The organism is Marininema halotolerans, from assembly GCF_900116235.1.
Lineage (GTDB): Bacteria > Bacillota > Bacilli > Thermoactinomycetales > DSM-45169 > Marininema > Marininema halotolerans.
In genome coordinates this window covers 230,686-322,281 of record NZ_FPAA01000004.1, presented here as the reverse complement: position 1 = coordinate 322,281, position 91,596 = coordinate 230,686, and the positions used below count along the sequence as shown (strand labels likewise).

Genomic DNA, 91,596 nt, shown 5'->3' with positions numbered 1-91,596 from the left:
ACATCAATGCATCGAAGAACATTTTGCAAGAAGGACTTCGATTACTTGCCGTTGGGACGACGGTTTAAGCTTGGATTTGATCCTGTCAGTCGATGAGAGCTTCCAAGAATCCCCCACCTCTTAGCGTTAGCGTAGGTGGGGGAGGTTCAATGTTCGTAGTGTTAGGAGAGTCCGTACTGGTAGAGTACTTCGTTGGAATGCCAGAGTGTGATAATATCCACAGGCCCACATCGACAAGCGATAAAGTTTACGAAGAACCCATGGCTTTATACTCTCATGCCGACACGACTCTATCACTCCTTTCATATACTATAAATAGCAAGGTTGAAAGGAGTTGATTGTATGGTAGAAGCACAACAAGTTTCATCCATTGTCGGTCATCGAGTGACGGTTGTATATACTACGCTAAGAGGCGCTCGTAGAGTACGCACAGGGACGGTTGCTCGCTTTGGGCCTAGGGTGATTGTTCTAGGACATAGGCGAATAGCTGCTGTAATCCCAACAGCAAGAATCATCGCAGTGGTTCAATTGTCACCGCTCCCTCAGGGAGTGGCTCCAGCCCCCGCAGTTGATTAACGATAGTCAATTCAAACCAAGAGTTAACTCTTGGTTTTTTACTTATAAAGGTGATGTGGATCATGCCGACACGACTCTATCAATCCCTCATATACTATAACCAGCGAGTGTAAAGGAGTTGATTGTATGGTAGAAATACAGCAAGATGACGTTATCGGTCATCGTCTGACGATTGTATATACTACGCTAAGAGGCGTTCGTAGAGTACGTACAGGGACAGTTACTCGCTTTGGGGATAGGGTGATTGTTCTTACAAACGGACACAGATTCCTGGAAGCTGTCATCCCAACTGCAAGAATCATCGCTGTGGTTCAATTGTCACCGCTACCCCAGGGAGTCGCTCCAGTCCCCGCAACTAATTAACTAAAGTAAAAAACCAAGGGGTAACTCTTGGTTTTTTACTTATAAAGGTGATGTCCAATCGTGCCGACACCACTCTATCAATTCCTCATATACTATAACTAGCAAGGTTGAAAGGAGTGATGGTATGGTAGAAGCACAACAACACACCATTGTCGGTCAGCGAGTGACGGTTGTATATACTACGCTAAGAGGCGCACGCAGAGTACGCACGGGGACGGTTGTCCGTTTTGGGGCTAGGGTGATTGTTCTTACAAGCGGACACAGACGCCTGCAAGCTGTCATCCCAACGGCAAGACTCATCGCCGTGGTTCAATTGTCACCACTACCCCAGGGAGTGGCTCCAGCCCCTGCGGCTGATTAACCTATAATCGATCCAAACCAAGGGGTAACTCTTGGTTTTTTACTTATAAAGGTGATATGGATTCGTGCCGACACCACTCTATCAATTCCTCATATACTATAACTAGCAAGTTGAAAGGAGTGATGGAATGGTAGAAGCACAACAAAGACCCCCGGCCGCTAGCATTATCGGTCATCGTGTAACCGTGATTTACACCACAGTTCTTGGCGCTCGTAGAGTACGTACGGGGACAGTTGTTCGCTTTGGCCCTAGGGTGATTGTTCTTACAAACGGACACAGATTCCTGCAAGCTGTCATCCCAACGGCAAGACTCATCGCCGTGGTTCAATTGTCACCACTACCCCAAGGAGTGGCTCCAGCCCCTGCGGCTGATTAACTAAAACCGATCCAAACCAAGGGGTAACTCTTGGTTTTTTACTTATAAAGGTGATATGGATCGTGCCGACACCGCTCTATCAATGCTACATATACTATAACTAGCAAGTTGAAAGGAGTTGATTGTATGGTAGAAGCACAACAAGAAACCATTGTCGGTCATCGAGTGACGGTTGTATTTACTACGCTAAGAGGCGTTCGTAGAGTACGCACGGGGGAGGTTCTCCGTTGGAATGCCAGAGTAATAGTTCTTCACAGACCCCCATCGACAAGTGATGGGGTCGCTACAAAGAACGTACTCGAAGTAATCGCCACTGCAAGAATCATTGCCGTGGTCCAATTGTCACCGCTACCCCAAGGAGTCGCTCCAGCCCCTGCGGCTGATTAACTGAAGTCGATCCAAACTAAGGGGTGACTCTTGGTTTTTTACTTTAAAGCTACTACGGATCGTGCCGACACCACTCTATTAATCCCTCATATACTATAACTAGTAAGATGAAAGGAGTGAATGTATGGTAGAAGCACAACAATTCCCACGGCCTACCATCATCGGTCATCAAGTGACGGTTGTATATACTACGCTAAGAGGCGCTCGTAGAGTACGCACGGGGACGGTTGCCCGTTTTGGGGCTAGGGTGATTGTTCTTACAAACGGACACCGACGCCTGGAAGCTGTCATCCCCACTGCAAGAATCATTGCCGTGGTTCAATTGTCACCCCTCCCCCAGGGAGAGGGTCCAGCTCCCGCAGCTGATAACTAAAGTCGATCCAAACTAAGGGTTAACCCTTGGTTTTTAACTTAAAGCTGCTACGGATCGTGCCGACACCAATCTATCAATTCTTCATATAATAAACTAGCAAGTGTAAAGGAGTTGATTGTATGGCAGAAGCACAACAATTCCCACCACGCGGTACCATCATTGGTCATCGTGTAACGGTTGTATATACTACGCTAAGAGGCGTTCGTAGAGTACGCACGGGAACGGTTCTCCGTTGGAATGCACGTGTGATTATCCTCCGCAGAGCGATTAGAGCAGCCCGCCCTCGATTTGCTGTGATCCCCACGGTAAACATTATTGCGGTTATTCATTCGGAACCAGAGGCACCTGGAGGATTTCCAGGAGCGCCAGCCCCTGCACCAGCAGTCGAAGCGGATTAACTTGTATAAAGCCATGGGTATAATACCCATGGCTTTATACTCTCATGCCGACACGACTCTATCACTCCTTCATATACTATACTAGCAAGGTTGAAAGGAGTGATTGTATGGTAGAAGCACAACAAGCAGGATCCATTGTCGGTGAGCGTGTGACGGTTGTATTTACTACGCTAAGAGGCGCTCGTAGAGTACGCACGGGAACGGTTCTTCGTTGGAATGCACGTGTGATTATCCTCCGCAGAGCAGCGAGAGCAGCCCGCCCTCGATTTGCGGTGATCCCCACGGCAAATATTATCGCCGTGATCAACTTGTCAATAGGAGCGACGCCCGCAACAGCACCTGCGCCCGCAGTCGATGCTGAGTAAATAATAGAGAAAAGTCCAAGGGATATGGATCCCTTGGACTTTTTGTTTATGGAGTACGATTGATATGATTTCAAACCCATAAAAAAATCCCTCATAACAGAGGGAGGATGAGTTACCACCATCTTTGATAGGGGCCAAAAGGACCGAAGGGTGCAAAGGGCCGAAAGGGGCCACCCCAAAAGGGAGTGTTCCAATAAGCACCCCATACATACCAGTTGGTATGGGCCTGGGATTCGCTAAGAATTTCTACATTGCCATCAAATCCATCAAAGGCTGGATCATAGGTTTTGATCGAAGGAGCAGATGGCGAGGAGATATTTTGTGGAGCTTGTGATTGTGGAAAGGGTTGATGAGGGAATGAGTTCTCGACAGGGTAAGGAACATGATAGGACATAAAAGAGCCTCCTTAAGGGGTTTACCATTGACGTTAGGTTATACATATGAAAAGAAAGATCCCCATGACGTATGTCCCGCCCAAATTGGGCGATAAAAAGCTGTAGTTGGCTAATTCTTCCTTCCTGTTCACGATATACTAATGGGAGTAGGTATTTTTCGGTAAATGGAGGATGGGCATGATGAATGAGAAGATCCGTCTTACCAAGGAAAAAGAAATGCTGTTGATGACCCTATATGGTAGGGCGCAGGAGAGTCGCAAACAAGAGCCAATTATAAAGGATCATGATGCGGAGGACATTATTGAGAAGATTGATTATGATTTTAGTAAATTGACTATCTATCGTGGAGACACTGTAACGATTGCGATTCGGGCAAAGTATCTCGACCAGTGGACCAAGGAATTTTTATCGGATCACCCTAAAGCGACGGTGATTCATCTAGCTTGTGGACTGGATAGTCGTATCAATCGGGTACAGGTATCAGATACGGTAGCGTGGTACGATATTGATTACCCAGAGGTGATCGAGCTACGACGACAGTTTTACGAAGAGCGAAGCCATTATCATATGATCGGTTCATCGGTGGTTGACCCCGAATGGCTTTCCCAAATTCCAACCGAAAACCCAGTGCTGATTATTGCGGAGGGGCTTACCATGTATCTTCACAAACAGGAGGTATATGACCTTTTTCAACGATTGTCCGATCGTTTCTCTACGGGGCAAGTAGCCTTTGATGCGCTCAATCCTTTCGCGACACGTTGGGCGAAGTTTCGTAAGATGACCCGGACGACGGGGGCTACGTTTCACTGGGCTTTAAAAAAACCAGAGATTATTGAAGAGTGGGTTCCACGTTTTCATCTGATGAAGCAGCTCAACCTATTTGAGGCGCCAGAGATTAGGCAACTGCCCCAGGATGCCCAACAAGTTTTTCTCCTTTTTCAAAAAGTCCCTTGGCTGAAAAAGATGACTCGACTCTTTCTTTATCGATTTGAGTAAAGCGGAAGGATCCCGAATAGGATCCCGGTCCTGATTCAGGTTCCGGGATTTTTGGCGCTAATTATGCGTTTTTCACTGGGGTGCCAATAGCACTTTTTTTGATGGTTTCTTATTTTCACTCCTGCATAGGATAAATTGAATGGATTCATGGCTCCCATGCAAGAGGGGGCATGATTCGAATAATGCAGGCAATTTCTGGGAGAACAGAATAAAGGGATGATCCGATGGATATTAAGGCAATCCTACAAGGACCTGGTCCGGGAACGGGGATTTTCCTGGCGGCAAGTATTCATGTAAATCTATCCCCAGATGGTCAATGTGCGACTTTTCGTCTAATCAATGAAACCCCTTTGTCTACAGATAACCCTGACCCCCTGATTGATCAACTGTTGTTTAACCTGGCTGATTTAGATTCGACCCAGAATCAACTTCGTTTGGTTGCAGCAACGTATACACCTGCAGGAGGGGATCCAGTTCCCGCTTCCTGGCTTTTTGAAGACAGCTCAGGACCTCCACCGGATGGATTTGACCACAATTCTGGGGGGTGCGGTCGTTTTCAGTATTTGGTGGCCTTTAATCGCCAGGCTGGTGGTAGAGGGGATCAACGATTAAGAAGAGGGGATCTACTTACATTCACCCTTTGCTTACAAGATCCCACTTCCACGTTGACTGATCATACCTTTACTGCAGCACCCTATGCGAGGATGGGTCAATCAAGAATTGCGCTTTCCTTTCAACGACTGGGACAGGATGGAGAATTAAGCGATTGCCTCTTTACCCTTGGGGTCGTCCCAGTCACCCCGGTAGAACCTCCACCGACACCACCGCCCCCACCAAATGATTTTGTTAATGATGATATGATTATGCCTTTGCCCTCGGTGGTTCCACCAGGAAATCCGGCACTGCAACCCATGGTGATATTAGTTCCATTCACAGGAACAGGGAATAATACGGTGTATATCGCAGAGCCAGCTCCTGGACATCAATTTACGAGTAATACCTCTAAGTACTATCGTGGATCGTGTTTTTTAATTGCGATGGTAGAGGAGTAACAACTAGGGGATGAGAACTCCTTTTATTTGATTGCTTTGCCCATCACATGATCCTCTCCTCTTGCATATGATAACAACAAGAAAGAGGAAAGGATTGAATTGCGTGACCAACGCTGATCAAAATCTGTCAGCGAACATTTATGGCCATCGCGTGGCAGTGATTCACACCACAGCCTCTGGGGCAAAGCGCGTTCGGGTAGGAACAATCGTTTTGATCTCACCAAGAGTTGTCATTCTCCGCAGACCCAATGGCAGACTGCTTGTAATTCCTGGTTCAAGGGTAACGGCGATTATCCGCCTATAACTCGATCCATTAGGGTCAGTTGAATATAGCATGTGTTTGAAGGAGATGGGTGAAGTGACACAATCGCTTCACCCATCTCCTTTTTGTTGCAAGAAGGAGTTCTGTCTCCTGTGTAGTACGGTGCGAGAAAGTTTTGATGATGAATGGGAAAGCCTAAAATAAACAGTCATTACTCAGTTAATATAAACATGTTTGCAATACAAACAAACTAACCACTCTCGAGGAAAACCATGGAATTACTACACATTTTAACGAGAACCGTCATCTCCTTTATGGTTTTATTAATCATGGCACGTTGGCTAGGGAAGAAACAGATGAGTCACCTAACCTTTTTTAATTACATTACGGGGATCACCATTGGTTCCGTCGCGGCCAATATCACCTTAGATCCGTCCATTCCTTTTTACTCAGGGTTAACCAGCCTCGTTGTCTGGACCGCTTTATCCGTTCTAATGGGATATATCGGTCTAAAATCATGGAGGGCCCGAATCATTCTGGATGGTGAACCGACTATCGTGATTCAACATGGTCAAATATTAGAAGATGCGATGGCCAAAATCCGCCTCAATATGGACGATCTCAGTATGTTATTAAGAGAAAAGGATGTTCATTCCATTCAAGATGTTGATCATGCCATTTTTGAACCCCATGGCAAGTTATCCGTGATTAAGAAAATTGACATGCAAAATATCACAAAAAAAGATATGCATATCCTAACTGTACAGCCTAATTATGTCCCCACAGAACTCATCGTGGATGGGGAAGTGGTGCAAAAAAATTTGCAAGAACTATGTTTGTCCCAAGCGTGGTTAGATCGTCAGCTACAACAACACTCACTTTCCTTGGAAGAGGTTTTCTTTGCGGAGATTCAAAGTGATGGTTCCTTATTTATTGATAAACGCGGGGATAAAAATTCTACCTGTGTTACTCCAAAGGTGGGTCACCCGTGATCTTTATAGGGGTGGACGCCTTTAATTCCTGCTTGTAACCGGCATTTCTTTGCGTTATCGTAAAAATGTGAAAATAATCCCATTTTTGACAGCGTGAAAGGAGACCGGGAGAAAATGAAACGACTGTTCACCCATACCCGTATCCTAACGATGACTGCAGAGGAAGAGCCTTTAGAAGCCCATGCGATGTTGGTTGAAGACCAACGCATTGCATGGATCGGTCCGATGGAAGAAGCCCCCATAGCAGACGAAATTGTCGATTTACAAGGAAGGCTGATGTTGCCTGGCTGGGTTAATACTCATGGGCATGCAGCAATGACCCTGCTACGAAGTTTTGCAGATGATCTTCCTTTGCAAACCTGGTTAGAACAATATATGTGGCCAATTGAAGCACGTTTTGGTGCAGAGCAAGTTCATTGGGGAACTCAACTTGCCGTAGCAGAAATGATCCGGTGTGGAACCACTTGTTTTACAGATATGTATGATCATATGGATGAAGTGGCAAAGGTGGTCGAAACCAGTGGATTACGAGCCAGCCTCTGTCGAGGCGTCATTGGCCTTGGTTCACAGGAAGAGCGTGACTGGAAACGAAAAGAAGCGGTTCAGTTTGCAAAGGATTGGCATGGACAAGCGGATGGCCGGATCACAACGATGATGTCTCCCCATGCACCCTATACCTGCCCCCCTGATTATATTGAAGAAATTGTTACTGAAGCAACCCGTTTAAATCTCCCCATTCATATTCATTTATCGGAGACAAAGGGGGAGGTACAAAGGCATGTCGATACATATGGCATTCGACCCGTAAAGCACCTTGAAGTCCTTGGGGTATTTAAGCGTCCCACCCTCGTGGCTCATGCCGTCCATGTAACGGAGGAAGAATTAGAAATCTTGCTACAATATGATGTGAAGATTTCTCATAATCCAGGAAGTAATTTGAAACTAGGCAGTGGGATTGCACCCATTCCCCTCATGTTGGCAAAGGGCTTACGTCCATCCCTAGGGACTGATGGAGCGGCTAGCAATAATAATCTCGATATTATGGAGGAAGTTCGATTAGCATCATTGATCCACAAGGGGAATACCCAAGATCCCGAGGCAGTACCTGCTTTTACAGCTTTAAAAATGGGAACCTGTTATGGTGCCGAGGCCCTTTTTCTTGATCAAGAAATTGGTACCCTCGAAGTGGGGAAAAAAGCGGATTTTATCACACTGGATATGAATCGGCCACATCTGCGTCCGATGCATGATCTTGTGTCCCTCTTGGTATATTCTGCCTCGCGTGCGGACATTCAAGATGTGTACGTAGATGGGCGTGCCTTGATGAGGAATCAAGAGTTATTAACGATTGACGAAGAACGGATACTTTTTGAAACGGATCGCACATTTCAAGCCGTCGCTCCATAAGAAAAACCCCACTTCCTAAAGCAGGGAAAATAAACGTGAGAGGTATAGGCAGGAGAAAATAAGTTACAATAAGACTACATCAAACTTCCATATCCAGCTCCAAATGAAACCGTAATGGGATTTCCATGGATTCCGAAGACCACCACTGCCTTCTTTCCGAGGGAGATGCCCAAGATTCAGCATGTAGACGTTGGAGGATCTGCTCCAGTTCTTCACCTGAAAAATGACTTTCTAAATGGGGAATCAACCAGTTGGAGGAAGTGGAAGTGTTCATGTGACTCACCTCCTTGCGTACGTTTATTATCACCTGCGCCCCATCCGATAACCGAACCACATTTTCACTGTATAACCCCTCTACCCTTGGTAAGAGGGGTCTTCCTGTGATCCGGGTGATAATGGAATATCTCCCTAAGTACACTGGATAGAAAAGGTCTGCTCACTTATCAGATTATTTCGTATTTAACAAGGAATTATCCAGGACTAGCGCGAAAATAAGGGGAGAAAATTTGCATTGGTTCTTCTTCCTATTTTATCCTTAACACGATGGATATATCTTTTGTGATATACTGTTTTTATACAAAGATTGACATATCAGCGATGTAGAAAGGAGGCGTGGCAGTATGCAGAACCGTTGGCCCGTTATTGCCGCGACTCTGGTTGTCAGCCTCTTGCTCTTATTTGGGGGATTTTATGCTTATCAAAAGATCCAAATTGAAACCCCGATGCAGGAGACACTTACAGAGGCTTCCCATATCAAGACCTATGAGGTTGAAACATCTCCGAATCACATTACGGTTCACTTGACGCCAGATCATGGATTTTCTCTCAGCAAAGACTATATTCCGCTACAAAAGAAGCTAAACAAATTGGCTCATGGAAGAGACATGTCCATTTTAATAAAACATGATGCTGAGGGAGAATTACTTGATGCATGGAATCGAATAAATTTTGGCATACAAGAGGGCATTGCGCTCAAGCAATATACAAAGATACCGCAGACGGTTTCTGAAGAAGCAAAGGCACATCATTTTGATGCCACGGTATTTATGGATAAAAATTTTGTCTATCTCGAACTAAAAAAGGACGATTTACACCTTTATCGCGTCCTACCCTTGAATAAACAGGAAAGTGGGGTGAAAGATAATGGGTAAAGCCATCGCAATTGGTGCCACGCCTGCGTTGTTATTATTTCTTTTATATCTAGGAGTTAGTCCTTTGCCATTATTTGCAGTCGTAGGCATCGGGATCATGGGGTGGTGGTTATTTCGGGCTCGTCCAGGTAGTCCTGCCTTTGGCCAGAAGAAGCGCACACTCAAGAAGGATTCTGTACCGAACTTGTCCTTTGAAAATATTGGAGGTCAGCAACGTTCCAAGGCGGAATTAAAAGAGGCACTGGATTTTCTCATCCATCGCAATAAGCTTCGTGATTATGGCATTCGACCCATCAAAGGAATTCTTCTTTCTGGACCTCCTGGTACAGGAAAAACCCTCATGGCCAAAGCAGCGGCTCACTATACCGATTCTGTATTTGTTACGACATCGGGGAGTGAGTTTGTCGAGATGTATGTTGGAGTGGGTGCCCAACGAATTCGTGAGCTTTTTCAGGAAGCACGTACCGGTGCGAAGAAAAGCAACAAAAATAGCGCAATCATCTTTATTGATGAGATTGATGTGATTGGGGGCCAGCGTGAGGGTTCTCAACATCGTGAATATGATCAGACGTTGAATCAACTTTTGACTGAGATGGATGGAATTACAACGGATCAAGAGGTTCAAATATTAGTTGTAGCGGCTACCAACCGAAAAGATATGTTGGATTCTGCACTTTTGCGACCTGGACGTTTTGATCGGCACATTTCTGTGGATCTTCCTGATAAAAAGGCTCGCCACATGATCCTGGGATTGCATACGGAGAATAAGCCCCTTGCTGAGGATGTTGAAATCGAACAGATTGCTACGGAGACCTTTGGTTTCTCAGGAGCGCAGTTGGAGAGCCTAACGAATGAGGCGGCGATTTATGCGATGCGGGAGGGGAATGGTGTTATTCAGCAAATGCACCTCTCCCAAGCCATTGACAAAGTGATGATGGGGGAAAAAACCGATCGTGAGGCGACACAGGAAGAACGCGAACGAGTTGCCATACACGAACTGGGGCACGCGATTGTATCCGAATGGGTCCGGCCCGAATCAGTCTCCCAAGTTTCCTTAGCCCCTCGAGGCCAAGCGTTAGGGTATGTTCGTCATCATCCCGGTCAGGATCAGTATCTATATACCAAAAAGCAGATTGAAGGACAGATTATGATCTGCCTAGCCGGAGCGGCAGCCGAGGAAAAAGTTTATGGGAACCGCTCCACCGGTGCACAAAATGATTATGTACAGGCGAATCGCTATACACGGACATTAATTGAAGCCGGTTTGTCAGACCTGGGTATTATCGATATGAAATTAATCGGAAAAGACATGTTGCATCATGAGTCCACAAAGATTCTTAAAACCCTTTATCAAGAAACCGTTCAATTACTCAACCAATATGCAACGGTATTTGAAAAGGCACTCGATGTCCTGCTTAAAGAAGAGCTACTGTCTGGTGAACAATTCCGGATGTTGTTAAAAAGATACGCAAAGGACGCTGTCACCATCAGTAGTTGATAGAAAGTGGAAGGAGATCCCCCAGTGCGAGATATTCAACGGGTGGCTGTCTATGGTGGTGGAACGATGGGACAAGGAATTGCTGAAATGCTAGCGAAGAAGGGGATCGACGTCATCCTGATTGAACAAACGGAAGCACTTGTACAATTGACCCAGCATCAGATGGACCTTCGTTTAAATAAGCAACTCGCAAAATGGGGAATCACACAGGCTGAAAAAAAGCTCATTCTGGGACGAATCACATTTACTGCGACACTTAATGAGCTGGCAAAAGTAGATCTAGTCATCGAGACGGTCACAGAAGATTTGGAGGCCAAGAAAGAGGTCTTCAAACGCTGTGACCGTCTCTGTCCACCCTATACGATTCTTACGAGTAATACTTCGACGCTCAGTGTGACTGAACTTGCGGCAGTGACCAAACGCGCAGACCGAGTGATCGGTCTGCATTTTATTCACTCGAGTGCCCAGGTGGATCTGGTGGAGATTGTACGTGGATTACAGACCAGTTCAGAAACGATTCAACATGCCCAAGATTTCCTAAAGACCATTGATTTAACCTTCGTGGAGGTTGATGAATGAATCCCCAGGATTTGTTACGACCCGTTTAATTGTTATTTTAATTAATGAGGCCCTTTACACGCTAATGGAAGGAGTGGCTTCTAAGGATGATATTGATTTTGCCATGAAGCGTGGCTATCAATTTCCCTATGGGCCTTTGGAGATGGCTGATCGATTTGGGTTGGATTCGGTTTTAGCGTCTCTCGAACGTCTCTTTCGGGAATACGGAGATGCCAAGTTTCGTCCTGCACCCCTTCTTAAGAAGATGGTTCGGGCTGGACATCTTGGGGTAAAAACCAGGGAAGGTTTTTTTCATTATGATGAGGATGGCGATCGTTTGAACAGGGAGGAAGAAAGACGTTGAAGATCCTAGTGATCAATTGCGGGAGTTCCTCAATTAAGTATCAACTTTATACGATGAATGCTGAAAAAGTGCTTGCTCATGGACTTGTCGAACGGATCGGATCGGAACAATCCATCTTAAAACATCAAGGGGTAGATATTGAACCCTTAATTGTTACAGCGGAGATTCTTGATCATCAACAAGGAATGAACCGTGTTCTTTCTTTGCTGACAGACCCCCAACAGGGGGTATTACAATCCATTGATGAGGTCAAGGCGGTGGGGCATCGGGTTGTCCATGGGGGGGAGGATTTTTCCCAATCGGTGGTCATTGATGAACACGTCATTGCCTCGATTCGTAAGAATGTGGAATTAGCCCCCCTTCATAATCCACCGAACCTCCTAGGAATTGATGCCGCCCGTCACCATCTTCCCCATGCGCTTCATGTTGCTGTATTTGATACGGCGTTTCACCAGACGATGCCACTCTATGCATATATGTACGCGTTACCCCAAATCCTTTACAAAAAATACAAAGTCAGACGATATGGCTTTCATGGAACTTCACATCAATATGTTTGTGATCAAGCGGCGAAACTTCTTGGAAGACCCCTTGAAGAGTTAAAACTAATCTCCTGTCATATTGGCAATGGTGCAAGTTGTGCCGCCGTAGAATATGGAAAATCCATCGATACCAGCATGGGGTTGACGCCACTTGAAGGGCTGATGATGGGCACACGGTGTGGGGATATTGATCCCGCGATTGTGCCCTTTGTGATGGCGAAGGAGGAGCTAACACTCGGGGAAGTTACTTCCATGATGAATAAACATAGTGGCCTTATCGGCGTCTCTGGTATCTCCAGTGATATGCGGGAGATTACAGAGGAAGCTTTTGCAGGCGATAAATCCGCCCGTCTGGCCTTAGAGATGTATACATATCGCCTCCGTAAGCAGATTGGTGCCTATGTCGCAACGATGGATGGAGTAGATGGGATTATTTTCACAGCGGGAGTGGGGGAGAATGCTTCGGTTGTTCGCGAATGGACACTGAAAAAGCTCTCTTATCTCGGGATTCAATTGGATGAAGAAAAAAACGCAATGCTTTCTTCCCATTCGCAAGTGATCAGTCGAGGAGATTCAAAGGTGAAGATCCTTGTCATACCGACAGATGAAGAATTGATGATCGCAAGAGAAACCTATCGCTTCATCGATTGATCCCGTTAGGAATCCCCATCGTCTGCAGGTCTTATGTTACAATGACCGTAATCCATGAAGATAGTTGTTTATGAGAGGGGTAACACAAGTCCATGAAATTGTCTCATCGGGTACAAAGCTTAATGCCATCGAAAACGATTGAAATTACGTCCACTGCGAATGAGCTAAAAAAACAGGGACATGATGTGATTGTCCTTGGGGCAGGGGAACCTGACTTTAATACACCCGATTCCATCTTGGAAGCGGCTATTGCATCCATGCACGCAGGTCATACGAAGTATACACCTGCAGGTGGGATCACAGAATTAAAGGAAGCGATTATTAAAAAGTTTGAGCGGGATAATGGCCTTTCTTATCAACCCAATGAGATTATAGTTACCGTTGGGGCAAAGCATGCGTTATATAACCTTTTCCAAGTGATTTTGGATGAAGGGGATGAAGTGATCATTCCAGCCCCCTATTGGGTCAGCTACATTGAACAAGTGAAGCTTGCTGGAGGCGTTCCCGTCGTCATTGATGGGAAAGAAGAGAACGGCTTTAAAGTGACACCCGAACAGCTAAAAGAAGCCGTAACGGATAAAACCACGGCTTTCCTCCTAAATAGTCCATCCAATCCCACCGGTGCGATGTATGATCGGATGGAACTCGAAGCACTGGGCGCGATCTGTCTCGAGCATGATCTCGTGATTGTTTCGGATGAAATTTATGAGCACCTCATCTATGGGGATGACAAACATAGTAGTATCGCCTCCTTAAGCCCTGAGCTAAAGGCGAATACCATCATTATTAATGGGGTATCCAAAACCTACGCCATGACAGGTTGGCGCATTGGTTATGCTGCAGGAGATGCTCGCATTATTAAAGGAATGACGAGCCTTTCAAGTCACAGCACTTCTAACCCCACATCCGTTGCCCAATATGCAGCATTAGAGGCCTTAGAAGGCTCCCAAGAGCCTGTCAAAAAAATGCTTTTTGCTTTCAAAGAACGGCGCGACTATCTGGTGAATCGTTTGCAAGCGATGACTGGAATCTCCTGTGATACCCCGAAAGGTGCCTTTTATGTATTTGCAAATGTAACCGAAGCGGCTAAACAAGGTGGCTTTGAATCAGCAGATGCTTGGGTGAAAGGCTTATTGGAGGAAGAGAAGGTAGCGATGGTCCCTGGGTCAGCTTTTGGCTCCCCTGACCACGTTCGCCTCTCCTATGCCACCTCATTGGATCAACTTCAGGAAGCATGTGATCGAATCCAACGATTCATTCACCGATAAAATACAAAAAAGGCCAGGCCTTCGTAATGAAGGTCTGGCCTTTTTTGTGTGAGTCAAACGAGAAAACTAACATTCAAAATACCATGGGGGTGTAGAATTGAAAATCAAGCGAATTGTTGCAAATATTGAAACGTAGGACACTTCCAAAGCAAAACACTTTTACGAGAAAATACGGGGTTCGGGGTTTTTATGGTAGAGATCCTTTTGGGAAACTAGTCAATATTTTAATTCATATATAAATTAATGGGTCAATCCAGAAATCAGTGCTTGACTAACGAGTAACCCCAAAAAAGACTTCAGGGGACGATATCTGTTATCGTCATCTGAGGTCTTTTTTGGACAGTATTGTAGCTTTAGCAATTTCTTCTGCTGAAACCTTCATAAGATTGGTCACTACATGTTAAAAATGTATTTTATGGTTAATCAACACTCATGTTATCGTAATATTGTACATGTAGAGGTGAATATACTGTGAAATAATGTTATTGAACGGAGGAGATGGACATATGAAAATGAAGAAGTTTGTCAATCCATTGCCTGTTCCCCCTCTGATTAAACCCTTTAATAAAACAAAATCACTTACATCCTATAAGGTGACCATGCGTGAGGGGCGGCATAAGTTCGATAAGTCCCTTCCCCCTGCCATCATTTGGGGATACAATGGCATATATCCAGGACCTACTTTCGAAGTGAGGAAAAATGAACGTGTGGAAGTCCATTGGATTAACCAACTTCCAAGGGATCAATTTCTCCCTGTTGATACGACTATACTTCCTCCCGAACAGCAGAAAGTACCAACGGGGATTTCCATTGTCCATCTCCATGGTGGTAAGACGAGGCCTGAATTTGATGGATACCCTACCGCTTGGTATTCCAGAGACCTTGAATTTGTAGGTCCCGAATTTGTTACTGATGTTTTCCAATACGACAATAATCAAAGACCCACAGGGCTTATGTATCATGACCATACATTTGCAATTACTAGACTGAATGTTTATGCGGGATTGTTTGGAACGTACTTCATCAGGGGGAAAGAAGAGGATAAACTCAACCTACCAAAAGGAAAATTCGAATTGCCTATTAATATCCATGATCTATCCTTAAATCCAGATGGAACCCTCTTCTATCCAGATCAACCTGATCCAAATCCGTCCGGAATTGTACCATCCGTTGTTCCTGAATTCTTTGGTGAATTCATGTCTGTGAATGGAAAACTATATCCCTTCCTTGATGTGGAGCCTCGCAAGTATCGTTTCAGAATAGTAAATATATGTAACTCTAGGTTTCTCAGCATGAGGTTAACCTCAGGTCAACCATTTATCCAAATTGGTACTGATGGCGGGTTACTTAAGAAACCTGTGAAAGTGGAACAACTTATCCTAGGACCCGCGGAACGAGCTGATGTCATCCTTGATTTTTCTCAGTTCAAAGGAAAGAGCATCACACTTACCAATAATGCTAATTCTCCATTTCCAGATGGAGATCCAGTCAATAATAATACAAGCGTTATCATGCAATTCCGAGTAACTCTGCCTCTTTCCAGAAAAGATAAAAGCGAAATCCCTAACCAATTAAGTAAATTTAAGTTCTTCAAAGAATCGGAAGCAGTAAGAATTCGAGACATCACATTAGATGAAACCTTAGACCAGTTTGGAAGGTTACTACTTTTGTTGAATAATACTCCATTTGACAAGAAGCCTATCACAGAAACACCGGAACTTAATACAATTGAAATATGGCGCTTCATCAACCTTACTGAGGATACACATCCGATGCATATTCATCTAGTTCAATTCCAGATCCTATATAGACAAAAATTTGATGTGGAACTCTTCGAGGGAACAGGCGAGCTAGAATTTACTTCTGGGCGAATTCCACCTGATCCTAATGAAAGAGGATTCAAAGATACGGTAAGAGCAAACCCTGATGAAGTAACGGCCGTCATCGCACGATTTGGACCTTTTAGTGGATTGTATGTATATCATTGTCATATCTTAGAGCATGAAGACTATGAAATGATGCGTCCTTTTGAAGTGGTGGATGAAGATGAGGAATAGCTCTATGTATTGTACAAAAGCCTTATTTCACAAAGCGAGCCATATTCTATCATATGGCTCATTTGCTCAACAAGTATTGATATCCCGTTTTAGAAGAAAAATTCTTCCAGGGGTAGAACCAGCAACCATGTCACCAAACGTAATTTTCCCAAATGATGGAAATATCAATTAAGAAGCTATCTGATCGTAACCCGCAGATAGCTTCTTAATTGATATTTAACCCATACTTCAGGGTTTAAAAGGATAGAGAAATCAGGTTGTCTGAATATATCCGATGTAAGTAATGAATAATTCGATTTATTGACATTAATATATTGATACTCAAATAACTTGAGATTGCATAGGGAGCAATTCAAGTCATTTTACGTTTTATTGTAATCAATCTGACGGACGAGAGCATCTACCCTGTCACTACCCCATTTATAAGTGATTCTTCGATGATCATGGATCCTGTGTTTTTGCACCAGAACCGTAATCGCTACGTACACAAGAACGATGGCTGAAAACAACATTGTGCCCCGTTCATCGATGATCGAATAAAAGGAGAGGTGAAAGATGTCATCTCGCGCGAAGATGTGTCCGTTAAGGCCCATACTAAATCCAAATACCTTTCAAACAATCGTAGCGTTAGGGGCAGAAGGTTTTCGTATCTCTGTGAAAGTTACGGGTAATCCCAATGGAATACCCATTGTATTTATCCATGGCTTTAGTGAATCTTGGCTGATTTGGAACTTCCAATTAAGTAGTCCGCTGTTATTAAGAAAGTATAAACTCATTGCCATTGATATGCGTGGACAAGGAGAATCTCAACCGAAGTCGTTAAACCCGAGTCATTATATAAAAGGCGTATTATATGCTAAAGATATTGATGCGGTTTTTAATCAATTTGTCATTCATAAGGCAATTGTTGTAGCCCATTCATTAGGGGGGACGTGGTTAGCTGATTATCTAGACAAATTTGGGACCTCACGTATTAGAGGAATTATCTTTGTATCATCCAAGATTGAGAGTAATACACCCGTCGCAGATTCCCTTGTCTCACAGGCTTTTAAGAACACGCTTCCTCTTTTAACAAATCCATGCTTAGAAATCACTTCAGTGGGGCTTAATCGGTTTTTATCGTTACTTTTCAACGGTATGTTGCCCTTGAAAAATGAGCAAGAGATCCTTTCTTATGTGGCGCTCGTGCCTTCGCAAATTCGAAGCCATTTAGCGCAACACGAACCGCTAAGAGCTAAGGATATATTGCCTTATGTAAAAGTGCCCGTGCTCGTACTGGGTAGCCGTGGGGATCGTGTGGAAAATTTTCAAGCATCTGTGAAAGTAAGTCAGCTAGCATCAAACTCCAAACTCATTCTATTTCAAAATATAGGGCACACGATTATGGCAGAGATACCAACAATATTCAATATCATTCTAAATAATTTCGTCATGATCGTTAGTTAGATGATAATCAATTTTAGAAAATGGCACACTATAAAAGAGGGCCAGAATTGCGCCCCCCTTTTGTCTGATCACCTAAGGAGCGTATTTATAACCGATGGATCCTTAATAAGGATCGTATGGTTCCTGGCGCCTGTGCAGTAACCGTTAGCGCACGCTGCCCTCGATTAATGAGACGGATGATACTGCCTTTCCTTAATTTCACGAAATTAAGGCCGATTAATTGGTCGATATCATTTTTATCTTCTGCATATCGATAGGCGATGGCACCCCGATTAATATTTAACTCAACAACAACCGGCGATGATGAAATGGATTGTACGATCCAGTCAATTTGATAGGTTCCAGGTCGCGTGGTGATTAGGGCATTAATCTCCCCGGCTCGATTTCGGTTTACACGAACCCCTTGTCGATTACCAACCGTTGTAAAGGTTAGTGTCTGGTTTGGTAAAAACCGCTTCGAATTACTCCGAAACACATCTGCAGAAACGGCAGGACTCATTACCTGAACACTCCTTGTTTACTTTCCTGACTTTCGATGACTTCGATCATCTCGTTTATAATATTCCCATGGATGTATATCGGATTGTATATCTGTCTAATTTAATTATTTTTTTCTTATAATATAGACATCCATATATAAAAAAGGGGGTTCCTGTAAGTTGCAGGAACCCCCTTTTTTATATATGGATCATTCTGCCGTTTCCTATAAAGAAGGTAAACATACACTGGAGGGATGAATTTCTATAGGGAAGTGGGTGTTTGATCCGTGGTGCAGATTCATGCCCCTTTTGAAAAACAGTGTAATGCATTCTCTAGGATCTTTGGAGGAACACGATTTGTAAACCCTAATCTTTCCTGTGAAAGTGTAGGAAATCGCCGGTTTCCCGTTCAGATCCAAGGGGTTCGAACAAATAGCTTAAATGCAAAATTTATGACGATTACCTTTCAAGATCGTCCCTCCGAAGTAAGAAACCATTTATGCCTCGGTGTACTCCATTTGTTACAGCGCGAATTGACTCCGGTTATCCGGGAGCTAAGTAAGTTCCCATCGATCATTATTGCATCGGCTTTTCCTTATTTTTTGAATGTCAAGCCACTGCTTGTTTCTCTTCATATTGAATCCTTTGATGATCCAGTCGTATTTGCGGCCAATGTAAAGACGGCGCTTAATGCGGCGAAGGTTGGGTTAGCCCCAACGTCCATTTCAGCTGGCAGTCCATCGTGTAAGTTGATTTCACGTGTGATTAGTCCCAAAGCCATGCCTTTTAAGGTCAATGGACTTTGTGAGCCCATTGTATTTCGGAATCGATTCCCCAGAATCCTTGGATTAACTAACTATGCACTGGTGGACTTTGAGTTTTCCATCACCCCGATTCGCAATAGCCAAAAAGCGTTATGTTTAGCACGGTTATGGGTCTACCAAGATGAATTAAATCGGGTGGTTGCCCGCATTAAACAACAAGGACTTCGATTAGGGAACGCCTCACAAAATTTCACCTTCAGCCATCCGCGCTCGTACTTTGTCACCTATCAATCGATTGCCAATCCCCTCGCATTTGCTCTTAAATCTTCAAAGGTGATTCAAGGATTGCAATAGTTTTGTATGGTATCCCTAGCGCTGTTTCGTATACAACGGCCGACCAAAATACAAGAAGAGGCTGATCAGTGTCGTAATGGCAACGAGATATTTACTCCAAAGCGGCCAGGGAGCAGGGGTGATAAAGGCTTCAATGAGTGCAGCCACCACAAATAAAGGGATGACTCCCATCACTAATTGAACCGTGATGCGCCCCTCATTTTTAAATGAAGTGGTTCGTGTGTAATCTCCTGGTATGAACCACGATTTGGCAAGAGAAAGCCCCGCAGCACCCGCGATAAAGATTGCTGTCAGTTCGATAATTCCATGTGGCCAGATATACGCCCAAAAGGTATACCCTTCACCGATGCGATGGTATAGAGCTGCTAAGGCACCTATTAATAGTCCATTGGTAAAAAGAACCCAAATAGTTCCCACACCCAACAATGCGCCCAACGCAAAACAAAGAAATGCCACTCGAATGTTATTGGTCATTAACTCGCCTGAAACAACGGCGGAATCCCATTGATTTTGTTGGATTTTACTTGGATCAATTTGATCAGCCATCCCTGGAGGCAAGACTGCATCCGCTTGGGTAGGATCCATCATCACCACAATAAATGCAATAATGGCCCCTATCAAGAAGGTTCCCATGGCTAATAAAAAATAGTTCGCTCGTTCATGAAATAACGATGGAAACCGATGAGTAAAAAAGCGAAGGAACTGTCTAGCATCCTTTTGTGCTACATGTCCGTAAATATGTTTATGCGTCTGTAGCGTGAGGGAATTTAGTTCTTGGACAACTGGATGATGAGGAAAGTAGGTACGTGCATAGGCCAAATGTGCCGCAATTTGTCGATATGAACGCCCTAACTGGTCCAAAGCAGAGGGCTCAACTTTTTTTCCTTCAACGGTCTGCATTAATTTCTTTGTTTCTTCCCAGTGTGGTCTGTTTTTTTGTATAAATCGTTGAATACGACGTGCTGTAGGTACGCTCATACTAGAGAACTTCACCTCCTCTCACATTGTACCATGATGATCGCTGAAAAGGAGCGAGTAGCCGATTGCCTTGTCTAAACCTATTAAAATGTACTACTATGAAGCTATACGATAACTAACGTTTACGAAGATGTGGACAAAACCTGTAAAAGAGAGGTGAGAAGGTTGCTACTCTATTGAACTTGTTAGTAGCAGCTTTGAATGAAAAATCGTGTAACCGTTACGACTCCTGAATATGTTTCTTTGGAACTACATACAGCAGGTATTGGATCTCGCGGTATCGCAATGTTAATTGATGGGATGATCATTGGATTGGGTCTCTTCGTTTATGCCATCATCATGATCTTGTTTTCAATGCTGGTCGAATCAATGGGATCCCCCTTATGGACCTCCATTGTAACAGGGGTAAGTATTGTCATCTTCATCTTTACCCCCATAGTGTACTTTACATTAACTGAAGCGTTTTTATCTGGCCGTACAATCGGGAAAAGGGTAATGGGGCTACGTGTGGTAACGGATCAGGGAATGGTTCCTAAGTTCTCGGCCATCTTCCTGCGCAATCTATTACGAATTGTAGATAGCATGCCTTTCTTTTATCTCATTGGTCTGATCACCGTCATCATCCAAAGACAAGAGAAGCGCTTAGGAGATCTAGTAGCAGGAACGTTAGTCATTCATCATGAAAAACCCGACCATGGACCGATTACGTTTCACCATCCAAAATTGGAAGAGTTTCAACCAAGCTCATCCTTCGCCTCGGTAACGGTTGCCCAATGGACATGGATTACCCGCTTTCTTGCAAGGCGAGAGGAACTGTCAAAGGAGCATCGTCAACGGTTAGCAGAAAAAATGGTCGAGCGCCTTTTCCCCAACCAACCCTTCGGAAAAGGAAAAGAAGAAGCGCTTTTAGAGACCGCCTATCTGTATTTAAGTGCTGAATTTGGCGAAACAACTCAACCATCTTGATCCTCAACAAAATCCCAGACATGGCGTACAACTTATAGCCATGTCTGGGATTTTAAATGCAAGAAGTTTTTAATCGTCTTCTCTGTGGAAATTTAAATCATTGACAAGGTGAAGGAGAGTTTTCATATGAAAGCAATCGAGGACCCCATCAAACAACGCTATACTGCTTTAGATGAACGTAGTGAGATGGAGCATTTCTTGGTACGACAGGGGTGGGCGGCTTTTTGCATGGATCACTTGGTATCATATGTATAGTAAAACGATTTGAAAGGGAGCGACCAAGTGAGATTTGTGCGAAGCAAATTCAGGAATGAAGAAGATCCAACTTGCTCAGTCTGCAAGGGACCCTCTTCTTTTTGTGCTAGGAATCAACTGTGACAGAAGAAAGCAAAACGCCCTATTTGATACAATAAGAATCAATTCTTTGTAGTTCATTTTTATTATTAAAGATATAGACATCACAGGCTGAAACAAAAGATAACTGTTCACCATTGCGAATAAATTCAGCTGTTCCATTTACTGCAACGCAATTATTTTCGGAAATTACATTTAATGTAGTGAAATTAGTGGTTATCGTTTTGAAGAAATTCGAAGTTTGCTTGCATCGTTCGATTACAGCTTCCCTACCTATTAAGGTTTTGTCACCAACGATAGTCCATTCAATTGTTTTTGCTAGAAATGGAAAAGTAGGTTCAAAATTACCGTTAGAAAATGACTCTGCTATTTGTTTTTGCTTGAGAACATGGCTTGTTGAAGTCATAGGACAATCCCTCCTCTTATAATTAAGTGAATTTTATTATATAATATCATGATCAATCAAGTATTATAATTGCCTTTGATGGGTTAGGCGTTCTTTTCGGTAGAGCACTCTAGCCTTGTGTAGACCCTTAAATCGATAATTACGATATGTCCTTCATTCATGTATTGACGAAGCTTCAATGCCCATCGCTTTTGCCCTGCAATGCTATGAGTGGAAGTGACACTGATTTTAAGGTTGGTGAGGGAGGATAGAGATAGAATCTCTGGCTACTTTAATCTATGGCATTTTGTTCATATTAGTAGGGTTACTATCCTTGAAGTACCGTACTTATGTGCCTTGGTTAGTCAGATTTGTAATGCTGGCTATAGGGACAGGATTTATTTTAAGATGGATTATCATTGTCACTGGGATAATTCATCATCAATAGGAACCAGGAAAATGGATCAAGAACAAAACGTTCCTACACAGGGACGTTTTGTTCATCTATGGTTTGATCAATTGGGACCTTTTGTCTGCTGGAATGACAACGTCGTTTAGCAAGGGTTTTCCGAATTGCTCCAATATATGACACAGCATCAGCTGCGACCCATTGTTGATTCCGTCTATCCACTCGATGATGTTTCTTCCTTTTCAGCGAATGGCGAAAGGAGAGCCATATGGAAATATTGCTGTTCGGATAGAAGCGTCGAATGACCTTTTAAAGATTAAAGAAACACGATCCCATACTAATTCGGGATCGTGTTTCTTTATGGGCATAAAGGTGCTTGCCTAACATCATACTACTTTACGAGGTTTTGCAAACGATCATCTAACAAGGGGGATTTGCGTTGAAAGACTACAATGAAGAAGCCTCTTCCGAACCGGGAATTTCCGTGACAGGCGCAGGGAGTAGTCGCGATCAACGATTTTCCGATAGAGAGAAGGAAGATACGTTAACGAACCGACAAGGGCATCCCGTTAGCGATAATCAGAACATCCGAACGGTTGGCAATCGCGGGCCATCAACTCTTGAAAATTACAATTTCTTAGAGAAGATTACTCATTTTGATCGAGAGCGCGTTCCGGAAAGGGTTGTACATGGACGAGGAGCCGGTGCCCATGGTTGGTTTGAAACCTATGGAACCGTTGGAGATGAGCCGGTCTCGAAGTATACACGGGCAAAGTTGTTTCAAAAAGCTGGGACAAAGACACCTGTTTTTGTTCGTTTCTCAACGGTCATCCACGGTACTCATTCCCCTGAAACCCTCCGGGATCCACGGGGTTTTGCTATCAAATTTTATACAGAAGAAGGCAATTGGGACTTAGTGGGGAACAACCTTAAAATCTTTTTCATTCGGGATGCCGTCAAATTTCCGGATCTCGTTCACGCGTTTAAGCCGGATCCCGTAACGAACCGTCAGGATACGGCTCGCATCTTTGATTTTATCAGTCAGACCCCAGAAGCCATGCACATGATTACCTTTTTGTTTTCTCCTTGGGGGATTCCAGCCAACTATCGGCAAATGCAAGGTTCAGGTGTCAATACGTATAAGTGGGTAAACGCCGAAGGAAAGGGCGTATTAGTCAAGTATCATTGGGAACCCAAGCAAGGGATTTTAAATCTTACCCAACCCGAGTCCGAACAGATCCAAGGGAAAAACTTTAATCATGCCACACAAGACTTATATGAAGCCATTGAACGGGGCGCTTACCCGGAATGGGAGCTCTTTGTGCAAATCATGGAGGATGGCGATCATCCAGAACTCGATTTTGACCCTTTGGATGATACGAAGCTGTGGCCAAAAGAACAATTTCCTTTCTTGCCTGTTGGTCGCATGGTCCTTGATCGAAACCCCATCAACTATTTTGCGGAAGTGGAACAAGCCGCTTTTGGTACAGGGGTACTCGTGGATGGTCTTGATTTCTCCGATGATAAGATGCTGCAAGGAAGAAGCTTCTCTTACTCCGATACACAACGGTATCGCGTAGGAAGCAACTATCAACAACTACCAATCAACGCACCTAAAAAGCATGTGGCAACGAATCTACGGGATGGTCAAATGGCTTATTTCGTTGATATGGCCCCGAGCGGGAACCCTCATATCAATTATGAGCCTTCTCTAATGGGTGGTTTGAAGGAGGCCGTACAAGGAGGTCCTCCTCATGAACCCTTCGTTGAGGGACATGTAAAACGAGAAAAAATTGACCGTACAAATGATTTTGGGCAAGCCGGGCGCACTTATAGAGAGATGGAGGAATGGGAACGAGAAGATTTAATCAATAACCTGATCATCGGTCTCGTTCCTTGTGATCCCCAGGTCCAAAAGAAGATGATTGAGATGTTTTATCAATGCGATGAGGAGTATGGGCGACGTGTTTCTGAGGGACTCAATCAATGGAATCAGGGAGCACTTCCTGAAGGGGGCGGCGCTCCCATGGGGGCATCCCAGACGGAAGAAGCTGTGCAATGGGCAATGGAGAAGGGACACCCTTCTAAATTTTATTGATCCTTAATGAAAACAAAGAACCACACAATATTGTGTGGTTCTTTGTTTTCATACTTTTTTACAATATTTTCAGATGAAAATATTTATTTCCGAGCCTATTTGCGTGCATATTACGTAGAATGCCAATAGATATCATAAGCATATAAACATGATTCCTTTCATAGATAAATAAAGATCCATTTCCCTATCGATTAGGTCGTTGAAGGGGGTTTTTTATTATGCGAACATTTGATTACATCATTATCGGCGCAGGTACGGCTGGGAGTATTCTCGCAAAAGAGTTAACAGATGATCGAAGGACTTCGGTGCTAGTGCTTGAAGCAGGTACAAATCTGACGAGAGAAACAAAGTCCCCTTCAATTGAGAAAGCGGTAGCCATTTGGAGCAATAATAAATTTTCCTACGACATTGTTTCAAAAATAGAACCAGTAGTGAGTCGACAACTCGCATATTATAGTGGCCGTGTAATTGGAGGAAGCTCAGAACATAATGCGATGTATGCGGTAAGAGGGAGTCGAGCCCTTTATAATGAGTGGGGAAAGTTAGTGGGCCCTCAATGGTCTTATCCTCAAGTAAAATCGTTGTTTAAAAAGAATGAAACCTACATTGGAGAAACGCAGTCGCCTTCGGAACGAGGAAGAAAGGGGCCCGTATTTGTTCGACAGCAACGAAATCCTAGCCGACTGGCCAAAACCTTTGTGACGGCAACCTCACAAATCACAGGAGCCCCTATTGTCGAAGACTATAACACGGGTATTGGAGAGTGTGTTTTTATAAAGTCCCAATTTACTCAAAAGCCTGTGGGTAAAACCTTTGTCCGTTCGTCATCGGCGACAGGTTATCTTAACCGTAAGATTGTTACACAAGGCAATCAGTTTAAACCCAACGAAGTCGGAATCAATCGTAAACTATTGATTTTATGCAAGGCAACCGCCAACAAGGTTCTGATGCGGAATGCCGGGGGGAAGTTAACAGCCTATGGTGTTCAATTTGTTCAAGATGGGGTATCAAAAACAGCTTATTGCAACAAAGAAGTCATCGTATGCGCTGGGATTTGGTCCTCGATTATTCTGCAACGGTCTGGAATTGGAGATAAAAAGCCATTGCTTGAAGCAGGGATAAAGCCGATTGTCCATAATCCCAATGTTGGTTATAATATGCAATCCCATTATTGGATTAGCATGGGCATTGAAGTGAAGACGGATCAACTTTTAGAGGTGATCGATGCAGAACCCGATCAACCACTTGTATTTGGCGCTTTTTTAAACATGGGTGCACGTACCAGAAAGCTTCAATTACAAGGTTCGGCAAATCCGGCATTACTTCCGAATCAGGATGTATTGGCTAATAATTGGGAGTTTAATAGAAATTCACCCACCAACATTATGAGCCTAGGGCTCTTCAACAATGCTCCCCCTAAATCGGGGTTCACGCTCGTTGCGCATAGTGACCCCGAAGCGTACCCGATCGTTCAGTTCAATGCATTAACCAACCGAAATGAAATGGAATTTGTGATTGATTCATATCTCGAAGTTTATAAAATCATACAGCAAGCCAAGCGCTTGGATCCGAACGGGGTTTACAATATCGTTTATCCACCAGAAGATATCTTTACGATTCCTGACATTACAGAAAAGAGAAATACCCTCTTTCAATATGCGAAGGCATCGTTAAATAATATATATCATTACGCTGGTCAATGTCGGATGAGTCGAACAATCCATGATGGTGTAACCGATGGCTTTCTCAACGTATTTCATGTGAATCGACTCCGAGTAGCTGATCTTTCTATTTCCCCTGAAATACCGGATGGAAATACGTGTCTCCCATCCATGATGATTGGGTTAAATGCAACAAGGATCATTAAACGATATTCTCACCACACCGCTGAAAGTAAAGGAAAGTAAAACGATAGGACCCCTATTTAGGGGTTCTCCTAGTGTTGAAATGCATAAAAAGGCCATAACCATTAAGGTTTGGTCTTTTTATTTGGATCAAGGCGATCTTACGGGACAACTACCAGGGGCCGCATCATCTCGTGATCTTCATGCTCAAGTATATGACAATGCCATACATAGTCTCCTGTAAAGGGAGAAAAGCACGCGACAAATCGTGTGACTTCGTTTGGATGAGAACGAACCGTATCCTTCCAACCTCGCTCATTAGGATCTGGCATGCGAGGGGGACCATTATAAAATAACCGACGCGTTTTCATAAAGGATTCTACATCGAAGGGACGACGATCCAGTAGACGAAACTGAATAAGATGAAGATGAATGGGGTGAGATTTCGCACTTAAATTAAGCACTTCCCAAATTTCTGTGGCACCAAGCTTTGGGGTTTCTGTCGCTGGAGCTGACCAAGTGCGTCCATTTAATAACATCTTCATGCGACCAAAACGATCCTTAGATTCATCCAGTGTTAGTCTACGTCGATATGTCGCCGCTTTAGGGTTGGGTAGCTTAAGTGACCCAAAAAAAGTGGGGAGGGGAGGAGAATCGCTATGATTTAAGGGCAGATGAACGCGAAATTGCAACACCATCCCTACTGTAAACGGATTAGCTGGTTCACCTGCCGGAAAAGGCGCGGGGGCATCGTTCGTTACGGTGATGATTTCCCCTTTACATGCTGAAAAATCGACAATGACATCCGCGCGCTCTGCTGGTGCGAGAAGAAGGGATGAAACTGAGACGGGTGCTTCCAATAAGCCGCCATCACTTCCAATTTGAATCCAATGTAATCCGGCGCTTAATTTTAGATTATAGAATCGCGCGTTGGAACCATTGAGTATACGGAAACGATATTTACGAGGTTCAACGTCACAATGAGGCCAAACCTTTCCATTCACTACATTTGTTTCCCCTATGAATTCATTAACAATCGATGGGCAGGGCACCTTCACATTGGCGCGTGGAGGCTTACAAGGATAAAATAACGATCCATCGGGTTTAAAGCTTCGGTCTTGGATTAAAAGAGGGATTTCGTAGGGACCTTTAGGAAGTAAGAATTTTTCTTCCTCTGCCCCACGAATGAGATAAAAGCCAGATAAACCTGCATAGTTATTTAAACGAGTAATCCCTAAAGCGTGGTCATGATACCAAAGGGTAGTCGGACGTTGAATGTTTGGATAACGATACACTTTCCTTTGAAATCGTGGGCCTGTCATGGCAAAATCACGTGTAAACCAGGCATCTGGATGACCATCACTGTCTGGAGGGGTGCGTCCGCCATGCAAGTGAACAACCGTTCGCACCTGGGGAACGTTTTTTTCTGCCCCATGAATCGTTGTATCAACAGGTAAGAAGTGATGAGAAGGCAATTCGTTTTGCCAACAGACATCGATCGTTTGATTTTCCCACACTTCGAAAGTAGGGCCTGGGTAGAACCCTTCATATCCCCATACCAGGGTTTTATGTAGATCGCGATGAAGGTGCTGATATACCGGTTTCATTCGTACGATATAAAAAGGAATGCCGCTCCGAATAGAGCGGGGTTGTATGGTAGGGGGGATCGGAAGGGGATCCACAAACTTTTCAAGTCGCATGTGACTCCCACCTATATTATTTATTTGGGCGATTGGGTCTCGTTGGTTTTGGAGGGGTTCCTCCGCAACCACAGCCACCTTGCTTTCGCCTGGGTCGAGGTTGGGGTTGAATAATGGTTTGTTTGACTTGTTTATTGGGGATTTGGGTCAATGGTTTGCCTAGTTTTTCCGTTTTGTTTCCTCCAAGAATCTCGCGTTTCCTACCTTTAAACATGATGAAAGTCACCTCCATCGTCTCACATCAACCATGACGTAGTCATAGGATACGTTGATTCAACATGGAGCGTTCCAGTCACTTGAACCATTGCGAAGGGAAGAGAAAAGTGGAAAATTTATCGTGGATGCACTTTTCTATATTGATACTGGCCTCATTCCGTTTGACACACCTCATTGTTTATGATGAAATCACCTCCTTTTTACGAAATCCTTTTTTAACGGTGACAATGGAACCCGATGGAAATGGGGGGTGGGTGCGAAAAGTTGATATAAAAGGAACCGGCTTTCGAGGATGGATGGGGAAATTACTCAGTTGTCATTGGTGTGTTGGAATTTGGTCTACATTGATTTTGGTAATCATGTTCTATCAACTCCCTTATTCTTTTCCCTTTATACTCGTGCTTGCAATTGCAGGCGCAGCAGCCGTCGTGCAAACTTATGCTGAATAAGTGAACCAGCCACTTCATGACATAAAAAATGCGGATAGCTGAGTATTGTTTATTAAACATGCAATCAAACTTTATATATTAATGTATTCAATATAACAAACCGATTGGGCCGATATAGGTGAATCGGTTTGTTAAGGTTCTCCGTTATTTATAGACACCATCATCGACTTCATGTACGATAGGGGGGTATCGTATATTGCTAAAGCTGTTCATTTGATGATCTAAAGAAAGAGGTGTTCCATTTGCAACGTTGGTTGATTCAAATAATCATGTTGTCACTCTTATTATTTGTAACTGCATGCGGAAAGCCTTCTGGCACCGATAGTCATGACAACCATTCAAAAACCCATAACGACCATGAAGCGATGAAAAATCATGATAAGCCGATGATTCATACTCAATGGAGTATTAAGAAACCAAAGGCCAATCAATCCTCATCATTAACGATTCGCGTGACTGATCATCAGGGAAAACCCATTCCTGATTTTAAAACGAACCATACGAAAAAAATGCACCTCATCGTCGTGAAAAGCGATTTATCCTCGTTCCAACACCTTCATCCTCAATACCAAGGGGAGGGTACTTTTGATATCTCCGTTCCATTTTCTGAAGGAGGCAAATACAAGTTCATTGCTGATTTCGTACCAAAGGATGGGGAACAATCCATCCAAACTCATTGGGTCAATGTTCAAGGGAAGAGTAAGCCAACGCAACCATTAAAAAAAGAGAAGCGATGGGTCAAGAAGGTAGATAACAACGAAGTATCTTTAACTTTAGAAAAACCTATTCGCGCAAATCAAGAGCAGATGCTAACGTTTCATTTCAAAGATACGCAAACAAAAAAAGAGATTACAAATTTACAACCCTATCTCGGTGCGATCGGTCATGTTGTTATTATCAGTGAGGGTGCCAAAGACTACCTTCATGTACACCCCATGGATGAAAAGGGGACTGGCCCTAATGCAATGTTTCATACTACCTTTCCAAAGAAGGGAGCCTACAAAGTATGGGGAGAGTTTAAACGAAATGGGAAAGAGTTTACGGTACCCTTTGTTCTAAATGTTTTATAATAACACTTTCATTTCTAAGTCATAGGCAAATGATGACTTGGCAACCGAGATTAAAAGACCCCATTTCGTAACATCCTATGCAAATTCAAAAATGTATACACAGAGATACCCTCTACAAGAGAAGACTTCCCTACTTTAATGCGATGATGATAAGCGCGTGACTCCAATAAAGAAGCGCTGACCTTTAAGTGTCAGCGCTTCTTTATTGGGTTTGTCAGAAATGTATGTTCTTCGTAAGAAGTGAGAAAATCACGTTAAAGTTGAGATCGCTTTACGGGAAGCGATGGCAAAAGTAATGGGGTTCTCAATAGACAAATATTGCAAATATAGAAAATTAGGTGTTGTAAAGTAAGGTGTAAACAATGGCGTGATGATCACGTTACTCTTCTGTTTGCGTAGGGCATTAATATAGGGGCCGACTTCATGACGGAATAGTCCCACGGTAGCAGAGCATAGGGAGCGTCCTTGAGCGTCAAGTTTATCAAAGGAAAAATTTAATAATCGCGTCTCTGGATTGGTTACAAGTTGCCCCATGCTATACACATGGGTGTTTCTTAATCGTACGACTTCGCACGAGGTTCCAATGATATCAACAATTTGATTGCCCCCAATAATGGCACTAAATTGTTTGCATAATTGACGGTAAGCAGGATTAATGGGAGGTTCGGGAACATCTGGAGCAACTAAAGGGATTTTTGATAATACCCGATTTACCTTTTGAACAAATTGAATAGGGTGTTCCAATGATTGAAGAAAGACATTGATTATATTGGGTTTTGCAAAGAAAGTAAAGGGAGTAATGGCGGTTACTTTTATCCCTTGTCGTGTAAGTCCATTGACAGCGAATGTAACTTCATTGGGCAGGAGAGCTAAAAAACCCATATTTAATGTACGATTAGGAATAGTTGTTTTTTGTATATAAAAAATATTATTAAGGGGTTCACTTGTCCTGCGACCCAGTACTGTCATCGGAAACGTCCGAATATTCGTGATTGTACATGTTCCAGGGGTTGCAAGAGTTGAAACTCTCGCATTTAGAATCGAAGCTAATTCCTGACAAGATGCGTTTTCGCCCATGAATTTCCTTCCTTCACATTGAATTTAATTATTTGGATAATGTATTACATTAATGAAATTCTGTTTGTACGAACGTTTACTTGGGATTAACTGATTTTTCGTATTCCTAAATTTTTATTAATTTTAAAAAATTATTTCTTTTTCACTGGTTTGGTGATAAGATGTAGAGGTAAAATTTGAAAAGAATCCTCTTTCTTTATAATTTTACAATCGACATTTCAAAAGGAGAGATTTCGCATGAATGGTCCTACCTATAACGGAACAAAGGTCATTAAATTCCCAATCGGAATTACAATTACCCCATTTTCGGAAACCTTTAAATCCTTCTATCAACAAAAAAACATGGTGGTCAACTATAGCGATCTAGATAATTTACTGAAAACGATAACGACGGAAGCGATAGCGAACTGGAACAAGGAACTTGGTATGAAGGTATTTGAATTAAGGCAACCGACACAACCGAAAAATAATGAATCGACAGTAAATGGGTTTGCACTGGGTGACAATAACATCATCGTTTACCCTGAAATAAATGCGGAAGAACCGCTCACGTTAGGAGGGACAACGACTTGGTTTAAAAATGAACGTGATGAACTTATTCAGATTGATAAACAAAAGCTGATGTTAAACAAGTCACTTACTACCCCAAGTCCGTATCCATTTCCGGTAAACAGTGGAATGATCCGTATTAACTTTTATGCATTAAATAAAGTTTTCTCAGCCATGGTAATTGAAAATCAAAAGATCTGGGTACAGAATCAATACAATGGAATGTACGAAGTAGATACGGATAACATCTTAAAAATGATTGGCAACAATGATGTCACTCTCAATCAATCCAATTATCTCTTTGCAATTACTCATGAATTAGGTCACGCTTTGGGCTTAGATCATACCGATGATACGCAATCGATCATGTACAAAGGGTTAAATCATCTCGTCGCAAAAGTATTTTCCGAGAAAAAATTTGAAATCAGCAAATTAGACATTGCTGCAATCAAAGAAAATTATCAAATGAAATCACAAGTCCACTAAGGTGAGCTTCTTGATATAGAGTAGAAAAAGGAAGAGGGTGAGTAGCCTCTTCCTTTTTATGTGTAAAGCTATTGGGTTAGCCAATGATCGATGAGGAGGGCGTTATCGAATTGATTTGAATCGATGCCTCCTATATAATAAAATTGATTGATGAATCACTAACTAAAGGGGAGGATTATCCGATGGGGAAATCCGATACGACTTCGGTTAATCGTAGAGAAGAGATCATCTCTGCAGCCATTCAGGTATTCGCAGAGATTGGATACTATAGGGCAACGACGGCACAAGTGGCTCAACAGGCCAATATCTCGCAGCCGTATATCTTTCGTTTCTTTTCAAAAAAGGAAGCCTTATTACTTGCGGCATTGGAGGTATCTTGGGCGCGAGTAATTGATTCCTTCCACAAAGTCATAGAATTCGCATCGTCAGAACAACTGGAGACTGATCTTATTCGAGCATATGATGAAATATTGAACGCCAACCAGAATGAAATACTGCTTCAAATGCAAGCACAGACCATTCAAGAAGACTCCATTCGGGAAGCAATGCGCAAGGGGTTTGGGGAAGTTCGTAGTATCGTTTTGAAGGCATTTCTTGATGCGGGAATTCCAAACGCCGAGGAGCGGACGATGCTGTTTCTCGCACGAGGAATGCTCTGCAATATCTCGACAGTGCTCGGCATGCCCGAGTTGATGGGAAAATAAAGGGGGTTTCAAATTAATTTGTGATTGACTAATCAATAACAGCATGATACATTGTTCGTAATTAAGTGATTGATCAATTACTTAATTACGAACATCATGTAAGTGATTGATCAATCACATCTTAACATGGGGTGAGACCATGAAAAAAGCAATTGTTGTAGGAGCAAGTGGCGGTACTGGCTCGGCGATTACGGAAGAGTTAGCGAAGAGGGGAATTCACACTGTCGCTTTCGGAAGATCTTTTCAGAAGCTACAGCACCTGAGGGAGGGGATCAGTCATCCGGAAAATGTAACGATTGCAACAGGCGATGCTTTCTCTCCGGTTGACATTGTTAACGCAGCGGATGGTGCGGATGTCCTATTTCATTGTGCAAACGTACCCTACCACGAGATGGAGAACAAGCTGATTCCTTTAGGAGAATCCGTTATGGAGGCAGCCAATCAGCTAGGTTTGAGGGTCGTTGCGGTTGACGGTATTTACCCCTATGGAAGGAGACAGACGGATCGGGTTACAGAGGAGCATCCGAAGCAGCCACATACCCGAAAAGGGAAGACAAGGCTTGCTTTCGAAAAGATGCTGTTCGAAAACAGATGGAACAAAGCCCAGATCATGATCGTCCGCTTGCCTGATTATTATGGCCCTACGGCAAATGAGGCTTCTTATCTGGGCTCAACCATTAAAGATATTGCAGCAGGCAAGATGACATTTTTTATCGGCAATATGCACGTCCCACGAGAATTTGTTTACTTGCCGGACGCAGCATTCATGATCGCAGAACTTGCCGCTAAGAACGAAGCATATGGCGAGAATTGGAACATTCCTGGTGCGGGTCTAATCTCAGGCAAGGAGATTGTAAGAATAGCCCGGCAGGCGAGTGGAAAATCCAAACCCGTCGTTACCCTCCGTCGAGGGGGACTTCTTTTACTTGGACTTGTTGTGCCAGCAATGAAGGAGATTGTAGAAATGCTATATTTAACAGAAGAGCCGCTTGTCTTGTGCGGAAACAAATACGAACGGATGATTGGCCCTGTGCGTGCGACACCCTTTCAAAAGGGGATTCGGAGTACGGTACACACATTGCAACAAAGCAATAACTAATTACAGTTATAATTGATTGATCAATAATGTTTATTGATGTGTCCTAAGGCGCCTTCCTCATTTTCTAAATTCATTCAAAATAAAGAGGAAGCCCTCATGAGCTTCCTCTTCACATAAGACAACTAGCACTGATTTAGTTCCTACAACTTTTGCTCTGCTTGATGGGTACCAACCCAATTTTCACTCACTTTTCGCATCATCCATTCGATCGGTCCACGAGAAAAGAAGGACCTCCATGCATACGAGCCGATCATGGCTACGATAAAAAATCCAAAGGACGCTCCCATAGCAACACTTAAAGTGAAGGAGTGGTTTAAATAACCAAAAAGAAAAAGAAGAAGTAGCACGAAAAAGTGGCCGACATAATGTGTTAAAGCGAGTTGCCCCGTATATTCAAATAGCTTGGTTACCCAGCGCTCTCGAATTTTTTCTGAAAGTCGAATGCAAAGAAGAATGACGATCAACGCGGTACACGCACTCGAAACCATGTAGAGCAGGGTAGGGGGCATCGGTTTCGTTTGGAATAAGTATCGAGCAATTTCCGTCCCTAAAATTGGTTTTGTAAAAACAATTAAGGAATAGGAAAGCCATTCAACGACCAATACGACAACTAGAGCCGTGCCCATCAATTTTCTCCGTAAAGATCGATCTTTCCAATTTAAACGACCCAACCACATACCGAACAAGAAAAAACAGATCCACGGAAAGAGGGGGTGGTAGCCATTTAAGAATAGATTTCGTACGAATCCATCGGGAGACCAAAAAGATTCATAACTTTGAAAGTTGGCATCCCAGCCTTGAGTGTAGTCGAAAATCAGTTGAAATAATTGACTAGTTAACAATACGCCGATAATCGTAAACAGTAAACTGCGATTAGTGACAACAATAAAAAAGGAAGCAACCAACATATAAAAGGCATAGTAATGAAGAATGTCAGCGTCCCAACCGATAAAGTAAAGGACCATTCCAAGCCCCAGTAAGAAAAGAGAGCGCTTCCAAATAATACGACGTGTTTCCATGATCAGAGAGGGATCCTTGGTCACTCTCGCTTTCTTTGTCATGAGTGCAGTACCAATACCAGCCAGTATGACAAAGATTGCAGATGCTCTACCCTCCAATAGGTCGGAACTGATCACAAGCCAATTGGGTCCATTTCCTACCGCATCAAGTGCCAATTTATAATTGACCATCACCATACCTAGTATAGCAAGAGCACGTGCTATATCAAAACCGACAATGCGATTACTCGGATTTCCCATCATGCCCACCTCTGTTTTAATTTTTCAAGGCGCTATGAACAGCAAATGTCCAAATTTCGCTTGGATCCACGTTGTATTCTTTGTCCGTATACTTATCGAGTCCATCGACAATTAGCGTAAGGAATTGTGCTCGTAAGTGAACATCCTTCCGGTCAATTAGGTCAGCCGCCACGGCCAATTCTAACAGTCGTGTAAATCCCTCTAAATAAATATGGAGGACATGTTTCAATTCAATCGCAAATTTGGTTTCTTTTGCACTCAAGGCATAATATTCACTCATCACTTTCTCATAGTGGGGGTCTGCTGCCTGTTGCTTGATCATTGCATGACCATCCACAATTAATTTCTGTCGGATATTGTGTGGAGTGTACTCTTCTTGGTTAAAGAAATTTTGAAACTGAATTTCTTTCATTAGAAAATCAAAGAGTGTGTTAATCAAAGCACCTTTTGAAGGGAAATAGTAATAAATAGCGGGTTTTGATATGCCCAATTCTTTTGCGATACGGGACATGCTAGTCTTTTCAATCCCTACCTCAGCAAATAGCCGGTAGGTAACTACTAATATTTCTTCATATTTTGTGGACATATATGCCGCCTTTCTCTTAACTTACCGACCGGTAAGTAAATTGTAATCAATACCAATTTTTTTGTCAATCCATCGCTTTTGATTTACCACATCAGTATGAGGACATCGCTCAATTTTTTAATACAAAACATACAAAGCTGTTGACTATTTCAATATGCGTCAACAGCTTTGTATGTTTTCAATAATGAGTCATTCTTTTGTATGATCCTACAGATAATTAGGCCTTATGAATTCCTACAAGCTAACGTTTAATAATCCACAGTTGATCCTTCTTTATAGTACCCAAGGTAAAAGGGAGGAGAGGGAAAAGTGTAGATTAATCGAGTAATTCTATATTTTTCTTTACATGGCTAGGGGAAACCCCTTTTATAAAATAGGTAGCTGACGTGCCAATAAGACCGGGGTTTGTGAGGGTAATCACCCTGACGAATGTTAGGTTCTTATTAAATCTTTTTCGAATAATCGGGGCTAACGTTATCCCAACAACTCTAGCTAAATTTTCAGAGCTAGGTATGAACCTAACGAAACGAGGAGGGAATAAGCTTTCCGGTACTTTCTGACCCCGTTCGATCAGCAATCGTTTGTTCCAAGCAACACCGAAAGTTCGATCAAATAATGCTTGGATAGTGGGGTAGGGGATAACAAAGCCGGTTTCTTCGTTAATATTTCCTAATATACCAAGATTGAAACGTAGTACCCCCGGCCCGATTACACCTGAACCTGCATTGCTAAAATATAGTTGCACTTGAATGTCATTACTTATACTGACCAAGAAGTTAGAAGTACTCAACGTTTGACCCCCTTTGTGGTTGTTTGATAAATATATGTCTAATACATCTGTAATGAGTAGGCTATTGTAAGTTCATCTGCAAAACTAGGCTTTTGCGTTAGTAAAGGGCATAAGGGGGCATGAATATCGTTGGACTATCCTTTATCTGTACAAACTAAAACAACCTTTAAGTGGCCCTTCATTCCAGAAAGCGGTTTCGTCTTTTAGGGGATTGGCATACACTGCACTACATTTAGCAAAGGAGGGGATCGACTTGCCGAGGAGGGTTGAGGTTAAAAATCCATTAATTACGACACTGAATTATGTGACCAATTTTGGTTATGCGCCACTTTCTCCATTAGAAATTGTCTTAGGTATTGAAGATATCGCAAATAATGATAGTCAATTTGTTGTGGATATAATTGAAATACAGCAAATATTCAACAAAACACTTGGGCAACAATGGAGCTTTCACACGTTAGCGCAAAGGGGGGTGAAAGTTCCCAAACCACCGCTACCCGTTGTGAGAGTGAACTACTCTCCCAGTTTGGAAAATATCGCCCGAGGGGTTTATCGCAGATTTGCTCCGTTTATTTTAAAAACTTACCGCGCCAATCTTATTTATGTCGTGACTGTAAGTACCTACGGAAATGGGATATTTACACCCTTTGCTAGACTTCAAACTTTTTTACAACAAAGAACCTCATTTTAATCAACCGTCTATCAAGAATAAATCGCGGGAGTTCCAGATCATCGTTTGATAGACTGCTGCATCGTATGAAAGATTGGTGAAGGAGGAGATAAACTTGGCAAGAAGGGTTGAAGTTAAAAATCCATTAATTACGACACTGAATTATGTAACTAACTTTGGTTATGCGCCACTTTCTCCATTAGAAATTATCATGGGTATTGAAGAGGATGTATCAAATGACAGAGAATTTGTTGCAGATATTATTAAAGTGCAACAAATGTTTAACCAGACGATAGGGCAGCGGTGGAGTTTTCATACCTTAGCGCAAAGAGGTGTAAACGTACCCAAACCACCACTTCCGGTTGTGCGGGTAAACTATTCTCCCAGTTTGGAAAACATCGCCAGGGGAGTATATCGACAATTCTTTCCTTACATCCGCAAAACCTTTCAGTCTAATCTTCTCTATGTGGTAACTAAAAGCACCTACGGAAACGGGATATTTACACCTACTTCCGTATTGCGTTCAAACTAACTTGAAGGCAACAAAACCATCCAACACGCTCAACCTTTGAAAGAGTCAGCTGGATGGTTTTTTATCATGAAACTAGAAATCAATTTTCGGTAGTAAATTACGAGATCAAAAGTGCGTTTCCGATAGGCCTGAATAATTATGTTGGATACACATGAAAATAGTTAATAATAGGATCGTAATCAAAAATATAACACCGATTTAAATGAGATATAAACCCTAGTTAATTTAACGATAGACCAATATTACCTGTGTGAGATACATCTTATTAAAATATCTCAAAAGCCTAGTTAACTTCTTTAAGTGAGATATTATTCGGTTTTTCCCCATGCAAATCCGTCATGACCCCACCTTTTCTATATAACGTTACAAAATCATTCTTTTGTAACGTTATAAGGGTGATTTTTGGTCATTTTAGAAGGTTTATTACCCTGTTGAGCCCTACCGAAAAGAAAAAAGCCCTACTACGGCCTTATTTAATTGTTAATCTGATGCGCGCTTGATCGTTATCGTGTCTTCGCATACAGGTAGTTATAACGCGCGGCGTGTTTTTGTTCGTCAGTCATGATTTCAAAAACCATATTCTTATATATTTCAGTTGGAACGGCAAACCAAATTCTCCGATACAATTCCACCGCTCCAGACTCACCAAAGATGGCTCTTCGTAAACCGTCCGGATAATTACGGGGTGGAGTGAAGGAGGAATGTTCTTCGGTTGTTGGATAATGACCGGTAAGATGGTAATAAATCGTTTTAAACATGTTATGGTGCTTTAATTCATCATTTCGGACCGACTGGATAACGCGTCGATCTTCCTCATCAGGAGCGTGACTAATGAGGTACTGATAAAACATCGCATCGTTCTTCTCATCACCCATGGCTTCCTTAATTAGCATGACAGCTATTTGAGGATTTGTCTGATAATTGGCGAAACCCTGGGATTGATTCACATACATGTACATTCTCTTGCCCCCCTATTTACTTCACGAAGGAAGAATCCATCAATGAGACGGATCAAGGTGATTGATGAAAGGGTCGACTTCTAACAAGTGTTAGTTCCCCTCCATCTGCCTCATTATATGTAGCCGCACATATATCCGTGTGCCAATGCCCCATCTTTTTAAATCAAAAAACCTCTCCCCTTTTTGTTTCTTTCTCCTAGATTAAAAGTTGCTCCTGGCAAAGATCCTACTGAATTACATCACAAACACACCTACAACCAGTCTGACCACAGCCATTTAGCCAGTGTAGGTCTTCAACCCGCTCCCATTCCGGTAGATGTCAGCAAGTGTGACACTCATCAAAAATACCTTCCAAATCGATAAGTATTTATTGTAAAACAATAAATAATGTGTTAGAGTCAATGTGACAAATACATGTGAGGTGGGTGCTTTGAAACGAGAGACATTCTTTTTAAAGGTAGCTGTGTTTCTTATCGGTCTACCGGTGCTTGCGATATGCATCGCTGTGTTCCCAGAGTTAATTCAAGCAGTTAACAGTAATACAGAGTGGCCATTCCCGGAACGTTTCTTTATCGTTTTTTTGTATGTTACATCGTTTCCTTTTTATTTTTTCCTGTATCAATCCTTTAAACTTTTACGTTATATTGACGAAAATAAAGCGTTTTCAGAGTTGACTGTAAAAGGTTTGAAGACGATGAAAGTTTGTGCATTTACAATCAGTATTTTATATGTATCAGGAATACCGATCTTCCATATGATGGCGGTGGATCCACCAGTCCCCCTAATCGCAACGTTGATTGCTTTTGTTTCCTTTATGATAGCCGTCTTTGTTGCTATCCTTCAAAAGCTATTAAAAAATGCCATCGACATAAAATCAGAAAATGATTTAACAATCTGAGGTGAATAACATGGCGATTATCATCCATATTGATGTGATGTTGGCTAAGCGGAAAATGAGCGTCACAGAACTCTCAGAGCGGGTTGGAATTACAATGGCGAATCTTTCTATATTGAAAAATGGAAAGGCAAAAGCAATTCGATTGTCCACGTTAGACGCCATTTGTAAAGCGTTAGAATGTCAGCCTGGGGATCTTTTAGAATACAAAAGTGATGAAGAGAAGACTTAAGGATAGTAAAAGTTTTAGATAACTGGAATGAAATCCAACTGCTTCAGCCTCCAGTTATTGCTTTCTAGGGCTCAGATAACCGCGCTAAATACAAAAAAAGCCTGCTAGCCTCGGTTAACAACACCGACAAACTAGCAGGCTTTTTACATAGGTTATGCGAACTTCGCGTTAGGCTCTTTTTTTCTCATTAGCAGGACGTTCCCAACACTCAACGTTTTTCAGACCCTCAATCGTATCCGCATAAAAGACAGGGTCCTTCCCTTGTTTACGTTGTTCCAAGTAATCCTTCAATGCCGCGAAGGCAAACTTCCCTAACAACATAATGGCAATTAAGTTGGTCATCACCATTAAAGCCATCGCTAGGTCTGCTAGGTTCCACACAATATCTACTTTTGCAATTGCTCCAAACACGATCATCCCCAAGGCCAGTGCTCGGTAAATATAAAGGGTTGTACGGCTTTTGTTGATAAAGCCAATGTTGGACTCCCCATAGTAATAGCTTCCAATAATGGAGCTGAATGCAAAGGTGAAGATGGCCACTGCGAGGAAAATACTTGCCCACGAACCAAAGTGATCCCCCATCGCTGCCTGTGTTAATTGAATATCTTTTAATTTTTCAGAGGGAACTACACTTGATGTCAAAATAATAAATGCCGTTGCGCTACATACTAGCAAGGTATCAAAGAAAACCCCAAGTGCTTGAATGAAACCTTGTTTAACTGGGTGGCTGACTGATGCAGTAGCCGCAGCATTAGGTGCACTCCCCATTCCTGCTTCATTGGAGAACAGCCCTCGCTTTACCCCCATCATGATGGCAGCACCAAACCCGCCACCTACTACTTGTTCAAGACCAAACGCGCTTTTAAAGATTAGTTCCAATACAGCGGGAATCGCAGTGATATTCGAAAGGGTTACATATAGAGCAAGCCCTACATAAAATACAGCCATAACTGGGACGATGATTTCCGAGAAGCGCGCAATCCGTTTAACCCCACCAAAGATAATCAGACCAGTCAATACTGCCAGAATGATCCCCATCATCGTTGTATTAACATGAAAAGAATTGCTGAAAGCGGATGCGATAGTGTTACTCTGTACAGCATTAAAGGTGAGACCGAAGCTGAGAATGATTGTTACGGCGAAAATTGCACTCATCCAGCCAGCACCCAGCTGCTTCTTAATATAGTAGCCAGGTCCCCCGCGATAACCCACAGCGTCTTTTTCCTTGAAGATTTGCGCTAATGTGCTTTCAACAAAAGCAGAGGCTCCACCTAGCACAGCAACTAACCACATCCAAAATACGGCCCCAGGACCCCCTGTAGCAATCGCGCCGGCTACACCTGCAAGGTTACCGGTACCAATCCGTGTTGCTGCCCCGATAAAAAAGGCTTGCAAGGAAGTGACTCGATTCTTCTCGTCTAAGTCAGCTGGCGGTTTATCCTTGAGGACTCTAAACATCTCTTTAATTTGACGAACCTGCACGAAGCCCGTTCGAATGGTAAAGTAGACCCCTAACCCAAGTAATAAAGCAATAATGACATAAGTCCATAAAAATTCATTCGCACTGATTACCAAATTATTTAACAATTACAATCGCCTCCTAAACAGTTTCTTTTTAATGAATTATCTCATAACTTGCAATGAATATCCACAGGTAATAAACGGAATAAATATAACCCTATTTTTTCTATTAATTGGATTCCATTGAATATGCATCTATTTTATGAGGATCTTTGATGACTCGGCTTTTACTGACACGCTACAACAGTTGGCAAGCAGATTGTTTACCATCAAAAAACCCCTCTTATCATTAGATAAGAGGGGTTTTTTGATGGTAATTATCCTTGCTTCGTTTTATCTTTTTGCGGAGATGGCTCCCAACTTTCAACGCCTTTTAAACCTTCAATGCTATCTGCATAAAATACCGGATCTTTTCCTGCCTCTCGCTGGGCGAGGTAATCCTTTAATGCAGCAAAGGCATATTTCCCTAACAACATTATAGCAATTAAGTTGGTCAGAGCCATTAAGGCCATCGTCATATCCGCCAGATTCCATACCAAGTCAAATTTCGCTTTTGCGCCGAAGATCACCATTCCTATTGCCAGGATGCGATAGATTACGGTTGTCACACGATGGTTGTTAAGGAACCGCAGATTGGACTCACCGTAGTAGGAATTCCCGATAATCGAACTAAAGGCAAAGGTGAAAATTGCGATTGCCAGGAAAGCTCCTGCCCAGGAACCAAAGTGATCCCCCATTGCCGCTTGCGTCAATTGAATATCTTGTAGCTTTTCGGATGGTTTTACCCCAGCGGTTAAGATCATAAAGGCAGTGGCACTACAAACAATCAATGTATCAAAGAAAACACCAAGTGCTTGGATTAACCCTTGCTTCACAGGGTGAGAAACCACTGCAGTAGCGGCGGCATTGGGCGCGCTCCCCATTCCTGCTTCATTGGAGAACAGCCCTCGTTTTACCCCCCACGAAAGAGCAGCACCAAATCCACCGCCTACTACTTGATCTAGACCAAACGCACCTTTAAAAATGGTTACAAGAACCATCGGAATTTCAGTAATGTGTGCGAAGAATACATACAGCGCCATCGCAACATAAAAAATAGCCATCACAGGAACAATGATTTCAGATACACGAGCAATTCGTTTTACTCCGCCGAAAATCACCAGTGCAGTTAATACAGCCAGTACAATTCCGACCATGGTGGTACTTAGATCAAAGGACCGATTAAATGAAGAGGCAATGGTATTACTTTGCACCGCGATAAACACGAGACCAAAACTAAGCAAGATGGTAATGGCATAGATGCCACTCATCAGCTTAGATCCAAGTTGCTTCTTTATATAATAGCCAGGACCTCCACGAAATCCCACCTCATCACGTTCTTTGTAGATTTGAGCCAGTGTGCTTTCAACAAAGGCAGATGCAGAACCGACGATCGCAACCATCCACATCCAAAACACGGCCCCTGGCCCCCCTAACGCTATGGCAGTTGCTACCCCAACGACATTCCCCGTTCCAATCCGAGTCGCTGCTCCGATAAAGAAGGCTTGCAGGGAAGTAATATCTTTATCCGATCCGCCCTTGGGACGATCCTTCAATACATAAAACATCTCTTTAAGATGACGAACCTGCACAAATCCCGTTCGAATAGTAAAGTAGACCCCTAAGCCCAACAATAAGATAATGAGCACATAGCTCCATAATACACCATTGACCGAAGTGACAAATGAATTCAACAAAGTAACGTCCTCCTGTAAGATAGTATCCACATAAAATTATTACATAAATAAGCATTTAACACCACAGGTAATAAATAGAATATCAAATACGGGATAAATATCAAGATGTTCAGATACTTCCTCTAACATATCCTATAATATATGGTTATATTCCATATATAATCGTATCTACCACTACATGCTCGCCAGGCATGTGGTTACTCAATGACGACACAAAAAAACCGGTCCTATTGATAAAATAGTAACCGGTTTTTTGATGTCTAATGCAAAAGGTTTACGATTTTTCTTCCGTATAAACTTGGAAACAAACGCCGAATTTATCGGTAACGATCCCATAAGCAGGACTAAAGAAGGTTTCTTGTAAGTCCATATTTACTTCGCCATCTTGTTGAAGAGATTCGAAAATCTTCTTTGAAAATGAGGAATCCGTGGAGTTAATGCAGAGAGTGACCTGATCTCCCTTTGTACGCGATTGCCCTGGGAAGGTATCTGAAAACATAAGATGACTCTCCCCTATTTTTAGCGTGGCATGGGAAATTCTTTCCTTCGCTTCTTCTGGTATCGCAAACTCAGGATTTTCCGGCATTTCTTTAAAGGTTTGTTGGTTAAGAAGTTCAGCCCCAAGTACTTTTTGATAGAAAAGGATGGCTTCCTTCGCATTTCCATCCATCATGATATAAGGGATTACATTTGAGATCACATTGCATCAACTCCTTAATTTGACTAACTATTCATTTCACCATGCTTCTCTGTGGTTCCTTCCAGCAATCTTTAATCGATCGCCTTTTCTTGCTAACTTTTACCACCAGAAAACACCAAGCGAGCCGAAGTGTTGCACCGCGGCTCGCTTGGTGTTTTCTTGAACACGCATTTTTTAATTGGAAGTACCATAACCAATCTGGTTAACTAACAGTTGACTTTCTTCATTCATCCCACGTACGATAAGCGCTTTACCTAATTGCTCATACTTGGTGTGAACCTTGGAGATCGCGGTGACCGCCGAGTGGTCCCAGATATGTGCGTGACTAAAGTCAATGATAATATCATCCGGGTCCTCTTGATAATCAAAAATGTCCACAAAATGATTCATCGTGCCGAAAAACATTTGGCCAGAAACGTGATAAACCTTCGTGTTTCCTTCTTGGGAAATCGATACGTTTAATTTGGCGATTCTCCAGCCAAAAATTAACGCACTTAAGATCACTCCAGCAGCTACACCCTTCGCTAAATCGTGGGTGGCGACCACAATCGCCATCGTCGTCAGCATGATCAAGGAGTCACTTAGCGGAATCTTTCGTAGATCCTTAATCGATTGCCAGTCAAAGGTACCGATGGAGACCATGATCATCACCCCGACTAAGGCCGCCATCGGAATTTGTTTTACAACGTCGCCTAGGACCAGTATTAAAAACAGCAAAAAGCTTCCTGCAACCAAGGCGGATAATCGCCCTCTTCCACCCGACTTGGTATTAATAACCGATTGACCGATCATGGCACAACCTGCCATTCCACCAAAGAAACCAGTAATCATATTGGCGATTCCTTGTCCTTTGATCTCACGGTTTTTATCACTTTGTGTATCGGTCATTTCATCAACAATGCGAGCAGTGAGCAATGACTCCAAAATGCCAACAAGGGCAAGTGCAAAGGAGTAAGGCAGAATCACCCAAAAGCTTTCCATACTCAAAGGGAAGCTAGGTAAATGAAAAATGGGTAATGCTTGTTTAATTTCTCCCATATCCCCCACAGTGCGCAAATCCAAATGAAATGCGAAGGCAATGATACTCATACAAATAATAGCTACCAACGGAGAAGGAACTGCCGTTGTTACTCTGGGAAGTAAATAAATAATGGCCAACGTCCCGATCACCATAGCCACCATCATCCAGGATTCACCTACAAAATGAGGAAGTTGCGCCATGAAGATAAGAATGGCGAGTGAATTCACGAAACCGACCATGACCGAATGAGGGATAAAGGTAATAAAACGTCCCACTTTTAGCAAGCCGAGAAGGAACTGAATAATTCCGGTTAAGATGGTTGCTGCAAAGAGATACTCAATCCCATGGGTCTTGACCAACGTAATCATGAGTAACGCCATCGCTCCCGTGGCAGCAGAGATCATACCAGGTCGACCACCAACAAATGCGATGATCACCGCAATGCAAAATGAAGCATAAAGACCGACCATGGGGTCCACTCCAGCAATGATTGAAAAGGCTATTGCCTCTGGAATTAGAGCAAAGGCAACCGTCATGCCCGCCAGAATGTCCCCTCGTATATTGCTTGTCCATTGTGTCAAATAAGTTTGTTCGCTTCCTTTCACTATCATCCCTCTTTCATGATGTGTCCATCCAGAATCAATTTACCAAACAAAAAAAGCCCGTTGCAGTGCAATAGGCTTTGTAAAAAGCAACTCACGCTCAAAGCAACTCTACTATTGTACATCATTCTGTCAACTTGTGGGTAGCACCTTCATATAAAAGGAACACCCAAGGATCTAGAAAATAGACCCTCAGGTGTCTAAGAATTAATGGATAAGCCCATTCAAGTGATCGGTATAGTTTTTAAGGGGAGTCGTGCCTTTACTTCCTGCGTTTTTCCCAATGATATAAATGTGATTACCCGTTAATCCATAGGATAAATACGCATCGATATCTGTGCTGGCATTACCATAGGCAGTTTCGAGCGCCATGCCCTTAGAGCCAATATCCTGGAGGAAGTCTCTTTTATACCGTGTGGTTTTATCACCGACTAAGAGTTTATCACCATCATAGGTATGCAGAATGCCACGGGGGAATCCATGCTCCATCAACCACGTTTGACTTTTCTCTGTCAGCCAATAGGGCCGGGCTGTCAAATAAACAATGTGATAGCCTTGATCCGCATAATAACGAGCCACTTTGTCTGCATCTTGGTACATTTTAGCTTTGTAGTTACCATCCCACAGCTCATTGAGATACTCTTTTATATTTTCGCAATCATCGGTCGTTAGCGTGCCATCAATATCAAAGACGACCGTCTTTGAGGGATTTGCAAGATTGTACAGATACATATTGGCATGGGTACCATCGCCTTCAACATATAACTTGATCAAATGAATGCCTTGGGGAAGGTGATTTTCTGCTGGAATCGTAAAGGAGATACGACCATCTCGATTCGTTTTGGCTCTTCCTAGTTTGTGCCAACCTGCTTTCCCTCCAGATAATGAATAGGAATAAATCGATACCCATTCCCCTTCGAGGTCTTTGCGCAAATCGCCATATTGAAATTTCCCTTTAATCACTTGTGGATCCTTATCATTTACAACCAGGTCATAGCCGTTATGATGAGGTGTATGAGAGCTTAATAACTTATTAAAATAATAGTTAAATCCTGTCTTAGGAGCATTAAACTCGGACTCTTTAAAATCAAAATCTGTCGAAATGGTTGAAACCGTTGAAGATGATGACGCTGCATTGGCAATGGAATCGGGTCCCACCCCGATCAAAAAGGACGCGATCACCAACAACATTGCTAGCTGAAACCATTTTCTTTTCATCCTTACTCCTCCTCATTCATCGATCACTTGATGGCCTTAAAATCAGTATATGGGGGTTGTTTTATATTATTTTTAAATTGATGTTTAGAAATGATGTTTTTCATCCTCCTCATAAGGCCATAAAAAAAGAGCCAATCCATTGAATGGCTCTGAGTTCTTTAGACAGTTGATTCGAGGAATCTACCAGACAGCACGCTACCCTAATATTTACGGTTTAGCGGAGGTTAACACGCGAAGGACGATCTTCTCTAGCCATCGCCATGCAAGTATTTGCTTGACACAATAAAGTCCCTTTGCATCCTTCCCCATCACCCAACGAAACTTTGGCGCACGAGCACGAGCAATTCGAAGGACGATCCCAGTAATTTTCTTGGGGTTGCCAGCCTTCCCCTCTCCTTTAGATTCCATCCGATTGATCCCATTAACGACCTGGTAATAAGGGGAATCTTCTGATTTTACCGTAACATGATTCTTTACAATATCGGTTTGAAATGAACCTGGCTCAATCAACGATATATAAATTCCTAGAGGAAGCGCTTCCAAGCGAAGGCTTTCACTAAACCCTTCCACTGCAAATTTCGAAGCAGAGTAGGCAGCAAAGGTCGGGAGTCCCATGAAACCCAATGCACTGGAGACATTGATAATTTTACCCGACTGTTGTTTTCTCATCACAGGCAGTACTGCTTGGGTCATGGCAATAACCCCGTACAAATTGGTCTCGAGTATGGACCTCCACTCATGCAACGGAGTCTCTTCCATCGTGCCTCGTAATGCATAACCCGCATTATTTAATAATAAATCAATCCGACCTTCCTTTTCGATGATGGCGTTTACCGTTTCCTCGATTTCCTGCTCGATTCTCACATCCAATTTCATCACCGTAATTTGGTTAGAAACCCCTTCTTGTTCGGCTCGTTGTAATAACCTTGCTTGCTTTTCAAGATTCCGCATAGTGGCGATCACTATATATCCTTCTTTCGCAAGGGCAATCGTAGATTCAAGTCCAAACCCACTGGATGTTCCGGTAATAAGTGCAACGGGTGATGAGGTATCCGTAGTCAGCATGCTGTTCTCCCTCCATATCGTTGGTCGATTGGTATCATCATGACATCCGTCATTTATCCAGGTCAAGTAGTAAGGGTTGATTCATCGCACCCAGTCAGGGGAAAAATTACGAACACTTGTTTCGGTGGTGAGGATATGATACCTTGGCATTAACGTCTGTCTATTCTACCAATAAGGTGGTGCCAATGAGCCAACCCTCGCCCTTCTCAGTCAGTCGTATGGCCTTATGCCAATTTCTCATTGACGTTCAACAGCTATCCCGCCCTTTCAAAGAAACCGATCCGACGCCATCCGATGTACTCACATTGATTCAACAACTCGAATGTGTGCAATTGGATGCAGTCTCCATCGTAGAAAAAAATCAACACTTAGTATTAGCTGCCCGCCTCCCTGGATATCACCCATCCCTATTAAACCATTTGCTAAGCGAGGGCAATGTGTTTGAATTCTGGGCAAACGCCGCTTGTGTACTCCCCATGGAAGACTACCCTTTGCTCAAGCCTATTCGTCAACGGAGGCAAGAGCTACTGCAGCCTCAACTTGATACGTATTCCTCCATCGTACAAGAGGTGTTGAACATGGTAGAAAAGGAAGGTCCTCTTCCTTCCCGAGCGTTTCAATCATCGGATCGCGTTCATGGATATTGGGATAACAAAGCAGCGACCACCAAAGTAACCTCCCATGTCCTTAATTTACTCACTGACTCTGGCCAGCTTCGTGTGGTTCGCCGAGAAGGAAATGAACGTTTCTTTGATTTGACCGCCCGCACGATACCCAAAGCCCTGTTGGATCTGTCAGATAAAATGCCTTTAATCGATGCCACCCGTGGATTGATCGATAAATACCTGCGGGCGTATCGCATCATCGATCCAACGGATGCGCGCTTTGGCTGGCTAAAATTGCGTGCCAAGGAACGTCAACACGTCGTGAAACAAAAGTGTGAGGAAGGCTCTTTGACGCCAATCGCTATCGAGGGTGTACGGCGATCCTACTACATGTCCACTGAGGATGTGGATTGGCTCCAACGTTATGAGAGAAACCATAAGAAAAACACAGATGATCCGATCCGATTTCTCCCACCCTTAGATAATCTATTATGGCGGCGTGAACGAATTGCTGATCTCTTTGACTTTCACTACCGATGGGAAATCTATACCCCACGGGCCAAAAGGCAATATGGTGCCTTTGCCATGCCAATTCTGGATGGAACGCGTTTGATTGGTCGGATGGATCCACAGTTAGATCGAACCCATAGACAACTTCATGTACGCCTGCAATTGGAATCGACGATTACCAAGACACCCTCACTGCAAAATCGACTTCACCAAGCGATCAACGATTTTGCGGATTTCCATTGTGCTCAGAAGGTGGTCATTGCCAACACAGAAAATTGATAAGAATGAAGAGGATGAGCCCATCCTTTCACCCTCACTTCTCAGAGGTTCCAGAAGCTTTTTTTAGAATCACCCAGATTAAACCTAATAGTTGAAGAACCGTTAAAAGAATCAGGTACGTCCCAATTGACATCATTGCCAACAATGAAAATCCTCCGCTAATCACCATACTGATTAAAAGTAGGAAAACGGATTTTTTCCTCACCGCCCAGATACTTAACAGGACACTAAGCACATAGAACGTCCATAACAAAGGCGTCACCACATCAAAAAAGTCCATGATCCATCCCCTCTACCCTTTATAAACGGTTTTGCCAAGTCACTAGACAAAATGCCTCCATTGCGCCGGAGGCATTTTGTCTAGTTTGTATAAATATCAAGGTCTAAGAGCCAATGAAGCTCCCCTTTCGCAGTCCAGTTTACCTCATAACGGTAGGTTCCCTCTTTTTTAGCATCAATTTGAATGTGATGAGTTACCGAGGTTTTCTTTTTGGGAAGCAAAAAATCATAATTATAATAGCCAGCTTCTCCAATCACTCGCACTTTATCATCATATCGGATCGGCTGCTGAAGTGTGGAGTCAGATTTAAACCAATGCGTATTCAGTGGAGAAGGATTGGCCACCCAAGTCGTCAGTTGATGATCGTTTATTTGGATGGTATCCTTGTCATCATTCCAATCAAGACTTAATGTCGTGCTAGCGAGATCCAATCCAGGTGGATCATCGGTCACCGCTTTCACCCAAGCATGATATCCACCGGTTCCTTCTACCGCCTTGGATGATCTTTTGGCAGGGATTAGATCTTCAGTGGGTTTGATCCGTGTGGCCTTATAAGTTTTCTTTTCTTTATCAATGTGAATATGATATGCCTTATGCTTTTGATCAGCAACTTCTTCATCGCGAAGGACGATGTTAGATACGTTCCCTTTTGTTGATATGGAAACCTTATCAAACTTCACCGTACTATTTTTTGTGGAGCGTAGAACCGAATGACCATCTGCGTAAGCGATTGGTTTTATTGTCGTGCTACTAAGTAGTAAGCCGATGGTTAACGCCATCATCATCCCTTTTTTCAATCAAAATTCCCCCTGTGATTTTGGTTGTTAAAAAATTTGCAATGTTGCGAAGAGAGTTTTATGTAATCGAACCCACTAGAGGAATTCTGAATGACCTTCTCAAACAGGGTCATTTCCACTGATGAAACGCCAACTCTCGCAATCTTCCAAATCACCAGCGTTATTACAATTTATTTATTTACCCCCCTCTCATTCAAATCCCTTGATAGTGATCCTACCATTTCTAGCTTTTCTTATTCAAGATGCAATTCAATTTTGCTCCATTTAATTTTGTAAAATTGATCTACAATACTTATCCCCCTCAGTGAACCCATCCTATATAACGGAAGATTCTCCTCCATGCTTTTAAAATAGAGAGGGATGGGTATATGATAGAACAGAGCCTATCATTTATTTTAGAGAAGGAGCTCTTGTATGGCTGACATCCCCTTTTCCCGGCGTCTACCCGAAAATATTAACCGTATCATCATTCGCTTTCCAGAAGATGTGCGTGAATTCTTTCTGGAGATGATCAGCGCCGACCGATCCAAACAAACGATCGCGAACTATGCCTACGATTTTGCCCTTTTCTTCGATTGGCTGGAGACAAAAGGAGCTACCCTCGATTCAGTCGACGCTCACCTGTTAAAGCGATTTTTTCGCCATATTGAAAATGGCTATGAGCGAACGACTCGTGTCAAACTGATAAAAAAAGATTCCGTAACGGGTGAACGAAAGGAAACATGGGTCGAGCGAACGCATTTTCGTGAAAACTCTCGTTCAGGGAAACAACGGAAACGGGCCTCGCTACGCTCCCTCTTTCGCTATCTCGTCAAATCACGCGTTCTTGAACGTGATCCCATGGAAGAATACGAGGATACAGGGTTAAAAAGCCGTACTCAAAAAAAGGTACCTGTCTTCCTCACACGCGATGAAGCTTTGCGTTTGGTTCAAGCAGTGAGTCAATATCATCACAAACAGAAACGGCGTCATCAGCACTGGTATGAGTATCGGGATCGTGCATTAATCCTTCTGTTACTCAATACCGGGATGCGTGTTTCAGAACTTATCGGATTAAATTTAAATAGTATACAGCGTGATGGGGATACCTTGCGCGTCATTATTTTCGGGAAGGGTGGTAAGGAGCGGATGTTAAAACTAAACCGCCCTGCCGCTGATGGATTACAGCAATACCTTGTCCATCGCCCACAAACCGAAATCAAACCAAACCATGAGGAGGCTTTACTCCTCAATAAGAATCGTTCACGAATTAGTCGTAAAGCCGTAGGAGATGTGATTCGTAAATATGCGAGGGAAGCTAATCTACCACCAAAAGCCGCTAGCATCTCCCCTCACAAATTGCGTCATACATTGGCGACTCTCCTGTTATCCAATGGAGAAAACTTACGGGTTGTTCAAGAGATATTAGGTCATTCCAGTATTCAAACCACCCAGATTTATACCCACGTCATTAACGCCGAAAAAGACAGTGCGTTGGATCGTCTTGGAGATGGGATCTAAACAAGTCCCTTCCTTTTTAATAAGGAATGACTGTGGAGTCAGGAGGCATTTTATGCAGCGAAAGCACATCATTGTCCATGGTCGTGTACAAGGTGTTGGGTTCCGTTGGTTTACCAAGCGGGTCGCCCTTCGTTTGAAACTCCGTGGTTGGGTCAGGAATCGTGCAGATGGCACGGTAGAAATTGATGCCCAAGGGGATACAGAAGCGATGAATCGATTTTTAAAAAAGGTTCGACGAGGAAGTTTTCGTTCCCGTGTGATCAAACTGGATGAATCGGTAAAATCGCTTACAAAGGAGTACGATACCTTTGAGGTTCGTTAACTCCCATGGAAAAAGAAGCCTTTAGGGGCAACAAACGACGATCATGTTTTTAGCGCAAATGAGAGAATGCCTTGAGGATTTCACAGAACCTCAAGGCATTCTCTCATTTGCAATGTGCTCGTTAAGAGAGTAACAGTCGGTTAGGATGGAGACGATTTGATGACACTTTCCTGGATCCTTTCCTTGATCGGGTGGGTTATGGGTATAATAAGGGTGTACATTATTTATAGTCGTTCTAAATAGTGAAAGGTGTGTCACCATGGCAAAACAACCCTTTAATGATAACTTCCTACGAGCCTGTCGCCAAGAAGCTGTGGATCATACTCCGGTCTGGTATATGAGACAAGCAGGGCGATATCAGCCTGAGTATCGAAAAATTAGAGAGAAGTATACGTTCTTTGAAATGAACGAAATCCCCGAGGTTTGTGCAGAAGTAACACGTCTCCCCGTTGAGCAATTGGGCGTCGATGCTGCCATTCTCTTTGCCGATATCATGACACCTCTTAAGCCCATCGGAGTCGATGTGGATATTAAGTCAGGCATTGGCCCTGTCATTGCAAACCCCATTCGCCATGTGGAGGATATTTCTCAATTGCGCGAACTGGAGCCCGAAAAAGATGTTCCTTACATTCTTGAATCCGTCAAGATGTTGGAACAGCAACTATCCGTCCCTTTGATTGGCTTTGCAGGTGCTCCTTTCACCCTGGCTAGCTATATGATTGAAGGGGGTCCTTCGAAAAATTATCACCTTACTAAGGCATTTATGTATGCCCAACCAGAGGCTTGGAATGTCCTAATGGACAAATTAGCGACCCTTACGGTTACATATTTAAAAGCCCAGATTGCTGCTGGAGCCAAAGCGGTACAGATTTTTGACTCCTGGGTAGGCGCTCTTAACCAACCGGATTATCGACGGTATGTAGCCCCCATCATGCATCGCATCTTTGGTGAATTAAAGGAAGCGACGGATGTACCCACGATCTACTTTGGTGTAGGTGCTGGACACCTTTTAACGGAATGGAACCGCCTCCAAGTGGATGTTCTTGGTTTGGACTGGCGGGTTACGATCCATACTGCACGGGAAGAGCTAGGAATTCAAAAGAGTTTACAGGGTAACCTAGATCCATCTTTGCTTCTCGGTCCATGGGAGATGATCGAAGCCCAGGCAAAGGAAATCCTCGATCAAGGAGCGAAAGTGCCGGGTCATATCTTTAACCTTGGACATGGAACCTATCCCGATATTAAAGTAGAGACGCTCCAACGTCTCACCGCATTTATTCACGAGTATTCGCAACAGAATTGAGGTGTTTTACCGATGCAGAAGAATAAAGTCGGACTATTGGTAATGGCGTATGGTACGCCTCGTAAGCCCGAGGATATTGAGCCCTACTATACACACATCCGCCATGGTCGTAGACCTCCCGAAGAGCAATTACAGGACTTAACGAATCGCTACAATGCCATTGGGGGAATCTCACCTCTGGCGCAAATCACTGAGGATCAAGGAGCAGCGCTTTGTGAAGAGTTAAATCGCCGCTATGAGGATGTCACGTTTCAACTCTATCTGGGTTTGAAACATATTGAACCATTCATAGAAGATGCGATTCAAGAAATGAAGGATGATCAGCTAACCGATGCCGTCAGTATTGTACTCGCACCTCATTACTCAACCTTTAGTGTGAAATCCTACAACGGACGCGCCATTGAAGAAACCCATAAGCTGGGTGGTCCCCACATCCATGCAGTGGAAAGTTGGTATAAAGAACCGAAGTTTATTCAGTATTGGGCCAATCAACTTCAGGAGACCTTCCGTGCTATTCCGAATCATGAACAAGAAAAAACCGTCGTGATCTTTTCGGCTCATAGCCTACCTGAGAAAATTTTGCAACAGGGTGATCCGTACCCCAAGCAACTTGAAGAAACTGCGGAATTAGTTGCTCAAGCCGCAGGGATCAAGCATTATGCAATCGGTTGGCAAAGTGCTGGGCAAACCCCCGAACCATGGCTAGGACCCGATGTGCAGGATTTGACACGTACCCTATACCACGACGAAGGATATACAGGGTTTATTTACTGTCCGCTAGGTTTTGTAGCCGAACACTTAGAAGTGCTTTATGACAACGACTATGAATGTAAAGTCGTATGTGACGAATTAGGTGCTCGGTACTATCGTCCGGATATGCCCAATGCCAAACCCGAATTCATCAATGGTCTCGCGGATGTGATCGCAAAGAAATGGGACGCTGTTCAACATGGATAATCGGAAACGGATCGCTATTATCGGTGGGGGGATTACAGGATTAACCGCCGCATTTTATTTGCAAAAAGAAGCGGAAAAACATCACCTCCCCCTCTCGATCCATGTGATTGAATCCACTTCACGGTTAGGCGGAAAGATCGAAACCATTCGCAGTCATGGGATGGTAATGGAAACCGGGCCTGATTCTTTTTTAGAACGAAAAGGGAGTGCCAAGCAATTAGCCATTGATGTCGGGCTCAAAGAGGATCTCGTGCGCAACCGTACCGGACAGGCCTATATACTCCATGATTTAAAACTACATCCAATCCCTGAAGGGTCCATGATGGGAATTCCTACCCGTCTCTCCCCCTTCGCTCTCACCAAGCTTTTTTCACCTGGAGGGAAAATTCGCGCTGCAGGAGATCTCTTTCTTCCACGGGGGAATCGAGGGGGAGATCTTTCAGTCGGTGCTTTTTTTCGGCGTCGATTAGGCAATGAAGTAGTTGACCGCCTGATTGAACCGCTTTTGTCTGGTATCTATGCAGGGAGTCTAGACCACCTTAGTTTAGAGGCAACCTTTCCCCAATTTGCCGAAATGGAAGCTAAACATCGCAGCCTGATTATGGGGATGCGTCGAAACCGACCAACAGCGACAGTGGGTCGAACCAAAGGACAATTTCTCACCCTTAAACATGGCTTACAAAGTCTTGTCGAAGCGATTGAAAAAAAACTACCCGGTGCAGCGATCCATAAAAATACCCGTGTTCAAGAAATCAACAGGACAAAAGATGGCTACCGCCTCCATATAGAGGGTAAAGAGGACCTTGAGGTAGAGAGTGTGATCGTAACAACACCTTTTCAGCAAATGCGTCATCTACTCCCCCAAATCACCTGGCCACTTCCTCCCGATGAACTCCCTGCCACTTCAGTTGCAACGGTACTGCTTGCCTATGATGAAGAGGATGTCCAGTTACAAGTGGATGGAACAGGCTTTGTGGTTCCACGAAGTGAAGATACTACGATTACTGCTTGCACTTGGACTCATCGAAAATGGCCACATACCGTTCCAGCAGGTAAGGGCTTAATTCGTTGCTATGTCGGTCGATCCAAAGATGAGGCCATCGTTGAGGAAACCGACGAAAACATTATCGCCAAGGTGCGGGAAGACTTAAAGCGTATTCTCGCAATTGATGCAAAGCCCACCTTCACTCTGGTCACTCGATGGCCATTTGGGATGCCCCAATATACCGTCGGTCATGCTGATTGGGAGCAAGAGGTGCAGAAGAAAGCGACTCACCTCCCGGGTCTCTTTCTTGCTGGGGCCTCCTATCGTGGAGTCGGTATTCCAGACTGTATTGATCAAGGGAAAAAAGCGGTGGATGACTCCCTCCATTTTTTACTTCAGTAACCCGTCCTTTCCTTTTCAGCCATCATAACTTGTCTTTCCTGTCCATATATATGTGATACAAGGTATATGGCAGGAGGAGAACCTGTGAATGATAAACTGAAAAAAATATTACGAACCTCTCTCACCTACCTTTGTATTGTTGTTCTTACATTGGTATTGAATCACTTTTATGATCAATCGCGTACACAATCGTACATTGAGGAGTTCAAAGAACGAAAAGGCGCTCAACTCCTTAATGAGATCTCCGAGACATACAAGACCACCGTTGAACAGCATTCCAATTACAAATTAAACAAAGAGATGAAGCGTAAGTTAATCGACCGCTTAAATCGTTTAAGTAGCCAATTACACACGGTCGATCAACAGATTAATCGAGGGCATGTCGATCACCCCATCGATTTCACCTTCATCTATCATGACATCAAATTAGTCAACCTGACGCTTTCCGATGCAACAAAGGATGATATCATCCCGGTGATTGTTCTCCACAGCATGGAAGGCATCGGTGAATTGAAGAAAGAGATTACTTATATTCAATATCGCTGATCACAAAAAAAACAGAAAATAAAAAGAGGACCGTAACGAGTTACGGTCCTCTTTTTATTTATAATTATCGACCACCCTCATCAGAAGGGATAGGTACGCGCAATTTTTGTCCGGGTTGAATCATGGCAGTATCTAAATGATTGGCCTCCTGGATGAGATCGACGGTTTTTCGAACGTCCTCATTTGAATCACCATACAGGCGTGCAATGGACCACAAGGTCTCTCCCGCCTTTACTTCGATTGTCTGGTATGCGTCATGTTCAGATGCTTGACTATCCCCGATAAACGCCCAAAAACCGAGAATCATTACCATGATGAGTCCGCAAACTGCCATCCACCGTTTCACTAACATCCCACCCTTAACTTTGAATGGTACAAGCTATGCGTTGTATTTTCAGTTTATTCCAGAACATACGTTCTGTCAATGAAATATTCGAACCTATGTTTGTACTCCTATAAGGATTCGTGTATACTGGAGAAAAAGTAGGGACGGATCAACAGAGAGAACGAGTGGACGGAGATGCGATTTAGAAAGGGGATAACGAGCAATGAATAAGCTATCACCACGCCAAGAAGCTATTTTAACTTACATAAAACAAGAAGTTCGTGCAAAGGGATACCCTCCATCTGTCAGGGAGATTGGAGAAGCAGTCGGTCTTGCCTCCAGTTCCACCGTTCATGGTCATCTTGCTCGACTCGAAAAAAAGGGATTGATTCGGCGAGATCCCACCAAGCCCCGTGCGATCGAAGTATTAGAAGAGACGCTAGACTCCATCCCGGATATCACTAGCAGTACGGTCATGGTTCCTTATATCGGGAAGGTCACAGCCGGTGAACCGATTACGGCGATTGAAAATATAGAAGATTATTTTCCGATCCCTCGCCGTATGGTCGGAAGTGAAGATTCTGTTTTTCTTCTCTCCGTACGTGGAGACAGTATGATCAACATCGGGGTCTTAGAAAGAGATTATGTGCTGGTTCGGCAACAGCAGGTGGCGGATAACGGTGATATTATCGTGGCGATGACCCCGGATAATGAAGCCACTGTCAAACGGTTCTATAAAGAGAAAAACCATGTACGCTTACAGCCAGAAAATGACCATATGGAGCCGCTTATTTATCCAGAAGTAACCATTCTCGGCAAGGTAATCGGCCTTTATCGCGAACTTCATTAATCAAATCCATCCACTTAACAACACAACAAGAGGGAGTGTGATTTTCACACTCCCTCTTGTTGTGTTGTTAAGCAACCATCCTTTTACACTCATCTGCACATTGCTGGCACACGGTTGCACATTTTTGACAGTGCTCATCTTGAAACTGCATGCAGTGTTGGGCACATGCTGCGCAAATTTCAGCGCATTCTTGACAAATATGCATCGCATGTTCGCTATTCCGGGACATAAAGCCAATGGCAACGGAACAGATGTCAATACAGTCCCGAAGCATGTTAATGCAGTGAACACGCGCTTGTACATCCGGTTCATTTAAACACGAGGTTAAGCACTCCTCACAAACCTGCAAGCATTGACTGCATTGATCGATGCATTGTTGATATTGCTGTGTGGGTGTATCTACAAACGTAGGCATAACTTCCTCCTCCTTTCCTTTGCTTCTAGCTTGTGAGGAGGATGAATCGGTTATGCGTACAGGTCGACTTTTCTATAACAAGGAACGATTCTTTAGATCGATATAGGCATGAATTGCCGAAGTTGATAACTCGCCTGGAGGTACATCCAGTACGATGACCCCATTTCTCCGTAAGTGGTGAAGTCGTTCTTGCCGTTCCAAAATCATTTTTTCTCCAACAGCTTTCCGGTAAATATCCAATTCTTCATGGGGGAATCGATCCAATTCGTGTTGTAAGCGGGGATCTTGCATTGTCACCGTTAATATCAAATGTCTTCTGCGAAGCAATAGCATCTGTTGCGTTAATTCCTCTGCAAAGGTAAGGTTTCCTGCATCGGTAAAAATCGCAACGAGCGCCCGTCGTTTATGATGGGTTGCTAGATGTTCCATCGCCATACGGTACCCCGACTCGACATACGCGGCGTCTAATCCAGCAACGGCTTCAATCAGCCGTTTTAATTGTGGATCTCCTTTTCCTGAGGGGATCCATTTGATGATCCGATTAGAAAAAGCAATTAAGCTCACATAATCCCCACGTGTGAGAGCCGCCGCCGCAAAGGCAAGTGCCCCTTCAATAGCACGATCTAATCGAGATTTTTCTTGATCCCGTGCCCCCATAACGCGTCCACAATCCAACATGATCACCACATGTTGTCCCTGTTCCGCCCGGGGAACATTGACTGCCGGTTTATTTAACCGAGCCGTTGCTTTCCAATTGATCCAGCGTGGATCATCCCCTTGCACATATTCACGAATATGAGAAACCTCTAAACTGTGGCCGATTCCTTTACGACGATACGTACCTTCTGTATCGGAACGTTTACGATAAACGCCCCCTCTCACCCGGCGAACTTCCTTTAATAAGGGATACACACGTTTTTCCTCAGCAAGTTCTGCCTGCTGTTGCCGTTGAATCCACCCCAAAGGACTTCGAATACGAAGGTGGACATTCCCAAATGAATACAATCCCCGCCGATCGCTTGAGAGTGAATAGGTGAGGCTCCCCGTTTTCTCCCCATGTAACTGCAGGGATTGTTCCCGTTGGGGCGTATAAAAACCCGCTGGAACATCATCTTTCAGCGTCAGGGTTAAAGCGCACAATCGATCCGATTCAATTGAAAGTCGAACCATGTGTTCTTCGGCGATTTCGAAGAATGAATCACTTTCTCGAGTCACCTGTAAAGAGCCAATGGCGCGAATCTTGAGCGCATCGCGAAGGGTGATGACCCCGAGTACACTATAATATAGAATGGCAAACCACAGAGCCATACCCCATAATGCGCCTACTCCCGTAACAATCACACCAAGTAAAAACCAAATTAAAAAACGACCCGTGGGTAACCACGTATTACCGCGGGACGGAGACCGAACGAAGGATTTCCCGGATAAGGTCATCAGCGTCCATCCCTTCCAATTCTGCATCAGGTTTTAGGAGTAAGCGGTGACGCAAAACAGGCTCTACCAATCCTTTAACATCATCAGGGGTGACATAGTCACGCCCGTCCATGGCAGCAGATGCCCTTGATAAGGAAAGTAAACTTATCCCTGCACGCGGGCTTGCGCCGAGCATGATCTGTGGATGTTCTCTTGTTTCGCGAATAATCGCAGCAATGTATCGAAGAACCGATTCCTCGGCATGGATCTGATCCATCCAATCTCGGAAACGAAGCAGTTCTTTAGGTGTGATCAAGGGAGCAACGCGTTGTTCCCGGCGTTGCACAAAATGATGACTGCGTAAAATGCGTAGTTCGTCTTCTTCATTGGGATAATCCACGACTAATTTCATTGCAAAACGATCCAACTGCGCCTCAGGTAGCGGATAGGTCCCTTCGTATTCGACAGGGTTTTGGGTGGCAATGACAAAGAAGGGCTGTGGTAGGGACACAGGCTCACCATCCACTGACACTTGCCCCTCCTCCATTGCTTCCAGCAATGCGGCTTGCGTCTTCGGAGGGGTGCGATTGATTTCATCAGCAAGGACAATTTGTGAGAATAGAGGACCTTGCTTAAAACGGAAACTACCCGTATTTCCTTCGAATACTTGAGTACCTGTCACATCCGAAGGCATCAGATCGGGAGTAAATTGAATACGTGCGAAGGAGGCATCCACCACCGTACCTAATGCCCGTGCCATCAACGTTTTCCCTAATCCCGGAACCCCTTCAACGATCACATGGCCACCGGTTAACATGGCGGACCAAAGATGGCGCAACTGTACTTGTTGACCATCGACTGCTTGACCTAATTGCTTAAGGACTTCCTCAGATCGTTTGGCGATCAATTCAATGTCGATTGGTGTGTGTGCCATGCCAAAATCTCCTCTCTTATCTGGTAAATCTCCTGGCTCAACTGCATGAACTGCTTACCGGAAAGGTGTTCAGGAAGGCGGTGGATTGTCTGACTGAGCGCCTCCATTTGATCGGCAACCTCCGGTGCTAAGTATCGCTTGCTGTGGTTGATAAGGGTCTCTTCCGTTACCCCTATTCCCAGACCCCATCGCTTTGATGCGATGCGCAGGAGGCCCTGCCATTGAATGTGTAGGCTTTCACTTTTCAAGTTTGCTCTTTGGTATAACGAGCCCATCGCTTTCACATATTCATCAGCGAAAGGCGGTTCTAGATCTCGGTCTGGCAATGGACGGCCAAACCGCCTTCCTTTTCCATATAGCCAGAGCAGAACCGCAATGGTTAAGAGCATAAGGATGAGCCATCCATTGGGATCGATCCAATTTAAAAGGGATGCGCTTTTCCCTTCACTTGTCTCTTCATCCGAGAGCTCACGTAATCGATCACCAAACCAGATTCCTTTTTTTCCTTCCGTTGCGAGATGGAGGGCAAAGGCCAAGTTATCCCCTTGGCGAATCATTTTATTAGTCATGAAATCGGGTTCAGGTACATAAATCACCTTCCCCTTTCCCCAATTCCGCTCAGCAAGACGACCCATATTCCCTTGATCTTTCCACACCTTGCCCTGTTCGTTCACTAATCGATTACCTTCTGGATAATATAGCGTCTTAATATTCTTCTCCCATAAGGAAGACCGGTGTTGCATCGGAATTTTGCCTTGTTGCTCGCCATTGCCGCTTGGACTGACAGAAAATCCCCATTCTGCAGCCAATTCATTGTTGGGACTGGCAAAGAGCGCAAGGGTATTCCCCTCCTTGATCCACATTTCCAATCGATGTTGGTCTCCTTTGGGAATAAAACCCGTCGGCTCTGTCAGAATGAGTAGTTGATCCTTCCCCTTAGGGAAGGATCCCCAACCTTTATCCCAACGATCGACTGGCAATTGTCGCTCATCGAATAGAAGATAAAGGGCTTTTAATCCTTGGCTAGAGGTTCCATGACTGTTATAGGGCGTTTTTGAGTCGGTATCAAGGGTGACCGCTAACAGGAGTAAAACCAATAGCACGATCACCAGTAACGAAATGACAAATACACCGAATCTGCGGGATCTCATCGCATATCCCCTTCCTGAGCAAATCGCTGGGATAATTGATAAAACTCCGTATACTCTTTTTTATCTGCATCACCATCTCCATACCGGACACGGTCAAAGCGATGGGTCAGGTGTTTAAAAGCGATGGCAAGATCGGGACGATTCTGCTCAACTTCGTCTCGATAGTCTCGATTGCTTTTATAGCGATTACCAATGATAATCCCTTGCTGAATCAATTGTTCAAGAACCGCTTGATATAAGAGGGTAATCCCTTCCCGATACGCTCCTCTATTGCCATAATCCTCCGCCTTCTTCCACCAGTCTTCAAGGGATAAGGTGCGATCATTCCGCTTATGGGTATCCTTATTCACCCTAGGTTTACTCCAGAAAAAACGTCGAGCAAGCCATATACCAAGCACCAATACGATCACACCCACCAGAATCGGTAACACCCCACCGATTCGGGTATCCACTTGAATACCAAGCCATGAATGTAATTGCTTTGCGAGGAAACTGCTTAAAATATCCAGGATGTTGTTAAAGAAAGTTTGCCATTGATCGAGCCATTGTTGGTTCGTAAACTCACTGCGATCTAAGATCTCCGATAATTGATCACGCGCCTTGTCATATTCTGGTGCCATCTTATTTCTCCTCTCTACGCACCACTTTCACCCATAGCGTTTAAATCATCATCGAGGTCTGTGCCTTCTTTTCTGGCACGACAATCGAAGTAGAGCAACGTATACAGAATGGATTGTAGCGGGGTGGGTAGACATATCAAGAAAGTACTGAGAAGGGTCAATAGTACACCCAACCAACTCATTGAACTCGTTAAAAACAGTTCCTTGGCGATTTCAGAACTGCCTCCTGAGATCATGAAAAAAATATTAGAAATGATCCCGACAATGATGGATAGTCCGAATATTTTCCAAAAAGATCCCTTGGTTAACTGCCAGCTTCTTTTCAAGGCAGGAAAATAAGAAATTCCTTCATCAACCACAATCGGAAGCGTTAAGGTGAGCCGTGTGGACACCCACAGGGAACCCACTCCAACAGTACACATAAAAAAGAAACCAGCAATGACTAAGGGGATTTGCCACCCACCAATTGCTAAGGCAAGCAGTGAAAAGGGAATCGCCCAAAGCAAAGCAGCGATCAACCATCCTGCCCCGAGGAGTAAATATTGTAACAAGAGAGTAAGTACAACCGGGACACTACTTCTCCCAATCTGTTTTAAATATTCTTTCGCTGATCGATCAGGACTTTCTTGAAGACGGTTGGATGCAATCATGATCATACCGGCTTTTAATAAGGGCGAAAATATCAACCCGATTAATAGATAAATGACCACTGATAACAGGATAAACAACCAATTCTCTCCATTCCCATCGACGACAGCCAATGGATTGGATGGATCCTCGCTGCGCAAAGCAGCCACTTCCGCAACTGCATAGGGAGCACCTAATATGATAAACAGGATGATCCAGATCTTTTTCCATCGCTGACGATACAGACGAAAAACACCATCTAATAAATCAAAAAAACGTTGAGGGCGCACAGGCTCTCGATGATCATATTGATGATCCAACTTCCTTCACCCTTCCAATTCCCTTTAAATGATAACAGGAGAGCATAACCGATTGATGAAAGCTCTCCTGATCTCTTACTTAGCTCCGTTATCCTTTTCGAATGGCCTCCAATGTGGCTGCATCCAACGATTTTACCGCGGCAACTAGAAAGCGTTTGGTTGCTTCCACATCATCCTTATCGATCATAGCCGCATGAGAATGAATATAACGAGCACATACCCCCAGAGCAGCAGATGGAACCCCTTCCCCTGTGGTATGAACCGCACCTGCATCGGTTCCGCCTTGGGATACAAAAAATTGATAGGGAATTCCTTCCCGCTTTGCGGTCTCTATGAGAAACTCTCGCATACCTGGGAGCGGAACCATCGAGCGATCCATTAAGCGAATGACCACCCCTTTACCTAATTGACCGTAGCCATCAGATACCCCGGGGGTATCCCCCGCAGGGCCCGCGTCTACCGCAAAAAAGACATCCGGTTGAATCATTTGTGCCGCGACCTGAGCACCGCGAAGGCCCACTTCCTCTTGCACCGTTGCTCCGGAAAATACGGTATTCGGGTGCTTTTGCCCCTTCAACGCATCAAGAAGCTCAAGGGCGATCCCGCAGCCAAAGCGGTTATCCCATGCTTTGGATAAGATCCTTGTTCCACCGGCCATTTCCACATCAGGGAAATAAGGAGCCACAGCGTCCCCTGGACAAATCCCTAACGCTTCCACTTCGTCTGCAGAATCTGCTCCAACGTCAATAAACATCTCCGTTACATCAATCGGTTTCTTCCGCATTTCGGGCTTTAAAAGATGGGTGGGTATCGAGCCAATCACCCCAGGGATTCGTTTTCCACTCCGAGTGACTACTTGGATCCGTTGAGCCAGCATTACTTGACTCCACCAGCCACCTAGGGTTTGGAATTTAAGAAATCCCTTCTCTGTAATGCGAGTCACCATAAAACCAACTTCGTCCATATGCCCCGCTACCATTACCTTCGGGGATTTTTCTTTACCACGGAGAACGCCAAATAACCCACCTAAACGATCCTGGAGCATCTCCGATGTGCTGTTCGCTATGTATTGGCTGAGCACTTCACGCACTTCTCCCTCCGCTCCAGGGACACCAGGGAGTTGCGTTAACTCTTTCATTCGATTCCAATTGACCATAAATGGGCACCTACCTTTTTCTTATTTCTATGGTTCAGAGACTTCCCCTTCGATGCCTTGTGCATTCTTCCACTCACGATAGCGTCGATGAACGGTGGCCCGGGATACATCATAGCCAAACCCTTGGAGGGTCGCTGCAATCTCTTCAAAGGTAAGTTTCTTTTCCTTTAAAGCGACAATTTGTTCCACAGGGAGCTCTTTTTTCTCCCGTCCCCCTTGGCCATGATTCTTTAAATTACGAGAAGGGTTGTATCCTTTCTCCCGAATCGCCCGCTGCATTCCCCAAGAGATTTTTTGATTCATCCACTTGCGCTGTAATTCCTCCACCTTCGCCATAATGTGAAGAACCGTCGATTCACCTGCTTCTAGCTCAAGTTCCCCACCCTGTTGTTGGCTAATAATCGTACAACCGAGTCGATGTAACTGATGAAGGACGGCCAGTTTCGCTTCTCCTCTTCCCAAGCGCGTATCATCTTGGATAAGAACGGCTTCGGCTCGATGGAATTTAATCCGATCCAACAGTTGGTATAATCCCTCTCGGTTTAAATCAAAGCCACTGTGTTGCTCCGTAATAACTTCGAGGACAGTATGTCCTTCTGCAACGGCAAATGCCTTTAAATCAGCCACTTGCCGTTCTAAACTGGTTTCTTGTTCGGGTCTTTTTGTACTGACGCGAGCATAAATAATACCCTGCATCCTCCATCGGTCCTCCCTTGCTAAATCACATTCTTTTCGCTATCCTTCAGAGGAGGAGTGATGTTTCATGATTACGGATGAATTACTCCAGCGGATTAACGCCCTGGCCAAAAAACAAAAGGGAGAGGGTCTAACTCCAGCTGAGAAAAAGGAACAACACCGTCTCCGTGAGATTTACTTAAAGGGGATTCGTGGGCAAGTTAAAGACCAACTGGATCGGATCCGGTTCGTCGACGAAAAAGACCTCAACAAAAAGTAAAAGTGTGGGTTTGTTCGTATAACTGCCTACCTTTTTAGTGTACCAGTTTTATCAATTCTTTTCACCGAAAAGCCCTGCTGATCATTTCAGCAGGGCTTTTCGGTGACATCGCATTTAAAATAAAGTCTATATCGCAAACTGGTTATTGATATAAATTATTAGATCCATTATATTGAGAGTGAATTTGGATTTAGGAGGCAATTCGGAAATGTTACCCTATAAAGAATTAGCACGCTTGGATAAGTTAGTCCATGAGCCAGCGCGCCTTGCCGTGCTCACCGCATTGTCTGCCTGTACCCTGGCTGAATTCCTTTTTCTACAAGAGCTGACCGGATTAACAAAGGGAAACCTCTCTTCCCACCTCGCTAAATTAGAAAAAGGGGGACTTGTCGCTATTGATAAGCACTTTTTACGAAAAAAAATCCCCCAGACAACCATCCGTATTACATCAGAGGGACGTGCTGCGGTGGAGAATCATTGGAAACAGTTAGACTCGATCTATGCCACGATCCAACAGCAAGGCGCTCACAGTGATAAACAATCGCCACGCAATGGATCGTAAGTAAGGCAGAGGGAGCGATGCCCTTTTTAGGAGCATCGCTCTCTATATCCCCCTACCTCACTTCATTTTCATTCGGTGTCTGGGAGGGGATATATCCTTCTTTTCGAAGAAAATCCATGACACGATTGGCACTTTCTTCTGGCGTCTCCCGTTTGGAATCGAGAGTGAGCTCAGGGGTTACTGGGGGTTCGTATGGATCACTGATGCCTGTGAAATGGGGAATCTCCCCTTTTAATGCCCGTGCATACAACCCCTTCACATCGCGATGAATACACTCTTCAAGTGGGCAGTTGACGTAAACTTCAGCAAAGGATGAAATCTGCTCACGACACAATTGTCTCATTTCACGGTAGGGTGAAATAAAGGAGGCCAATACGATGACGCCATATCGTGTCAATAGATCAGCAACATAGGCGACTCGTTCAATATGGGTATAGCGATCCTTCTTGGTAAAACCAAGATCAGGAGCCAACCGTGCACGAACTTCATCTCCATCCAGTCGCTTCACTCGTATCCCCATTTGCTGCAATCGCTCTTCTAGATGAAGAGCGATTGTTGTCTTTCCTGCCCCAGATAGTCCTGTAAACCATAGAGTAATGCCTTGTTGGTCCATTGTCGTCGACACCTCCTATCACAGCCACGATATGAATCTACCTCGCGAGGGGAAACCCCGTTTACCCAGTCAACGTGCGGATTTCCACTTCACCGACTCGAATGGTAGTTCCTTGAGGATGCGCTGAATGCGATGAACATAGCGGTGCTGTTGCCAAGTGAGGGCACACGCACGTTCAGCAGATTCCTGGCGCCACTTTTCTTGCTTTAGCAAGGTCCGAATGCGTTCAGGGAGTTCATCGCGTCCATTATAGGTATCAATTTCACCACCCGCAAAAAGCGATGTGATCCCTGGACGGTAGCTCATTAATTGATAGGCGCGACAGGAGGCAATTTCAAACAAGCGATTATTTGGCGTCAGTGCTGCTACCCCCTGTCGATTCTGACCCAGGTGTGGATCATTGGCAGCACGGTGAATGTTGAGGACAATTTTTGCCCCGGAGTAATACCGGGCGGCCTCCTTCGGATCAACCCATCCCCCGCGAATCCGATCCTGTAATCTACGGTAGTTGGAAAGTTTACGCCACCCTGGCCCAACAATCTTTAAGGTGGATGAAGGAAGCCGCCTAGCAAGAAAATCCACTTCCTCTAACCGATTCAGAAAAGCAGAGCCAAGTATCAGGACATCACTTTGGTATCGTAAAGCTATTTTTCGTGGGGTGAAGGTGGGAAGAGAAGTTGCTAGGGGAAGATGATAGACATTGTCGCAGCCGGCTCCTTGATAAACGGAGATGGCCGCCTCTTCATTGGTAAAGATATAGTCAAAGAAGCGGCAGGTCGTCAACGACTGATCAATTGCATAGGGATCATCCGTATACCAGATCACCGTAGGAATCGATAAGGATTGGATCACCTCTAGCTCCTGAGAGGTTAACCGGCAACCTAAATTGGCCAATAAAAAGGCCGGTTGAAATTGTTGGATGGATTGGCGAATTCTTTTCGCAAACCCCTTCCCCGGCAGGTGTACCAAAGGGTGAACCCCCACCTTGTCCAGCGTTTTTTCAATACAATGATCGATAAAAGCAAAGGGTTTTCGAATCGTACTTGGTAGAAAGATGGCCTTCACTCGATGTGTGCACCTCCTAGAGAGGATAGCGAATATATCGATTAGATGAGACCCCCAGGTGGCGTCGATAGATTCCACTTTCGGAGGAAATACCGCCGATTTTGTCCAAGGATTTTATAAAACTCCTTACTACCCCGCTTGCGAAAGCTACGGCTACCAAAATGATGGACATACGTATCACCAGCAACGATTAGCCGCAAACCCTCTTTGCGAATGCGATAACTATAATCATCATCTTCATAGGTCCCAAGGCCAAAACATTCATCCCACTCGCCCACTCGTTGCCATACCCGACGAGGGAGTGCCAAACAAAATCCCGAAAGACGTTTGCTTTCTCGCCACCGAGCGGGGTTCGCTTGATTAAACCGTCGACAAAAGCGGTGAATGGCTTTTCTGCGCGTAATCGATACTTTAATTTTTTGTTCAGGAATTACCCGGTTGGAAACCGGACCTGTCATTCCAACGGAAGGATCTTGCCTAAAAGGTGCCAGAAGTTGTTCTGCCCAGCGATACGAAGGTAACGTATCATTGTTGAGAAGAACGAGATAGTCCCCCTTTGCTTGTCGCATCCCTTGGTTCATGCTTGCTGCAAACCCTCGGTTAACATCATTCCGCAACCCTCGTACCCTCTCACCCATCCGATGATCTTGAATCGTTACAAATTGCGCAGTCTTTTTAGCAGAGCCATTATCGACAAGAATCACTTCATAGGGAAGTTTAGTAAAACGATGAATTGCCGCTAGGCATTGCTTGGTATAGTGAAGCTGTCCATGGATAGGGATCACAATGCTAATTGTCGGATCCATAGAACCTCCCCCACTTTCAGGCCTTCATTTGTTGGTCTCGCAACCACGCAATGAGTAGGTGACCATTTTGCGCAAAATCACGGCGCATCGTCGAATCTTTCACCATCGAAGTCAGATAGTAACTCCAGTCTTTTTTTGTATCCTTTTTCCCTAATAAGTAGCCGGTATGGCCATGTAAGACCCACTCTCCCCGATCTCCCTGATCCGTGGTAATAATCGGGATCCCTTGATTCATCAGTACAAGATGAAATAAAGAGAGGGAAGTGGATGCTTCCCCACCAGTGAAGACCATATGAACAGGCGGAATCGGCCTTCCTTGCAAGAGATGAATAAGGGGAATGGTCACCATGCGAAAATGGGGAAATCCTCGTTTTTGCACGGTGCGGACACATCGCTGCAGTCTTTGACGCTCATGATTGGTCACATACTCCTCAATCACGAGCAATCTTCGACGTTGACGTGGTTTCTTATTCGATGATCCCTGTCGCAAAATTGAAGGAGTATCGGGTGACAGCATGGGCTGTAATCGTTCCAATGTCTCAGGGGGAAAGAGGCCACCTCGCTCCATCCTCTCCTTTAAATAATAAGAGGGGACAACTACCTTGGCGGCCTTACTAAATGGAGGCGCTACCACCTTAGGGAGAGAATCGAGGTAAAGGATAAGGGGATCAGTTAAATGGTTTTTCCATGGGGAATCGTTATCAATATCACCTACCCAATGCAATGAAAGGCCTTTTCCTTGAAGGCGAGAAATTGTGGCAACAAAGGCAGCTAAACTTTGATTTTCGCCTTCATCTCGATCACGATAGAACATTTGTTCTATCGTGGGTTTTTCTTCACCTTGAATCATTGTGGGTAGGTACGAGAGAAGGGATTTTTTATCAGGAAGAATCCAGATCTTCATCGATACTGCGTTTCCCAAGTAAATCCAATCGTTGGATCGTCATAGGGGATGCGCATTTCGTCGGGTTCCTTTGGGTTGTATGATCGGGTTGTAATATAAACAATCATGGCGGGTTTCTCCCCTAACACACGATACCCATGTGCAACCCCTTTCGGAATCAACAATAAGGAGGGGTTCTCCTCTCCCATATAATAAACTGCAGTTTCTCCCTTCGACGGTGACTCCGATCTTAGATCATGAAGGACAACCTGTGCATTCCCTACTGGAAAATACCAGAGGTCATCTTGTTGCTCATGATAGTGAAACGCTTTGATCACACCGGGATAAGAAAGTGAAGCGGACAGTTGTCCAAATCGCTCCAGAAGGTGTTCATCATCGCGCAGGATCTCCATGAAGGTACCTCGGTCATCACAATGCTTTACTAACTTTTTAAAAACCACACCATTAATCATCTTTCACCACCGCCTTTTCAGCAAAAAAATCATCAAGTCCGACCTTCCAATGAGTCAGTGGGTCCACTCCTTTTTCAGGGAGTCGTTCGGTGCGCAGAATCGATATGGAGGGTCGTTTGGCTTTTCGATCCAACTCCTGACTCGAGATTCGTACTAATGAGGCGGGAGAATATCCCGCGTATCTAAATATCTCGGAAGCAAATTCGTACCAGGTACAATCGCCACTTCCAGCAATGTGAAAGGTTCCTGTCAATGGCGATTCAATCAGTTCCTTTGTCTTTTCTGCGAGATGCACGGTATAAGTGGGTGAACCTCTTTGATCATCCACGACTCGAACAACTTCCCCTTGCTTCGCCCGTTGCATAATCCCCTTAGGAAAATTACTTCCTCCATGGCCATATACCCAAGCAGTGCGAAGAATTAAATGATTGGGACAACGTTTTCTCACCCAATTTTCACCCATCGCTTTGGTTTTGCCATATACATTGATGGGTGCTGGCCAATCACTTTCGACATATCCGATTGCCTTTTCACCGCTAAATACGTAATCCGTACTGATATAGACCAACCGAATTCCTAACACTCTACATGACTGCGCCAGCTGATGGGTTCCCCAGGTATTCACCCGAAAAGCTTCTCTTTGGTTTTCCTCACTTCCGTCCACCTGCGTAAATGCTGCACAGTGGATCACAACATCAGGCGGATCCATGGCTAGTAGCTTTTGACTGATACCAGATTGCGCTACATCCCATCCCAATCGACTAAAGCCGACAGTTTGATGGGATGTTCCAAGGATTCGCACCATATCCTTTCCTAACTGACCCCCTGCACCCGTTACCCAAACCTTCATGATGCGTTGCCCTCTCCTCTCTCCCACCGTTGCCGATACCATGCCACCGTCTCCTTTAACCCTTGTTCTAAGGAGATCAAAGGTTCCCAGCCGAGTTCCTCACGCATCTTGGTGGTTTGCAAGGAATAACGGTAATCATGACCAAGACGATCCTTCGTATGCTGGATCAATGAGTGAGGTTTCCCAAGTTGGTCCAGAATGTTTTCAGCAATCCATCGGTTAGAAACGGGTTGCTCGGCACCGATGTGATAGACTTCACCGACACGACCGGCTTCCCTTACACGGTCGACCCCCATGCAGTGATCCGTCACATGGATCCAATCCCGCTCTTGTGTCCCTGTCCCATACAAAGGAAGAGGCTGATTTTCCAAGGCATGAAGAATGGATTTGGGAATAAACTTCTCCGGATGTTGCCATGGGCCATAGTTATTGGTACAGCGGGTGAGGACGACAGGAGTTTGATAGGTATTGAAATAGGCCAAGCAAAGTAAATCCGATCCGGCTTTACTTGCGGAATAGGGATTCCCCGGAGCTAAAGCTTCTCCCTCTTTGGTACGCCCTTGCATGATGCTACCGTATACTTCATCCGTCGAAATATGAATCATTTTTTGAAGGTTTCCAGCATGTCGAATCGCTTCTAATAAGCGATAGGTTCCTAATATATTCGAACGAATAAAAGCTTCAGCACCTTGAATGCTACGATCCACATGACTCTCTGCAGCAAAGTGAACCACTTCATCAATTGGATTCGCAAACAATTCTTCGACCTCTTGCTGATTGGCTAAATCCACTTGTATAAAGCGATAACGCGGATCCAATTCAATATCAGCTAAGCTCTGTAAATTGGCAGAGTATGTGAGCGCATCGGCGTTAATTACTTCAATGTCGGAATGGGAAGAAAGTAGATGATGAACATAATGACTCCCTATAAAACCAGCACCGCCCGTCACCAAGACTCTGCGCATCATGTTTCCTCCTTCATCGAGAAGGTAAGGTCGGTTTGACGAGCATATTGATTGGCCCGTAAGAGCGATTCGGGGGTACCTGCATCCGTCCACCATCCCTGAAGAACATCGAAAGTAAGCTGGCTGTGTTGAATATATAAATTATTAATATCTGTCACTTCAAATTCACCACGTTCAGAAGGCACTAACTTTTTAACATAGTTAAATACCTGGGAATCGAAGAGATAGATACCTGTCACGCACATGGAACTGGTTGGCTTAGTCGGCTTCTCAATAATCCGTAGAATCTTCTCTCCATCCACCTCGGCTACACCAAATCGTTCGGGATGATCCACCTTTTTTAACAATAGCTTTGCTCCCTCCTGCTGTTCCTTATAGGAGGTGATAAAAGGAACGAGAGAGTCTTCAAAAACGTTGTCACCTAGGATGGTAAGGATCCGCTCAGAACCAGCAAAATCTTCTGCTAACGCAAGTGCCTGTGCTATGCCACCCGGTTGATCTTGTACTTTATAGGTGAATCGAGCGTTAAAACGCGCACCACTTCCTAACAGACGAACAACATCCCCCATATGTTCTCGTCCAGTGACGATCAAAATATCTCGGATACCACACTCAATAATCCGAAACAACGGATGATAAATCATGGGATATCTTCCTACAGGAAGCAAATGTTTATTAGTAACCTGCGTTAAAGGGAATAGACGAGACCCTGTTCCCCCTGCCAGGATCACTCCTTTCACATCCATTCACTCCTCTCAATAGATAAATCACCTCCTCCATCCTATGTACAGCTTTACATGATGGCACAAATTAGCCGCCCATTCCCTTGTACTTGCCGTACACAGATTAGTCACTTGACGTGATTGGTAATGTGGCATAGTATGAGGGTAAGAATAAACGAATAGAAGTTTCCTTCCTTTAAAGGGGAGTAGCTGATACAACAAAGTCGTCATTACGGGGATCAACCCCCGGCTTTGTTGGCAACCATTGTGTTGTTAGCAAGACCTTTACCGTTATTTGGTAAGGGTCTTTTTGTTTGTTCTTATCACTCTAAAATACTGTGTAGAAAGAGGTTAAATTGGATGGAACTCTTTTCACTCGCGTTTTTCCAAGCACTTCTTACCATTGTTATTATTGATTTAGTTTTAGCTGGCGACAATGCCATCGTGATTGGGCTCGCAGCACGCAACTTGCCTAAAGACAAACAAAAATTAGTTATCCTATGGGGGACCATTGGCGCCGTCGTTATCCGCGCCTTAGCAACTCTGGCCGTTGTTTGGCTACTTAAAATTCCTGGCCTTCTTCTCGTTGGTGGACTCATACTCATCTGGATCGCCTACAAACTGCTCATTGAAGAGAGTGATCCCGAGGTAAAAGCAGCACAAAGTACCCTGGGAGCCATTCAAACCATCATCATCGCGGATGCAGTAATGGGGCTTGATAATGTAATCGCTGTAGCCGGTGCATCGCACAGTAACTACCTGCTTGTCATCCTTGGATTGTTAATCAGCATTCCAATCGTCGTCTGGGGTAGCACCGTCATCTTAAAATGGATCGAAAAATTTCCGATGATCATCTCCATCGGAGCAGGCGTACTCGCTTATACAGCAGGTAAAATGGTAACCGATGACCGTTTAACTCGTCTATTTTTTGCCGAGCAACCGATTCTTAAATGGGGACTCATTCTACTGATTGTGGCTACCGTCTTACTAGCGGGTCATTATACAAAGAAAAAGAATCAACAATAAGGTCCTCTCCAGAAAACGCTTTGACATCCCTTCACACCTGGGCGTCAAAGCGTTTTCTTTATAGAATTCGTTGATTTGAAAAGCGGATAATGTCTGTGTTGCAAACTAGTTTATTTATTTCGGATTGGCTATTCGATAACCTGCCAAGATATTTCAACACACGCTGCATTCGATCGAGGGAAATTGCGATTTCAATGATAGGGATGCATCGGGACCGATCTCCCCCTTCCTTCGATGATGTTGTTGCGAAGAAACATACCGGTGGTATATTCTGGGGAAAGCAGAGGACTGCCTCATTTAGCGATCAACCATTGAAGAGAGGTGTTATTCAGATGACCCCTAGTAAACTGAATCCGAAGGTTGACGATTTTTTAAATAAGGCCGATAAATGGAAGAAAGAATTTGAGGCGTTAAGAAAGATTGTACTGGACTGTGATCTGACCGAAGAATTTAAATGGAAGCATCCTTGTTACACCTTTGAGAAGAAGAACATCGTTTTAATCCATGGCTTTAAAGAATATTGTGCGCTTCTATTTTATAAAGGGGTTTTATTACAAGATGCCCAGGGGATACTCATCCAACAGACGGAAAATGTACAGGCGGCCCGTCAGATTCGGTTTACCCATGTTCAGGAGATCATCGACATGGAAATGACCTTGAAAGCTTATATTGATGAAGCGATTAAAGTTGAAAAAGCCGGTTTAGAAGTGGAACTAAAAAAGCCTAAGGAGTTGAGTATCCCTGAGGAGCTACTCTATCAATTCGATAAAATTCCTGCTTTGAAAACGGCGTTTGAAGCATTAACACCTGGAAGACAACGAGTATATATTCGTTATTTTTCTCAAGCAAAACAATCCAAAACGCGATCGTCCAGAATTGAAAAATACACCCAACAAATTCTCGATGGAAAGGGATTAAATGATTGCACCTGTGGTCACTCGCAAAAAATGCCCAACTGTGACGGTTCGCACAAGTTTATCGATAAGGGATGACATGGATTGAACCTTTCCTTCTAAGGGTAAAGGGAGCATCCGGAGATTTCGAGGCCATCTGCCCAGTAATTATAAAAACACCTTGAGATTGCATAGGGAGCAACTCAAGGTGTTTTTGTTATAACAACCAGCCCGTCAGATTAATTACAATAAATATAAATGACTTGAGATCAAGTAGCGACACCGGGTATCGCTACTTTTTTTGCGTTCGTTATCCCTTACTTAATTCTTTCTCGTTCCGTTTGACGGCACGACAGGGATCGGCCCTTCCATGCCTTGATTCTTTCCATTGTTATTATAGTAATAATAATTTTCGGGAACTTCTCCCATCATCGTTTGTGAAGCAATAGGATAATGGTATTTTACTTTGATATCTTTTTCCTTGGTAAGAGGGACTAAGGTACCAATTTCATTGGTGACTTGTAGATAGAGGGTTACTTTTACCGTATTGATCCCTGCTGACTCAATTTTTGTATCCATATCGAGATTCGTAGAACCTTTAGGCCATATTTTTAACGGAATATCTGGGCCCACATCGGAAAATAAATTACTTTGAAGAACCGCACCTAAGGGAATACCGTAGTCTTCTTGTTCCATGGTCTTCATTTGCTTGTGCATATTTTTACTCGCAATTTCGTAAATCTTTGCTTGTATCAAGGGATCTACACTGATGATGTAACCGTGTTGATCTTTGTTATTAATGGTCATCACTTTGTTTAGCTCAGGCCCCAGGGAGCGGCGCATTTCCTCGATCCCTTTGGTCATGCATTCCTGGGAAATATTTTGCACGCGTGCCTTCGCCAATTTAATCAACGTAACCTCCGCTTCATTCTCGATCGTATAAAAAGCACCATAGCCAAGCAGTCCCAAAATGATAATAATGAAATACCCTCTCTTGCGTGGAGCACGACGGAATCCCTTTGACCTTTTCAACAACTTACCCACCTCGTCTACTCCATGTTTGTTTCATCCTATGTAGTAAGGCTTCATCCAAGACCCAATATCCCACACTTCGATGACAGACTGCACCCCGTTATTTCTAATCGATGTAGCACATCCCTTATTTTTTTCATACTATCCTTAGTGGGCGACTTTCACGTGATTAAAGAATGACAAAGGGGATGTCTAAAATGAGTAATAAAAGGTTGAAAAGAAATGCGTTACAAGGGAGAGTCATTCAAAAAAAAGAAACCACTTTTTCAGAGCTACTCGTACCCTTCCCGATGTATTCAGAGAGGGTAATGCCAGGTTCTGACCAGGTTATAGCCTATCCGTTGCTTGAGGTAAATGTTGCGCTTAGTAAAAAAAACCTATCCGGTATTTTTGTCGTAGACATTCTTTTAGTAACTTCACTCTTTAATCGCAGTGTGGGAAACCAACTCAATAATAAAACCATTGTAAAACGAGGGATAGATGTACCCCCCACAGCGAGCAAACCGATTTTACGTGTAGATTTTGCCCCTACCATTGAAAACCTTGCCCGTTACGTATATACCAAAGTAAGACCTGCATTCGCAAGGACACTGGAGCGAAGAAACATCCAGTTGGATTACGTAACAGCCACCACGACCATTGGTAAAGCTTCATTCGGCAGAAGAAGACCCAGCAGTTCTTAAGACTTCCATCTACACTTACACATAAAGATGAAAAACCTCCCGTCTACTGACAAAAACCACGCTAAACTCCGGTTCGGATGCAACGGAAATCGATTACGCTAACGTGTGATTCCCGACTCTCTTCGTTTTGGGAAGATTTTCGATACAAATCGAAATCATTTCATCTACTTTTATTCAGGCCGCTTTGCCCCACTAAGCGGCTATTTTTGATGGACACACAAAAAGATGTCCTCCCTATGGATTTACTCCCCTATCGAGGACATCTTCACCAATGAAGAACCCCCCAACCCTGTCTTACATACGATGCAGGCAAATGCATATTAGGTGAATACACCGAGGGAGGACTTTTTACATGGTTTGTCCATCTTTTACTAATCAAATCACTTATGATACAGGATCAGCTCCCCTCGACATTACAAATGCGGATTTTAATTTTGATGGGATTCAAGATCTTGCCGTTGTGAATAGCGTCGATGGGACCATCTCTGTTTTACTAGGCAATGGTGATGGTACTTTTGGGACGCAAACCACCTTTGCTATCGGCATGAACCCCGCCGGAATTACCCATGCGGATTTTAACGGGGATGGCATTCCTGACCTTGCCGCAACCAATCGTGATGATGGGAGCGTCTCCGTTTTATTAGGAATTGGAAATGGTACTTTCGGGACGCAAACCACCTTCGCTGTAGGGAATAACCCATTTTTACTCACCAGTGCGGATTTTAATCTCAATGGCACCAAAGACCTTGCCGTGACCAATTTTAATGACGCGACTCTCTCTGTTTTATTAGGCAATGGAGATGGCACCTTTGGAACGCAAACCACCTTCGCGGTCGGCAATAGTCCACGGGGAATTCAAAGTGCCGATTTTAATTTTGATGGCATCCCTGACCTTGCCGTTGTGAATAGCGTCGATGGAACCGTCTCTGTTTTACTAGGGAATGGAGATGGCACTTTCGGGACGCAAACCACCTTTGCCGTTGGCATGAACCCTGCCGGAATGACCATCGCTGATTTTAATGGAGATGGGATTCAAGATCTTGCGGTTACCAATGTGGACGACGCTACTCTCTCTGTTTTGCTAGGCTATGGAGATGGGACCTTTGGAACGCAAACCACCTTCGCGGTCGGCAATGTCCCTTTTGGAATCATCCATAACGATTTCAACTGTGATGGGTTTACCGATGTTGCTGTGGCTAATAACGATGGCGAAAGCGTCTCGATTTTATTAGGCAATGGGGATGGGTCCTTTCAAACACAAACCACCTTTGCTGTCGGAAGTCTCCCCTTTGCACTTACCAGTGCAGATTTTAATGGAGATGGGACACCGGATCTTGCCAGTGCTAACTTTGACGAAGATACGATATCCATCTTGCTCAATTCTTGCGTCAACCCACTCACCTGTTCCGATCAAATTCTCAACAACGATAAAGGCACCTGTAAAGCCACCGTCCCACTCCCGAATTCACAGCAATGTCCCAACGTTACTATTACATGTGATCCAGCGGAAGTCACTGTTGGGCTACCCACAACCATTACCTGCACCGCTACTAGCGACCTCGATGCAACCAATATGGAAACTTGCACGTTTACCGTCACCGTGAATGATATCGATCCCCCTCTCCTCTATGGGCTTAACGATATGGATATCGATGCTACAAACAGCTTCGGTGCCTTTGTTACTTATCCGACCCCCACAGCAATTGATAACTGCCCTGGTACCCTCACAGTTACCTGCTCTCCTGCTTCTGGTTCCTTTTTCCCTATCGGCGTCACAACCGTCACCTGTACTGCAAACGACACAAATGGCAACACGGTAACCGGCACCTTCACCATCGCAGTCATCCCCTTAGAAGAAGAATAACGCCACGATGAACACCATTTAAGAGGAATCCCTTGTTATCGTGAGTAACAGCATATTTCTCTTGGAAATATATAATCCTACGATGGTTGTTTAATTGACACATAGCCCATTCGGTGGGAATAATCAATCAGTTAAAAATTATAATGATGGTAAGGGGAGGATGACTCCCCCAGGTTTATGGGCGTCGCTTTGGATAGCGGCGCTTTTTCTCTTTGGGTACTACTCTTTTTGTTTTCTTAATATCAAGCAAGTATTTATAGATTCCTAAGGATAACGAGGCAGTCAAAAGAATCCCATTTAACACATCAATCATCTCAATCGCAAACACAAGTTCCTCCCCCTTTCCACTGATATCCTATGCTGATAGTAGTACGGGGGTACCTATCACAACTCTTCGCGATGATATAAAAATAAACTCATTTCCTTCCTTTTTGACGCTCTCAACAAAGTATGGTAGGTTGATAAAAAATGAATTCTTCGATCATCCACTAGGGGAATCAATTGATTGAGACAAGGAAACTTGGACCCTTTGAACCTGATCTGGTTAACACCAGCGTAGGAAAGTGGAGCTGACCACTTGTACCTAAAGGGCCGCTCCAAAATTGGAGCGGCCCTTTAGGTACAACATCATCGATGATTCTTGTAAAGAGGTGAAACAACCGATGAAACATATCTTAACCATTGCAGGTAGTGATAGTGGTGGAGGTGCTGGCATTCAAGCGGACTTAAAAGTGATCTCCGCATTAGGTGCCTATGGAATGAGCGTCATTACAGCCATTACTGCACAAAATACCTGTGGTGTAACAGCTGTCCACGAACTGGAACCCGATCTGATCGAAGCGCAAATACGTGCCATCTTTGACGATATTCCCGTTCATGGGGTAAAGATCGGCATGGTAGGCAACGCCAACAACATTGAGAGAATTGCAGAGGTCCTCTCTGAAATATCTCCCCAGCCCCTTGTGATTGACCCCGTTATGGTCGCACAGTCTGGCGATTCTCTGCTAGCTAAGGACGCCCTTGAAGCATTAACGACACAACTACTCCCCTTGGCTGATCTGATCACACCCAATATTCCAGAGGCTGAGGTACTGCTAGGACGCTCGATCAAAAATAGCGATGAGATGAAAGAGGCGGCTTCAGAATTAGCTGAGACACTAGGCACCCATGTCCTTGTCAAAGGCGGTCATTTAGATGGTTCCCCTAGCGATGTTCTCTCCACCGGTGCCTGCTTTTTTGGGGAACGCATACCTACTCGTCACACGCACGGGACAGGGTGCAGTCTGTCGTCTGCCCTTACCGTCCATCTTGCTCAAGGACATTCTCTTGAGGAAGCCGTTGAAGGATCCAAGCGCTATGTAGCCAATGCCATACGTCATGCGTTCCCTGTGGGCAAAGGCAATAGCCCTATACATCACTTTTATGCATGGCAGCAAACCCTTGAGATCGGAGGAAAAAACCATGATTAATTGGGAGCAATGGAATGGCATCCGTCAAGCAAATCCAATCATCTATCACATAACAAATCAGGTCACCATACAAGATTGCGCCAATATCACACTTGCGTGTGGAGCAAGCCCAGTCATGAGCTCCGATCCCCAAGAAGCAAAGGAGATGACTGCCCTAAGCCAGGCCCTTGTCCTCAATATCGGTACACCGAATTCCTCACAACAAGAAGCCATGCTCATTGCCGGACAGACAGCCAATGAAAAAGGGATACCGATTATTCTTGATCCAGTCGGGGCTGGAGCCACGTCCTACCGATTCCAACTACTTGAGACACTGATGAGCCACCTTCGATTTTCAGTCATCCGAGGCAATCGGTCAGAAATTGCCACCCTCTGTGGGTATCGCGGTGGCCGTGGCGTCGACGCTGAGGGAGATGAACTGGATGCCTTTATCCCATCCTTCCGTGAACTTGCTCATCAGACACAAGCTACCATCTCTGTTAGTGGCTCAACGGACTATATCACCAATGGCGAACAGGAAGCTTATGTAGGAAATGGCACGCCCTTTCTCCCCCAAGTCACCGGAACCGGATGCATGGCAACTTCCCTTACCGCAAGTTGTCTCGCAAGTGGAATAAACCCTTTTGAATCAGCTATTATGGCACTCGTAACTACTGGCGTTGCTGGTGAAAAGGCGGCCTCTTCTCTCTCCTCTACCGAAGGAATTGGCACTTTCCGTATCCGATTCTTTGACGAGATTTTCCATATGAATCCACAAACCCTTTCCCAATGGAGAAAGATGAGGATTTCCAATCATGCGTAAGCATCTCGGTCTCTACTTAGTTACCGATGATCAGCCCCATTTACTTGCGCGTACGGAAGCTGCTTTGAAAGGCGGAGTAACCTGCGTGCAATTGCGCCTAAAAAAAGCCGATTCCGGTTTCTTTCTTCACCAGGCTCGTAAAATGGCAAAACTATGCCGACTCTATGAGGTTCCCTTCATCATCAATGACCGGGCCGATATCGCCCATTTAAGCGGGGCTGATATGCTTCATATCGGCCAATCAGACCTTCCGCTGACAGAAGCTCGTAATATCGTCGGATCCGATATGCCGATCGGTGTCTCCGCTGCTACAGTCGAAGAAGCCCAACGGGCAGAAGAAGAAGGAGCTGCCTATCTGGGTGTTGGCTCCCTCTTCCCCACGGCGACGAAAGCCGATGCCACACCCATTCCTCCAGAAATCGTGGAAAACATTCGCTGCTCTGTCTCCCTTCCTATCGTGCTCATTGGTGGAATCAATGAAACGACACTGACCGAAGCGGAGCCCCTTGTACGTACATCCGCCGATGGGATCGCCGTCGTCTCTGCCATCCTCTCTGCCTCCGATCCGCAATTGGCTGCAACCGCTCTTCGTCAGCGTATGGATGCCCTTTTACAACCCTCTCCCCATCAACCCTGACCCTCGTTTCAATCCTGTCCTGAAGGACGGGATTTTTTTAATTTGATACTATTTTGTTTGTATTGCAAACTTATCTGCCATAATGACTATCTGTTTTATTGAATGAACTTAGCACCCCTATTTTTTCTTATATCCGCTAAAGATTGCATGTCCTGCTTTTAACCAGCTCACATCAACCCCTTGAAAACCTGCTTGTTCCAACCATTTTAACTGATCCGATAAAAGGGAAGGTTTATCGAGCAACTCATCTGGATAGCGATATAGATTCCACTCTTCTTTTACAAACGCATCAAACCCACGTAAATCCCCGTAGGCATCCTTTGACTGTTCTTTGACAACATGGTCCCACTCTTCTGCCCAATGATTTTCAATCTGTTGATGATGGGGCTTTACTAGATCAGCAATAACCAAAGCGCCCCCGGGTAAAAGCGCATCGTACAACTGTTGAAAAAATTGCTTCTTTTCTTCATCGTCTAAGTGGTGTATCACTAGACTACTCACAAAAACATCGACTTTCTGTTGCAGGGAAGCAAGCCAAGCGTCTTCTTCTAAACGAAAGAGTTGATAGGCTACACGATCCTCAAAGGGCTTTAATCGTTCCTTCGTAGTCGATAGCATCGCTGGCGACCCATCTAGCGCCGTGATATTGACTTGAGAAAATTTTTCTAGAATCGCTTCACTTAACCAACCGGATCCGCAGCCGATCTCCACTACATGAAAGGGTTCTTCTTTCTTTTTAGGTAGCAGATTTAATATTGTCGCTTTCATCTCCCATTGTCGCGGTGTAAATAAGCTGCCCCACTCTTGAAATAAGTGTGAATCTTCCTCTTGCCAATTTGCCGGTTGTTTGTTTTCAGCTGTCAAAACAATTTCCCCTTCCTATAATTGTGTTGTTGTACTTCATTATTATAGCACCTATTCTATTGGAAGCATAAATAAAAAACGCCTCAACCATATGATATGCGGGCGTTTTTATATAAAACATTTAATACTTGATTATTATCTTTGAATTAGGCCAGGTGTGTTGATCAACTCAACCTGTTTTTTGTACCATCCTTGTCATGGCAAGTCTCTTGTTCTCCGCCATCCAACTTGGGGATAATAAGCATGCCTGAAACTAGGCAAAACTTATTCCCACGTGTCCTTTGCATCTCTTTGCTATCAAACCCCTTTGATCACAGCAAGCGGACGGCAACGAGCGACTACCGTTGCTAAATTTGCTCCCACCACGGAATCAATGATTTGGTCAACATCTTTATAGGCTTGGGGACTCTCATCCAGGATCGTCTGTAATGACCGGTGGTTTACCAATATCTCCTCATCCGTCCCCACCTTCATCGAGGATGAAAACTCATCCACGGTCACTTGTTCCTTGGTGGCACGACGCGAACGGATACGGCCCGCCCCATGACAAACCGAGTAATAATTTTTGACTCCTTCTGATTGGCCGACAAGAATATAACTGGCTGTCCCCATCGAGCCCGGGATGAGTACCGGATGTCCCGTTTCTTGATAGGGGGTGGCATTTAAGGAATGTCCAGGTGGTAGCGCACGTGTAGTACCTTTCCGATGGACGAGCCTTGATTTTCCATCGTGTTTCTCTTCTAGGGCGTAGTTGTGCATCAAATCATAGAGAACAGGCATTTCAACCTTTGAACCAAATACTTCTTTCATCCCTTCTAACACGCCATAGGCGATCATATGTCGATTGATCACCGCATAATTAAGGGCTGAATACATGAGGTTTAAGTACCGTTGTCCTTCATCAGTATTGATCGGAGCAAAGACCAAATTCGGATCTCGGGTACCGATTCCCTTCTTACTCATCCAGATTTCAAAATCCTTTTTATACTCCCGCCCCATCATCGCCCCCCATGCACGAGAGCCTGAATGAATCATCACAACGACTTGACCGTCTTTCATCCCCCATTTGTCAGCGATCTCTCGTTGTTCTTCTTCAATCTCGATCACCTGAAATTCAATAAAATGATTACCCCCGCCCAATGTACCAATCTGTTTTTTTCCTCTCCCCCACTGTGGGGACTGAATATATTCTAAATAATCGGTATCAAAGGTAAATTGGGCATTCTCCACATGACTAATCGATGTCTTACGATTCGGAGTATAGGCGTCGGGAATATACTGTTGCGGAAGCCCCTTTAATCCATGAGTAACTACTTTTTCAAGATCAATATCCTGATAGGTAGAGGCAGAGCGATTATTCACTGGAACCATCTTTTCCACGGCACGAATTAATTCCCTCCGAACCTTCTTGTCCAGAATATCCTCTTTCGAAAGCGGAGTGAGATGAACCCGCATCCCACAACCAATATCCGAACCAACAATGGATGGCGAAACATAACCATCCGCCATATCCCATACAGCCGTCGTACCTATACAGGTCCCGATTCCGACATGTGCATCCGGTGTATAACTCATATGAATATTACCTGGGATTCTTAAATTATTATCTGCCATATCATAAACCTTTGCTCCTAGGGATGCGAATATTTCATCATTGGCAAACACATGAAGTCGACCCGCTGGCAAAGGAATTTCTTTATGGTTGTTTCCATGATCCGTATACAAATCCATCAACTCTTTCACAATTTGAATAACAACAACTTGCACTACAAAAGGGATCCTACTGGGAGTGTCGGCTCGATCAGACATGTTGAAGATCAACGAGTCATTCTCATTCATGCTAACCTTACGATCTAGCTATGATCACATTACTTCCACAAACTCCTTTGGATTTTTTCGTATCCGGCTACCATATCGACCCAAGGTTTCTGTGGCAATATCGTGGTACATATAATGCAAACCTTCAATCGTGATGCGTAGTTGATGATCTCCCCAAATATCCTGTTTAGAAACACACTTCCACTCTCCAGCAATCTCCTGAAGCTTGGGGGTTAATATTTTTTCGATGGAAAGGTAGACATACAACATCGCATCATCTTCTGCCATGGATGCTCCACCCTTTAATTCCTCCCATAATTCGGGGTGCGTTAAGCCATACATCGTGTAATAATAAAATTCCTCCACTGACTGAGCATGATCATATAAGAATTGAAATGAGAATAACCCTTTTTGTGCAACATTGAGCTTGTGATAGGTTTGCAATCTCTCTTTTTGATCTTGTTGTAAAACCTGTTGTACAACCGGCTCAATACATGAGCAGACCAAATCCCGATCATTTGCACCTTCAAAGGCTTCTCGTTGAATCTTAACCCGCATCCCGCATCACTCCTTTTATAAATCATACATGGTTAACTTCACAGAATCAATTTATCCCTTATTAATTTATCCATTATCAATATCCTTTATTATCAATTATCACCCTAAATTAATAAAAACAAAGGCAATACAGCCGCCTTTGTTTTTATTTTTATCTTCCATCCTCCACTTACCTACATCACAAGTGCCAGTACTCCGGATATAATTAAGGCGATTGCCCAAATTAAGTCCAGATTAAACCATGAAGTTCGTAAGAACTTGACTCCAACATAACGATAAACAACCCAAGCAATTCCTGTGGTCACAAGAAGAAATACTCCGGTATGAAGGAATACTCCCGAAAGGTAATCCCACCAATTAAAAAACATCGCTGCTTCCCCATGGCTTTCATGCATGGTCGCATGGTTTTGACCGATGAGAAACACAGGGATTAACATTAACCCTGCACCATGAGCCATCGCCATGATAAAAGACCACAAACTTAAATCCCAAAAACCAACCCGCATACCTACCCACCGTGGGTGTTGCCGGCGAATCAATAGGATGATTCCAAATGCAACGAGCGTCACCCCTGCTAACCAGCGAATTACATCCTGAGAAATCAACAATTGACTCATACTGTAGATCATCAAGCACAAAAACAACGCCACCCCATGTCCTAAGGCCAAGGGTGGAAGGGCTCGAAATAACGAGCGCCTCCTTTTATCCTGCAACCCTAATGCTACTGCAAATAACCATCCCATTCCTGGGTTGATTCCATGAAAGGCCCCCATCAACGCCACCATCAACCACGTACTCATGAGAACCAGTAGGAATCTGAGGAGGCATCCCCTCCAGCTAGCCGGATTTGATGCGCTCGATATTGATGGTCACTAAAGTCGATAAAAAATTCAGGATCGAGTATTAAGCCCCCTGTGGGATCGGCATCTAATTTCACCATCCATCCTTGAATCCCGTCAGGATAAAACTGATCATCCCAGCTCGCATAAAGGGAATTCGTGAAAAAAACTCGCCGACCATCCCGGCTTACCTCAATCATTTGTGGACCACCTCCCAGCATCCCTCCTTTTGGATGAGGGGTTCGATTCGCAATTCCTCCAAGCCGAACCGTAGCCGTCAACTTCGGTGTAGCCGGTTGGGATACATCATACTGACGCACTTCCCCTGTCCCCCAACACGATACATAAAGGAAACGATCATCCAACGAAAGGTTAATATCCGTTATTAATGGAGGCACACTTTTAAAACCCTTTAGGATGGGGGGGAGCTGATCTGGATCAGCAGGCTCTGCAGGAATGTGAATCACCTTTTTCATCGTCCACTTTTCATTTTCTCGACACCACAACCAGATTGAACCTGACAGGTCCTGATTATTAATGACGACTCCCGCAAAACCATACGCTTTCTGCGGGTCATGGGCTGGACGTAATTCAAGCACCATCTGCTCATGCTCATTTGTCTCAAGGGCCTGCAAATGACGTCGACTTCGCAAATCCCATAGGTGCAATCGTTTTCCATACCGACCACCCAAGAGATGCTCGGGATTCAGCCCATCTTCCACCATGTCAGGGGTTCCCCACTCACTACTGATTAACGTATCTAGACCCAAATGCCACCAAAAATCATAATGTAGATATTGCGGCCCCCGATCACGCTCCCACTTCCCTACGATTTCAAAGGTCGAATGATCGAGAATAAAGATGCCGCCAGGTCCCTTGCCCCTTTTGTCTCCCAATGCACTGATATAAATGCCGTCTGGGCCACAATGTACCGTATGAGGGCGAGTATATCCGGTTTTTTTTACGATTTCCTCCGCCTCGATGACTTTTATAATTTTGGGATGGATTGGATCTGCCTTCACATCGATAATATAGAGTCGAGAAGAACGGATACCGGGTATCACCAGGTGCCGTCGCTCGATGTGAGGATGTGGAGCATAGGGACAAAGGGCCGAGCTACACGCCGCCCAGCCAAAATGGTGAAGCTCATCCCCTACATAAGGCATCTTTGTCCAGCCGACAATCTCCCCCTTTTGCGTATCCACCACAGCAAGTGCATCCGGCCGATTATCTTGGTCGGGATTAAAGGCCACCACATAGGCTAACTCCTCTTGAGGTGCTTTCATGGCATCTCGTGGCGAAGGGTAAAAACTAGGATCTGGCTTCCACAAACCCATCCGATCACCTTCATTTCTTAATGTACATCGTTCACACACTTCCTATCTTCAAATCAGGTACCTCATGGCTACTTTATTCATAATGCATCGTGATCTTGTTGGAAAAATAGGAATTCGATCCGCTTTCATCCCATGCATATCCGGTTCATTTTTGTGATATGTATACCACGTTCATTTTCTCACTATATAAAAAAAGCCCATCCTCTATCCAGGATGAACCGACTTTTCAAATGGCGGCAATTGATTATGAAGCAAATGACTTAAGGTTGTATGATCCAATAAATCCGCGACTACATCACGTACTAATGCCCATAGCGGCTTTAATAAGCATCCCTCTTCTAATGGACAAGGCTCATAAGCTGTCACACTGACACAACTCATCGGCGCCAACGGGCCCTCTAATCGTCGAATAACTTGCCCGATCACGATTTCCTCAGGATTTTGGCAAAGTCGATAGCCACCATACTTCCCTCGTTTACTCGTTACGTAACCAAGCATCTTCAATTGTAATAATATTTGTTCGAGATAACTTAGAGGAACTAAAGTCTTCTCTGAAATGTCAGCAATGGACATGACTCGTTTGTTTTGCAATCCCAGTACAATCAGTGCGCGCAGAGCATATTCCCCTCGACTCGATATTTTCAAACTGTCCCAACTCCAGCTGTTTATTACCTACTTCTATGCATCATTTTCCACTTGATGAACACTCGTTTCCGCCGTACCAACACCGTCATGTTAATGGATGTATCTCGGACCAGTAGGGTTTCTAAAATATAAAAAAACCAACCCGTTTTCGGTTGGTACCTCACTCTATCTCCTTCATACCATTCGACTAACCCGTGCATATAAATCTTCCAATGTATGAATCTGTTGTTGCTGACATCGCTTTAAAAGTTGTACCCATAATTCTGCTGTCATTTTCGCATCACCGTCAGCGGTATGCCGTCCTTCAATCGGTATCTCATGAAAGCGAAGAGCAGCATCCAACGAGTAATCTTCCCAATCAGGGTAAAGGAGACGAACCATTTGTAAAGCATCGATTACCCGGTGAGGCAATTTTGATGACCAGGACTTTTTAAGACCCACTTGAATAAATGACGTATCATGCTGGGCGCCATAGGCTACCAATGTACATTTCCCAATAAAGCGTAACCATTCACCCAGAGCCTCTTTTAAAGGCGGAGCATCATTCACATCACTTGAGGAGATCCCGGTCAATGTCGTGATCTCCGCTGGTATCATGCCCTCTTCACATTGAACATACGTATGGAACAGTGGTGTATCCTCTACTTTTCCATGTGTGACACGAACGGATCCGATTGATAGAATTTGGTCTCCCTGTTGAGGATAGAACCCCGTCGTTTCTAAATCAAAAACCACAAAAGAGATATCCACAAGGGGAGTTCCGAGATGAACCCGATTTCTCGCCTCTCTAATTGTCGAACGAATAAAGGCCTCCCTTTGAAAATCCCCTTGTTTCGCCATCCCAGATAGTGTCAATCCCCGTTTACGCATCCACTCTGTTAAAGGATTATTCCAGTCCATAAAACCCAATCCTCCTGTACTTACCCAACCGAAGCATCCCAATCATCACCGCATTTATGCACTTCTTTCCCCAGGGAGGTAGCGACTTTCATCGCGCCTTTTAGCTCACTACGTTCCCTTTTAGTCAATCGCTCCGGATCCAAGTGATTATCTGCTTCTTTCACCAAACCGTCCTCCCACCCTGCATGAATCGATAACCGCCACCAAAGGAAGGTATCGAGTGCTCCCCACACCTGCTCTTCTTTTTCAATGGACCAACTTAATTCCTGAGAAATACCTTTAAGACGCTCGCTTGTAGAACTTTCGGCAAGACGGAAACGAAGTGCCCACAATCGGACCGATTCCACCAACTGTAGGTACCCGCCTTCCTTAATATCCACCTTCCCAGCATAAGGACCATGAACTTCTGTATAGAGGCGAGAAAAGGGACCTAGAGGAATCCGCCGATAACTTGCTCGTTGCGCTTCCTTTATCAGTACTCCTGGATACTGTCCCAATAGTGCATGAAAGTCGGTTCTCCATTGCTGGAACAAAGCCGCATCCCCTGCAACCGCTCGCGCATCCGATGCAATCATGGTATATCGAGCATGATCGAGTTGAGGATCACTCACCCACTCCTTTAAGCGATTTCGCCATTCTTCCAGCGTCCCCCGCCAACGCGGATTGGTCGCCATGACATTCCCTTGGCAGAGTGGGTACCCTGCTTCAGCAAGCCCTTCCACCATCGCCTTCGCTAGCGTTGCGATGATTTCCTCAGCCGCGTCAGCATCGAGCTCTCCTCGCTCATAAATTAATGCGTTATCCTGATCGGTCCAAAAAGTCGCCTCCCTTCTACCATTACTCCCAAGAACTAACCAACAATAACGCGGGAGGTTCGATACCCCTTGTCTGAGGAATTTTTCTTCTGCCAGCTTTAATACTTTACGAAAAATCGCATCATGCCAGGTTCCCATCCGCGATGTAATCTCGGTGGGAGAGTATCCATTTTTTTCGAGACTCCCCGCTACTTCTGGTAATTTTCGATGGATTTTACGTAACGTCTCCGTATCCATTGCCTGGTCAATCGCCATCAACAACGTCTGACTCTCTTTCTCCCAGAAATAATTCATCCCCTCACCTACCTTCCCATTCCACCCAATATTTCTATAAATCAAGAAGCTCCACTCTCCGAATCGTTTAAAAGGGGCTGTCAGCCTCATGGCTACAGCCCCTTTTAAACGGATCAAGAAACCTTTATACTACTATCCGCATTTTGAGCAGAAGGGTCTGTCAATTGTTCAGGATAGCCGTAGGCACCATGTTCTGATAAATCAAGCCCCATGACTTCATCCTCTTCTGAAACCCGTAACCCCATCCATTTCTTCAGTACCCAAAGGATCAGAAAGGAAGCCAATGCTACATAAATCCCTGCAGCAAGAATACTTGCCGCCTGTACACCTAACTGTGTAAATCCGCCACCGTAGAAGAGCCCTGCTTTTCCGATCCCTGTCTTCTCAATCAAGCGAGGGGAAGCAAAGAATCCGGTTGATAACGTTCCCCATATCCCCGCAATCCCATGAACCGAGAAGGCATAAATCGGATCGTCAATCCCCTTGCGTTCAAAATATAACGAAGTAAATACCGTCAAGGAACCCGCGATTGCACCTACCAAGACAGCTGCCCAGGGTTCAACAAAGGCACAAGCCGCCGTAATTGCCACTAGACCTGCCAATACCCCATTTAACATCATCGTAATATCCGCTTTTCCTACGACCAAGCGTGCCGTACCAAGCGCCGCTATCGCTCCTGCCGCTGCTGCTAAGTTAGTAGTTAAGGCAACATATCCAAAGAAGCCATCTTGAGCGCTCAGGGTACTTCCGGGATTAAACCCAAACCATCCGACCCAAATAATTAAGGTACCGAGTACCGTATAGACTTGGTTATGGCCCAGGATCGCATTGGGTGTACCATTGGTATTAAACTTACCAATACGTGGGCCTAAGAGCATGGTCGCCACCAGTGCTGCAATCCCACCTTGAAGGTGGACAACGGTTGACCCCGCAAAATCCTGAGCACCTAATTCACTTAACCAACCGCCACCCCAAATCCAATGACCGACCAAGGGATAAATCACCATGGTATATAAGGCTCCAAAGATCACATACACGCCCAGTTTCGCCCGCTCAGCAAATCCTCCCCAAGCAATCGATAAGGAAACCGCTACGAAGGAAAGTTGAAACAAAAAGGATATTTCCAAAGGCAAAGCACCTTTTTCCTGCGTTAGATCAAGGAACCAGCCCTCTAATCCAGCAAAAGCATTTCCTGCTCCAAAGGTTACACCATATCCCACAGCCCAAAAGGCGAGGGCACATACTGAGAAGCTCAGCATTTGCTTACCAGCAACGTGTCCTGCATTTTTCATACGGGTAGAACCCGCTTCCAACAAAGCAAAACCTGCCTGCATAAAAATGACTAAGATAGCGCAAATCATGACCCATACGGAGTCAATCGACAATGTTACTTGTTCCAATTGAATCCCTCCCCTTTTGATGTTAGATAATATCACATTAGTTGGTACATATAATACCACATGGGGCACTTGCTATCAAGCGTTGCGTTAATTTTCCTGACAAATAATTTTTTCATTATTCCCTCGATTCAATATGATCGCTTTCCATGGAACCTCCCTACCGTGGTTAACGCTAAAAGACGAGGGATTCTCCGGTACTTCCATCGACTGACAAGGTATAATCACCCCTCTCTCATCTAATCAACAATCTTCGGTATCATAATCGCCGATTCATACGAAAAGGAAGTATACTCGGCAATTAAAAAACGCCCCTTCCAGGGCGTTTGGTTGCTACTTAGATCATTTGAAGTCGCGAATACAAGGCTTTCGTTTGCTCAACTGTCCTTTCCCAAGTGAAATGTTTCTCTACCCTTTGCCTACCATTCCACCCATACTCCTTCATCCGATCCGGATCGGAAAGAAGCAAGCTACACGCTTCTGCCAACTCATCAACTGGATTTTGTCCGGGAATCAACACACCCGTCACACCATCATCAACAACCTCTGGTATCCCCCCCGTTCGCACAGAGACCACAGGGAGACCCGATGCCATCGCTTCAAGGTTGACTAGACCAAAGGCTTCCTCACCCATCGAAGGCATCACTAATAAATCCGCCACAGCGTAATAGGCAGGCACGCGATGATGCGGGACAAAATCCACCCATTGAATCGGTAGTCCTCGACGAGAGATATGGTGTAATTGACGGACATAAGTGGTTGATTCATTTCTTCCATAATGACTTCCACCCACGATAATTAAGCGAACCTGCGGATGTCTTTCTTGAATTTTAGGCAGGGCCCTGATGAGATGATGAACTCCCTTTTGCGGAAGAAGTCGACCTAAGAAAAGTAATACTTTTTCATCTTTAAGACCCATTCGTTCCCGTTCATGCCCACGTATCACTTCACCGAGAGGAGACATTCGATCAGGAAACAATGTGGTGTCTACCCCTAAGGGAAGAACTTCGATACGAGGTGCGAAATGAGGAAATCGGTGGACAAATCGACTCTTTAGATAGTGACTGTTGGTTAGAAGACGATCACAACTCTGAAGCGCATGATTCAACGCTTCTTCGTCAATCCATGGCGGTTTGAAATAATTCTCTGAATGGGCATACAAGATAATTTTCCCTCGTGGACAAGCATGCTTTACTTTCATAACAGCATCCGGCCGATTTTCCACATGGATGACCCGTGGCCTGAGATAGCGTAATTGCGGAATCGCTCGCTTCCAATATTCCTTCTCACTACTTGCACGAATCTCCACGGGTTTTACACCTTGCACCAAGCCAATTCCTTTTCCAAAGAGATAGATGGGCATCTCTTTACCCAATTCTTTACCCAATCGTTTCACTGTTTCCCGCGCAGCCGTTTCGACTGAACCACTTGCTTTCCCGGTGATGGTCAAGGCTCCAGGGGTAATCCATGCGATTTTCGTTTCTTTTTCTTGGGCTTCTCGGTTGCGTAAGAGGTAAGCTGCATATTGCATCGGGCGGGCAAAGGTTGTTGACCAGGCCGTCCAATCCTTAGCTTGACGAAACGTAATACGCAAATCTCGTGCATTGACTTCAATAATCCACACCTTACCCGCTGAATCGATCCCAACATCCAGACCCAGATCCGTAAGCCCGATTGATGCATTTGACAACACATCTGCCGCACGCAACGATACACGAGCGATATCTTCACGCACCTTCACTGGATCGAAGCCCATTGATGCTAAGATAGGGTCCAATAAGTAAGCTTTCCCTCCCAACGCCATATTGGTCGCTACCCTACCAGCAGGAGCCACTTTGGCAACCATACCGGATATGTGCCATTGACCATCTTCTCCTCGTTGAACCGATACACGAATATCCATCGGCTTCCCATTATAGGTCATAAA

Annotated in this window: 99 protein-coding genes, 1 pseudogene and 1 riboswitch (1 of these 101 only partly in view); of the genes and pseudogenes, 51 read left to right on the top strand and 49 right to left on the bottom strand. The window is 44.3% G+C overall.

The annotated features are described in order from the left end of the window. Positions 1 to 342: 342 nt before the first annotated feature. The 8 genes from CHX35_RS07390 to CHX35_RS07355 all read left to right on the top strand — a co-directional run bounded on the left by CHX35_RS07390 (position 343) and on the right by CHX35_RS07355 (position 3,199). Positions 343 to 576: a hypothetical protein gene (locus tag CHX35_RS07390; protein WP_091836144.1), complete on the top strand. Its 234-nt coding sequence runs from the start codon at positions 343 to 345 to the stop codon at positions 574 to 576. 126 nt (positions 577 to 702) lie between these two features. Beyond that, positions 703 to 939, top strand: coding sequence for a hypothetical protein (locus CHX35_RS07385; RefSeq protein ID WP_091836142.1), 237 nt, complete (start codon positions 703 to 705; stop codon positions 937 to 939). Positions 940 to 1,063: 124 nt separating this feature from the next. Further along, positions 1,064 to 1,300: a hypothetical protein gene (locus CHX35_RS07380; protein ID WP_091836141.1), complete on the top strand. Its 237-nt coding sequence runs from the start codon at positions 1,064 to 1,066 to the stop codon at positions 1,298 to 1,300. Positions 1,301 to 1,427: 127 nt separating this feature from the next. Then, on the top strand, positions 1,428 to 1,676 hold the full coding sequence (locus CHX35_RS07375; RefSeq protein WP_091836139.1) for a hypothetical protein: 249 nt from the start codon (positions 1,428 to 1,430) through the stop codon (positions 1,674 to 1,676). Between the two features lie 126 nt (positions 1,677 to 1,802). Then, positions 1,803 to 2,063, top strand: coding sequence for a hypothetical protein (locus CHX35_RS07370; protein ID WP_091836137.1), 261 nt, complete (start codon positions 1,803 to 1,805; stop codon positions 2,061 to 2,063). 124 nt (positions 2,064 to 2,187) lie between these two features. Next, a complete protein-coding gene (locus tag CHX35_RS07365; protein WP_091836136.1) occupies positions 2,188 to 2,436 on the top strand; it encodes a hypothetical protein in 249 nt (82 codons plus the stop codon). Positions 2,437 to 2,555: 119 nt separating this feature from the next. Then, positions 2,556 to 2,834, top strand: coding sequence for a hypothetical protein (locus tag CHX35_RS07360; RefSeq protein ID WP_091836134.1), 279 nt, complete (start codon positions 2,556 to 2,558; stop codon positions 2,832 to 2,834). 107 nt (positions 2,835 to 2,941) lie between these two features. Continuing rightward, complete coding sequence (locus tag CHX35_RS07355; RefSeq protein ID WP_091836132.1) at positions 2,942 to 3,199, top strand: hypothetical protein; 258 nt, start codon at positions 2,942 to 2,944, stop codon at positions 3,197 to 3,199. 112 nt (positions 3,200 to 3,311) lie between these two features. Here CHX35_RS07355 and CHX35_RS07350 read toward each other — a convergent pair whose 3' ends face one another. Beyond that, a complete protein-coding gene (locus CHX35_RS07350; protein WP_091836130.1) occupies positions 3,312 to 3,593 on the bottom strand; it encodes a hypothetical protein in 282 nt (93 codons plus the stop codon). A 181-nt stretch (positions 3,594 to 3,774) separates the two neighbouring features. Here CHX35_RS07350 and CHX35_RS07345 point away from each other — a divergent pair, with 181 nt between their 5' ends. From CHX35_RS07345 to CHX35_RS07330, 5 genes are all read left to right on the top strand, one after another. Continuing rightward, a complete protein-coding gene (locus tag CHX35_RS07345; RefSeq protein ID WP_176391950.1) occupies positions 3,775 to 4,590 on the top strand; it encodes a class I SAM-dependent methyltransferase in 816 nt (271 codons plus the stop codon). Positions 4,591 to 4,814: 224 nt separating this feature from the next. Then, a complete protein-coding gene (locus CHX35_RS07340; protein WP_091836127.1) occupies positions 4,815 to 5,642 on the top strand; it encodes a hypothetical protein in 828 nt (275 codons plus the stop codon). A 94-nt stretch (positions 5,643 to 5,736) separates the two neighbouring features. After that, positions 5,737 to 5,946 (top strand): hypothetical protein, encoded by a 210-nt coding sequence (locus CHX35_RS17235; protein WP_140413569.1) that lies wholly within the window; start codon positions 5,737 to 5,739, stop codon positions 5,944 to 5,946. 230 nt (positions 5,947 to 6,176) lie between these two features. Beyond that, entirely contained in the window at positions 6,177 to 6,896 is a 720-nt protein-coding gene (locus tag CHX35_RS07335; RefSeq protein ID WP_091836125.1) for a DUF421 domain-containing protein, read from the top strand. Between the two features lie 114 nt (positions 6,897 to 7,010). Further along, complete coding sequence (locus CHX35_RS07330; protein WP_091836123.1) at positions 7,011 to 8,303, top strand: amidohydrolase family protein; 1,293 nt, start codon at positions 7,011 to 7,013, stop codon at positions 8,301 to 8,303. Between the two features lie 79 nt (positions 8,304 to 8,382). On the opposite strand, the gene CHX35_RS07325 is transcribed toward CHX35_RS07330, so the two are convergent. Then, positions 8,383 to 8,577: a hypothetical protein gene (locus CHX35_RS07325; RefSeq protein WP_091836121.1), complete on the bottom strand. Its 195-nt coding sequence runs from the start codon at positions 8,575 to 8,577 to the stop codon at positions 8,383 to 8,385. A gap of 346 nt (positions 8,578 to 8,923) precedes the next feature. Between CHX35_RS07325 and CHX35_RS07320 the strand changes: the two genes are divergently transcribed. The 7 genes and pseudogenes from CHX35_RS07320 (at position 8,924) to CHX35_RS07290 (ending at position 17,838) form a co-directional block, all read left to right on the top strand. Beyond that, positions 8,924 to 9,454 carry a hypothetical protein gene (locus CHX35_RS07320; RefSeq protein ID WP_091836119.1) on the top strand — a complete coding sequence of 177 codons (531 nt, stop codon included), beginning with the start codon at positions 8,924 to 8,926 and terminating at the stop codon, positions 9,452 to 9,454. Beyond that, positions 9,447 to 10,952: an AAA family ATPase gene (locus tag CHX35_RS07315; protein ID WP_091836117.1), complete on the top strand. Its 1,506-nt coding sequence runs from the start codon at positions 9,447 to 9,449 to the stop codon at positions 10,950 to 10,952. Before CHX35_RS07320 ends, CHX35_RS07315 begins: the two co-directional genes overlap by 8 nt. Before the next feature lie 66 nt (positions 10,953 to 11,018). After that, positions 11,019 to 11,874 (top strand): annotated as a pseudogene (locus CHX35_RS07310) (3-hydroxyacyl-CoA dehydrogenase family protein). Next, on the top strand, positions 11,871 to 13,067 hold the full coding sequence (locus tag CHX35_RS07305) for an acetate/propionate family kinase (RefSeq protein ID WP_091836115.1): 1,197 nt from the start codon (positions 11,871 to 11,873) through the stop codon (positions 13,065 to 13,067). Before CHX35_RS07310 ends, CHX35_RS07305 begins: the two are co-directional and overlap by 4 nt. A gap of 92 nt (positions 13,068 to 13,159) precedes the next feature. Further along, positions 13,160 to 14,335 carry a pyridoxal phosphate-dependent aminotransferase gene (locus tag CHX35_RS07300; RefSeq protein ID WP_091836113.1) on the top strand — a complete coding sequence of 392 codons (1,176 nt, stop codon included), beginning with the start codon at positions 13,160 to 13,162 and terminating at the stop codon, positions 14,333 to 14,335. Between the two features lie 506 nt (positions 14,336 to 14,841). Beyond that, complete coding sequence (locus tag CHX35_RS07295; RefSeq protein ID WP_091836112.1) at positions 14,842 to 16,392, top strand: multicopper oxidase family protein; 1,551 nt, start codon at positions 14,842 to 14,844, stop codon at positions 16,390 to 16,392. Between the two features lie 555 nt (positions 16,393 to 16,947). Then, entirely contained in the window at positions 16,948 to 17,838 is an 891-nt protein-coding gene (locus CHX35_RS07290; protein ID WP_091836111.1) for an alpha/beta fold hydrolase, read from the top strand. 85 nt (positions 17,839 to 17,923) lie between these two features. On the opposite strand, the gene CHX35_RS07285 is transcribed toward CHX35_RS07290, so the two are convergent. Then, positions 17,924 to 18,337 (bottom strand): hypothetical protein, encoded by a 414-nt coding sequence (locus tag CHX35_RS07285; RefSeq protein ID WP_091836109.1) that lies wholly within the window; start codon positions 18,335 to 18,337, stop codon positions 17,924 to 17,926. Between the two features lie 267 nt (positions 18,338 to 18,604). On the opposite strand from CHX35_RS07285, the gene CHX35_RS07280 reads away from it, so the two are divergent. Next, a complete protein-coding gene (locus CHX35_RS07280; RefSeq protein WP_091836108.1) occupies positions 18,605 to 19,435 on the top strand; it encodes a DUF1259 domain-containing protein in 831 nt (276 codons plus the stop codon). Positions 19,436 to 19,450: 15 nt separating this feature from the next. On the opposite strand, the gene CHX35_RS07275 is transcribed toward CHX35_RS07280, so the two are convergent. Continuing rightward, positions 19,451 to 20,413: a stage II sporulation protein M gene (locus CHX35_RS07275; protein WP_091836106.1), complete on the bottom strand. Its 963-nt coding sequence runs from the start codon at positions 20,411 to 20,413 to the stop codon at positions 19,451 to 19,453. 201 nt (positions 20,414 to 20,614) lie between these two features. Between CHX35_RS07275 and CHX35_RS07270 the strand changes: the two genes are divergently transcribed. Continuing rightward, on the top strand, positions 20,615 to 21,379 hold the full coding sequence (locus tag CHX35_RS07270) for an RDD family protein (protein ID WP_091836105.1): 765 nt from the start codon (positions 20,615 to 20,617) through the stop codon (positions 21,377 to 21,379). Positions 21,380 to 21,505: 126 nt separating this feature from the next. Beyond that, positions 21,506 to 21,634, top strand: a complete 129-nt coding sequence (locus tag CHX35_RS18000) for a hypothetical protein (protein WP_281252064.1) — start codon at positions 21,506 to 21,508, stop codon at positions 21,632 to 21,634. 142 nt (positions 21,635 to 21,776) lie between these two features. Here CHX35_RS18000 and CHX35_RS07265 read toward each other — a convergent pair whose 3' ends face one another. Continuing rightward, a complete protein-coding gene (locus CHX35_RS07265; protein ID WP_091836104.1) occupies positions 21,777 to 22,139 on the bottom strand; it encodes a hypothetical protein in 363 nt (120 codons plus the stop codon). 866 nt (positions 22,140 to 23,005) lie between these two features. Here CHX35_RS07265 and CHX35_RS07260 point away from each other — a divergent pair. Together CHX35_RS07260 and CHX35_RS07255 are read left to right on the top strand one after the other, a co-directional pair. Then, a complete protein-coding gene (locus tag CHX35_RS07260; protein ID WP_091836190.1) occupies positions 23,006 to 24,625 on the top strand; it encodes a catalase in 1,620 nt (539 codons plus the stop codon). A gap of 218 nt (positions 24,626 to 24,843) precedes the next feature. Then, positions 24,844 to 26,532: a GMC family oxidoreductase gene (locus CHX35_RS07255; protein WP_091836103.1), complete on the top strand. Its 1,689-nt coding sequence runs from the start codon at positions 24,844 to 24,846 to the stop codon at positions 26,530 to 26,532. 98 nt (positions 26,533 to 26,630) lie between these two features. Here the strand turns inward: CHX35_RS07255 and CHX35_RS07250 are convergent, their stop codons facing one another. Together CHX35_RS07250 and CHX35_RS07245 are read right to left on the bottom strand one after the other, a co-directional pair. Beyond that, the gene (locus CHX35_RS07250; RefSeq protein ID WP_091836102.1) at positions 26,631 to 28,169 is read right to left on the bottom strand and encodes a multicopper oxidase family protein; all 1,539 of its coding nucleotides are present in this window, start codon (positions 28,167 to 28,169) and stop codon (positions 26,631 to 26,633) included. Positions 28,170 to 28,185: 16 nt separating this feature from the next. After that, positions 28,186 to 28,383: a hypothetical protein gene (locus CHX35_RS07245; RefSeq protein ID WP_091836100.1), complete on the bottom strand. Its 198-nt coding sequence runs from the start codon at positions 28,381 to 28,383 to the stop codon at positions 28,186 to 28,188. A gap of 64 nt (positions 28,384 to 28,447) precedes the next feature. Between CHX35_RS07245 and CHX35_RS07240 the strand changes: the two genes are divergently transcribed. Next, on the top strand, positions 28,448 to 28,834 hold the full coding sequence (locus CHX35_RS07240; protein WP_342743106.1) for a DUF1360 domain-containing protein: 387 nt from the start codon (positions 28,448 to 28,450) through the stop codon (positions 28,832 to 28,834). A 242-nt stretch (positions 28,835 to 29,076) separates the two neighbouring features. Beyond that, on the top strand, positions 29,077 to 29,904 hold the full coding sequence (locus tag CHX35_RS07235; protein ID WP_091836098.1) for a hypothetical protein: 828 nt from the start codon (positions 29,077 to 29,079) through the stop codon (positions 29,902 to 29,904). 249 nt (positions 29,905 to 30,153) lie between these two features. Here the strand turns inward: CHX35_RS07235 and CHX35_RS07230 are convergent, their stop codons facing one another. After that, positions 30,154 to 30,981 carry a DUF1259 domain-containing protein gene (locus CHX35_RS07230; protein WP_091836096.1) on the bottom strand — a complete coding sequence of 276 codons (828 nt, stop codon included), beginning with the start codon at positions 30,979 to 30,981 and terminating at the stop codon, positions 30,154 to 30,156. A gap of 237 nt (positions 30,982 to 31,218) precedes the next feature. On the opposite strand from CHX35_RS07230, the gene CHX35_RS07225 reads away from it, so the two are divergent. The 3 genes from CHX35_RS07225 (at position 31,219) to CHX35_RS07215 (ending at position 33,819) form a co-directional block, all read left to right on the top strand. Continuing rightward, positions 31,219 to 32,016 carry a matrixin family metalloprotease gene (locus tag CHX35_RS07225; RefSeq protein ID WP_091836094.1) on the top strand — a complete coding sequence of 266 codons (798 nt, stop codon included), beginning with the start codon at positions 31,219 to 31,221 and terminating at the stop codon, positions 32,014 to 32,016. 182 nt (positions 32,017 to 32,198) lie between these two features. Beyond that, positions 32,199 to 32,720, top strand: coding sequence for a TetR/AcrR family transcriptional regulator (locus tag CHX35_RS07220; RefSeq protein ID WP_091836093.1), 522 nt, complete (start codon positions 32,199 to 32,201; stop codon positions 32,718 to 32,720). Between the two features lie 139 nt (positions 32,721 to 32,859). After that, positions 32,860 to 33,819, top strand: a complete 960-nt coding sequence (locus CHX35_RS07215) for an SDR family NAD(P)-dependent oxidoreductase (protein WP_091836091.1) — start codon at positions 32,860 to 32,862, stop codon at positions 33,817 to 33,819. Between the two features lie 140 nt (positions 33,820 to 33,959). On the opposite strand, the gene CHX35_RS07210 is transcribed toward CHX35_RS07215, so the two are convergent. From CHX35_RS07210 to CHX35_RS07200, 3 genes are all read right to left on the bottom strand, one after another. Further along, entirely contained in the window at positions 33,960 to 35,078 is a 1,119-nt protein-coding gene (locus tag CHX35_RS07210; RefSeq protein ID WP_091836089.1) for a DUF418 domain-containing protein, read from the bottom strand. A 16-nt stretch (positions 35,079 to 35,094) separates the two neighbouring features. Further along, a complete protein-coding gene (locus CHX35_RS07205) occupies positions 35,095 to 35,664 on the bottom strand; it encodes a TetR/AcrR family transcriptional regulator (protein WP_091836088.1) in 570 nt (189 codons plus the stop codon). Between the two features lie 316 nt (positions 35,665 to 35,980). After that, positions 35,981 to 36,454, bottom strand: coding sequence for a hypothetical protein (locus CHX35_RS07200; RefSeq protein ID WP_091836086.1), 474 nt, complete (start codon positions 36,452 to 36,454; stop codon positions 35,981 to 35,983). A gap of 211 nt (positions 36,455 to 36,665) precedes the next feature. Between CHX35_RS07200 and CHX35_RS07195 the strand changes: the two genes are divergently transcribed. Both CHX35_RS07195 and CHX35_RS07190 read left to right on the top strand, forming a co-directional pair. Further along, complete coding sequence (locus CHX35_RS07195) at positions 36,666 to 37,145, top strand: hypothetical protein (RefSeq protein ID WP_140413568.1); 480 nt, start codon at positions 36,666 to 36,668, stop codon at positions 37,143 to 37,145. A 94-nt stretch (positions 37,146 to 37,239) separates the two neighbouring features. Next, complete coding sequence (locus CHX35_RS07190; RefSeq protein WP_091836081.1) at positions 37,240 to 37,656, top strand: hypothetical protein; 417 nt, start codon at positions 37,240 to 37,242, stop codon at positions 37,654 to 37,656. A gap of 503 nt (positions 37,657 to 38,159) precedes the next feature. On the opposite strand, the gene CHX35_RS07185 is transcribed toward CHX35_RS07190, so the two are convergent. After that, complete coding sequence (locus CHX35_RS07185; RefSeq protein ID WP_091836079.1) at positions 38,160 to 38,615, bottom strand: ferritin-like domain-containing protein; 456 nt, start codon at positions 38,613 to 38,615, stop codon at positions 38,160 to 38,162. A 430-nt stretch (positions 38,616 to 39,045) separates the two neighbouring features. Here CHX35_RS07185 and CHX35_RS07180 point away from each other — a divergent pair, with 430 nt between their 5' ends. Together CHX35_RS07180 and CHX35_RS07175 are read left to right on the top strand one after the other, a co-directional pair. Continuing rightward, a complete protein-coding gene (locus CHX35_RS07180) occupies positions 39,046 to 39,513 on the top strand; it encodes a DUF2975 domain-containing protein (protein ID WP_091836077.1) in 468 nt (155 codons plus the stop codon). Positions 39,514 to 39,523: 10 nt separating this feature from the next. Further along, positions 39,524 to 39,742: a helix-turn-helix domain-containing protein gene (locus tag CHX35_RS07175; RefSeq protein ID WP_091836075.1), complete on the top strand. Its 219-nt coding sequence runs from the start codon at positions 39,524 to 39,526 to the stop codon at positions 39,740 to 39,742. Between the two features lie 168 nt (positions 39,743 to 39,910). Here the strand turns inward: CHX35_RS07175 and CHX35_RS07170 are convergent, their stop codons facing one another. The 6 genes from CHX35_RS07170 to CHX35_RS07145 all read right to left on the bottom strand — a co-directional run bounded on the left by CHX35_RS07170 (position 39,911) and on the right by CHX35_RS07145 (position 47,605). Further along, a complete protein-coding gene (locus CHX35_RS07170) occupies positions 39,911 to 41,329 on the bottom strand; it encodes an alanine/glycine:cation symporter family protein (RefSeq protein WP_091836073.1) in 1,419 nt (472 codons plus the stop codon). A gap of 251 nt (positions 41,330 to 41,580) precedes the next feature. Next, positions 41,581 to 42,999: an alanine/glycine:cation symporter family protein gene (locus tag CHX35_RS07165; protein WP_091836071.1), complete on the bottom strand. Its 1,419-nt coding sequence runs from the start codon at positions 42,997 to 42,999 to the stop codon at positions 41,581 to 41,583. A 274-nt stretch (positions 43,000 to 43,273) separates the two neighbouring features. Then, on the bottom strand, positions 43,274 to 43,699 hold the full coding sequence (locus tag CHX35_RS07160; protein ID WP_091836070.1) for a VOC family protein: 426 nt from the start codon (positions 43,697 to 43,699) through the stop codon (positions 43,274 to 43,276). 174 nt (positions 43,700 to 43,873) lie between these two features. After that, on the bottom strand, positions 43,874 to 45,325 hold the full coding sequence (locus CHX35_RS07155; RefSeq protein WP_281252063.1) for a SulP family inorganic anion transporter: 1,452 nt from the start codon (positions 45,323 to 45,325) through the stop codon (positions 43,874 to 43,876). 204 nt (positions 45,326 to 45,529) lie between these two features. After that, positions 45,530 to 46,540 (bottom strand): LNS2 domain-containing protein, encoded by a 1,011-nt coding sequence (locus tag CHX35_RS07150; protein ID WP_091836066.1) that lies wholly within the window; start codon positions 46,538 to 46,540, stop codon positions 45,530 to 45,532. Positions 46,541 to 46,747: 207 nt separating this feature from the next. Beyond that, positions 46,748 to 47,605 carry an SDR family NAD(P)-dependent oxidoreductase gene (locus CHX35_RS07145; protein WP_091836065.1) on the bottom strand — a complete coding sequence of 286 codons (858 nt, stop codon included), beginning with the start codon at positions 47,603 to 47,605 and terminating at the stop codon, positions 46,748 to 46,750. 185 nt (positions 47,606 to 47,790) lie between these two features. Between CHX35_RS07145 and CHX35_RS07140 the strand changes: the two genes are divergently transcribed. After that, on the top strand, positions 47,791 to 48,999 hold the full coding sequence (locus CHX35_RS07140; protein WP_091836063.1) for a winged helix-turn-helix domain-containing protein: 1,209 nt from the start codon (positions 47,791 to 47,793) through the stop codon (positions 48,997 to 48,999). Between the two features lie 34 nt (positions 49,000 to 49,033). Here the strand turns inward: CHX35_RS07140 and CHX35_RS07135 are convergent, their stop codons facing one another. After that, complete coding sequence (locus CHX35_RS07135; protein WP_091836061.1) at positions 49,034 to 49,279, bottom strand: hypothetical protein; 246 nt, start codon at positions 49,277 to 49,279, stop codon at positions 49,034 to 49,036. An 80-nt stretch (positions 49,280 to 49,359) separates the two neighbouring features. Continuing rightward, positions 49,360 to 50,076, bottom strand: a complete 717-nt coding sequence (locus CHX35_RS07130; RefSeq protein WP_091836059.1) for a hypothetical protein — start codon at positions 50,074 to 50,076, stop codon at positions 49,360 to 49,362. Positions 50,077 to 50,490: 414 nt separating this feature from the next. Here CHX35_RS07130 and CHX35_RS07125 point away from each other — a divergent pair, with 414 nt between their 5' ends. The 6 genes from CHX35_RS07125 to CHX35_RS07100 all read left to right on the top strand — a co-directional run bounded on the left by CHX35_RS07125 (position 50,491) and on the right by CHX35_RS07100 (position 56,091). Further along, positions 50,491 to 51,576, top strand: a complete 1,086-nt coding sequence (locus tag CHX35_RS07125; protein ID WP_091836057.1) for a tyrosine-type recombinase/integrase — start codon at positions 50,491 to 50,493, stop codon at positions 51,574 to 51,576. 52 nt (positions 51,577 to 51,628) lie between these two features. Continuing rightward, positions 51,629 to 51,898, top strand: a complete 270-nt coding sequence (locus tag CHX35_RS07120; protein ID WP_091836056.1) for an acylphosphatase — start codon at positions 51,629 to 51,631, stop codon at positions 51,896 to 51,898. Positions 51,899 to 52,157: 259 nt separating this feature from the next. Then, positions 52,158 to 53,201 carry a uroporphyrinogen decarboxylase gene (hemE, locus tag CHX35_RS07115; RefSeq protein WP_091836054.1) on the top strand — a complete coding sequence of 348 codons (1,044 nt, stop codon included), beginning with the start codon at positions 52,158 to 52,160 and terminating at the stop codon, positions 53,199 to 53,201. Positions 53,202 to 53,213: 12 nt separating this feature from the next. Further along, on the top strand, positions 53,214 to 54,158 hold the full coding sequence (gene hemH / locus CHX35_RS07110) for a ferrochelatase (protein WP_091836052.1): 945 nt from the start codon (positions 53,214 to 53,216) through the stop codon (positions 54,156 to 54,158). Beyond that, a complete protein-coding gene (hemY, locus tag CHX35_RS07105; protein ID WP_091836050.1) occupies positions 54,151 to 55,545 on the top strand; it encodes a protoporphyrinogen oxidase in 1,395 nt (464 codons plus the stop codon). The genes hemH and hemY overlap by 8 nt, the downstream gene beginning before the upstream one ends. Positions 55,546 to 55,629: 84 nt before the next feature. Then, positions 55,630 to 56,091 (top strand): hypothetical protein, encoded by a 462-nt coding sequence (locus CHX35_RS07100; protein ID WP_091836048.1) that lies wholly within the window; start codon positions 55,630 to 55,632, stop codon positions 56,089 to 56,091. A gap of 64 nt (positions 56,092 to 56,155) precedes the next feature. Here the strand turns inward: CHX35_RS07100 and yneA are convergent, their stop codons facing one another. Further along, positions 56,156 to 56,437, bottom strand: a complete 282-nt coding sequence (gene yneA, locus CHX35_RS07095; protein ID WP_176391948.1) for a cell division suppressor protein YneA — start codon at positions 56,435 to 56,437, stop codon at positions 56,156 to 56,158. A gap of 202 nt (positions 56,438 to 56,639) precedes the next feature. Here yneA and lexA point away from each other — a divergent pair, with 202 nt between their 5' ends. Beyond that, on the top strand, positions 56,640 to 57,266 hold the full coding sequence (gene lexA / locus CHX35_RS07090) for a transcriptional repressor LexA (protein ID WP_091836045.1): 627 nt from the start codon (positions 56,640 to 56,642) through the stop codon (positions 57,264 to 57,266). Between the two features lie 67 nt (positions 57,267 to 57,333). Here the strand turns inward: lexA and CHX35_RS07085 are convergent, their stop codons facing one another. The 8 genes from CHX35_RS07085 to CHX35_RS07050 all read right to left on the bottom strand — a co-directional run bounded on the left by CHX35_RS07085 (position 57,334) and on the right by CHX35_RS07050 (position 64,598). Continuing rightward, positions 57,334 to 57,681, bottom strand: a complete 348-nt coding sequence (locus CHX35_RS07085; RefSeq protein ID WP_091836043.1) for a four-helix bundle copper-binding protein — start codon at positions 57,679 to 57,681, stop codon at positions 57,334 to 57,336. Between the two features lie 72 nt (positions 57,682 to 57,753). Beyond that, positions 57,754 to 59,115 carry a DUF58 domain-containing protein gene (locus CHX35_RS07080; RefSeq protein WP_176391947.1) on the bottom strand — a complete coding sequence of 454 codons (1,362 nt, stop codon included), beginning with the start codon at positions 59,113 to 59,115 and terminating at the stop codon, positions 57,754 to 57,756. Beyond that, positions 59,069 to 60,028 carry an AAA family ATPase gene (locus CHX35_RS07075; protein ID WP_091836039.1) on the bottom strand — a complete coding sequence of 320 codons (960 nt, stop codon included), beginning with the start codon at positions 60,026 to 60,028 and terminating at the stop codon, positions 59,069 to 59,071. The genes CHX35_RS07080 and CHX35_RS07075 overlap by 47 nt, the downstream gene beginning before the upstream one ends. Further along, a complete protein-coding gene (locus CHX35_RS07070) occupies positions 59,998 to 61,179 on the bottom strand; it encodes a DUF4350 domain-containing protein (RefSeq protein WP_091836038.1) in 1,182 nt (393 codons plus the stop codon). The genes CHX35_RS07075 and CHX35_RS07070 overlap by 31 nt, the downstream gene beginning before the upstream one ends. Then, a complete protein-coding gene (locus tag CHX35_RS07065) occupies positions 61,176 to 61,799 on the bottom strand; it encodes a DUF4129 domain-containing protein (protein ID WP_091836035.1) in 624 nt (207 codons plus the stop codon). Before CHX35_RS07065 ends, CHX35_RS07070 begins: the two co-directional genes overlap by 4 nt. Positions 61,800 to 61,813: 14 nt before the next feature. Beyond that, complete coding sequence (locus CHX35_RS07060; protein WP_091836032.1) at positions 61,814 to 62,746, bottom strand: glycerophosphoryl diester phosphodiesterase membrane domain-containing protein; 933 nt, start codon at positions 62,744 to 62,746, stop codon at positions 61,814 to 61,816. An 88-nt stretch (positions 62,747 to 62,834) separates the two neighbouring features. Continuing rightward, positions 62,835 to 63,902: a M42 family metallopeptidase gene (locus tag CHX35_RS07055; RefSeq protein WP_091836029.1), complete on the bottom strand. Its 1,068-nt coding sequence runs from the start codon at positions 63,900 to 63,902 to the stop codon at positions 62,835 to 62,837. Between the two features lie 27 nt (positions 63,903 to 63,929). Next, on the bottom strand, positions 63,930 to 64,598 hold the full coding sequence (locus CHX35_RS07050; RefSeq protein ID WP_091836027.1) for a YneB family resolvase-like protein: 669 nt from the start codon (positions 64,596 to 64,598) through the stop codon (positions 63,930 to 63,932). Positions 64,599 to 64,665: 67 nt separating this feature from the next. Here CHX35_RS07050 and CHX35_RS07045 point away from each other — a divergent pair, with 67 nt between their 5' ends. Both CHX35_RS07045 and CHX35_RS07040 read left to right on the top strand, forming a co-directional pair. Next, positions 64,666 to 64,857, top strand: a complete 192-nt coding sequence (locus CHX35_RS07045) for a DUF896 domain-containing protein (protein ID WP_091836024.1) — start codon at positions 64,666 to 64,668, stop codon at positions 64,855 to 64,857. A gap of 208 nt (positions 64,858 to 65,065) precedes the next feature. Further along, positions 65,066 to 65,419, top strand: coding sequence for a transcriptional regulator (locus CHX35_RS07040; RefSeq protein WP_091836021.1), 354 nt, complete (start codon positions 65,066 to 65,068; stop codon positions 65,417 to 65,419). A 52-nt stretch (positions 65,420 to 65,471) separates the two neighbouring features. Here the strand turns inward: CHX35_RS07040 and cysC are convergent, their stop codons facing one another. The 8 genes from cysC to CHX35_RS07000 all read right to left on the bottom strand — a co-directional run bounded on the left by cysC (position 65,472) and on the right by CHX35_RS07000 (position 71,814). Continuing rightward, positions 65,472 to 66,032 carry an adenylyl-sulfate kinase gene (cysC, locus tag CHX35_RS07035; RefSeq protein WP_091836018.1) on the bottom strand — a complete coding sequence of 187 codons (561 nt, stop codon included), beginning with the start codon at positions 66,030 to 66,032 and terminating at the stop codon, positions 65,472 to 65,474. Positions 66,033 to 66,101: 69 nt separating this feature from the next. Next, on the bottom strand, positions 66,102 to 67,097 hold the full coding sequence (locus CHX35_RS07030; RefSeq protein ID WP_176391946.1) for a CgeB family protein: 996 nt from the start codon (positions 67,095 to 67,097) through the stop codon (positions 66,102 to 66,104). A gap of 41 nt (positions 67,098 to 67,138) precedes the next feature. Further along, positions 67,139 to 67,903 carry a glycosyltransferase family 2 protein gene (locus tag CHX35_RS07025; RefSeq protein WP_091836012.1) on the bottom strand — a complete coding sequence of 255 codons (765 nt, stop codon included), beginning with the start codon at positions 67,901 to 67,903 and terminating at the stop codon, positions 67,139 to 67,141. Positions 67,904 to 67,919: 16 nt separating this feature from the next. Beyond that, positions 67,920 to 68,807 (bottom strand): glycosyltransferase, encoded by an 888-nt coding sequence (locus tag CHX35_RS07020; protein WP_091836010.1) that lies wholly within the window; start codon positions 68,805 to 68,807, stop codon positions 67,920 to 67,922. Continuing rightward, positions 68,804 to 69,259: a dTDP-4-dehydrorhamnose 3,5-epimerase family protein gene (locus CHX35_RS07015; RefSeq protein WP_091836007.1), complete on the bottom strand. Its 456-nt coding sequence runs from the start codon at positions 69,257 to 69,259 to the stop codon at positions 68,804 to 68,806. The genes CHX35_RS07020 and CHX35_RS07015 overlap by 4 nt, the downstream gene beginning before the upstream one ends. Continuing rightward, on the bottom strand, positions 69,252 to 70,151 hold the full coding sequence (gene rfbD / locus CHX35_RS07010; protein ID WP_091836005.1) for a dTDP-4-dehydrorhamnose reductase: 900 nt from the start codon (positions 70,149 to 70,151) through the stop codon (positions 69,252 to 69,254). Before rfbD ends, CHX35_RS07015 begins: the two co-directional genes overlap by 8 nt. Beyond that, positions 70,106 to 71,074, bottom strand: a complete 969-nt coding sequence (rfbB, locus tag CHX35_RS07005; RefSeq protein WP_091836002.1) for a dTDP-glucose 4,6-dehydratase — start codon at positions 71,072 to 71,074, stop codon at positions 70,106 to 70,108. Before rfbB ends, rfbD begins: the two co-directional genes overlap by 46 nt. Further along, positions 71,074 to 71,814: a sugar phosphate nucleotidyltransferase gene (locus CHX35_RS07000; RefSeq protein WP_091836187.1), complete on the bottom strand. Its 741-nt coding sequence runs from the start codon at positions 71,812 to 71,814 to the stop codon at positions 71,074 to 71,076. The genes rfbB and CHX35_RS07000 overlap by 1 nt, the downstream gene beginning before the upstream one ends. Positions 71,815 to 72,156: 342 nt before the next feature. Between CHX35_RS07000 and CHX35_RS06995 the strand changes: the two genes are divergently transcribed. After that, positions 72,157 to 72,822, top strand: coding sequence for a TerC family protein (locus CHX35_RS06995; RefSeq protein ID WP_091835999.1), 666 nt, complete (start codon positions 72,157 to 72,159; stop codon positions 72,820 to 72,822). A 332-nt stretch (positions 72,823 to 73,154) separates the two neighbouring features. Continuing rightward, positions 73,155 to 73,814 carry a DUF1801 domain-containing protein gene (locus CHX35_RS06990; RefSeq protein ID WP_091835997.1) on the top strand — a complete coding sequence of 220 codons (660 nt, stop codon included), beginning with the start codon at positions 73,155 to 73,157 and terminating at the stop codon, positions 73,812 to 73,814. A gap of 222 nt (positions 73,815 to 74,036) precedes the next feature. Here CHX35_RS06990 and yunB read toward each other — a convergent pair whose 3' ends face one another. Beyond that, the gene (yunB, locus tag CHX35_RS06985; RefSeq protein ID WP_091835994.1) at positions 74,037 to 74,747 is read right to left on the bottom strand and encodes a sporulation protein YunB; all 711 of its coding nucleotides are present in this window, start codon (positions 74,745 to 74,747) and stop codon (positions 74,037 to 74,039) included. A 197-nt stretch (positions 74,748 to 74,944) separates the two neighbouring features. Here yunB and CHX35_RS06980 point away from each other — a divergent pair, with 197 nt between their 5' ends. Both CHX35_RS06980 and CHX35_RS06975 read left to right on the top strand, forming a co-directional pair. Then, entirely contained in the window at positions 74,945 to 75,430 is a 486-nt protein-coding gene (locus CHX35_RS06980; protein WP_091835991.1) for a 6-carboxytetrahydropterin synthase, read from the top strand. A 352-nt stretch (positions 75,431 to 75,782) separates the two neighbouring features. After that, positions 75,783 to 77,294 carry an FG-GAP-like repeat-containing protein gene (locus CHX35_RS06975; RefSeq protein ID WP_091835987.1) on the top strand — a complete coding sequence of 504 codons (1,512 nt, stop codon included), beginning with the start codon at positions 75,783 to 75,785 and terminating at the stop codon, positions 77,292 to 77,294. Positions 77,295 to 77,469: 175 nt separating this feature from the next. Here CHX35_RS06975 and CHX35_RS17475 read toward each other — a convergent pair whose 3' ends face one another. Next, positions 77,470 to 77,622, bottom strand: coding sequence for a hypothetical protein (locus tag CHX35_RS17475; RefSeq protein ID WP_176391945.1), 153 nt, complete (start codon positions 77,620 to 77,622; stop codon positions 77,470 to 77,472). 152 nt (positions 77,623 to 77,774) lie between these two features. After that, positions 77,775 to 77,873, top strand: a riboswitch (TPP riboswitch). An 83-nt stretch (positions 77,874 to 77,956) separates the two neighbouring features. Here CHX35_RS17475 and thiD point away from each other — a divergent pair. The 3 genes from thiD to thiE are packed head-to-tail and all read left to right on the top strand — an operon-like array spanning position 77,957 to position 80,202. Next, complete coding sequence (gene thiD, locus CHX35_RS06970) at positions 77,957 to 78,763, top strand: bifunctional hydroxymethylpyrimidine kinase/phosphomethylpyrimidine kinase (RefSeq protein ID WP_091835984.1); 807 nt, start codon at positions 77,957 to 77,959, stop codon at positions 78,761 to 78,763. Next, complete coding sequence (gene thiM, locus CHX35_RS06965; protein ID WP_091835981.1) at positions 78,756 to 79,565, top strand: hydroxyethylthiazole kinase; 810 nt, start codon at positions 78,756 to 78,758, stop codon at positions 79,563 to 79,565. The genes thiD and thiM overlap by 8 nt, the downstream gene beginning before the upstream one ends. Continuing rightward, positions 79,558 to 80,202, top strand: a complete 645-nt coding sequence (gene thiE / locus CHX35_RS06960) for a thiamine phosphate synthase (protein ID WP_091835978.1) — start codon at positions 79,558 to 79,560, stop codon at positions 80,200 to 80,202. The genes thiM and thiE overlap by 8 nt, the downstream gene beginning before the upstream one ends. 117 nt (positions 80,203 to 80,319) lie before the next feature. Here thiE and CHX35_RS06955 read toward each other — a convergent pair whose 3' ends face one another. The 10 genes from CHX35_RS06955 to CHX35_RS06910 form a co-directional block, all read right to left on the bottom strand. Then, entirely contained in the window at positions 80,320 to 81,066 is a 747-nt protein-coding gene (locus tag CHX35_RS06955) for a class I SAM-dependent methyltransferase (protein ID WP_091835975.1), read from the bottom strand. A 297-nt stretch (positions 81,067 to 81,363) separates the two neighbouring features. Continuing rightward, a complete protein-coding gene (locus tag CHX35_RS06950; protein WP_091836185.1) occupies positions 81,364 to 82,797 on the bottom strand; it encodes an RtcB family protein in 1,434 nt (477 codons plus the stop codon). A 132-nt stretch (positions 82,798 to 82,929) separates the two neighbouring features. Next, complete coding sequence (locus CHX35_RS06945; protein ID WP_091835972.1) at positions 82,930 to 83,442, bottom strand: hypothetical protein; 513 nt, start codon at positions 83,440 to 83,442, stop codon at positions 82,930 to 82,932. Positions 83,443 to 83,615: 173 nt separating this feature from the next. After that, complete coding sequence (locus CHX35_RS06940) at positions 83,616 to 84,227, bottom strand: hypothetical protein (RefSeq protein ID WP_217895873.1); 612 nt, start codon at positions 84,225 to 84,227, stop codon at positions 83,616 to 83,618. Positions 84,228 to 84,238: 11 nt separating this feature from the next. Further along, positions 84,239 to 85,618: a selenium-binding protein SBP56-related protein gene (locus CHX35_RS06935; protein ID WP_091835966.1), complete on the bottom strand. Its 1,380-nt coding sequence runs from the start codon at positions 85,616 to 85,618 to the stop codon at positions 84,239 to 84,241. A gap of 204 nt (positions 85,619 to 85,822) precedes the next feature. Continuing rightward, the gene (locus tag CHX35_RS06930) at positions 85,823 to 86,263 is read right to left on the bottom strand and encodes an RrF2 family transcriptional regulator (RefSeq protein WP_091835963.1); all 441 of its coding nucleotides are present in this window, start codon (positions 86,261 to 86,263) and stop codon (positions 85,823 to 85,825) included. A gap of 174 nt (positions 86,264 to 86,437) precedes the next feature. Next, positions 86,438 to 87,163, bottom strand: coding sequence for an exonuclease domain-containing protein (locus CHX35_RS06925; RefSeq protein ID WP_091835960.1), 726 nt, complete (start codon positions 87,161 to 87,163; stop codon positions 86,438 to 86,440). 20 nt (positions 87,164 to 87,183) lie between these two features. Next, positions 87,184 to 88,362, bottom strand: coding sequence for a DUF294 nucleotidyltransferase-like domain-containing protein (locus tag CHX35_RS06920; protein ID WP_091835956.1), 1,179 nt, complete (start codon positions 88,360 to 88,362; stop codon positions 87,184 to 87,186). Positions 88,363 to 88,385: 23 nt separating this feature from the next. Further along, the gene (locus CHX35_RS06915) at positions 88,386 to 89,678 is read right to left on the bottom strand and encodes an ammonium transporter (protein WP_176391952.1); all 1,293 of its coding nucleotides are present in this window, start codon (positions 89,676 to 89,678) and stop codon (positions 88,386 to 88,388) included. A gap of 328 nt (positions 89,679 to 90,006) precedes the next feature. Next, positions 90,007 to 91,596 carry the 3' portion of a YheC/YheD family protein gene (locus tag CHX35_RS06910; RefSeq protein ID WP_091835953.1) on the bottom strand. The gene runs 633 nt beyond the window's last position, so the window shows 1,590 of its 2,223 coding nt (coding positions 634-2,223); its start codon lies beyond the right edge, outside the window; its stop codon occupies positions 90,007 to 90,009.

Coding starts and splice junctions, on each gene's coding strand:
- CHX35_RS07045 (WP_091836024.1), top strand. CDS start 64,666: ATGATTACGGATGAATTACTCCAGCGGATTAACGCCCTGGCCAAAAAA.
- CHX35_RS07080 (WP_176391947.1), bottom strand. CDS start 59,115: ATGACCTTATCCGGGAAATCCTTCGTTCGGTCTCCGTCCCGCGGTAAT.
- CHX35_RS06975 (WP_091835987.1), top strand. CDS start 75,783: ATGGTTTGTCCATCTTTTACTAATCAAATCACTTATGATACAGGATCA.
- rfbB (WP_091836002.1), bottom strand. CDS start 71,074: ATGCGCAGAGTCTTGGTGACGGGCGGTGCTGGTTTTATAGGGAGTCAT.
- CHX35_RS07355 (WP_091836132.1), top strand. CDS start 2,942: ATGGTAGAAGCACAACAAGCAGGATCCATTGTCGGTGAGCGTGTGACG.
- CHX35_RS07240 (WP_342743106.1), top strand. CDS start 28,448: ATGGAGCGTTCCAGTCACTTGAACCATTGCGAAGGGAAGAGAAAAGTG.
- CHX35_RS07025 (WP_091836012.1), bottom strand. CDS start 67,903: ATGGATCCGACAATTAGCATTGTGATCCCTATCCATGGACAGCTTCAC.
- CHX35_RS06935 (WP_091835966.1), bottom strand. CDS start 85,618: ATGGGTTTGTGGAAGCCAGATCCTAGTTTTTACCCTTCGCCACGAGAT.
- CHX35_RS07050 (WP_091836027.1), bottom strand. CDS start 64,598: ATGCAGGGTATTATTTATGCTCGCGTCAGTACAAAAAGACCCGAACAA.
- hemY (WP_091836050.1), top strand. CDS start 54,151: ATGGATAATCGGAAACGGATCGCTATTATCGGTGGGGGGATTACAGGA.
- CHX35_RS07120 (WP_091836056.1), top strand. CDS start 51,629: ATGCAGCGAAAGCACATCATTGTCCATGGTCGTGTACAAGGTGTTGGG.
- CHX35_RS07325 (WP_091836121.1), bottom strand. CDS start 8,577: ATGAACACTTCCACTTCCTCCAACTGGTTGATTCCCCATTTAGAAAGT.
- CHX35_RS07265 (WP_091836104.1), bottom strand. CDS start 22,139: ATGACTTCAACAAGCCATGTTCTCAAGCAAAAACAAATAGCAGAGTCA.
- CHX35_RS07295 (WP_091836112.1), top strand. CDS start 14,842: ATGAAAATGAAGAAGTTTGTCAATCCATTGCCTGTTCCCCCTCTGATT.
- CHX35_RS07345 (WP_176391950.1), top strand. CDS start 3,775: ATGAATGAGAAGATCCGTCTTACCAAGGAAAAAGAAATGCTGTTGATG.
- CHX35_RS07380 (WP_091836141.1), top strand. CDS start 1,064: ATGGTAGAAGCACAACAACACACCATTGTCGGTCAGCGAGTGACGGTT.
- CHX35_RS06995 (WP_091835999.1), top strand. CDS start 72,157: ATGGAACTCTTTTCACTCGCGTTTTTCCAAGCACTTCTTACCATTGTT.
- hemE (WP_091836054.1), top strand. CDS start 52,158: ATGGCAAAACAACCCTTTAATGATAACTTCCTACGAGCCTGTCGCCAA.
- CHX35_RS07275 (WP_091836106.1), bottom strand. CDS start 20,413: ATGAGCGTACCTACAGCACGTCGTATTCAACGATTTATACAAAAAAAC.
- CHX35_RS07370 (WP_091836137.1), top strand. CDS start 1,803: ATGGTAGAAGCACAACAAGAAACCATTGTCGGTCATCGAGTGACGGTT.
- CHX35_RS07320 (WP_091836119.1), top strand. CDS start 8,924: ATGCAGAACCGTTGGCCCGTTATTGCCGCGACTCTGGTTGTCAGCCTC.
- thiE (WP_091835978.1), top strand. CDS start 79,558: ATGCGTAAGCATCTCGGTCTCTACTTAGTTACCGATGATCAGCCCCAT.
- CHX35_RS07220 (WP_091836093.1), top strand. CDS start 32,199: ATGGGGAAATCCGATACGACTTCGGTTAATCGTAGAGAAGAGATCATC.
- CHX35_RS07215 (WP_091836091.1), top strand. CDS start 32,860: ATGAAAAAAGCAATTGTTGTAGGAGCAAGTGGCGGTACTGGCTCGGCG.
- CHX35_RS07245 (WP_091836100.1), bottom strand. CDS start 28,383: ATGTTTAAAGGTAGGAAACGCGAGATTCTTGGAGGAAACAAAACGGAA.
- CHX35_RS07150 (WP_091836066.1), bottom strand. CDS start 46,540: ATGAAAAGAAAATGGTTTCAGCTAGCAATGTTGTTGGTGATCGCGTCC.
- CHX35_RS07020 (WP_091836010.1), bottom strand. CDS start 68,807: ATGAAGATCTGGATTCTTCCTGATAAAAAATCCCTTCTCTCGTACCTA.
- CHX35_RS07175 (WP_091836075.1), top strand. CDS start 39,524: ATGGCGATTATCATCCATATTGATGTGATGTTGGCTAAGCGGAAAATG.
- CHX35_RS07075 (WP_091836039.1), bottom strand. CDS start 60,028: ATGGCACACACACCAATCGACATTGAATTGATCGCCAAACGATCTGAG.
- CHX35_RS07185 (WP_091836079.1), bottom strand. CDS start 38,615: ATGTACATGTATGTGAATCAATCCCAGGGTTTCGCCAATTATCAGACA.
- CHX35_RS06990 (WP_091835997.1), top strand. CDS start 73,155: ATGACCCCTAGTAAACTGAATCCGAAGGTTGACGATTTTTTAAATAAG.
- CHX35_RS07360 (WP_091836134.1), top strand. CDS start 2,556: ATGGCAGAAGCACAACAATTCCCACCACGCGGTACCATCATTGGTCAT.
- CHX35_RS07085 (WP_091836043.1), bottom strand. CDS start 57,681: ATGCCTACGTTTGTAGATACACCCACACAGCAATATCAACAATGCATC.
- CHX35_RS06920 (WP_091835956.1), bottom strand. CDS start 88,362: ATGAGGCTGACAGCCCCTTTTAAACGATTCGGAGAGTGGAGCTTCTTG.
- cysC (WP_091836018.1), bottom strand. CDS start 66,032: ATGGACCAACAAGGCATTACTCTATGGTTTACAGGACTATCTGGGGCA.
- CHX35_RS07290 (WP_091836111.1), top strand. CDS start 16,948: ATGTCATCTCGCGCGAAGATGTGTCCGTTAAGGCCCATACTAAATCCA.
- CHX35_RS07285 (WP_091836109.1), bottom strand. CDS start 18,337: ATGAGTCCTGCCGTTTCTGCAGATGTGTTTCGGAGTAATTCGAAGCGG.
- CHX35_RS07250 (WP_091836102.1), bottom strand. CDS start 28,169: ATGCGACTTGAAAAGTTTGTGGATCCCCTTCCGATCCCCCCTACCATA.
- CHX35_RS07300 (WP_091836113.1), top strand. CDS start 13,160: ATGAAATTGTCTCATCGGGTACAAAGCTTAATGCCATCGAAAACGATT.
- CHX35_RS07375 (WP_091836139.1), top strand. CDS start 1,428: ATGGTAGAAGCACAACAAAGACCCCCGGCCGCTAGCATTATCGGTCAT.
- CHX35_RS07385 (WP_091836142.1), top strand. CDS start 703: ATGGTAGAAATACAGCAAGATGACGTTATCGGTCATCGTCTGACGATT.
- rfbD (WP_091836005.1), bottom strand. CDS start 70,151: ATGGTATCGGCAACGGTGGGAGAGAGGAGAGGGCAACGCATCATGAAG.
- CHX35_RS07230 (WP_091836096.1), bottom strand. CDS start 30,981: ATGGGCGAAAACGCATCTTGTCAGGAATTAGCTTCGATTCTAAATGCG.
- CHX35_RS07350 (WP_091836130.1), bottom strand. CDS start 3,593: ATGTCCTATCATGTTCCTTACCCTGTCGAGAACTCATTCCCTCATCAA.
- CHX35_RS06940 (WP_217895873.1), bottom strand. CDS start 84,227: ATGGTGGCGTTGATGGGGGCCTTTCATGGAATCAACCCAGGAATGGGA.
- CHX35_RS07145 (WP_091836065.1), bottom strand. CDS start 47,605: ATGCTGACTACGGATACCTCATCACCCGTTGCACTTATTACCGGAACA.
- CHX35_RS07340 (WP_091836127.1), top strand. CDS start 4,815: ATGGATATTAAGGCAATCCTACAAGGACCTGGTCCGGGAACGGGGATT.
- CHX35_RS07065 (WP_091836035.1), bottom strand. CDS start 61,799: ATGGCACCAGAATATGACAAGGCGCGTGATCAATTATCGGAGATCTTA.
- thiD (WP_091835984.1), top strand. CDS start 77,957: ATGAAACATATCTTAACCATTGCAGGTAGTGATAGTGGTGGAGGTGCT.
- CHX35_RS07070 (WP_091836038.1), bottom strand. CDS start 61,179: ATGAGATCCCGCAGATTCGGTGTATTTGTCATTTCGTTACTGGTGATC.
- CHX35_RS07330 (WP_091836123.1), top strand. CDS start 7,011: ATGAAACGACTGTTCACCCATACCCGTATCCTAACGATGACTGCAGAG.
- CHX35_RS07015 (WP_091836007.1), bottom strand. CDS start 69,259: ATGATTAATGGTGTGGTTTTTAAAAAGTTAGTAAAGCATTGTGATGAC.
- CHX35_RS06925 (WP_091835960.1), bottom strand. CDS start 87,163: ATGGACTGGAATAATCCTTTAACAGAGTGGATGCGTAAACGGGGATTG.
- CHX35_RS07315 (WP_091836117.1), top strand. CDS start 9,447: ATGGGTAAAGCCATCGCAATTGGTGCCACGCCTGCGTTGTTATTATTT.
- CHX35_RS07270 (WP_091836105.1), top strand. CDS start 20,615: ATGAAAAATCGTGTAACCGTTACGACTCCTGAATATGTTTCTTTGGAA.
- CHX35_RS07055 (WP_091836029.1), bottom strand. CDS start 63,902: ATGGTCAATTGGAATCGAATGAAAGAGTTAACGCAACTCCCTGGTGTC.
- CHX35_RS07040 (WP_091836021.1), top strand. CDS start 65,066: ATGTTACCCTATAAAGAATTAGCACGCTTGGATAAGTTAGTCCATGAG.
- CHX35_RS06950 (WP_091836185.1), bottom strand. CDS start 82,797: ATGGATTTGTATACGGATCATGGAAACAACCATAAAGAAATTCCTTTG.
- CHX35_RS07335 (WP_091836125.1), top strand. CDS start 6,177: ATGGAATTACTACACATTTTAACGAGAACCGTCATCTCCTTTATGGTT.
- CHX35_RS18000 (WP_281252064.1), top strand. CDS start 21,506: ATGAAAGCAATCGAGGACCCCATCAAACAACGCTATACTGCTTTAGAT.
- thiM (WP_091835981.1), top strand. CDS start 78,756: ATGATTAATTGGGAGCAATGGAATGGCATCCGTCAAGCAAATCCAATC.
- CHX35_RS07140 (WP_091836063.1), top strand. CDS start 47,791: ATGAGCCAACCCTCGCCCTTCTCAGTCAGTCGTATGGCCTTATGCCAA.
- CHX35_RS07365 (WP_091836136.1), top strand. CDS start 2,188: ATGGTAGAAGCACAACAATTCCCACGGCCTACCATCATCGGTCATCAA.
- CHX35_RS07125 (WP_091836057.1), top strand. CDS start 50,491: ATGGCTGACATCCCCTTTTCCCGGCGTCTACCCGAAAATATTAACCGT.
- CHX35_RS07205 (WP_091836088.1), bottom strand. CDS start 35,664: ATGTCCACAAAATATGAAGAAATATTAGTAGTTACCTACCGGCTATTT.
- CHX35_RS07225 (WP_091836094.1), top strand. CDS start 31,219: ATGAATGGTCCTACCTATAACGGAACAAAGGTCATTAAATTCCCAATC.
- CHX35_RS07255 (WP_091836103.1), top strand. CDS start 24,844: ATGCGAACATTTGATTACATCATTATCGGCGCAGGTACGGCTGGGAGT.
- lexA (WP_091836045.1), top strand. CDS start 56,640: ATGAATAAGCTATCACCACGCCAAGAAGCTATTTTAACTTACATAAAA.
- hemH (WP_091836052.1), top strand. CDS start 53,214: ATGCAGAAGAATAAAGTCGGACTATTGGTAATGGCGTATGGTACGCCT.
- CHX35_RS07210 (WP_091836089.1), bottom strand. CDS start 35,078: ATGGGAAATCCGAGTAATCGCATTGTCGGTTTTGATATAGCACGTGCT.
- CHX35_RS07390 (WP_091836144.1), top strand. CDS start 343: ATGGTAGAAGCACAACAAGTTTCATCCATTGTCGGTCATCGAGTGACG.
- CHX35_RS07135 (WP_091836061.1), bottom strand. CDS start 49,279: ATGGACTTTTTTGATGTGGTGACGCCTTTGTTATGGACGTTCTATGTG.
- CHX35_RS06945 (WP_091835972.1), bottom strand. CDS start 83,442: ATGCGGGTTAAGATTCAACGAGAAGCCTTTGAAGGTGCAAATGATCGG.
- CHX35_RS06980 (WP_091835991.1), top strand. CDS start 74,945: ATGAGTAATAAAAGGTTGAAAAGAAATGCGTTACAAGGGAGAGTCATT.